Source organism: Pseudomonas koreensis (genome assembly GCF_012986595.1).
GTDB classification, from domain to species: Bacteria; Pseudomonadota; Gammaproteobacteria; order Pseudomonadales; family Pseudomonadaceae; genus Aquipseudomonas; species Aquipseudomonas koreensis.
The window spans coordinates 899,387-1,014,729 of sequence record NZ_JAAQYM010000001.1 but is presented as its reverse complement, the minus strand read 5'-3'; the positions used below and the strand labels follow the sequence as shown (position 1 = coordinate 1,014,729).

The 115,343-nt window shown below is 60.3% G+C and carries 95 protein-coding genes, 3 tRNA genes and 1 pseudogene (2 of these 99 running past the window's edge); 65 read left to right on the top strand and 34 right to left on the bottom strand.

Annotation, left to right across the window (positions count from 1 at the left end):
• From dnaK to HBN98_RS04765, 7 genes are all read left to right on the top strand, one after another.
• Window positions 1-237, top strand: the 3' portion of a protein-coding gene (dnaK, locus tag HBN98_RS04795; protein WP_064585905.1) for a molecular chaperone DnaK. It extends 1,680 nt beyond the left edge of the window; only the last 237 of its 1,917 coding nucleotides appear in the window; the start codon falls outside the window, past its left edge; the stop codon is at window positions 235-237.
• A gap of 297 nt (window positions 238-534) precedes the next feature.
• Window positions 535-1,659 carry a molecular chaperone DnaJ gene (gene dnaJ, locus HBN98_RS04790; RefSeq protein ID WP_083367049.1) on the top strand — a complete coding sequence of 375 codons (1,125 nt, stop codon included), beginning with the start codon at window positions 535-537 and terminating at the stop codon, window positions 1,657-1,659.
• 9 nt (window positions 1,660-1,668) lie between these two features.
• A complete protein-coding gene (gene dapB, locus HBN98_RS04785; RefSeq protein ID WP_003221523.1) occupies window positions 1,669-2,475 on the top strand; it encodes a 4-hydroxy-tetrahydrodipicolinate reductase in 807 nt (268 codons plus the stop codon).
• A 257-nt stretch (window positions 2,476-2,732) separates the two neighbouring features.
• Complete coding sequence (gene carA / locus HBN98_RS04780; protein ID WP_064585908.1) at window positions 2,733-3,869, top strand: glutamine-hydrolyzing carbamoyl-phosphate synthase small subunit; 1,137 nt, start codon at window positions 2,733-2,735, stop codon at window positions 3,867-3,869.
• Between the two features lie 126 nt (window positions 3,870-3,995).
• Window positions 3,996-7,217: a carbamoyl-phosphate synthase large subunit gene (carB, locus tag HBN98_RS04775; RefSeq protein WP_064585909.1), complete on the top strand. Its 3,222-nt coding sequence runs from the start codon at window positions 3,996-3,998 to the stop codon at window positions 7,215-7,217.
• Window positions 7,214-7,690: a transcription elongation factor GreA gene (gene greA / locus HBN98_RS04770; RefSeq protein WP_083367048.1), complete on the top strand. Its 477-nt coding sequence runs from the start codon at window positions 7,214-7,216 to the stop codon at window positions 7,688-7,690. Before carB ends, greA begins: the two co-directional genes overlap by 4 nt.
• A 28-nt stretch (window positions 7,691-7,718) precedes the next feature.
• Window positions 7,719-8,123, top strand: a complete 405-nt coding sequence (locus HBN98_RS04765) for a hypothetical protein (protein ID WP_064585911.1) — start codon at window positions 7,719-7,721, stop codon at window positions 8,121-8,123.
• Between the two features lie 9 nt (window positions 8,124-8,132).
• Here HBN98_RS04765 and HBN98_RS04760 read toward each other — a convergent pair whose 3' ends face one another.
• Window positions 8,133-8,441, bottom strand: coding sequence for a YhbY family RNA-binding protein (locus HBN98_RS04760; protein ID WP_003221534.1), 309 nt, complete (start codon window positions 8,439-8,441; stop codon window positions 8,133-8,135).
• 101 nt (window positions 8,442-8,542) lie between these two features.
• Between HBN98_RS04760 and rlmE the strand changes: the two genes are divergently transcribed.
• The 16 genes from rlmE to HBN98_RS04680 all read left to right on the top strand — a co-directional run bounded on the left by rlmE (window position 8,543) and on the right by HBN98_RS04680 (window position 24,165).
• The gene (rlmE, locus tag HBN98_RS04755; protein WP_064585912.1) at window positions 8,543-9,172 is read left to right on the top strand and encodes a 23S rRNA (uridine(2552)-2'-O)-methyltransferase RlmE; all 630 of its coding nucleotides are present in this window, start codon (window positions 8,543-8,545) and stop codon (window positions 9,170-9,172) included.
• Between the two features lie 202 nt (window positions 9,173-9,374).
• Window positions 9,375-11,285, top strand: a complete 1,911-nt coding sequence (gene ftsH, locus HBN98_RS04750) for an ATP-dependent zinc metalloprotease FtsH (RefSeq protein WP_064585913.1) — start codon at window positions 9,375-9,377, stop codon at window positions 11,283-11,285.
• Window positions 11,286-11,293: 8 nt separating this feature from the next.
• The gene (folP, locus tag HBN98_RS04745) at window positions 11,294-12,145 is read left to right on the top strand and encodes a dihydropteroate synthase (protein ID WP_083367047.1); all 852 of its coding nucleotides are present in this window, start codon (window positions 11,294-11,296) and stop codon (window positions 12,143-12,145) included.
• A 16-nt stretch (window positions 12,146-12,161) separates the two neighbouring features.
• Window positions 12,162-13,499, top strand: coding sequence for a phosphoglucosamine mutase (glmM, locus tag HBN98_RS04740; RefSeq protein ID WP_083367046.1), 1,338 nt, complete (start codon window positions 12,162-12,164; stop codon window positions 13,497-13,499).
• Window positions 13,500-13,564: 65 nt separating this feature from the next.
• Window positions 13,565-14,320 carry a triose-phosphate isomerase gene (gene tpiA / locus HBN98_RS04735; protein ID WP_008088336.1) on the top strand — a complete coding sequence of 252 codons (756 nt, stop codon included), beginning with the start codon at window positions 13,565-13,567 and terminating at the stop codon, window positions 14,318-14,320.
• 4 nt (window positions 14,321-14,324) lie between these two features.
• Complete coding sequence (gene secG / locus HBN98_RS04730) at window positions 14,325-14,711, top strand: preprotein translocase subunit SecG (RefSeq protein WP_027610782.1); 387 nt, start codon at window positions 14,325-14,327, stop codon at window positions 14,709-14,711.
• Between the two features lie 22 nt (window positions 14,712-14,733).
• Window positions 14,734-14,819, top strand: a tRNA-Leu gene (locus HBN98_RS04725).
• A gap of 97 nt (window positions 14,820-14,916) precedes the next feature.
• A tRNA-Met gene (locus HBN98_RS04720) sits at window positions 14,917-14,993 on the top strand.
• A 138-nt stretch (window positions 14,994-15,131) separates the two neighbouring features.
• Window positions 15,132-15,590, top strand: coding sequence for a ribosome maturation factor RimP (gene rimP, locus HBN98_RS04715; RefSeq protein WP_151101490.1), 459 nt, complete (start codon window positions 15,132-15,134; stop codon window positions 15,588-15,590).
• 47 nt (window positions 15,591-15,637) lie between these two features.
• Complete coding sequence (gene nusA / locus HBN98_RS04710; protein ID WP_003221546.1) at window positions 15,638-17,119, top strand: transcription termination factor NusA; 1,482 nt, start codon at window positions 15,638-15,640, stop codon at window positions 17,117-17,119.
• 27 nt (window positions 17,120-17,146) lie between these two features.
• Window positions 17,147-19,669, top strand: a complete 2,523-nt coding sequence (infB, locus tag HBN98_RS04705; protein ID WP_064585916.1) for a translation initiation factor IF-2 — start codon at window positions 17,147-17,149, stop codon at window positions 19,667-19,669.
• Window positions 19,670-19,828: 159 nt separating this feature from the next.
• The gene (rbfA, locus tag HBN98_RS04700; RefSeq protein WP_064585917.1) at window positions 19,829-20,230 is read left to right on the top strand and encodes a 30S ribosome-binding factor RbfA; all 402 of its coding nucleotides are present in this window, start codon (window positions 19,829-19,831) and stop codon (window positions 20,228-20,230) included.
• Window positions 20,231-20,234: 4 nt separating this feature from the next.
• Complete coding sequence (gene truB / locus HBN98_RS04695) at window positions 20,235-21,152, top strand: tRNA pseudouridine(55) synthase TruB (protein WP_064585918.1); 918 nt, start codon at window positions 20,235-20,237, stop codon at window positions 21,150-21,152.
• A gap of 115 nt (window positions 21,153-21,267) precedes the next feature.
• A complete protein-coding gene (rpsO, locus tag HBN98_RS04690) occupies window positions 21,268-21,537 on the top strand; it encodes a 30S ribosomal protein S15 (protein WP_003221553.1) in 270 nt (89 codons plus the stop codon).
• Window positions 21,538-21,730: 193 nt separating this feature from the next.
• Window positions 21,731-23,836, top strand: a complete 2,106-nt coding sequence (pnp, locus tag HBN98_RS04685; RefSeq protein WP_007961443.1) for a polyribonucleotide nucleotidyltransferase — start codon at window positions 21,731-21,733, stop codon at window positions 23,834-23,836.
• 256 nt (window positions 23,837-24,092) lie between these two features.
• Window positions 24,093-24,165 (top strand) — tRNA-Thr (locus tag HBN98_RS04680).
• A 4-nt stretch (window positions 24,166-24,169) separates the two neighbouring features.
• On the opposite strand, the gene HBN98_RS04675 is transcribed toward HBN98_RS04680, so the two are convergent.
• Window positions 24,170-24,664 carry a hypothetical protein gene (locus HBN98_RS04675; RefSeq protein WP_083367044.1) on the bottom strand — a complete coding sequence of 165 codons (495 nt, stop codon included), beginning with the start codon at window positions 24,662-24,664 and terminating at the stop codon, window positions 24,170-24,172.
• Window positions 24,665-24,940: 276 nt separating this feature from the next.
• Here HBN98_RS04675 and HBN98_RS04670 point away from each other — a divergent pair, with 276 nt between their 5' ends.
• Complete coding sequence (locus HBN98_RS04670) at window positions 24,941-25,240, top strand: DUF6388 family protein (RefSeq protein WP_064585920.1); 300 nt, start codon at window positions 24,941-24,943, stop codon at window positions 25,238-25,240.
• 51 nt (window positions 25,241-25,291) lie between these two features.
• On the opposite strand, the gene nadC is transcribed toward HBN98_RS04670, so the two are convergent.
• A complete protein-coding gene (nadC, locus tag HBN98_RS04665; protein WP_064585921.1) occupies window positions 25,292-26,140 on the bottom strand; it encodes a carboxylating nicotinate-nucleotide diphosphorylase in 849 nt (282 codons plus the stop codon).
• A 301-nt stretch (window positions 26,141-26,441) separates the two neighbouring features.
• Between nadC and HBN98_RS04660 the strand changes: the two genes are divergently transcribed.
• The 6 genes and pseudogenes from HBN98_RS04660 (at window position 26,442) to HBN98_RS04640 (ending at window position 33,071) form a co-directional block, all read left to right on the top strand.
• On the top strand, window positions 26,442-28,625 hold the full coding sequence (locus HBN98_RS04660; protein WP_083367043.1) for a DUF1631 domain-containing protein: 2,184 nt from the start codon (window positions 26,442-26,444) through the stop codon (window positions 28,623-28,625).
• Window positions 28,626-28,689: 64 nt separating this feature from the next.
• The gene (gene ampD / locus HBN98_RS04655; protein WP_003221563.1) at window positions 28,690-29,250 is read left to right on the top strand and encodes a 1,6-anhydro-N-acetylmuramyl-L-alanine amidase AmpD; all 561 of its coding nucleotides are present in this window, start codon (window positions 28,690-28,692) and stop codon (window positions 29,248-29,250) included.
• Complete coding sequence (gene ampE, locus HBN98_RS04650) at window positions 29,247-30,086, top strand: regulatory signaling modulator protein AmpE (protein WP_064585923.1); 840 nt, start codon at window positions 29,247-29,249, stop codon at window positions 30,084-30,086. Before ampD ends, ampE begins: the two co-directional genes overlap by 4 nt.
• A 320-nt stretch (window positions 30,087-30,406) precedes the next feature.
• Window positions 30,407-31,498: pseudogene (locus HBN98_RS28165) on the top strand (methyl-accepting chemotaxis protein); the annotation flags it as partial.
• The gene (locus HBN98_RS28160; protein WP_373292945.1) at window positions 31,475-32,404 is read left to right on the top strand and encodes a methyl-accepting chemotaxis protein; all 930 of its coding nucleotides are present in this window, start codon (window positions 31,475-31,477) and stop codon (window positions 32,402-32,404) included. The pseudogene HBN98_RS28165 and the gene HBN98_RS28160, both read left to right, overlap by 24 nt.
• A 277-nt stretch (window positions 32,405-32,681) precedes the next feature.
• Window positions 32,682-33,071 (top strand): hypothetical protein, encoded by a 390-nt coding sequence (locus HBN98_RS04640; protein WP_083367042.1) that lies wholly within the window; start codon window positions 32,682-32,684, stop codon window positions 33,069-33,071.
• On the opposite strand, the gene HBN98_RS04635 is transcribed toward HBN98_RS04640, so the two are convergent.
• Both HBN98_RS04635 and cra read right to left on the bottom strand, forming a co-directional pair.
• Window positions 33,072-33,848, bottom strand: a complete 777-nt coding sequence (locus tag HBN98_RS04635; RefSeq protein ID WP_083367041.1) for a TatD family hydrolase — start codon at window positions 33,846-33,848, stop codon at window positions 33,072-33,074.
• 3 nt (window positions 33,849-33,851) lie between these two features.
• Window positions 33,852-34,847, bottom strand: coding sequence for a catabolite repressor/activator (gene cra, locus HBN98_RS04630; RefSeq protein WP_064585927.1), 996 nt, complete (start codon window positions 34,845-34,847; stop codon window positions 33,852-33,854).
• Window positions 34,848-35,152: 305 nt separating this feature from the next.
• Here cra and ptsP point away from each other — a divergent pair, with 305 nt between their 5' ends.
• The 4 genes from ptsP (at window position 35,153) to HBN98_RS04610 (ending at window position 42,417) form a co-directional block, all read left to right on the top strand.
• Entirely contained in the window at window positions 35,153-38,014 is a 2,862-nt protein-coding gene (gene ptsP, locus HBN98_RS04625; protein WP_083367040.1) for a phosphoenolpyruvate--protein phosphotransferase, read from the top strand.
• Window positions 38,014-38,955, top strand: coding sequence for a 1-phosphofructokinase (gene pfkB, locus HBN98_RS04620; RefSeq protein ID WP_083367039.1), 942 nt, complete (start codon window positions 38,014-38,016; stop codon window positions 38,953-38,955). The genes ptsP and pfkB overlap by 1 nt, the downstream gene beginning before the upstream one ends.
• 11 nt (window positions 38,956-38,966) lie before the next feature.
• The gene (locus HBN98_RS04615) at window positions 38,967-40,700 is read left to right on the top strand and encodes a PTS fructose-like transporter subunit IIB (RefSeq protein WP_083367038.1); all 1,734 of its coding nucleotides are present in this window, start codon (window positions 38,967-38,969) and stop codon (window positions 40,698-40,700) included.
• Between the two features lie 175 nt (window positions 40,701-40,875).
• Window positions 40,876-42,417, top strand: a complete 1,542-nt coding sequence (locus HBN98_RS04610; RefSeq protein ID WP_064585931.1) for an alkaline phosphatase D family protein — start codon at window positions 40,876-40,878, stop codon at window positions 42,415-42,417.
• A gap of 102 nt (window positions 42,418-42,519) precedes the next feature.
• Here HBN98_RS04610 and HBN98_RS04605 read toward each other — a convergent pair whose 3' ends face one another.
• Window positions 42,520-45,048 (bottom strand): sulfite reductase flavoprotein subunit alpha, encoded by a 2,529-nt coding sequence (locus HBN98_RS04605; RefSeq protein ID WP_083369372.1) that lies wholly within the window; start codon window positions 45,046-45,048, stop codon window positions 42,520-42,522.
• Between the two features lie 211 nt (window positions 45,049-45,259).
• Complete coding sequence (locus tag HBN98_RS04600; RefSeq protein ID WP_083367037.1) at window positions 45,260-47,518, bottom strand: TonB-dependent receptor; 2,259 nt, start codon at window positions 47,516-47,518, stop codon at window positions 45,260-45,262.
• 207 nt (window positions 47,519-47,725) lie between these two features.
• Between HBN98_RS04600 and HBN98_RS04595 the strand changes: the two genes are divergently transcribed.
• From HBN98_RS04595 to HBN98_RS04580, 4 genes are all read left to right on the top strand, one after another.
• Entirely contained in the window at window positions 47,726-48,406 is a 681-nt protein-coding gene (locus HBN98_RS04595; protein ID WP_083367036.1) for a Fe2+-dependent dioxygenase, read from the top strand.
• Complete coding sequence (locus tag HBN98_RS04590) at window positions 48,403-49,158, top strand: tetratricopeptide repeat protein (RefSeq protein WP_083367035.1); 756 nt, start codon at window positions 48,403-48,405, stop codon at window positions 49,156-49,158. The genes HBN98_RS04595 and HBN98_RS04590 overlap by 4 nt, the downstream gene beginning before the upstream one ends.
• 233 nt (window positions 49,159-49,391) lie before the next feature.
• On the top strand, window positions 49,392-51,608 hold the full coding sequence (locus tag HBN98_RS04585) for an alpha-xenorhabdolysin family binary toxin subunit A (protein WP_083367034.1): 2,217 nt from the start codon (window positions 49,392-49,394) through the stop codon (window positions 51,606-51,608).
• 47 nt (window positions 51,609-51,655) lie between these two features.
• A complete protein-coding gene (locus HBN98_RS04580; RefSeq protein WP_083367033.1) occupies window positions 51,656-52,534 on the top strand; it encodes a hypothetical protein in 879 nt (292 codons plus the stop codon).
• Window positions 52,535-52,581: 47 nt separating this feature from the next.
• On the opposite strand, the gene HBN98_RS04575 is transcribed toward HBN98_RS04580, so the two are convergent.
• The 5 genes from HBN98_RS04575 to HBN98_RS04555 form a co-directional block, all read right to left on the bottom strand.
• Complete coding sequence (locus tag HBN98_RS04575) at window positions 52,582-53,745, bottom strand: type III PLP-dependent enzyme (RefSeq protein WP_064585938.1); 1,164 nt, start codon at window positions 53,743-53,745, stop codon at window positions 52,582-52,584.
• A gap of 927 nt (window positions 53,746-54,672) precedes the next feature.
• Window positions 54,673-55,830: an osmoprotectant ABC transporter ATP-binding protein OsmV gene (locus HBN98_RS04570; protein ID WP_064585939.1), complete on the bottom strand. Its 1,158-nt coding sequence runs from the start codon at window positions 55,828-55,830 to the stop codon at window positions 54,673-54,675.
• On the bottom strand, window positions 55,827-56,480 hold the full coding sequence (locus HBN98_RS04565) for an ABC transporter permease (protein ID WP_064585940.1): 654 nt from the start codon (window positions 56,478-56,480) through the stop codon (window positions 55,827-55,829). Before HBN98_RS04565 ends, HBN98_RS04570 begins: the two co-directional genes overlap by 4 nt.
• 12 nt (window positions 56,481-56,492) lie before the next feature.
• Window positions 56,493-57,386 (bottom strand): glycine betaine ABC transporter substrate-binding protein, encoded by an 894-nt coding sequence (locus tag HBN98_RS04560; RefSeq protein WP_083367032.1) that lies wholly within the window; start codon window positions 57,384-57,386, stop codon window positions 56,493-56,495.
• Window positions 57,387-57,407: 21 nt separating this feature from the next.
• On the bottom strand, window positions 57,408-58,097 hold the full coding sequence (locus HBN98_RS04555) for an ABC transporter permease (protein WP_169844036.1): 690 nt from the start codon (window positions 58,095-58,097) through the stop codon (window positions 57,408-57,410).
• Window positions 58,098-58,547: 450 nt separating this feature from the next.
• Here HBN98_RS04555 and HBN98_RS04550 point away from each other — a divergent pair, with 450 nt between their 5' ends.
• The 3 genes from HBN98_RS04550 (at window position 58,548) to HBN98_RS04540 (ending at window position 62,501) form a co-directional block, all read left to right on the top strand.
• Window positions 58,548-60,131: a peptide chain release factor 3 gene (locus HBN98_RS04550; protein ID WP_064585942.1), complete on the top strand. Its 1,584-nt coding sequence runs from the start codon at window positions 58,548-58,550 to the stop codon at window positions 60,129-60,131.
• A 722-nt stretch (window positions 60,132-60,853) separates the two neighbouring features.
• A complete protein-coding gene (locus HBN98_RS04545; protein WP_083367031.1) occupies window positions 60,854-62,089 on the top strand; it encodes an MFS transporter in 1,236 nt (411 codons plus the stop codon).
• Window positions 62,090-62,246: 157 nt separating this feature from the next.
• Window positions 62,247-62,501 carry a hypothetical protein gene (locus tag HBN98_RS04540; RefSeq protein ID WP_083367030.1) on the top strand — a complete coding sequence of 85 codons (255 nt, stop codon included), beginning with the start codon at window positions 62,247-62,249 and terminating at the stop codon, window positions 62,499-62,501.
• A 209-nt stretch (window positions 62,502-62,710) separates the two neighbouring features.
• Here the strand turns inward: HBN98_RS04540 and HBN98_RS04535 are convergent, their stop codons facing one another.
• The 9 genes from HBN98_RS04535 to HBN98_RS04495 form a co-directional block, all read right to left on the bottom strand.
• A complete protein-coding gene (locus tag HBN98_RS04535; protein WP_064585945.1) occupies window positions 62,711-63,691 on the bottom strand; it encodes a peptide ABC transporter ATP-binding protein in 981 nt (326 codons plus the stop codon).
• Window positions 63,691-64,659: an ABC transporter ATP-binding protein gene (locus tag HBN98_RS04530; RefSeq protein WP_064585946.1), complete on the bottom strand. Its 969-nt coding sequence runs from the start codon at window positions 64,657-64,659 to the stop codon at window positions 63,691-63,693. Before HBN98_RS04530 ends, HBN98_RS04535 begins: the two co-directional genes overlap by 1 nt.
• Window positions 64,660-64,669: 10 nt before the next feature.
• Window positions 64,670-65,596: an ABC transporter permease subunit gene (locus tag HBN98_RS04525; RefSeq protein WP_064585947.1), complete on the bottom strand. Its 927-nt coding sequence runs from the start codon at window positions 65,594-65,596 to the stop codon at window positions 64,670-64,672.
• Window positions 65,597-65,606: 10 nt separating this feature from the next.
• On the bottom strand, window positions 65,607-66,617 hold the full coding sequence (locus HBN98_RS04520) for an ABC transporter permease subunit (protein ID WP_007953665.1): 1,011 nt from the start codon (window positions 66,615-66,617) through the stop codon (window positions 65,607-65,609).
• Window positions 66,618-66,690: 73 nt separating this feature from the next.
• Window positions 66,691-68,286 carry an ABC transporter substrate-binding protein gene (locus HBN98_RS04515; protein ID WP_064585948.1) on the bottom strand — a complete coding sequence of 532 codons (1,596 nt, stop codon included), beginning with the start codon at window positions 68,284-68,286 and terminating at the stop codon, window positions 66,691-66,693.
• A gap of 78 nt (window positions 68,287-68,364) precedes the next feature.
• Window positions 68,365-69,786, bottom strand: a complete 1,422-nt coding sequence (locus HBN98_RS04510; RefSeq protein ID WP_064585949.1) for an OprD family porin — start codon at window positions 69,784-69,786, stop codon at window positions 68,365-68,367.
• 176 nt (window positions 69,787-69,962) lie between these two features.
• Window positions 69,963-71,561, bottom strand: a complete 1,599-nt coding sequence (locus HBN98_RS04505; protein WP_083367029.1) for an ABC transporter substrate-binding protein — start codon at window positions 71,559-71,561, stop codon at window positions 69,963-69,965.
• 301 nt (window positions 71,562-71,862) lie between these two features.
• Window positions 71,863-73,488 (bottom strand): ABC transporter substrate-binding protein, encoded by a 1,626-nt coding sequence (locus HBN98_RS04500; RefSeq protein WP_064585951.1) that lies wholly within the window; start codon window positions 73,486-73,488, stop codon window positions 71,863-71,865.
• A gap of 260 nt (window positions 73,489-73,748) precedes the next feature.
• Window positions 73,749-75,350, bottom strand: a complete 1,602-nt coding sequence (locus tag HBN98_RS04495; protein ID WP_083367028.1) for an ABC transporter substrate-binding protein — start codon at window positions 75,348-75,350, stop codon at window positions 73,749-73,751.
• A 951-nt stretch (window positions 75,351-76,301) separates the two neighbouring features.
• On the opposite strand from HBN98_RS04495, the gene HBN98_RS04490 reads away from it, so the two are divergent.
• Window positions 76,302-76,664: a DUF6124 family protein gene (locus tag HBN98_RS04490; RefSeq protein ID WP_083367027.1), complete on the top strand. Its 363-nt coding sequence runs from the start codon at window positions 76,302-76,304 to the stop codon at window positions 76,662-76,664.
• Window positions 76,665-76,835: 171 nt separating this feature from the next.
• Here the strand turns inward: HBN98_RS04490 and HBN98_RS04485 are convergent, their stop codons facing one another.
• A complete protein-coding gene (locus HBN98_RS04485; protein ID WP_083367026.1) occupies window positions 76,836-77,555 on the bottom strand; it encodes an SIMPL domain-containing protein in 720 nt (239 codons plus the stop codon).
• Between the two features lie 397 nt (window positions 77,556-77,952).
• On the opposite strand from HBN98_RS04485, the gene HBN98_RS04480 reads away from it, so the two are divergent.
• The 4 genes from HBN98_RS04480 to HBN98_RS04465 all read left to right on the top strand — a co-directional run bounded on the left by HBN98_RS04480 (window position 77,953) and on the right by HBN98_RS04465 (window position 82,523).
• On the top strand, window positions 77,953-79,215 hold the full coding sequence (locus tag HBN98_RS04480; RefSeq protein ID WP_003221626.1) for an ATP-binding protein: 1,263 nt from the start codon (window positions 77,953-77,955) through the stop codon (window positions 79,213-79,215).
• On the top strand, window positions 79,208-79,768 hold the full coding sequence (locus tag HBN98_RS04475; protein ID WP_003221630.1) for a response regulator transcription factor: 561 nt from the start codon (window positions 79,208-79,210) through the stop codon (window positions 79,766-79,768). The genes HBN98_RS04480 and HBN98_RS04475 overlap by 8 nt, the downstream gene beginning before the upstream one ends.
• Before the next feature lie 96 nt (window positions 79,769-79,864).
• On the top strand, window positions 79,865-81,592 hold the full coding sequence (locus HBN98_RS04470; protein WP_083367025.1) for an ABC transporter ATP-binding protein/permease: 1,728 nt from the start codon (window positions 79,865-79,867) through the stop codon (window positions 81,590-81,592).
• Window positions 81,593-81,773: 181 nt separating this feature from the next.
• Window positions 81,774-82,523, top strand: coding sequence for a FadR/GntR family transcriptional regulator (locus HBN98_RS04465; protein WP_175581925.1), 750 nt, complete (start codon window positions 81,774-81,776; stop codon window positions 82,521-82,523).
• A 138-nt stretch (window positions 82,524-82,661) separates the two neighbouring features.
• On the opposite strand, the gene HBN98_RS04460 is transcribed toward HBN98_RS04465, so the two are convergent.
• Together HBN98_RS04460 and HBN98_RS04455 are read right to left on the bottom strand one after the other, a co-directional pair.
• Window positions 82,662-82,850, bottom strand: coding sequence for a hypothetical protein (locus HBN98_RS04460; RefSeq protein ID WP_083367023.1), 189 nt, complete (start codon window positions 82,848-82,850; stop codon window positions 82,662-82,664).
• Window positions 82,851-82,861: 11 nt separating this feature from the next.
• The gene (locus HBN98_RS04455) at window positions 82,862-84,166 is read right to left on the bottom strand and encodes a phospholipase (RefSeq protein WP_083367022.1); all 1,305 of its coding nucleotides are present in this window, start codon (window positions 84,164-84,166) and stop codon (window positions 82,862-82,864) included.
• Window positions 84,167-84,402: 236 nt separating this feature from the next.
• Here HBN98_RS04455 and kdgD point away from each other — a divergent pair, with 236 nt between their 5' ends.
• From kdgD to HBN98_RS04430, 5 genes are all read left to right on the top strand, one after another.
• Window positions 84,403-85,314, top strand: coding sequence for a 5-dehydro-4-deoxyglucarate dehydratase (kdgD, locus tag HBN98_RS04450; RefSeq protein ID WP_083367021.1), 912 nt, complete (start codon window positions 84,403-84,405; stop codon window positions 85,312-85,314).
• 59 nt (window positions 85,315-85,373) lie between these two features.
• The gene (locus HBN98_RS04445) at window positions 85,374-86,819 is read left to right on the top strand and encodes an aldehyde dehydrogenase family protein (RefSeq protein ID WP_083367020.1); all 1,446 of its coding nucleotides are present in this window, start codon (window positions 85,374-85,376) and stop codon (window positions 86,817-86,819) included.
• Between the two features lie 173 nt (window positions 86,820-86,992).
• Entirely contained in the window at window positions 86,993-88,357 is a 1,365-nt protein-coding gene (locus tag HBN98_RS04440) for an MFS transporter (protein ID WP_083367019.1), read from the top strand.
• 11 nt (window positions 88,358-88,368) lie between these two features.
• Window positions 88,369-89,922: a galactarate dehydratase gene (gene garD / locus HBN98_RS04435; protein WP_083367018.1), complete on the top strand. Its 1,554-nt coding sequence runs from the start codon at window positions 88,369-88,371 to the stop codon at window positions 89,920-89,922.
• 160 nt (window positions 89,923-90,082) lie between these two features.
• Window positions 90,083-91,024: an AEC family transporter gene (locus tag HBN98_RS04430; RefSeq protein ID WP_083367017.1), complete on the top strand. Its 942-nt coding sequence runs from the start codon at window positions 90,083-90,085 to the stop codon at window positions 91,022-91,024.
• A gap of 69 nt (window positions 91,025-91,093) precedes the next feature.
• Here the strand turns inward: HBN98_RS04430 and HBN98_RS04425 are convergent, their stop codons facing one another.
• The 8 genes from HBN98_RS04425 to gatC form a co-directional block, all read right to left on the bottom strand.
• A complete protein-coding gene (locus HBN98_RS04425) occupies window positions 91,094-91,888 on the bottom strand; it encodes an IS3 family transposase (protein ID WP_229754989.1) in 795 nt (264 codons plus the stop codon).
• 35 nt (window positions 91,889-91,923) lie between these two features.
• Entirely contained in the window at window positions 91,924-92,220 is a 297-nt protein-coding gene (locus HBN98_RS04420; RefSeq protein WP_007969000.1) for a transposase, read from the bottom strand.
• Window positions 92,221-92,335: 115 nt separating this feature from the next.
• Entirely contained in the window at window positions 92,336-92,713 is a 378-nt protein-coding gene (locus HBN98_RS04415; RefSeq protein WP_083367016.1) for a carboxymuconolactone decarboxylase family protein, read from the bottom strand.
• Window positions 92,710-93,771: a calcium/sodium antiporter gene (locus HBN98_RS04410; protein WP_083369371.1), complete on the bottom strand. Its 1,062-nt coding sequence runs from the start codon at window positions 93,769-93,771 to the stop codon at window positions 92,710-92,712. Before HBN98_RS04410 ends, HBN98_RS04415 begins: the two co-directional genes overlap by 4 nt.
• A gap of 46 nt (window positions 93,772-93,817) precedes the next feature.
• On the bottom strand, window positions 93,818-94,192 hold the full coding sequence (locus tag HBN98_RS04405) for a septal ring lytic transglycosylase RlpA family protein (RefSeq protein ID WP_064585967.1): 375 nt from the start codon (window positions 94,190-94,192) through the stop codon (window positions 93,818-93,820).
• Window positions 94,193-94,423: 231 nt separating this feature from the next.
• Complete coding sequence (gene gatB, locus HBN98_RS04400) at window positions 94,424-95,869, bottom strand: Asp-tRNA(Asn)/Glu-tRNA(Gln) amidotransferase subunit GatB (protein WP_083367015.1); 1,446 nt, start codon at window positions 95,867-95,869, stop codon at window positions 94,424-94,426.
• A 10-nt stretch (window positions 95,870-95,879) separates the two neighbouring features.
• Window positions 95,880-97,331: an Asp-tRNA(Asn)/Glu-tRNA(Gln) amidotransferase subunit GatA gene (gatA, locus tag HBN98_RS04395; protein ID WP_064585968.1), complete on the bottom strand. Its 1,452-nt coding sequence runs from the start codon at window positions 97,329-97,331 to the stop codon at window positions 95,880-95,882.
• 16 nt (window positions 97,332-97,347) lie between these two features.
• The gene (gatC, locus tag HBN98_RS04390; RefSeq protein ID WP_003221657.1) at window positions 97,348-97,635 is read right to left on the bottom strand and encodes an Asp-tRNA(Asn)/Glu-tRNA(Gln) amidotransferase subunit GatC; all 288 of its coding nucleotides are present in this window, start codon (window positions 97,633-97,635) and stop codon (window positions 97,348-97,350) included.
• A gap of 211 nt (window positions 97,636-97,846) precedes the next feature.
• Here gatC and mreB point away from each other — a divergent pair, with 211 nt between their 5' ends.
• From mreB to tldD, 8 genes are all read left to right on the top strand, one after another.
• Window positions 97,847-98,884 carry a rod shape-determining protein MreB gene (gene mreB, locus HBN98_RS04385; protein WP_002555108.1) on the top strand — a complete coding sequence of 346 codons (1,038 nt, stop codon included), beginning with the start codon at window positions 97,847-97,849 and terminating at the stop codon, window positions 98,882-98,884.
• A gap of 142 nt (window positions 98,885-99,026) precedes the next feature.
• Window positions 99,027-100,181, top strand: coding sequence for a rod shape-determining protein MreC (gene mreC, locus HBN98_RS04380; RefSeq protein WP_083367014.1), 1,155 nt, complete (start codon window positions 99,027-99,029; stop codon window positions 100,179-100,181).
• Entirely contained in the window at window positions 100,181-100,672 is a 492-nt protein-coding gene (mreD, locus tag HBN98_RS04375; protein WP_064585970.1) for a rod shape-determining protein MreD, read from the top strand. The genes mreC and mreD overlap by 1 nt, the downstream gene beginning before the upstream one ends.
• Window positions 100,673-100,709: 37 nt before the next feature.
• Complete coding sequence (locus HBN98_RS04370; RefSeq protein WP_083367013.1) at window positions 100,710-101,306, top strand: Maf family protein; 597 nt, start codon at window positions 100,710-100,712, stop codon at window positions 101,304-101,306.
• A 58-nt stretch (window positions 101,307-101,364) separates the two neighbouring features.
• Window positions 101,365-102,822, top strand: coding sequence for a ribonuclease G (gene rng, locus HBN98_RS04365; RefSeq protein WP_083367012.1), 1,458 nt, complete (start codon window positions 101,365-101,367; stop codon window positions 102,820-102,822).
• 75 nt (window positions 102,823-102,897) lie between these two features.
• Window positions 102,898-106,701, top strand: a complete 3,804-nt coding sequence (locus HBN98_RS04360) for a YhdP family protein (protein ID WP_083367011.1) — start codon at window positions 102,898-102,900, stop codon at window positions 106,699-106,701.
• Between the two features lie 131 nt (window positions 106,702-106,832).
• Entirely contained in the window at window positions 106,833-107,693 is an 861-nt protein-coding gene (locus HBN98_RS04355) for a carbon-nitrogen hydrolase family protein (RefSeq protein WP_083367010.1), read from the top strand.
• Window positions 107,694-107,697: 4 nt separating this feature from the next.
• Window positions 107,698-109,140: a metalloprotease TldD gene (gene tldD, locus HBN98_RS04350; RefSeq protein ID WP_083367009.1), complete on the top strand. Its 1,443-nt coding sequence runs from the start codon at window positions 107,698-107,700 to the stop codon at window positions 109,138-109,140.
• 93 nt (window positions 109,141-109,233) lie between these two features.
• On the opposite strand, the gene yjgA is transcribed toward tldD, so the two are convergent.
• Window positions 109,234-109,758: a ribosome biogenesis factor YjgA gene (gene yjgA / locus HBN98_RS04345; protein ID WP_003221672.1), complete on the bottom strand. Its 525-nt coding sequence runs from the start codon at window positions 109,756-109,758 to the stop codon at window positions 109,234-109,236.
• 108 nt (window positions 109,759-109,866) lie between these two features.
• On the opposite strand from yjgA, the gene pmbA reads away from it, so the two are divergent.
• The 6 genes from pmbA (at window position 109,867) to HBN98_RS04315 (ending at window position 115,135) form a co-directional block, all read left to right on the top strand.
• Window positions 109,867-111,213: a metalloprotease PmbA gene (gene pmbA, locus HBN98_RS04340; protein WP_064585976.1), complete on the top strand. Its 1,347-nt coding sequence runs from the start codon at window positions 109,867-109,869 to the stop codon at window positions 111,211-111,213.
• Window positions 111,214-111,364: 151 nt separating this feature from the next.
• Window positions 111,365-111,772 (top strand): hypothetical protein, encoded by a 408-nt coding sequence (locus tag HBN98_RS04335; RefSeq protein WP_064585977.1) that lies wholly within the window; start codon window positions 111,365-111,367, stop codon window positions 111,770-111,772.
• Window positions 111,753-113,129: a class II fumarate hydratase gene (locus tag HBN98_RS04330; protein WP_083367008.1), complete on the top strand. Its 1,377-nt coding sequence runs from the start codon at window positions 111,753-111,755 to the stop codon at window positions 113,127-113,129. The genes HBN98_RS04335 and HBN98_RS04330 overlap by 20 nt, the downstream gene beginning before the upstream one ends.
• A 27-nt stretch (window positions 113,130-113,156) precedes the next feature.
• A complete protein-coding gene (locus tag HBN98_RS04325; RefSeq protein WP_064585979.1) occupies window positions 113,157-113,597 on the top strand; it encodes a hypothetical protein in 441 nt (146 codons plus the stop codon).
• Window positions 113,598-113,599: 2 nt separating this feature from the next.
• Window positions 113,600-114,211, top strand: a complete 612-nt coding sequence (locus HBN98_RS04320) for a superoxide dismutase (RefSeq protein ID WP_083367007.1) — start codon at window positions 113,600-113,602, stop codon at window positions 114,209-114,211.
• Window positions 114,212-114,241: 30 nt separating this feature from the next.
• A complete protein-coding gene (locus HBN98_RS04315; RefSeq protein WP_083367006.1) occupies window positions 114,242-115,135 on the top strand; it encodes a ZIP family metal transporter in 894 nt (297 codons plus the stop codon).
• 130 nt (window positions 115,136-115,265) lie between these two features.
• Here HBN98_RS04315 and HBN98_RS04310 read toward each other — a convergent pair whose 3' ends face one another.
• Window positions 115,266-115,343: the 3' end of an HPr family phosphocarrier protein gene (locus tag HBN98_RS04310; protein WP_047291306.1), read on the bottom strand. 198 nt of this gene lie beyond the right edge of the window; 78 of the gene's 276 nt are visible here — the last part of the coding sequence; its start codon lies beyond the right edge, outside the window; the stop codon is at window positions 115,266-115,268.

Sequence of the window (115,343 nt, the reverse complement as noted above, 5' to 3'; positions counted from 1 at the left end):
GAGAAGACCGCGATCGAGGCTGCCGTGGTTGCACTGGAAGCCGCTGTAAAAGGCGACGACAAGGCTGCCATCGAAGCCAAGGTTGAAGAGCTGTCGAAAGTCTCGGCTCCGGTTGCCCAGAAGATGTACGCCGAACAGGCTCAGCCTGCTGAAGGCGCGGCACCGCACGACGAGAAAGCTGAAAAGGCTGACGATGTTGTCGATGCCGAGTTCGAAGAAGTCAAAGACCACAAGTAAGTTGTTGGTCGGCCGGTTGACTGCCTTGCGGCGGTGACTGGTAGGATGTCGCCGCGCGGGAGCTTGCTCCCGCGTTGGCGTATCTGGAATACGTGAATTTTTACAGCATGCGACAAGCCTCGTGTGTTGCTGGTATGGCCGGAAATGCTCCTGCTTTTCGCGCCGCAAGTACCACAAGAAACAAAGACCAGGATCGTTGAATTGACGTGAGTTGGGTCCGGGCCTGTATTGGGGCTCAACGAGTTTGGCCATCCTCAGGAGGGGTTTGCCGGACGTCCTCAAGAGTGCAAATGACTTATGGCAAAGCGTGACTATTACGAAGTGTTGGGTGTTGAGCGTGGCGCAAGCGATGCGGACCTGAAGAAGGCCTATCGTCGTCTGGCGATGAAGCACCACCCTGACCGTAATCCCGATGACAAAGCGTCGGAAGAACTGTTCAAAGAGGCCAACGAGGCCTACGAAGTATTGTCCGATTCCAGCAAGCGCGCGGCGTACGACCAGTACGGTCACGCCGGCATCGACCCGAGCATGGGTGGTGGTGGCGCCGGATTCGGCGGGCAGAATTTCTCTGACATCTTTGGCGATGTCTTCAGTGATTTCTTCGGTGGCGGTCGCGGCGGTTCCCGTGGCGGCGCCCAGCGTGGCAGCGATTTGCGCTACACCCTGGAGCTGAATCTGGAAGAAGCGGTACGTGGCACCACCGTGAATATCCGCGTTCCGACACTGGTCAACTGCAAGCCGTGCGACGGTTCCGGCGCGAAGAAAGGTTCGTCGCCATCGACGTGCCCGACCTGCGGCGGTATCGGCCAAGTGCGTATGCAGCAAGGTTTCTTCTCGGTGCAGCAGACCTGCCCGCGCTGCCATGGCCAGGGCAAGATCATTTCCGATCCGTGCGACTCCTGCCACGGCGACGGTCGCGTAGAAGAGTACAAGACCCTGTCGGTCAAGGTGCCGGCTGGCGTCGATACCGGTGACCGCATTCGCCTGTCCGGCGAAGGCGAGGCTGGTACGCAGGGTGGCCCGACGGGCGATCTGTATGTCGTCATCAACGTGCGCGAGCACGACATCTTCCAGCGCGATGGCAAACATCTGTTCTGCGAAGTGCCGATCAGCTTCGTCGATGCGGCACTCGGCGGCGAGCTGGAAATTCCGACCCTCGACGGTCGGGTCAAACTGAAAATCCCTGAAGGCACCCAGACCGGCAAGCAGTTCCGCGTGCGCGGCAAAGGTGTAGCGCCGGTGCGGGGCGGTGGTGCGGGCGACCTGATGTGCCGTGTGGCCGTCGAAACCCCGGTCAACCTGAATCGTCGTCAGCGCGAATTGCTCGAAGAGTTCCGCAGCTCCCTGGCGGACGACAACAGCCACTCGCCGAAAACCACCGGTTGGTTCGATGGTGTGAAGCGCTTCTTCGGCGATCTGTAAGGAGTCGGCATGCGACGTATAGCTGTGATGGGCGCCGCCGGGCGCATGGGCAAGATTCTGGTCGAAGCCGTGCAGCAGCGCGCGCCGCTGACCGGCCTGACCGCGGCGATCGTTCGTCCCGGCAGTACGCTGATCGGGGTCGACGCTGGTGAGCTGGCTTCGCTGGGGCGTATCGGTGTGCCGTTGTCCGGCAACCTGGAATCGGTGGCAGAAGAGTTCGACGTGTTGATCGACTTCACGCTGCCGGAAGTCATGCTGAAAAACCTCGCGTTCTGCCGCAAGGCCGGCAAGGCCATGGTCATCGGCACCACTGGGCTGGACGCTGCGCAGAAGCAGTTGCTGGCCGAGGCGGGCAAGGACATTCCGATCGTTTTCGCGGCCAACTTCAGTGTCGGGGTCAATCTGTCGCTGAAGCTGCTCGAGATGACTGCCCGGGTGCTTGGCGATGATGCCGACATCGAGATCATCGAGGCGCATCACCGGCACAAGATCGATGCCCCTTCGGGCACGGCGTTGCGTATGGGCGAAGTGATCGCCGATGCGCTGGACCGTGATCTGCAGAAGGTCGCGGTCTACGGTCGGGAAGGCCACACCGGTGCGCGGGAGCGCGAAACCATCGGTTTCGCTACCGTTCGTGGTGGTGATGTGGTGGGTGATCACACCGTGCTGTTCGCCTGTGAGGGCGAACGTCTGGAGATCACGCACAAGGCTTCCAGCCGTATGACATTCGCCAAGGGCGCGGTGCGTGCGGCGTTGTGGCTGGATGGTCGCGAGCCGGGTCTGTATGACATGCAGGACGTGCTCGACCTGCATTGATTGACTGTTTTACCCAGCGCAAACGCCCTGTTTGCGCTGGTTTTTCTCTACCGCGCGACGGCCTGTCGCATTCTCCGGCCTTTAAGGCTCTTTAGCGGTGGACCAAAAAAGCCTTTTTCTGTAAGCTACAGCTTTAGTGTGTCCACTAAAAGCGCGCAGAATAATTCAGTGAAGAAGCGGGGTGACGTGTCCATACGTCACTCCGCTTTTTTACAACCTGCGATTGCCCTTTCATGCGTTATTTACGGGAGGTCTTCTTGACTAAGCCAGCCATACTCGCCCTTGCTGATGGCAGCATTTTTCGCGGCGAAGCCATTGGAGCCGACGGTCAAACCGTTGGTGAGGTGGTGTTCAACACCGCAATGACCGGCTATCAGGAAATCCTTACCGATCCTTCCTACGCCCAACAGATCGTTACCCTGACTTACCCGCACATCGGCAACACCGGCACCACGCCGGAAGACGCCGAGTCCGACCGCGTCTGGTCCGCTGGCCTGGTCATCCGTGACCTGCCGCTGGTAGCGAGCAACTGGCGTAACACGATGTCTCTTTCCGACTACCTGAAAGCCAACAACGTTGTGGCGATCGCCGGTATCGACACCCGTCGCCTGACCCGCATCCTGCGCGAGAAAGGCGCACAGAACGGCTGCATCATGGCCGGCGACAACATCTCCGAAGAAGCGGCAATTGCCGCTGCGCAAGGCTTCCCGGGCCTGAAAGGCATGGACCTGGCGAAAGTCGTCAGCACTAAAGAACAGTACGAATGGCGCTCCACTGTCTGGGACTTGAAGACCGACAGCCACGCGACCATCGATGCCTCCGAGCTGCCTTATCACGTGGTTGCCTACGACTACGGCGTCAAGGTCAATATCCTGCGCATGCTGGTCGAGCGCGGCTGCCGCGTCACTGTGGTGCCGGCGCAAACCCCGGCGGCCGACGTGCTGGCCCTCAAGCCGGACGGCGTGTTCCTGTCCAACGGCCCTGGTGACCCGGAGCCATGTGATTACGCGATCAAGGCGATCAAGGACGTGCTGGAAACCGAGATTCCGGTATTCGGCATCTGCCTCGGTCACCAGTTGCTGGCCCTGGCCTCCGGCGCCAAGACCCTGAAAATGGGCCACGGCCACCACGGTGCCAACCACCCGGTTCAGGATCTGGACACTGGCGTGGTGATGATCACCAGCCAGAACCACGGTTTCGCGGTTGACGAAGCGACCCTGCCAGCCAACGTGCGCGCGATCCACAAATCGCTGTTCGACGGCACCCTGCAAGGCATCGAGCGCACCGACAAGAGCGCGTTCAGCTTCCAGGGCCACCCTGAAGCGAGCCCGGGCCCGAACGATGTGGCTCCACTGTTCGACCGCTTCATCAACGAGATGGCCAAGCGACGCTAAGCGTTCGCCTTGAGACTGTAGCGAGAAGCCCTCGAGGGCGGCCCCGACACCGGTGGCGCCCCTCAGGGCTTCAGAAATCGATCAAGACGGCTTGCCGACTGACCTGCGGATTTGAGTGACAAACCCATGCCAAAACGTACAGACATTAAAAGCATCCTGATTCTCGGCGCTGGCCCGATCGTTATCGGCCAGGCCTGCGAATTCGACTACTCCGGCGCCCAGGCCTGCAAAGCCCTGCGCGAAGAGGGTTACCGCGTCATCCTGGTGAACTCCAACCCGGCCACCATCATGACCGACCCGGACATGGCTGACGCCACGTACATCGAGCCGATCAAGTGGCAGACCGTGGCCAAGATCATCGAAAAAGAACGTCCGGATGCAGTGCTGCCAACCATGGGCGGCCAGACTGCTCTGAACTGCGCCCTGGACCTGGAGCGCGAAGGCGTTCTGGAGAAGTTCGGCGTGGAAATGATCGGTGCCAACGCCGACACCATCGACAAGGCTGAAGACCGTTCGCGTTTCGACAAGGCGATGAAATCCATCGGCCTGGCGTGCCCGCGTTCCGGTATCGCCCACAGCATGGAAGAAGCCTACGCGGTTCTCGAAACCCTCGGCTTCCCTTGCATCATCCGACCGTCCTTCACCATGGGCGGCACCGGTGGCGGTATCGCCTACAACCGTGAAGAGTTCGAAGAAATCTGCGCCCGTGGTCTGGACCTGTCGCCGACCAAAGAGCTGCTGATCGACGAATCGCTGATTGGCTGGAAAGAATATGAAATGGAAGTTGTCCGCGACAAAAAGGACAACTGCATCATCGTCTGCTCGATCGAAAACTTCGACCCGATGGGTGTGCATACCGGTGACTCCATCACCGTGGCTCCGGCTCAGACCCTGACCGACAAGGAATACCAGATCCTGCGTAACGCCTCCCTGGCAGTTCTGCGCGAGATCGGCGTCGAGACCGGTGGTTCCAACGTTCAATTCGGTATCTGCCCGAACACTGGCCGTATGGTCGTGATCGAAATGAACCCGCGCGTATCGCGTTCCTCGGCGCTGGCTTCGAAAGCCACCGGTTTCCCGATCGCCAAGGTCGCGGCCAAACTGGCTGTGGGCTACACCCTCGACGAACTGTCGAACGACATCACCGGCGGCAAGACTCCGGCGTCCTTCGAGCCGTCGATCGACTATGTTGTGACCAAGCTGCCACGTTTCGCCTTTGAGAAATTCGCCAAGGCCGACGCCCGCCTGACCACCCAGATGAAATCGGTGGGTGAAGTCATGGCCATCGGCCGTACCTTCCAGGAATCCCTGCAGAAAGCCCTGCGCGGTCTGGAAGTCGGCGTGTGCGGTCTGGATGAGAAGCTCGACCTGAGCAACCCGGAAAGCATGAGCGTGCTCAAGCGCGAACTGACCGTGCCAGGCGCCGAGCGTATCTGGTACGTGGCAGACGCGTTCCGCGCCGGCATGACCGTCGAAGACATCTTCGGCATGAACATGATCGACCCGTGGTTCCTGGTGCAGATCGAAGATCTGATCAAGGAAGAAGAGAAGGTCAAGACCCTCGGTCTGTCCGCTATCGACCGCGACCTGATGTTCAAGCTCAAGCGCAAAGGCTTCTCCGATCAGCGTCTGGCCAAGCTGCTGGGTGTGACCGAGAAGAACCTGCGTACTCACCGTCAAAAGCTGGAAGTGTTCCCGGTTTACAAGCGCGTTGACACCTGCGCGGCCGAGTTCGCCACCGACACCGCTTACCTCTACTCGACGTACGAGGAAGAGTGCGAAGCCGCGCCGTCCGGTCGCGACAAGATCATGATCCTGGGTGGCGGTCCGAACCGTATCGGCCAGGGCATCGAGTTCGACTACTGCTGCGTGCACGCTGCCCTCGCCCTGCGCGAAGACGGCTACGAAACCATCATGGTCAACTGCAACCCGGAAACCGTTTCTACCGACTACGACACTTCCGACCGTCTGTACTTCGAGCCGGTGACCCTGGAAGACGTGCTGGAAATCTGCCGCGTCGAGAAGCCGAAAGGCGTGATCGTCCAGTACGGCGGCCAGACTCCGCTGAAACTGGCTCGCGCCCTGGAAGCGGCTGGCGTGCCGATCATCGGTACCAGCCCTGATGCCATCGACCGTGCCGAAGACCGTGAGCGCTTCCAGCAAATGGTTGAGCGCCTGAACCTGCGTCAGCCGCCAAACGCCACCGTGCGCAGCGAAGACGAGGCTGTTCGTGCTGCTGCCAAGATCGGTTATCCGCTGGTGGTGCGCCCGTCCTATGTATTGGGCGGCCGCGCGATGGAAATCGTTTACAAGGAAGACGAGCTCAAGCGCTACCTGCGTGACGCGGTGCAAGTGTCCAACGACAGCCCGGTGCTGCTCGACCACTTCCTCAACTGCGCCATCGAGATGGACGTGGATGCGGTCTGCGACGGCAAGGACGTGGTGATCGGCGCGATCATGCAGCACATCGAGCAGGCGGGCGTTCACTCCGGTGACTCCGCTTGCTCGCTGCCGCCGTACTCGCTGCCGGCGCACATCCAGGACGAGATGCGCGAGCAGGTCAAGAAAATGGCCCTGGAGTTGGGCGTTGTCGGCCTGATGAACGTACAGCTGGCGCTGCAAGGCGAAGACATCTATGTCATCGAAGTCAACCCGCGCGCTTCCCGTACCGTACCGTTCGTGTCCAAGTGCATCGGTGTGTCCCTGGCGATGATCGCTGCTCGCGTGATGGCCGGTAAGACCCTGAAGGAAATCGGCTTCACCAAGGAAATCATCCCGAACTTCTACAGCGTGAAAGAGGCGGTGTTCCCGTTCGCCAAATTCCCTGGCGTTGACCCGATCCTCGGCCCAGAGATGAAGTCCACCGGTGAAGTGATGGGCGTGGGCGACACTTTCGGTGAAGCTTTCGCCAAGGCCCAGATGGGCGCCAGCGAAGTGCTGCCGACTGGCGGTACCGCGTTCATCAGCGTGCGTGACGATGACAAGCCGCTGGTTGCAGGCGTGGCCCGTGATCTGATCAACTTGGGCTTCGAAGTGGTTGCCACTGCCGGTACTGCCAAGCTGATCGAAGCTGCAGGCCTGAAAGTGCGCCGTGTGAACAAGGTGACCGAGGGGCGTCCGCACGTGGTCGACATGATCAAGAATGACGAAGTCACCCTGATCATCAACACCACCGAAGGTCGTCAGTCGATCGCCGACTCGTACTCCATTCGCCGTAATGCCCTGCAGCACAAGATCTACTGCACCACCACCATTGCTGCGGGCGAAGCTATCTGTGAAGCGCTGAAGTTCGGTCCCGAGAAGACCGTGCGCCGCTTGCAGGATCTACACGCAGGATTGAAGGCATGATCAAATACCCAATGACCGTCCAGGGCGCGAAAGCCCTGGAAGAAGAACACGCTCATCTGACCAAGGTCGTTCGTCCGAAGCTCAGCCAGGACATCGGTACGGCCCGCGAGTTGGGTGACCTGAAGGAAAACGCCGAATACCATGCCGCCCGCGAACAGCAGGGCATGGTCGAGGCGCGGATCCGTGACATCGAAGGTCGCATGCAGAATGCCGTGATCATCGATGTGACGACCATTCCGCACACCGGCAAAGTGATTTTCGGCACTACCGTCGAGATCGCCAACGTCGAGACCGATGAAAGCGTGACTTACCAGATCGTGGGTGAGGATGAGGCGGACATCAAGCTCGGCAAGATTTCGGTCGGCTCGCCGATCGCCCGCGCCTTGATTGCAAAGGAAGAGGGCGACACGGTTGTCGTGAAAACACCGGGCGGCGATATCGAGTATGAGATTGTCGAAGTCCGTCACATCTGAAGGCAGGCGCCCGCTACAAGCGGGCGCCATGCTTTGGCAACTGACCCAAACGTTGTGGGTCGGCGGCTTCTGGTTGATTCATCTCGGTTTGCAGTCGGTGTTGGACAGAATTGGTCTGGCACCGCTGTTGATCGATGAGGTGGCAAGCGCAGTACAAGTGCCGGTGGTGGGATTCGCCGCCGCCTGCGTGATTTTTCAGGCTTTGGTGCTGGTAAAGGCCGATGGCCTTGTCAGTCTATGGCGGGATTTTCGCGGGCAGGTGTTGCTGATGGCGTTATACGCGTGTGCGATGTTTGTCGCAGTGCGTGTCGGCTGGCCGGAAGCGCAGCGCTGGCAGGAATTCAGTTTTCTGGTGTTGGGTTTTTCCGGTGTGGTGCTGGTGCTGCAGCCGGTCCCGGGATCGAGTGGCAGGGTGCGCGAAGCACACCCTTGACCCTTGTCATCACTTGAAGCGATGAACGTTCGACAGCTGCTTGTTGACGCTGAAGTTCTTGCGGTAAACCAGTGCCATCTTGCCGATGACCTGTACCAGGTCTGCTTTGCCGACCTTGCACAGTTCGGCAATGTGCGCCAGGCGCGACTCGCGATCGAGGATGTTGAGCTTGATCTTGATCAGCTCGTGATCCGCCAATGCGCGTTCGAGTTCGGCTAACACACCCTCAGTCAAACCGTTGTCAGCCACCGTCAAAACCGGTTTCAGATGGTGGCCAATGGATTTGTACTGTTTCTTCTGCTCTGGAGTGAGCGGCATAATCTGACCCTTTCGTCTGGATTCTGTAAAATGGCGGCCATTTTACCCGAGGGTTCGTGGATCCGCCCAATAAATCACGACCCTAATCATCGAGGTGCCCAATGGCGCGTTCCAAGACAAGCCTTGGTTGGCTGAAACGACATGTCAACGATCCTTATGTGAAGCAGGCGCAGAAGGATGGCTACCGCTCGCGTGCGAGTTACAAACTTCTGGAGATCCAGGAGAAATACAAGCTGATCCGTTCCGGCATGAGCGTTGTCGACCTGGGCGCGGCGCCCGGTGGCTGGTCGCAGGTCACTAGTCGGCTGATCGGTGGTCAGGGGCGCCTGATCGCTTCGGACATTCTGGAAATGGACAGCATTCCGGACGTGACCTTCATCCAGGGTGACTTCACCGAGGATGCAGTGCTCGCGCGGATCCTTGAGGCCGTGGGTAATTCGCAGGTGGACCTTGTGATTTCCGATATGGCCCCCAATATGAGTGGTACGCCCGAAGTGGACATGCCAAAGGCGATGTTCCTTTGTGAGCTGGCACTTGATCTGGCAGAGCGGATCCTCAAGCCGGGTGGTAATTTCGTGATCAAGATTTTCCAGGGCGAAGGGTTTGATGTGTACCTGAAGGATGCTCGTCGGAAATTCGACAAGATTCAGATGATCAAGCCAGACTCCTCCCGTGGCAGTTCCCGAGAGCAATACATGCTGGCTTGGGGGTATCGCGGCGGTGATGAGTAAAACGAGATTTTTTCGTGGGGTGATAGGTTTTTCGTATTTCGCCCCGCGTGCATAAGCGAATATTGTGTAGAAAGTGTTTCACAAAGGGTTACAGACGGCGCCTGCCAGAGTTGTAGGTAATGTAGTAAGTTAGGCCGGTGAATATCATGCGAAGCGCGCGCCAGTAGCGGAGCTTGCTTCAGAGGGTAGTTAATTGAACGATATGGCAAAGAATCTGATCCTGTGGTTGATCATCGCGGCAGTCCTCGTGACGGTGATGAACAACTTCTCCAGCCCTAACGAGCCGCAGACCCTCAACTATTCCGACTTCATCCAGCAGGTCAAGGATGGCAAGGTCGAGCGCGTAGCGGTTGACGGCTATGTGATTACCGGCAAGCGCAACGATGGCGACAGCTTCAAGACCATTCGTCCGGCGATTCAGGACAATGGCCTGATCGGTGACCTGGTCGACAACCACGTTGTGGTCGAAGGCAAGCAGCCGGAACAGCAGAGCATCTGGACCCAGCTCCTTGTGGCAAGCTTCCCGATCCTGGTGATCATCGCGGTGTTCATGTTCTTCATGCGCCAGATGCAGGGCGGTGCCGGCGGCAAGGGCGGACCGATGAGTTTCGGCAAGAGCAAGGCACGCCTGCTCTCCGAAGACCAGGTGAAAACCACTCTGGCTGACGTCGCCGGTTGCGACGAAGCCAAGGAAGAGGTTGGCGAGCTGGTGGAATTCCTCCGCGATCCAGGCAAGTTCCAGCGCCTGGGTGGCCGTATTCCTCGTGGTGTGCTGATGGTCGGTCCTCCGGGTACCGGTAAAACCTTGCTCGCCAAGGCGATTGCCGGCGAAGCCAAGGTGCCTTTCTTCACCATCTCCGGTTCCGACTTCGTTGAAATGTTCGTGGGTGTCGGCGCCAGCCGCGTTCGCGACATGTTCGAACAGGCCAAGAAACACGCGCCGTGCATCATCTTCATCGACGAAATCGACGCCGTCGGTCGCCATCGTGGCGCCGGCATGGGTGGCGGTCACGACGAACGCGAGCAGACCCTCAACCAGTTGCTGGTCGAGATGGACGGCTTCGAAATGAACGACGGCATCATCGTGATTGCTGCGACTAACCGTCCCGACGTTCTCGACCCGGCGCTGCTGCGTCCGGGCCGTTTCGACCGTCAGGTGGTGGTTGGCTTGCCGGACATCCGTGGTCGCGAGCAGATCCTCAAGGTGCACATGCGCAAAGTGCCCATGGGCGACGACGTTGCTCCGGCAGTTATCGCACGTGGTACTCCGGGCTTCTCCGGTGCTGACCTGGCAAACCTGGTCAACGAAGCGTCCCTGTTCGCTGCGCGCAGCGGCAAGCGCATCGTTGAAATGAAAGAATTCGAACTGGCCAAAGACAAGATCATGATGGGCGCCGAGCGCAAATCCATGGTCATGTCCGAGAAAGAAAAGCAGAACACCGCTTATCACGAAGCCGGTCACGCGATCGTTGGTCGCGTCGTGCCTGAGCATGATCCGGTGTACAAGGTCTCGATCATTCCGCGCGGTCGTGCGCTGGGTGTAACCATGTTCCTGCCGGAAGAAGATCGCTACAGCCTGTCCAAGCGCGCGCTGATCAGCCAGATTTGTTCGCTGTACGGCGGCCGTATCGCTGAAGAGATGACCCTTGGTTTCGACGGTGTCACCACCGGTGCTTCCAACGACATCATGCGTGCCAGTCAGATTGCACGGAACATGGTGACCAAGTGGGGCCTGTCGGAAAAACTCGGTCCGCTGATGTATGCCGAAGAAGAGGGCGAAGTGTTCCTCGGTCGCGGCGGCGGTGGTCAGAATGCAAGCTTCTCCGGTGAGACAGCCAAATTGATCGACTCCGAAGTGCGCAGCATCATCGACCAGTGCTACGGCACGGCCAAGCAGATCCTCACGGATAACCGCGACAAGCTCGATGCCATGGCTGATGCATTGATGAAGTACGAAACGATCGATGCCGAGCAGATCGACGACATCATGGCGGGTCGCACTCCTCGCGAGCCTCGCGACTGGACGGGCGGTACCGGCACTGGTACGCCACCTCCAGTGGTTCAGGATGAGCGTCCGGAAACACCGATTGGCGGTCCGGCTGCTGACGTTTAAGGTTTGAAATGACTTCTGTTCAGTCCCTGACCCGGTTGCCTTGTGGCAACCGGGTTCTTGATTTGGCCCAGACGCATGTCATGGGCATTCTTAATGTCACTCCCGATTCCTTCTCCGACGGTGGCCGTTACAGCCAGCTGGACGTGGCCTTGCGTCACGCCGAAGCCATGGTGGCAGCCGGCGCGACGTTGATCGACGTCGGCGGTGAATCGACGCGCCCTGGTGCTCGTGCGGTTTCGCCGCTGGAAGAGTTGGAGCGCGTAGCGCCGATCGTGGAGTTGATCAATCGCGAACTGGACGTGATCATCTCGGTCGACACGTCGACCCCTGCGGTGATGCGCGAAACTGCACGCCTCGGCGTAGGATTGATCAACGATGTGCGTTCGCTGCGCCGTGATGGCGCACTGGATGCCGCTGCGGCGACCGGCCTGCCGGTCTGCCTGATGCATATGCTCGGCGAACCGGGTGATATGCAGGATAATCCGCACTATCAGGACGTGACTCGGGAAGTTGGCGAGTTTTTGTCCGAGCGCATGGAGCGGTGCGCGGCAGCGGGTATTCCGGCAGAGCGGATCATTCTTGATCCCGGTTTCGGTTTCGCCAAAACCCTGCAGCACAATCTGAGTTTGTTCAAACATATGGAGGCCCTGCATGCGCTGGGGCGTCCGCTGTTGGTGGGTGTTTCACGCAAAAGCATGATCGGCCAGGCGCTGAACCGTCCCGTGGGCGAGCGCCTGCACGGTGGTCTGGCGTTGGCTGCGCTGGCATCGGTGAAAGGAGCGCGTATATTGCGCGTCCATGACGTGGCGGAAACGGTAGACGTGGTGCGCATGCTCGCGGCCGTGGAATCAGCCGAATAAGAATGATGGAGCACTTATGAGCAAGAAATACTTTGGTACTGACGGCATTCGTGGTCGTGTCGGTGAATACCCGATTACCCCTGACTTTATGCTCAAGCTCGGCTGGGCGGCGGGGATGGCGTTTCGCAAAATGGGCGCCTGCAAAGTGCTGGTCGGCAAGGACACGCGGATCTCTGGCTACATGTTTGAGTCCGCGCTCGAGGCTGGTCTGACTTCGGCGGGTGCCGACGTCATGCTTCTCGGCCCGATGCCAACGCCGGCCATTGCCTATCTGTCGCGTACCTTCCAGGCCGAAGCCGGGATCGTGATCAGCGCTTCGCACAATCCGCACGACGATAACGGTATCAAGTTTTTCTCCGGCCAAGGCACCAAGTTGCCTGATGAGCTGGAACTGATGATCGAAGAGTTGCTCGACACCCCGATGACCGTTGTGGAGTCGAGCAAGATCGGCAAAGTGTCGCGCATCAATGACGCGTCTGGCCGCTACATCGAATTCTGCAAAAGCAGTGTGCCGACCGGTACCAGTTTTTCTGGCCTGAAGATCGTCATCGACTGCGCGCACGGTGCAACCTACAAGGTGGCTCCGAGTGTCTTCCGCGAGTTGGGCGCAGAAGTGGTTGTGCTGTCGGCCCAGCCCAATGGCCTGAATATCAATGACAACTGCGGTTCGACCCATATGGGTCAGCTGCAGGCTGCTGTTCTGGCCGAGCATGCTGATCTGGGTATCGCCTTTGATGGTGATGGTGATCGGGTGCTGATGGTCGATCACACCGGTACCATCGTCGATGGTGACGAGTTGCTGTTCATCATTGCGCGGGATCTGCATGAGCGTGGAAAACTGCAGGGCGGTGTCGTCGGTACGCTGATGAGTAACCTGGGGCTTGAGCTGGCACTTGCCGAGCTTTCGATTCCATTCATTCGCGCCAATGTGGGCGATCGCTATGTGATTGCGGAACTGCTTGAGCGAAATTGGCTGGTGGGTGGTGAGAATTCGGGGCACATCGTTTGCTTCAATCACACCACCACCGGTGATGCGATCATCGCTGCGTTGCAGGTGCTGATGGCGTTGAGGGCGCGTAACGAAGGGCTGGCGCAAACACGTCAGGCGCTGCGCAAGTGTCCTCAGGTGCTGATCAACGTGCGTTTCGGTGGCGGCGAAAACCCGCTTGAGCATCCAGCTGTCAAGGAAGCCAGTGCGCGCGTAACCCAGGCAATGGCAGGTCGTGGCCGGGTGCTTCTGCGCAAGTCCGGCACAGAGCCGCTGGTACGTGTAATGGTCGAAGGCGAGGACGAAACTCAGGTTCGCAGCTATGCCGAAGAACTGGCAAAACTGGTAAGTGAAGTTTCTGCCTGATTCGGCTTGCCAGCCATGATTGTGTTGGGTAACATCTGCGCCCACTTTGACCGACGAGGTACAGCATGCGTCGCCCTATGGTAGCTGGTAACTGGAAGATGCACGGTACCCGCGCCAGCGTCGCTGAGCTGATCAACGGCCTTCGTCATCTGGCCTTGCCTAGCGGTGTTGATGTCGCGGTATTCCCGCCTTGCTTGCATATCAATCAAGTGATTGATGGTTTGAAAGGCAAGTCGATTTCGGTCGGCGCGCAGAATTCTGCGGTGGAATCCATGCAAGGTGCATTGACCGGTGAGATTGCGCCGAGTCAGTTGGTGGATGCAGGGTGTTCCCTGGTACTTGTTGGGCACTCCGAACGCCGCCAGATAATGGGTGAGCGAGACGGGATGCTGAATCGCAAGTTCGCAGCGGCACAGGCATGTGGCTTGATTCCGGTGTTGTGTGTGGGGGAGACCCTCGAGCAGCGCGAAGCCGGAAAAACTCTTGAGGTTGTCGGGCGTCAGCTGGGCAGCATCATCGAGGAGCTGGGTGTAGGTGCCTTTGCCAAGGCAGTCATTGCTTACGAGCCTGTCTGGGCCATTGGCACCGGACTGACTGCAACGCCGCAACAGGCTCAGGATGTGCATAAAGCCATTCGCGAGCAGTTGGCGGCAGAGAATTCTGAAGTCGCACGAGGTGTGCGGCTTCTATACGGCGGCAGCGTGAAGGCGGCCAATGCGGTCGAACTGTTCGGCATGCCGGATATTGATGGGGGGCTCATTGGTGGAGCTTCCCTGAATGCAGATGAGTTCGGTGCGATTTGTCGCGCCGCGGGAAACTGAAAAAATGCTGGAAACAGTCGTAGTCGTTTTTCATCTGCTGGGTGCATTGGGCGTAGTTGCTCTGGTTTTGCTGCAGCAGGGTAAAGGTGCGGACGCTGGCGCGTCTTTCGGAGCAGGTGCTTCAAATACTGTGTTCGGAAGCCAAGGTTCCTCTACCTTTCTTAGTAAGTTTACTGCTATACTTGCCGCCGGTTTCTTCATAACCAGCTTGGGGTTAGGTTACTTTGCTAAAGAGAAAGCTCATCAGCTGACTCAAGCAGGTTTGCCAGATCCAGCAGTGTTGGAAGTACCTAAGCAGCAACAACCGGCTTCTGATGATGTCCCGGTGCTTCAAGAGCAAAAGTCGGCTACTCCAGCGACTGACGTGCCTCCAGCTCAAGAGCAGAAGTAAGAAGGGTTTCAAACGTAGTTTTGCCGAGGTGGTGGAATTGGTAGACACGCAACCTTGAGGTGGTTGTGCCCATAGGGTGTAGGGGTTCGAGTCCCCTTCTCGGTACCAATTAGTCAGGAGAGCCCGCTGTTGCGGGCTTTCTTGCAGGTGGAAGGTTACATTGACCCTATAAGGGATCGGTCGTATACTTCCGCCCCAGCTTTGTCGCGGGGTGGAGCAGTCTGGTAGCTCGTCGGGCTCATAACCCGAAGGTCGTCGGTTCAAATCCGGCCCCCGCAACCAGTTTAAGGAGCCCCTTTTAAGGGGCTTTTTGTTAGCTGGACACTTTCTACGCCGCTGTTCGACGGCGTTTCAAGGATGGGCGTTTCGCCCATTTTTTTATTTTGCATAGCATGCACATACATGCACGAGGGGGTTCAGGTGTCGAGCAAGCTAGAAGAGTTGCAGGCCTTGTTGGCCCCGGTGGTCGTGGCCCTAGGCTATGAATGCTGGGGTATTGAGTTTTCGGCTCAAGGTCGCCACTCAATGTTGCGCGTTTATATCGATAAAGAAGGCGGCGTACTGGTGGACGATTGCGCCATCGTCAGCCGTCAGATCAGCGGTGTGCTGGATGTTGAAGATCCGATCTCCGTTGAATACACGCTTGAAGTTTCCTCGCCTGGCATGGAACGCCCGCTGTTCACTCTTGAGCAGTTTGCAAGATTTGCCGGTGAACAAGTAAAGATCAAGCTGCGCTCGCCTTTTGAAGGTCGGCGCAACTTTCAGGGCCTTCTGCGCGGTGTAGAAGAGCAGGACGTCGTGGTGCAGGTAGACGACCATGAGTTCCTGTTGCCGATCGACATGATCGACAAGGCCAACATTATTCCCAGTTTTGACTGAGACGCGGATCCCGCGGATCCAATGGCTTGCGAAAGGCGAGGCGTACGATGAGCAAAGAAGTACTGCTGGTTGTTGAGTCGGTATCCAATGAAAAGGGCGTACCGGCAAGCGTAATTTTTGAAGCGCTGGAGCTGGCCCTGGCCACTGCTACCAAGAAGCGTTTTGAAGACGAAGTTGACCTGCGTGTGGAAATCAACCGCCACACCGGTTCCTACGAAACTTTCCGTCGCTGGACGGTCGTCGAAGAGAATGACCTCGATGATCCGGCGATCGAAACCTGGCCAAGCAAGGTTGCCGAAACGCATCCTGGCGCCAAGGTCGGCGACGTCGTCGAAGAAAAAATCGAATCCATCGAGTTCGGCCGCATTGCCGCACAGACTGCCAAGCAAGTCATTGTGCAGAAAGTGCGTGAAGCCGAGCGCGCTCAAGTGGTCGACGCCTATCGCGAGCGCCTGGGAGAAATCATCTCCGGCACCGTGAAAAAGGTGACCCGCGACAACGTGATCGTCGATCTGGGCAACAACGCCGAGGCGTTGCTGGCTCGTGAAGACATCATTTCTCGCGAAACCTTCCGTGTCGGTGTGCGTCTGCGTGCACTGCTCAAGGAAATCCGCACCGAGAACCGCGGCCCGCAGTTGATCCTGTCGCGTACCGCGCCGGAAATGCTGATCGAGCTGTTCCGTATCGAAGTGCCGGAAATCGCTGAAGGCCTGATCGAAGTCATGGCCGCATCCCGTGATCCGGGTTCGCGTGCCAAGATCGCTGTCCGCTCCAAGGACAAACGCATCGACCCGCAGGGCGCGTGCATTGGTATGCGCGGTTCGCGCGTCCAGGCCGTGTCGGGCGAGTTGGGTGGCGAGCGTGTCGATATCGTCCTGTGGGACGATAACCCGGCGCAGTTCGTAATCAATGCCATGTCGCCGGCAGAAGTGGCGGCCATTATCGTTGACGAAGATGCCCATGCCATGGACATCGCCGTTGGCGCAGACAATCTTGCTCAGGCCATCGGTCGCGGTGGTCAGAACGTGCGTCTGGCTAGCCAATTGACTGGCTGGACCCTGAACGTGATGACCGAATCGGACATCCAGGCTAAGCAACAAGCAGAAACCGGCGACATCCTGCGCAACTTCATCGACGAGCTGGAAGTCGACGAAGAACTGGCTCAGGTTCTGGTTGATGAAGGCTTCACCAGCCTGGAAGAGATTGCCTACGTACCGTTGGAAGAAATGCTCAACATCGACGGCTTTGACGAAGACATCGTCAACGAGCTTCGCGCTCGTGCCAAGGATCGTTTGTTGACCAAAGCCATCGCTACTGAGGAAAAGCTGGCAGACGCCCATCCGGCCGAAGACCTGCTCTCGCTTGAGGGTATGGACAAGGATTTGGCGATGGAACTGGCGGTGCGCGGCGTAATTACCCGCGAAGACCTGGCCGAGCAGTCTATTGACGATCTGCTCGACATCGACGGCATTGACGATGATCGTGCCGGCAAGTTGATCATGGCCGCCCGAGCCCACTGGTTCGAGTAATTAGGCGCGGCCTGAGGAGAGAAGTGCATGACGCAAGTCACGGTGAAACAACTGGCCGATGAGGTCAAAACACCGGTAGAGCGCCTGTTGCAGCAGATGCGTGAGGCAGGTCTGCCGCACACCGCCGCCGAAGAACATGTGACTGACAGTGAGAAGCAATCCCTGCTGACTCACTTGAAAAGCAGCCACAAGGCGAAAGTGGAAGAACCACGCAAGATCACGCTGCAGCGTAAAACCACCAGCACCCTGCGTGTGGCTGGTAGCAAGAGCATCAGCGTAGAAGTTCGCAAGAAGAAAGTTTTCGTACAGCGTAGCGCGGAAGAAATCGAAGCCGAGCGCCAGCGTGAACTGGAAGAGCGTCGCGCAGTAGAAAATGCTGCCCGCAAGAAGGCTGAAGAAGAAGCCAAGCAGCGCGCTGAAGAACAAGCGCGTAATCAGCCTGCTGCAGCGCCGAGTGCAACTGCCGAAGCTGTTGCTGCACCTGCTCCAGTGGCCGAACCTGTGCGCGAAGCTGCGCCGGTTGTTGCCGCTGCGCCAGCTGCCGACGCTCGCAAGCGTGACGAACAGCGCCGTCCGGACAAACCACGTGCCGACGACAACAATCGTCGCGGCGGTGGTGGCGATGGCGAGCGCAAAAACGCTCCGCATCGCGCATCGGTCAAAGAAAAAGCGCCGGCTCCACGTGTGGCGCCACGCACTACCGACGAAGAAAGCGATGGCTTCCGTCGTGGTGGTCGCGGCAAGGCCAAGCTGAAGAAGCGCAACGCTCACGGTTTCCAGAACCCTACCGGTCCTGTCGTGCGTGAAGTGAAGATCGGCGAGACCATCACTGTGGGCGATCTCGCCCAGCAGATGTCGGTCAAGGCTGCTGAAATCATCAAGTTCATGTTCAAACTGGGCACCCCAGCGACCATCAACCAGGTACTCGATCAGGAAACTGCTCAACTGGTTGCCGAAGAGCTGGGCCACAAAGTGACCCTGGTCAGCGACACCGCCCTGGAAGATTCCCTGGCCGAGTCCCTGAAGTTTGAAGGTGAGGCAGTTTCCCGTGCACCAGTCGTGACCGTAATGGGCCACGTTGACCACGGTAAGACTTCCCTGCTCGACTACATCCGTCGTGCCAAGGTAGCTGCAGGCGAAGCCGGCGGCATTACCCAGCACATCGGCGCATACCACGTTGAAACTGACCGCGGCATGGTGACGTTCCTCGACACCCCTGGTCACGCTGCGTTTACCGCAATGCGTGCCCGTGGTGCCAAGGCGACCGACATCGTGATCCTGGTGGTAGCGGCGGACGACGGCGTGATGCCACAAACCATCGAGGCTGTTCAGCACGCTCAGGCGGCTGGCGTTCCTCTGGTGGTTGCAGTGAACAAGATCGACAAGCCGGGTGCCGACCTCGATCGCATTCGCAGCGAACTGTCGGTTCACGGCGTGACTTCCGAAGAGTGGGGCGGCGACACTCCATTCGTACCGGTCTCGGCGAAAATGGGTACCGGTGTTGACGAACTGCTCGAAGCCGTTCTGCTGCAGGCCGAAGTGCTCGAACTGACTGCCACTCCATCGGCTCCTGGCCGTGGTGTTGTCGTCGAATCGCGTCTGGACAAGGGCCGTGGCCCGGTAGCAACTGTTCTGGTTCAGGACGGTACGCTGCGTCAAGGCGACATGGTGCTGGTCGGCTCGAACTACGGCCGCGTGCGCGCCATGCTCGACGAGAACGGCAAGCCGATCAAGGAAGCAGGTCCGGCCATTCCGGTCGAGATCCTGGGTCTGGATGGTACGCCGGACGCTGGTGACGAGATGAGCGTGGTTGCCGACGAGAAGAAAGCCCGTGAAGTGGCTCTGTTCCGTCAGGGCAAGTTCCGCGAAGTCAAACTGGCTCGCGCTCACGCCGGCAAGCTGGAAAACATCTTCGAAAACATGGGTCAGGAAGAGAAGAAGACGCTCAACATCGTCCTCAAATCCGACGTCCGTGGTTCGCTGGAAGCTTTGCAGGGCGCTCTGAACGGCCTGGGCAACGACGAAGTGCAAGTGCGCGTGGTCGGTGGCGGTGTCGGTGGTATCACCGAATCCGACGCCAACCTGGCACTGGCTTCCAACGCTGTACTGTTCGGCTTCAACGTGCGTGCCGATGCTGGCGCACGGAAGATCGTCGAGCAGGAAGGTCTGGACATGCGTTACTACAACGTGATCTACGACATCATCGAAGACGTCAAGAAAGCCCTGACCGGCATGCTTGGCAGCGATGTTCGCGAGAACATCCTGGGCGTGGCCGAAGTGCGCGACGTGTTCCGTTCGCCGAAGTTTGGCGCGATCGCCGGTTGCATGGTGATCGAAGGTGTTGTCTACCGTAACCGTCCGATCCGTGTACTGCGTGAAGACATCGTTATCTTCGAAGGCGAGCTGGAATCCCTGCGCCGCTTCAAGGATGACGCTTCCGAAGTACGTGCCGGCATGGAATGCGGTATCGGCGTGAAGAGCTACAACGACGTCAAAGTCGGCGACAAGATCGAAGTCTTCGAGAAGGTTCAGGTTGCTCGCAGCCTCTAACTCGCGCACTTCAGGAGCCGTGATGGCCGGCCGCACTCAACTGTGCGGCGCATCACCCGGACTCTAAACGCAACGCCCGGTCTGGCATTTGTCAGGCCGGGCGTTTGCCGCTTTCAGACCTTGCGGGTTTCACCGCAGGGCAGTAACAGGTAACAAATCATGGCAAAAGAATACAGCCGTACCCAACGTATCGGCGATCAGATGCAGCGTGAGCTGGCCCAGCTGATCCGTCGTGAAGTCAAAGACCCACGTGTTGGCCTGGTCACCATTACCGCTGTGGAAGTCAGCCGTGACGTCGGTCACGCGAAGATCTTCATCACCGTGATGGGGCAGGACAACGCCGAAGACATCGCGCAAAGCATCAAGGTGCTCAACGCTGCTGCAGGTTTCCTGCGCATGCAGTTGGCCCGTGAAATGAAGCTGCGCAGCGTGCCGCAGTTGCACTTCCACTACGACGAAAGCGTCGTGCGTGGTGCGCACCTGTCGGCCCTGATTGAGCGTGCCGTGGCTGAAGACAATCAGCACCTGGCCACCGCTGAACCTGAAGACACCAAGGAGTAATTCGGTGGCTCAGGTCAAACGTATCCGTCGTAACGTCAGCGGTATCATCCTGCTCGACAAGCCGTTGGGGTTCACCTCCAACGCCGCGTTGCAGAAGGTTCGCTGGTTGCTCAACGCCGAGAAGGCCGGTCACACCGGCAGCCTCGACCCGTTGGCCACCGGTGTCTTGCCGTTGTGCTTTGGCGAGGCAACCAAGTTTTCGCAATACCTGCTCGATTCCGACAAGGGTTATGAAACCCTGGCGCAACTGGGCAAGACCACCACCACGGCCGATGCCGAGGGTGAGGTTTTGCAGGAGCGCGCGGTGACCGTTGGTCGCGCCGATGTCGAAGCGGTCCTGCCGAAATTTCGCGGTCAAATCAGTCAGATACCGCCGATGTACTCGGCACTCAAGCGTGACGGGCAGCCGCTGTACAAGCTGGCTCGTGCAGGCGAAGTAGTGGAGCGCGAACCGCGTTCTGTTACTATTGCGCGCTTGGAATTGCTGGCCTTCGAAGGCGATACTGCGCGTCTTGCGGTGGATTGCAGCAAGGGCACCTATATTCGCACCCTGGTGGAGGATATCGGTGAGCAGCTCGGTTGTGGTGCGTACGTCGCAGAACTGCGTCGTACCCAGGCCGGGCCTTTCACCCTGGCGCAGACCGTCACCCTCGAAGAGCTGGAAGCGGTACATGCCGAAGGCGGCAACGAAGCGGTCGACCGCTTCCTGATGCCATCGGACAGCGGCCTGCAGGATTGGCCGCTGCTGCACTTCTCCGAAGCGAGCGCGTTCTACTGGCTCAACGGCCAGCCGGTACGTGCCCCGGATGCTCCGAAGTTCGGCATGGTACGGGTACAGGATCACAATGGTCGCTTCATCGGTATCGGTGAAGTGAGCGAAGACGGGCGCATCGCGCCACGTCGACTGATTCGGTCAGAATGACCGAACGAGTGTGGCTGTTAACAGGCACGGTCACTACTCATTTATAGATACAGGGATTTGTCCCTGGCCTGTTGAAACTGTTTTTGAAACAGTTTCCTGATAAAAGGATTGCCTCATGGCTCTCGACGTTCAAGAAAAAGCTCAAATCGTTGCCGACTACCAGCAAGCTGTTGGTGATACTGGTTCGCCAGAAGTGCAAGTTGCACTGCTGACCGCCAACATCAACAAACTGCAAGGTCACTTCAAGGCCAACGGTAAAGACCACCACTCCCGTCGTGGTCTGATCCGCATGGTAAACCAGCGTCGTAAGCTGCTGGACTACCTGAAAGGCAAAGATCTGAGCCGTTACAGCGCTCTGATCGGCCGCCTGGGTCTGCGTCGCTAATCAGCGATTGCGCTATGAGGTTGGTTGTCTGTCAGGCATCAGCGGTTTTCCGCTGGTGGCTGGCAGGCTCCCAGCCTCAAGTTTTATCTGCACTACCGTTTTACCCGGACAGTCAGCGGGCCGATTCCCGACATTGCCCAAGAATTTCGCAAGAAACCAGTTCCCCCAAGAGCCACAAAGAAGGTAGGACACCGTGAACCCGGTAATCAAAAAATTCCAGTTCGGTCAGTCGACCGTTACCCTCGAGACTGGCCGTATCGCCCGTCAGGCCTCCGGCGCAGTATTGGTCACCGTTGACGACGACGTCAGCGTATTGGTGACCGTAGTCGGTGCCAAGCAAGCCGATCCAGGCAAGGGCTTCTTCCCTCTGTCCGTTCACTACCAGGAAAAGACTTACGCTGCCGGTAAGATCCCTGGCGGTTTCTTCAAGCGCGAAGGCCGTCCTTCCGAGAAAGAAACCCTGACTTCCCGACTGATCGACCGTCCGATCCGTCCGCTGTTCCCAGAAGGCTTCATGAACGAAGTGCAGGTTGTCTGCACCGTTGTTTCCACCAGCAAGAAGACCGATCCGGACATCGCTGCGATGATCGGTACCTCGGCTGCCCTGGCCATCTCCGGCATTCCGTTCGACGGCCCGATCGGCGCCGCTCGCGTGGCTTTCCACGAAAGCACCGGCTACCTGCTGAACCCGACTTACGAGCAGCAAGCTGCTTCGAGCCTGGACATGGTCGTTGCCGGTACTTCGGACGCCGTACTGATGGTTGAATCGGAAGCCAAAGAGCTGACCGAAGACCAGATGCTGGGCGCGGTACTGTTTGCTCACGACGAGTTCCAGGTGGTGATCAACGCCGTTAAAGAACTGGCCGCTGAAGCTGCCAAGCCAACCTGGACCTGGGCGCCTGCTCCAGAAGCCACCGAACTGCTGGGCGCGATCCGTGCCGAGTTCGGCGAAGCGATCTCCCAGGCTTACACCATCACCGTCAAGGCTGACCGCTACGCACGTCTGGGCGAGCTGAAAGACCAGGTCGTTGCCAAGCTGTCCGGCGAAGAAGGCCAGCCATCGGCTGCCGACGTCAAAGCTGCTTTCGGCGAAATCGAATACCGCACCGTTCGCGAAAACATCGTTAACGGCAAGCCACGTATCGACGGCCGCGACACCCGTACCGTACGTCCGCTGAACATCGAAGTCGGCGTTCTGCCGAAGACTCACGGTTCGGCCCTGTTCACCCGTGGTGAAACTCAGGCTCTGGTCGTTGCGACCCTGGGTACTGCCCGTGACGCGCAGCTGCTGGACACCCTGGAAGGCGAGAAAAAAGACCCGTTCATGCTGCACTACAACTTCCCTCCGTTCTCGGTGGGCGAGTGTGGTCGCATGGGTGGTGCTGGTCGTCGTGAAATCGGTCACGGCCGTCTGGCGCGTCGTTCGGTTTCGGCCATGCTGCCAGCCGCTGACGTGTTCCCGTACACCATCCGCGTGGTGTCGGAAATCACCGAATCCAACGGTTCGAGCTCGATGGCTTCCGTTTGCGGCGCTTCCCTGGCCCTGATGGACGCTGGCGTGCCAATGAAGGCGCCGGTTGCCGGTATCGCCATGGGTCTGGTTAAAGAAGGCGAGAAGTTCGCCGTCCTGACCGACATCCTGGGTGACGAAGACCACCTGGGCGACATGGACTTCAAGGTAGCCGGTACCGCCAAAGGCGTCACCGCGCTGCAGATGGACATCAAGATCAAGGGCATCACCGAAGAGATCATGGAAATCGCTCTGGGCCAAGCCCTGGAAGCGCGCCTGAACATCCTCGGCCAGATGAACCAGATCATTGGCCAGTCGCGTACCGAACTGTCGGCCAACGCTCCGACCATGATCGCGATGAAGATCGACACCGACAAGATCCGTGACGTTATCGGTAAAGGTGGCGCGACCATCCGTGCGATCTGCGAAGAGACCAAGGCTTCGATCGACATCGAAGACGACGGCTCGATCAAGATTTTCGGCGAAACCAAGGATGCTGCAGAAGCTGCTCGTCAGCGCGTTCTGAGCATCACTGCAGAAGCCGAGATCGGCAAGATCTACGTCGGTAAGGTTGAGCGCATCGTCGACTTCGGCGCATTCGTCAACATCCTGCCGGGCAAGGACGGTCTGGTGCACATCTCGATGCTGAGCGACGCTCGTGTAGAGAAAGTCACCGACATCCTGAAAGAAGGCCAGGAAGTGGAAGTGTTGGTACTGGACGTGGACAACCGCGGCCGTATCAAGCTGTCCATCAAAGACGTGGCAGCGGCCAAGGCTTCGGGCGTTTAATCACCCCATCGCTTTAGCGCAATAAAAATGCCCCGCCGTGAAAACGGCGGGGCTTTTTTTTGTCTGCCATAAACGCATTTGTGGCGAGGGCGCTTGCTCCCGCCCGGCTACGCAGCAGTCGTAAAAAACATCAGCCTCAGAAAGCTTGGTCGCTCCGCAGCCCAGCGGGAGCAAGCTCCCTCGCCACAAGTGATAATCAGCAAAGACAACGCACAAATTTGCCGCAGCCCGAGACCGGTGCTAGGTTTAGCCCACCGCCCGTGTAGCTCAGCCGGTAGAGCAGCGCACTCGTAACGCGAAGGTCGCAGGTTCGATTCCTGTCTCGGGCAAAAATTATTTCACCTTGCGGCTCAGATCCTCGACGGTACGTTTGAGCTGATCCATGGCGCGATCCTGATCGTTGATTTTCTGCTTCAGGCTGGAAATTTCGCTGCTGGCGGAATTCGAGCTCGAACCGCTGTTGCGCTTGAGGTCTTCGACTTGGCGTCCGAGGGTATCGAGTTGACGGTCCTGATCCTTGACCTTGTTCTTCAGGTCGTCGATTTCCTTACTGCTGGAATTCGAACTGGAACCGCTGTTGCGTTTGAGTTCTTCAATCTGGCGTGACTGCTCGCGGACGGTATCGCGGATCTTTTGCAGTTCATCGATGCTGATATCGCTTTTGATGACGACATCTTTGCCGTAATCGTTGTGAATCAGCGAAACCTTGTCGCCATAGGATGAGCTGCTGTTGCTCAGTTCAAGCGCCATGGCGCTGGCCGGCAACATCATGGCGGCGAGCAAGGTACTGGCAGACACAACGGAACAAATCTTCGAAAAGCTGCGCATCACTGGTTTTCCTTGTGAACAGCAAGAGTGAATGCCGATATGGCACATCGCTATGACTTGAAATCCGGATTTATGTTCCGCAGGTCAACTTTTTGTGAGACAGATGTAAAGAGCCGTGTAATTCGTCATGCAAACGTCCTATATTCGGTGCCTGCATGAGCATCGCTTAGCAGTTTTCAGATGATCCCGAATGGTTCCGAAGGCCGGACAATCCGCGTCAGAGAGATCCTTGATGATCCAGATCCATCCTCCATTCTTACGATCAGCGAGAACGCCATGACCGAATTAACTCAAGAGCAACGTCACGAACTAGCACTGGAAAAGTACGTCCTGGACGTACCGGACCTGAAAGAAGAGATCAAGGACCTGAGTCCTGATGATCAGAAGGACCAGATCCAGTGGGCATTCGAAGACGAAGCCGAAGCCCAGGGCTTGCAGCCGTGGGAGTTGACGCTCAAGTACACCAGCACCCCTGAAGAGTTCGAGGCTCAGCGTCTTGTGCTGCACAAGGAGGCGGCCGAAGTGTTGGGCGTCGAGTGGGATGAGTACTGCGAGATGAACAATCTGGTGGTTTGAAACAAAAACGCCAGCCTCAACCGGGCTGGCGTTTTTTATTGCGTGACGGCTTCAGAGGCTCAGACGCATCGACAGATCCACCGCCTTCACATCCTTGGTCATCGCACCGATCGAGATGTAATCCACCCCGGTCTCGGCGATCGGCAGCAGCGTGCTTTCGTTGATACCGCCGCTGGCTTCCAGTTTGGCCTTGCCGCCGTTCAGGCGCACGGCTTCGCGCATGTCATCCAGGCTCAGCTCGTCGAGCATGATGATGTCGGCGCCGGCTGCCAGCGCTTCCTTCAGTTCCTCCAGGCTTTCCACTTCGACTTCCACCGGTTTGCCCGGCGCGATCTTGTGCGCGGCGGCGATGGCCTGGGCGATGCCACCGCTGGCGGCGATGTGGTTTTCCTTGATCAGGAACGCGTCGTAGAGGCCGATGCGGTGGTTGTGGCAACCGCCGCAGGTCACCGCGTATTTCTGCGCCAGACGCAGGCCCGGCAGGGTCTTGCGGGTATCCAGCAACTTGACCTGAGTCTGCGCTACGAAGTCCGCCAGATACTGCGCCCGCGTGGCCACGCCGGACAGCAGCTGCAAGAAGTTCAGCGCACTGCGCTCGCCGGTCAGCAGCGAACGGGCCGGGCCTTCCAGGTGAAACAGTGGTTGATTGGGTTTCACCCGTTCACCGTCACGTACCTGCCAATGCACCGCGACGCGCGGATCGAGCTGGCGAAACACGGTGTCGACCCACGCCGTACCGCAGATAACAGCGTCGTCGCGAGTGATGATGGTGGCTTTGGCCAGACGTTCGGCGGGGATCAGTTGCGCGGTGATGTCGCCGCTGCCGATGTCTTCGAGCAACGCACGGCGCACGTTGGCTTCGATTTCGGCGGTCAAATCGGCGAGACGTAGATTCGGCATAACGGGCTCCACAAACTAAGTGCGCCGATTATAGGGGTATGGCAGGAGCCAACCCAAGGCAAGAACTCGCGTGCCTGACTGCAACTGGTCGATTTCCCGTGAGCAAAGCACCGTTATTCGTGGTCACTGGAGGGGGGGCGCGGGTATAGGGGAAACCCTGAGAGCTGTAGCGCCCGGGACAAGTTTTGCAAGATAATCCGCCTTGCATTTGACGTCATAGCTTTGACGTCTGTCTGGGAACCTCGCTCTCACAGGGATTGCCCTGTAAGTGACAGAAGAATCACCGTTTCAGGAGGCTTGGATGCACAACGACGGGAATGTAGTGGCTTTGCACAAGGCTGCTACCGATCAGGCGAACCACTCGCCGCTCGCCCGCCTGCCTGTGATTCTGCTTCAGGTTCGCGACAAGGCTGCCCAGCAACTGCGTCATGGTTTGCAGGAGTTGTTCGATAACGCCGACGACACCCTGTTCGAGATGGCCGACCGGGCGCGTAACGACGTCGAACAGAACATCTTTTTCGAAGCCATGCGCGACCTGCGCCTCAAGCGCAAAAACATTGAGCGCGGGTTTCTCGAGCAATTCTTCGAAGCCTTCGTTGCCCTCATCCAGTACGACGCCGTACAGCAGACCCTGCCCGATTCACTGATGTTTGAGGAGTCGGCGCCGCGCACCGATGACATGGAGCGCAGCGTGGCGGTCGAGACCATGGTCGGCCGGGTGCTCAAGCGCGATGGCTTTGCCCTCGATCAGCTGACGGCGCGGCTCAACGCGCTGCTTGGCAAACACATCGACGATCAGCACAACCCGCTCGGCCCGGCGATGCTCTGCGAGTTTTTCCTGCAGGCCGGTCGCAATCTGGGCGTGGAGATCAAGGTCAAGCTGATCCTGCTCAAACTGTTCGAGCGCTATGTGTTGGCAGATATCGAGCAGTTATACGCCGAGGCCAATCAATTGCTGATCGCCACCGGCGTATTGCCCGATTTGAAGCCGGCCCCGGCACGCCGCGCGATCGAGCGTGCCGCAGCGAGCATCAGCAGCGAAGAAGGCGACGAGCCGGCACCCGCCGACGAAGGCGTGCAAGAAGTCTTCGCCGCGCTGCAGGAGCTGCTCCTGCACGTACGCGGCAGTGTCGCCCCGACCCTGGAGCCGAGCGTTGCGACGCAGCCGATCAGCACCCGCGACCTGCTGCGCCTGCTCTCGCACCTGCAACAGTACGTCCCGGCGCTGGCGGCGCAGGATGACTTCGATCTGCGCAACCAGCTCGAACAATTGCTGACGCGGGTCAGCGTCCGGAGCGGCAAGTCGCGCATCGTCGATGGCGCCGACGAGGACGTGATCAACCTGATCGCCATGGTCTTCGAATGCATCCTTGAGGACCGCAACCTGCCGGATTCCCTCAAGGCGCTGATCGCCCGTCTGCAGATTCCGATGCTCAAGGTCGCGGTGCTCGACAAGAGCTTCTTCAGCCGCAGCAGCCATCCGGCGCGGCGCCTGCTCAATGAGATCGCCGATGCGGCCATGGGCTGGGGTGATTGCACCGGCGAGGCGCGTGACAGCCTGTATCTGCGTATTGAACAAGTGGTGCAACGCCTGCTGAGCGAGTTTGTTGACGACCCGGCGATCTTCTCTGAATTGCTCGCGGACTTTCTGGCCTTCACCAGCGATGAGCGTCGGCGCAGTGAATTGCTTGAGCAGCGTTTGCGCGACGCCGAAGAGGGGCGGGCGAAAACCGAACTGGCCCGGCAGCGGGTCGAACAGGCAGTGAATCAGGCGCTGCTGGGTAAAGTCTTGCCACCGTCGGTGGTGACGTTCGTCGGCGATGCCTGGAGCAAGGTGTTGCTGCTGACGTGCCTCAAGCACGGTGATCAGTCCGCCGAATGGCAGGCCGATGTACAGACCCTGGAGCAACTGATCTGGAGCGTTCAGCGGCATGACGAGGCAGACGCTGGCATGCGTTTGCTGGCGCTGGTACCGGGCTTGCTCAAGTCACTGCGCGACGGCTTGAGCAGTTCGGCGTTCGATCCGTTTGCCACCAGCGAATTTTTCAGCGAACTGGAAGCGTTGCATGTGCGCTTGCTCGACCCGGCCGCCGAGCAGGATCCAGCCGAGGCGGCGTTGGTCGAGGTGTCGCAGCACATTACCCTGCGCACGGCCGACGAAGGCTCAGGCAGCCTGAACCCCACAGGTCTTGCCCAGGATGACGCGGGGCTGCGGCAGGTCGATCAGTTGCGCGTGGGCAGTTGGGTCGCGTTCCAGGAGGACGACGAGCACACCCTGCGCTGCAAGCTGGCGGCGATCATCGAAACCACTGGCAAGTATGTGTTTGTCGACCGCACCGGGATGAAAGTGCTGGAGCGCAGCCGCATCGGCCTGGCCCTGGAGTTCCGCCGCGGCGCGGTGCGTGCGCTGGATGACACCTTGCTGTTCGACCGCGCGCTGGCGTCGGTGCTCGGCAATCTGCGACGACTCAATCGCGGCAAGTGATCGCGCGCCAGGGGCCGATCGCGGCATACTGGGCGCCAACACAGTCGGCGTTGAAGGAATCGGTATGCAGTTGGATCCCGCTAGCGGGTGGTGTCACGGGGTGCAGGTCTGCCCATCGCCCAACTTCAATGAACGCCCTGCGGGCGAAATTTCCCTGTTGGTGATTCACAACATCAGCCTGCCGCCGGCGCAGTTCGCCACCGGCAAGGTGCAGGAATTTTTCCAGAATCGCCTGGATGTCACCGAGCATCCCTATTTTGCAGGGATCGCCGACCTGCGCGTCTCGGCGCATTTTCTGATCGAACGTGACGGCAGCGTCACCCAGTTTGTCTCCTGTCTTGAGCGGGCGTGGCATGCTGGCGTGTCAATGTTCGAAGGCCGCGAAACCTGTAACGATTTTTCCGTGGGCATCGAGCTCGAAGGCACCGATGATCTGCCCTTTACCGATGCGCAGTATCAGGCGTTGATCACGCTGACCCGTCAGCTGCAAACAGCATTTCCGGCTATCACCGGCGCCCGTATCTGCGGGCACAGCGACATCGCACCCGGGCGCAAGACTGATCCTGGCCCGGCATTCGACTGGGCGCGTTACCGCGCCGCCCTGGCACAAGAGGAAGGACAATGAGTTTTCTGGTGTTACTGCTGGCGCTCTGGATCGAGAAGTTCTCGGCCCTGCGCCATCGGGTTCAACGCGACGGCGGATGGATTCGCGAACTGCACAAACTCGAAAGCAGCGCGCGTCTGGCCCAGCGGCCGTGGCTGGTGCTGACGATTCTGGTGTTGCTGCCGGTGGCACTGCTCGGCTTGTTGCTGCTGGTGCTGGAACCGGTGGCGTACGGCTTGCTGGCCTTGCCGGTGCACTTACTGGTGGTGATTTACGCTTTGGGGCGCGGTGATCTGCTCGGCGGTCTCGGGCCGTTCCGTGACGCCTGGCGCCGCGAAGACCTGCAAGCCGCCGCACACGTGGCCAAGCGTGATCTGGACATCTGCGCCGACAGCGGCGAGCAGTTGCTGGATCAGGTACAGGGCCATCTCTTGTGGCAGGCCTATCAGAGCTTCTTCGCGGTGATCTTCTGGTATTTCGTGCTCGGTCCGGTGGCAGCGCTGGCCTATCGCTTGCTGGCCCTGGCGCAAGAGCATGGGCAGAGTCCGGCGGTGGTGGAAAGGGCGGGGCAGTTGCGCCATGCCTTCGACTGGGTGCCGGTGCGTCTGTTGGCTGCCAGCTTTGCCCTGGTCGGCAACTTCGTCGCGGTCAGTCGGGTGATGTTGCACGAGCTGCTGAACTGGAACATCAGCGCGGCGCACCTGATCAGCAAGGTCGGGCTGGCTGCCGGCGAGATCCCGCCGCCGGTGGTCGGGCCTGAAGGCATCAACACCCTCGATTGTCTGTGGGAGCTGCTGCTGCGCGCGGCGGTGCTGTGGTATGCCGGGTTTGCCTTGTGGACAGTCTTGATTCACTGATCCCTCAGGGAAATTCATTGTGGCGAGGGAGCTTGCTCCCGCTGGGTGGCGAAGCCGCCCTCGCTGTTCATCATTAACAACGCGTCCAGGCGATTTGCGTCTGCTGCGCAGCCGAGCGGGAGCAAGCTCCCTCGCCACAGGGTGAGCGATCTGCCCAGGCAGTCGTTAACCTTAAGTTACAAAACCTCCCCTCGATTTGAGCTATACAGAGACAGCGCCCGATAGTGGCTATCTGCTGTCGCCCCGCGCCTGCCAATAAAAACAAGAAAAGCCAAGGGAGACTTCCAGTGAAGAGCTTGCTCTATCCCGCCGTCTCGCTGATGAACCGTCTGAGCTTCGGCATGAAGTTCAGCCTGATCAGCGTGCTGTTTCTGGTGCCGATGCTGGTGACCAATTTTTATCTGGTGCGCGATTCCTATCGCGAATTCCAGGGCACTCGCGTCGAGTTGCAGAGCCTCGACCTGCTGGGCAGCAGCCTGACCCTGCGCCGGGATCTGGAAACCCTCAATAACCGGGTGCAAATCAACGTCATCCTCGGCCAGTCCGGCAAGGCCGACAATCTCGAGGCGCAGATCAGCAGTCTGGAACAAGCCGTGCTGGCGCGTCTGCAAGGGCTGAAGGCGACGACCGAGGATCCGGAGCAGATCAAGGTGTTCGACGGTAAACGCGATGAAATGATCAGCGCGTTCAAGGCCCAGCAGGCAGAAAATTCCCTGCAAAGCAAAAGCGGGATGATCGGCAAACTGCTGGGCAACGCGCAGATCTTCAGCCAGATCATCGCCAGTCAGGCCGGTCTGAGCCGTGACAATCAGGGCGACATCCGTCAGCTCAGCGAACTGGTGACTAACATTACGCCGGCGGTGACCCAGACCCTCGGTGAAGGCCGCGCCATCGGTTCGTATTCGTTGGGCCAGGGCTTTCTCAATAGCTCGTCGAGCACCCGTTTCGACGAGTTGCTGGCGCAGATCGAAAAACTTCAGGCCGAGTACGCCCTGAAACTGGCGGACGCCCTCGACTCGAGCAAAGCCGCACGCGCCGGCCTCAGTGCTCAGGCCGACAGCAGCAAGGCGTCGCTCAAGCAGGCCAGCGAACTGTTCGAAGAAAAAGTGGTGGTTGCCGAGACCCTCGATACCCCGTGGCAGGCGTTCTACGACCAGGTCACCGGGTTGATGGACATGACCTACCAGCTCAACGACGCGACCCTGAAATTCCTCGAGACCCAATTGCAGCAACGCCTGGCGCAAAACCGTACGCACATGCTGTTGCAGGCTGTGGCGTTGACGGTGGTGTTCGTGCTGATTTTCTATCTCTACGGCGGTTTCTACGCATCGACCCGCACCACGCTCAAACGTCTGGGCGCGATGATGGACAAGGTCGCGGCCGGTGACATGACGGTCAATTTCGTCGCGCAGAGCCGTGATGAACTCGGCGAGCTGGGCGAGGTTTTCAATGGCACGGTGAGGAAGATCCACGACCTGATCGAACGGGTTGGTCATACCGTGAGCGAAGTCGAGCGTCAGGCCGGGCAGGTGGAAAATGTCTCCGCACAAAGCAATCAGGCGGTGGCTGGACAGCGCACGCAGATCGAGCAAGTGGCGACGGCGATGAACCAGATGTCGGCGACCTCGCTGGAAGTGGCACGCAGCGCAGCGGCGGCGGTGAGCAGCGCCCACAGCGTCAACGACGAAACCATCAGCGGTCGCGGGCTGGTCGAGTCGCAGCAGGGCAGCATTGCCGCGCTGGCCAGCGAGATCGATCAGTCAGTGCGGGTGATCAACCAACTGGCCAGTGACAGCCAGTCGATCAGCCGCGTGCTGGAAGTGATCAAGAGCATCGCCGAGCAAACCAACCTGCTGGCGCTCAACGCCGCCATCGAAGCGGCCCGCGCCGGTGAGCAGGGGCGTGGGTTCGCCGTGGTCGCGGACGAGGTGCGCACCCTGGCCAAGCGCACCCAGCAATCGACCGAAGAAATCGAGCAGATGATCACCAAGCTGCACGGTGGGGTCGGCGCGGCAGTGAAAGCCATGGGTGTCAGCCATCAGATGGCCAATGGCACGGTCGGGCAGTCGGAAAAGGTCCAGCAGGCGCTGGAAAACATTCTTGGCGCGGTGGGCATGATCGTCGACCAGAACCAGCAGATCGCTGCTGCCGTGGAGCAACAGACCGCCGTGGCGCACGACATCGACCAGAACATCGTCGAGATCAACCGCGCCGGCGAGCGCACGGCCCAAGGCGCGCATCAGACCGAGGATGCCAGCCGGGCCCTGTCGGCGCAGGTGGTGGAACTCAAGCAGTTGATCAGCGCGTTCCGCGTCTGAATCCTGACCCGGCGCAAGGCCCTGTAGTGAGGGGATTCATCCCCGATGGACTGCGCAGCAGTCCCTGATCACTTACAGACATGGGGGACGCTTCGCGTCCCATCGGGGATGAATCCCCTCGCCACAGGGTTCACGCCTGCAAGGGTGATGTCAGAACATTTTGTAATGCATTGATCCTTACGTTTGTAAGCCAAATCCTGTTTTCTTTCGACGGCTGGCTTTTCGTCATTAATGAGCCAGTATCCCTGTTCCGCTGACTGCGTCGAGGAGGCCGCTCATGTCCGTTGCAACCCTGGGGATCCAGGGCCGTTGTGCTCATTGCCAGACCACGCAAGGGCTCAAGCCGTGGCAACTGAATGCCATCGCGATCAACGAACCGTTCACCTGCGCGCACTGCCAGAAAAGCCTGGAGTTGCGCTGCCCGAAACAGATCAAACGCTTCCGATCTCTCGATTCGCTGGGACTGTTGCGTTTCAGTGCGTCACTGACGGTGTGCACCGCATTGCTGGTAGCGCTGGTCATGGAATGGATCGGGCTGCTCAGCGTGACTGAACAGCTGAACGCATCACTGATCGTGATTTTCGTGTACTTCGCGCTGCTGCGCTTTGTTCACCATCGCCAGCACATGACCTTGATCCTCGACGCGGCCAAGGCTCACCGCGACTGATTACCAGCCGAACACTTCGCAGCTGTTGGCGGTGCTGGCGACGGCCAGTTGCTGTGGGCTGATCTTCATCAGTTCGGCGAGCGCCGTGCAGATTGCCGGCAGGTGCGCGGGGCTGTTGCGCTGGCCGGGGAACATCGCGGGGGCCATGTCCGGTGAATCGGTTTCCAGCACGATCGACGCCAGCGGCAGATCCGCCAACACCCGATGCATGCGCAACGCCTGCGGCCAGGTCGGTGCTCCACCCAGTCCGAGTTTGAAACCGAGTTTGATGTATTCGCGCGCCTCTTCACGGCTGCCGGCGAAGGCATGGATGATGCCAGCGCGTTTGAGCTTGAAGCGCTTGAGCGTGGCGATCACCGCCGCGTGGCTGCGGCGCACGTGGATCAGCGCCGGCAGCTCGAAGTCCGCCGCCAGTTGCAGCTGCGCGTCGAACAGCGTCTGCTGGCGTTCGCGGTCGAGGGTTTCGATGAAGTAATCCAGACCGATCTCGCCCACCGCGCACAACTGCCGATGGCCGTGCAGGCGGGTCAGCCAGTCGCCCAACGCGGTCAGATCCTGCGGGCGATGCTGATCGAGGTACACCGGGTGCAGACCGAATGCCGCGTACAGCTCGGCATCGTCCTGGACCAGATCCCACACCCGTTGCCAGTTGCCTTCATGGACCCCCAGCACCACCATCCGCCGCACCCCGAGGGCACGGCTTTCGGCGAGCAACGCCGAGCGGTCGGCGTCGAAGTCGGGGAAGTCGAGGTGGGTGTGGCTGTCGATCAGCTCCACGGTTCAGTCCCGGTGAATACGCTGCTTGAAGGTACGGGCGATGGCCTGCACACCGGGCTCGTATTCGGATTGCTCGACGGCAGCCAGCGCCAGTTCCAGTGCCTTGTCGGCGATCAACTGGTGCTGCTGGGCCATGGCGTTGACGGGCAGCGGCAGGAAGTCCAGCAACTGCGTGTCACCGAAGGTGCCGAGGCGCAGCGGACGGGATTTGAGCGGGAAGTCATGCAGAGCATCGAACACGCCTTGCAGCAGCACGTAGGAGGTGGTCACCAGCGCATCCGGCAAATGCCCCAGACGCTGCAGGAGTTCTTCCATCAACTGCTTGCCGCACTCGCGGCTGAAGGACTCGGCGTGTTCGACCAGCACGTCGCCTTTGAAATCGACCAAGGCTTGCTTGAACCCGGCGGCACGTTCCTGGCTAATGCTCAGCTCCGGTCGCGCGCCGAGCAGCACGATCTGTTTTGGCTGCGGGTCGAGCAGGCTTTGGGTCAGGTGCAGGCTGGCTTCACGGTCGTCACTGATCACCGAGCAGAAATGCTCCGGTTCCATGACCCGGTCGATGGCGATGATCGGCAGCCCCTTGGCCTGCAACTGACGGTAACTGTCGTCACCGGCCGGCAGGCAACTGGCGACGATCAGCGCATCGCAGCGGCGGGCGCGGAACAGTTGCAGCAACTGGCGCTCGCTGTCCGGCGCATCGTCGGAACTGGCAATCAGCAGCTGATAGCCGCGCGCCCGGGCACCTTGTTCCAGCAGTTTGGCGATCCGCGCGTAACTGGGGTTTTCCAGGTCCGGCAGGATGAACCCCAAGGTGCGCGTGTGCCGACTGCGCAGCCCGGCCGCTTGTGGATTGGGCGTGAAGCCGTGCTGCTCGACCACCGCACGCACCCGCTCGACGGTCGCGGTGCTGATGCGTTGCTGTTCGGCCTTGCCGTTGATGACGTAGCTGGCGGTGGTCACGGACACTCCGGCCAACCGCGCGATATCACTGAGTTTCAACCCGGTATTTCCTTGTTTTTTCGAGCTAGCCCCGACATTTTCGCCAATCCTACCCGATTAGGGCAGGCGACTATTGTCGCAGCGCATCCGACAAGTTGGACTTCAAGGATGAGACATTATCGAGTAACGTGCCGATCAATCTAGATTAAACGTTTCAGCAAGCGTATTTTCTACGTTTTAGACGCCTTTGGCCGGTTCTGCCGTGAAACCGCCAAAACTGCTGCTGAAAAGCAGGCTGACCAGCGCCTAAGCTGTGACTATTCAAAACAATACCTGGCGCATCCATGTGCCAAAAAGGAGATCGCATGCTCGAGCTCACTATAGAGCAGATATCCATGGGCCAATCGGCCGTGGATAAACCCGCCGCCCTGCAATTGCTCGCCAATCACCTGGTGGCCGATGGTCTGGTCGCCGATGGCTACCTCGCCGGCTTGCAGGCCCGGGAAGCCCAGGGCTCGACCTTTCTTGGTCAAGGTATTGCCATCCCCCACGGTACGCCCGAGACCCGCGATCAGGTATTCGCCACCGGCGTGCGCCTGATGCAGTTTCCCGAGGGCGTGGATTGGGGCGATGGGCAGATCGTTTATCTGGCGATCGGCATTGCGGCCAAATCCGACGAACACTTGCGCCTGCTGCAACTGCTGACCCGCGCCCTCGGCGAGACCGATCTGGGCCAAGCCCTGCGCCGCGCCAGCTCCCCGGAAGCGCTGTTGAAACTGCTGCAAGGCGCACCGCAGGAATTGGCGCTGGATGCCCAGATGATCGGTCTCGGCGTGTCGGCAGATGATTTCGAAGAACTGGTCTGGCGTGGCGCGCGTCTGTTGCGTCAGGCCGATTGTGTGAGCAACGGCTTTGCCGGCGTATTGCAGCAAGTCGAAGCGCTGCCGCTGGGCGATGGCCTGTGGTGGCTGCACAGCGAACAAACCGTGAAGCGTCCGGGTCTGGCCTTCGTCACCCCGGACAAACCGATGCGCTACCTCGGCCAGCCGCTCAGCGGTCTGTTTTGTCTGGCCAGTCTCGGTGAAGCGCATCAGGCCTTGCTTGAACGTCTGTGCGCGTTGTTGATTGAAGGTCGTGGCCATGAATTGGGCCGCGCCACCAGCAGCCGCAAAGTCCTCGAAGTGCTCGGCGGCGAACTGCCCGCCGACTGGCCGAGCGCCCGCATCGCGCTGGCCAACGCCCACGGTCTGCACGCACGCCCGGCGAAGATCCTCGCGCAACTGGCGAAGAGTTTCGACGGCGAAATTCGCGTGCGCATCGTCGACAGCCAGGACAGCGCCGTGTCGGTCAAGAGCCTGAGCAAGCTGCTCAGCCTCGGTGCCCGTCGCGGTCAGGTGCTGGAGTTGATCGCTGAACCGAGCATCGCCGCCGACGCCTTGCCGGCGCTCTTGGCCGCCATCGAAGAAGGCCTGGGTGAAGAAGTCGAACCACTGCCAGCGGTAAGCCAGCAACGCGAAGTCATTGCCAATATCGCCGAAGTGCTGATCGCCCCGGCGTCCGGCGCGCAGTTGCAGGCGATCCCCGCCGCGCCGGGCATCGCCATCGGCCCGGCGCACATTCAGGTGCAGCAAGCCATCGATTACCCGCTGCGCGGCGAGTCCGCCGCCATCGAGCGTGAACGCCTCAAGCAAGCGCTGGACGATGTGCGCCGCGACATTCAGGGTTTGATCGAACGCAGCAAAGCCAAGGCAATTCGCGAGATCTTCATCACCCACCAGGAAATGCTCGACGACCCGGAATTGACCGACGAAGTCGACACCCGCCTCAAGCAAGGCGAAAGCGCCGAAGCGGCGTGGATGGCAGTGATCGAAGCGGCGGCCCGACAACAGGAATCTTTGCAGGACGCGTTGCTCGCCGAGCGGGCGGCGGACCTGCGTGACATCGGGCGCCGGGTTCTGGCGCAACTCTGTGGTGTGCAGACGCCGAGCGAACCGGAGCAACCGTACATTCTGGTGATGGACGAGGTCGGCCCGTCGGACGTGGCGCGACTCGATCCGGCGCGCGTCGCGGGGATTCTCACCGCGCGTGGCGGCGCCACCGCACACAGCGCCATCGTCGCCCGTGCCTTGGGCATCCCGGCGCTGGTGGGCGCCGGTGCTGCGGTGTTGTTGCTCAAACCCGGCACGCCGTTGCTGCTCGACGGCCAGCGCGGTCGCCTGCACGTCGACGCCGACGCCGCGACCCTGCAACGCGCCGCCGAAGAACGTGACACCCGTGAGCAGCGCCTCAAGGCTGCCGCCGAACAACGCCACCAACCGGCGCACACCACCGATGGCCACGCCGTGGAAGTGTTCGCCAACATCGGCGAAAGCGCCGGGGTCACCGCTGCGGTGGAGCAGGGCGCCGAAGGCATTGGTCTGTTGCGCACCGAACTGATTTTCATGGCTCACCCGCAAGCGCCGGACGAAGCCACTCAGGAGGCAGAATACCGCCGCGTCCTCGATGGCCTCGCCGGACGGCCGCTGGTGGTGCGTACGCTGGACGTCGGTGGCGACAAACCGCTGCCGTATTGGCCGATCGCCAAGGAAGAAAACCCGTTCCTCGGCGTACGCGGCATTCGCCTCACGTTGCAGCGTCCGCAGGTCATGGAAGCGCAACTACGTGCCTTGCTGCGTTCGGCGGACAACCGGCCGTTGCGCATCATGTTCCCGATGGTCGGCAGCGTCGAAGAATGGCGCCAGGCCCGAGACATGACCGAGCGCCTGCGCCTGGAAATCCCGGTTGCGGACCTGCAACTGGGGATCATGATCGAAGTGCCGTCCGCGGCCTTGCTGGCGCCGGTGTTGGCGAAAGAAGTCGATTTCTTCAGCGTCGGCACCAACGACCTGACGCAATACACCCTGGCCATCGACCGGGGGCACCCGACGCTCTCGGCCCAGGCCGATGGCCTGCACCCGGCGGTGCTGCAACTGATCGACATCACCGTGCGCGCCGCGCATGCCCATGGCAAATGGGTTGGCGTGTGCGGCGAGCTGGCGGCAGATCCGCTGGCGGTGCCGGTGCTGGTCGGCCTCGGCGTCGATGAGCTGAGCGTGTCCGGGCGCAGCATCGCCGAGGTCAAGGCGCGCATCCGCGAACTCAGCCTGACCCAGGCGCAAACCCTTGCTCAACACGCCCTCATCGTGGGCAGCGCGAACGAAGTGCGTGCATTAGTGGAGGCCCTGTAATGGCCAAGATTCTCACCCTGACCCTCAACCCGGCGCTGGACCTCACGGTCGAGCTGCCGCGCCTGGAGGCCGGTCAGGTCAACCGCAGCGACGAGATGCACACCCATGCCGCCGGCAAGGGCGTAAACGTCGCCCAGGTGCTCGCGGACCTCGGGCATCAACTGACGGTCAGCGGTTTTCTCGGCGAAGACAATCTGCAGGCCTTCGAAACCTTGTTCGCCAAGCGCGGCTTTGTCGACGCGTTCATCCGCGTGCCGGGCGAGACGCGCAGCAACATCAAGGTCGCCGAGCACGACGGGCGCATCACCGACATCAACGGCCCGGGGCCGGTGGTCGACGCGGCGGCCCAGCAGGCGCTGCTCGATCGTCTGGTGCAGATTGCACCGGGGCATGATGCGGTGGTGGTGGCCGGCAGTTTGCCGCGTGGCGTCACCGCGCAGTGGTTGCGCGAGCTGATCGAACGGCTGAACGAACTCGGCCTGAAAGTCGCCCTCGACAGCAGCGGCGAAGCCTTGCGCGCGGCCATTGAAGCGCGCCCGTGGCTGATCAAGCCGAACACCGAAGAACTCGCCGATGCACTGGATTGCGATGTGGTCTCGCACGCTGCCGAAGCACAGGCGGCGGCGTGCTTGCACGCCAAGGGCATCGAGCATGTGGTGATTTCCCATGGTGCCGATGGCGTGAACTGGTTCAGCGTCGGTGCGGCGCTGCATGCCACGCCGCCCAAGGTGACGGTCGCCAGCACGGTGGGTGCTGGTGACTCGTTGCTGGCCGGCATGCTCCACGGTCTGCTCAGCGCCGATACGCCCGAGCAGACCTTGCGCAGCGCCACGGCGATTGCCGCGATGGCGGTGACGCAGATCGGTTTTGGCATCAACGACACCGCGCAACTGGCGCGGCTCGAACAGGGCGTGCGCGTGCGTCCCCTGACAGAACAATAAGAGGGTTTGTCATGAAGTTAGCCATTGTCACGGCCTGCCCGAACGGCATGGTCACCAGTGTGCTGTGCGCCCGTCTGCTCGACGCGGCAGCCCAGCGTCAGGGCTGGAGCACCAGCGTTGAAGTGGTGGATGCGGCGCACCCGGAACGTGAACTGTCGGCCGCGACCATTGCGGCGGCGGAGTGGGTGCTGCTGGTGGTCACCGGCGACATCGACATGACACGTTTCGTCGGCAAGCGCGTGTTCCGCATTGCCCCGGCGCAAGCGCTGCAGGATGTGGAAGCGGTGCTACGCCGGGGGGCGCAAGAGGCTGAAGTGTACGTCGCCTCTGACGCTGTCCCGGCGCCCGCTGCGCAACGTGCGCCGCGCATCGTCGCCATCACCGCGTGCCCGACCGGCGTCGCCCACACCTTCATGGCGGCCGAGGCGTTGCAGCAGACGGCCAAGCGTCTGGGCTATGAACTGCACGTCGAAACCCAGGGTTCGGTCGGCGCGAAAACCCCGCTCAGCGCCACGGCGATTGCCGAGGCGGACGTGGTGTTGCTGGCGGCCGACATCGAAGTCGCCACCGAGCGTTTCGCCGGCAAGAAGATCTACCGTTGCGGCACCGGCATTGCGCTCAAGCAGTCCGAAGCGACACTGAAAAAGGCCCTCGCCGAAGCTCAGGTGGAGAGCGCCGCGAGTGACGGCAAGGCACCGGCCAAGCAGGAGAAAACCGGGGTCTACAAACACCTGCTGACCGGTGTGTCGTTCATGCTGCCGATGGTGGTAGCCGGTGGTTTGATGATCGCGTTGTCGTTCGTCTTCGGCATCACCGCGTTCAAGGAAGAAGGCACGCTGGCGGCGGCGCTGATGCAGATCGGCGGCGAGACTGCGTTCAAGCTGATGGTGCCGCTGCTCGCCGGTTACATCGCCTATTCGATCGCCGACCGTCCGGGCCTGGCGCCGGGGATGATCGGTGGTTTGCTCGCCAGTACGCTCGGAGCAGGGTTCATCGGCGGTATCGTCGCCGGGTTTATTGCCGGGTATGCGGCCAAGGCGATCAGTCGTTATGTCGCCTTGCCGCAGAGTCTTGAAGCGCTCAAACCGATTCTGATCATCCCGTTGTTCGCCAGCCTGTTCACCGGGCTGGTGATGATCTACGTGGTGGGCAAACCGGTCGCCGGCATGCTCGCGGCGCTCACGCATTTCCTCGACAGCATGGGCACGACCAACGCGATCCTGCTTGGCGTATTGCTCGGCGGCATGATGTGCGTCGACCTCGGCGGCCCGATCAACAAAGCCGCGTATGCGTTCTCGGTGGGCCTGCTGGCCTCGCAGAGTTATGCGCCGATGGCCGCGACCATGGCCGCCGGCATGGTGCCGCCGATCGGGCTGGGCATCGCCACCTTCATCGCCCGGCGCAAGTTCGCCCAGACCGAGCGCGAGGCCGGTAAAGCGGCGCTGGTGCTGGGGCTGTGCTTCATCTCCGAAGGGGCGATTCCGTTTGCCGCCAAGGACCCGCTGCGGGTGATCCCGGCGAGCATCGCTGGCGGTGCGTTGACCGGCGCTCTGTCGATGTATTTCGGCTGCAAACTGATGGCGCCGCACGGTGGCCTGTTTGTGTTGGCGATCCCGAATGCGATCAATCATGCGTTGTTGTATCTGCTGGCGATTGTCGCGGGGAGTTTGTTGACCGCTCTGGTCTATGCGACGGTCAAACGCCCAGAGGCCGTCGAGCTGGCGCTGGAACCCGCCAAGGCCTGACTGACAACAAAAATCCCCTGTGGGAGCGAGCCTGCTCGCGAATGCAGTCTGCCAGCGACATGTATGTTGACTGGCACACCGCTTTCGCGAGCAGGCTCGCTCCCACAATGGTTAGTGGTGTCATGGCGAGTTCACACAGCCGTGCTTAAGTTTTCCTTTTTTCAGGGAGAACAGCATGAGCGATTTCAATCCGGGGCGGCGGCGGGTCATGCAAGTGGTGGGTGCCGGGCTGCTGATGCCGGGGCTGGCGCCGGCAGTGATCGCGTCGGTCAAGGATCGGCCGCAACTGACTGACGGCGTGCAATCCGGTGACCTGCAGGGCGACCGCGCGATGATCTGGAGCCGCAGCGACCGTCCGGCGCGGATGGTGGTCGAGTGGGACACCCGCAGCCAGTTTCGCCACCCGCGCCGGGTCGTCTCGCCATTGGCCGATGCGCGCACCGATTTCACCGCCCGGGTCGAACTGACCGGGCTGCCCGCCGATCAGGCGATTTTCTATCGGGTGTATTTCAAAGACGCGCAGACCGGCGTCGCCAGCGAACCGTGGCTCGGTCACTTGCGCAGCGCACCGACGGCGCGGCGTGACATCCGTTTCGTCTGGAGCGGTGACACCGTCGGCCAGGGTTTCGGCATCAACCCGGACATCGGCGGCATGCGCATCTACGAATCCATGCGTCTGCGCCTGCCGGACTTCTTTATCCACAGCGGCGACACCATCTACGCCGACGGCCCCGTACCGGCGCAACTGACCACCGAAGGTGGCCGCGTCTGGCGCAACCTCACCACCGAAGCCAAGAGCCAAGTCGCGCAGACTCTCGATGATTATCGCGGCAATTACCGCTACAACCTGATGGACGAAAACATCCGCCGTTTCAACGCCGAAGTGCCGCAGATCTGGCAGTGGGACGATCACGAAGTGGTCAACAACTGGTCGCCGGGCAAGCAGCTCGACGAGCGTTATCAGGAAAAAGATATCCACACCCTGGTCGGTCGTGCGCGCAAGGCCTGGCTGGAATATTCACCGATGCGTTTGCAGGCGGCCGACGGCGGTGGGCGGATTTATCGCAAGCTCAGTTACGGGCCGATGCTCGATGTGTTCGTGCTCGACATGCGCAGCTATCGCGGCGCCAACGACGACAATCTCGGCGCGGCCAAGCCGTTCCTTGGGCGTGAGCAACTGGACTGGCTCAAGCGTGGGCTGAAACACTCCAAGGCACAGTGGAAGGTGATCGCCGCCGACATGCCGATCGGCCTCGGTGTGCCGGACGGTGAAGTCAGCCCGGGCGTGGCGCGCTGGGAAGCCGTCGCCAACGGTGATCCTGGCCCGGCTCAGGGCCGCGAGCTGGAAGTTGCCGAGCTGCTCGGTTTTCTGCGGGCGCAGCAGGTGCGCAACTTCGTGTTTCTGACGGCGGACGTGCATTACTGCGCGGCGCATCACTACCACCCCGATCGCGCCGCGTTTCAGGATTTCGAACCGTTCTGGGAGTTTGTCGCCGGGCCGCTGAATGCGGGGAGTTTCGGGCCCAACCCACTGGACAAGACCTTTGGCCCGGAAGTGGTGTTCCAGAAGGCGCCGCCGACCCAGAATGCTTCACCGTTTGCCGGGTTTCAGTTTTTTGGCGAGGTGAATATCGAGGGGCAGAGCGGGGAGATGAGTGTGGTGTTGCGGGATTTGAATGGTGTTGCGGTGTTCGAGCAGAAGTTGCAGCCAGTCTGATCACTCCACCTGTAGGAGCTGCCGCAGGCTGCGATCTTTTGATCTTGCTCTTAAAAACAAAATCAAAAGATCGCAGCCTGCGGCAGCTCCTACAGAAGTGAGTCAGTACACGTCGCGGCGGTAGCGCCCCTGTTCGATCAGGCGCTCGACTTCGGCGGCGCCGAGGATGTCGTTGAGTGCCTGATCCACGCCAGAGGCCATGCCTTGAAGGCTGCCGCAGATGTAGATCACTGCACCGTCGGCCAGCCATTGCTTCAACTCGTCAGCGGATTCACGCAGGCGATCCTGGACGTAAATCTTCTGTGCCTGGTCCCGTGAAAACGCGAGGTCCAGGCGTGCCAGATCGCCGTTGATCAACCACTCTTCCAGCTCCGCCCGGCAAAGGAAATCGTGCTGGCGATTACGTTCGCCGAACAGCAGCCAGTGGTGCTGTTGACCCTCGGCGATCCGTGCCTTGAGCAGGCTGCGCAACCCGGCGAGGCCGGTGCCGTTACCCAGCAGAATCATCGGCACGGGTTCATTCGGCAGGTGGAAGCCACTGTTGCGGCGCACGCGCAGGCTGATGTTGCCGCCGACCGCGGCGTGTTCGGTCAGCCAGCCGGAAGCGATGCCCAGGCGGCCATCGGGGTGCTGTTCCTGACGCACGATCAGCTCCAGCACACCGTCAGCGGCGATCGAGGCAATCGAGTACTCGCGCATCGCCAACGGCACCATCGCATCCACCAGCGCCTGCGCGTGCAGGCCGACCAGATGCGCGCGGTGTTCAGGCAATTGGCGTGAGGCGAGGGCCACTTCCAGCGGCTCTTCGAGGCCGTTGATCGTTACCCGGGTTTCGCCACGAATGCCGAGGCCGTCGAGGAAGTGCTCGACCGCCCATGCGCAATTGCGCGGCAGCACTTCCACCAGGTCGCCGGCCAGCCAACTGCTGGTGCTCGGTGCGCTCAGGCCCAACAGGTAGACCGGCGAGCCGCTGCTGTCGGGGTTCATCAGTTCGCGGCGCACCAGCGTCCAGTTCTCATAGCTCGGCGCTTGCCAGGTGTCGACCGGTGTCTGTCCGGTGAGCAGCCCGAGTTGAGTCTGCCAGTGACGCAGGGCGTACGGATCGCCGCTGTCGACTTCGACCGGGGCGAACAGGGTCTTGCCGCCGTGCTCGCTCAGCCATTGATGCAGGCGTCGGGCGAAACCGCAGAAGTGCGCATACTGGCGATCACCCAGGCCGAGTACGGCGTAGTTCAGGCCCTCGAGGCTCGCGGCGTTGCGCAGCACCTTGCGTTCGAAACCGCGAGCGCTGTCCGGTGCCTCGCCGTCGCCGAAGGTGCTGACCACGAACAGCGCGTTGTTCGATTCACGCAGATCCTGCGCGCTGACATCCGCCAGCGGCTGCACCTTCACCGGCAACCCGGCGGCCTGCAATTGCCCGGCGGTCTGCCACGCCAGTTGTTCGGCAAACCCGCTCTGGCTGGCGAAACCGATCAGCCATCCGGGCGCGTTGCCGGCCGGTGGTTCGAGGCCTTTGCGTGCGTCCTGAATCTGTTTTTTCTTGCGCCGACGGTCCAGGTACAGCAACCAGCCGGTGATGAAAAACAGCGGCATGCACACCGCAGCGAGAGTGATGATGATCCGTCCGACGAGGCCGAAATAGCTGCCGACGTGCAGTGCGTAAATGCTGGTCAGCAGTTGCGCCTTGAAACTCTTGTCGGCGTAGCGGTCGACCCGGTTGACCACGCCGGTGGCCGGGTCGAGGGTGATCTGGTTCAACGCGCGATCATGCGGCGAGCTGTCGAGCAGGTAGAACACGGTCGCCGGTTGCCCGGCCACGGCCGGCATGCGGATGTTGTAGGCGGACAGGCCCGGGCCGGCGGCGCTGTAGATGCTGCTCCACATCGCCGCGTAGTCGGCGGTCGGAGCCGGGCCTGCCGGTGCCGGACCGCGACCACCGCGCACGCGTTCGTTTTGCGGCGCGTCGGACAACAGTTTGGTCAGTCCTTTGTTGTACCACTCGTAGGACCAGGACAACCCGGTCAACGCCAGCAGCAGATACACCAGCAAACACCAGGTGCCGGCTACCGAGTGCAGGTCCCAGTTGAAGCTGCGGCCCTTTTTCTTCCAGTCGAGGGTCAGCCACACGCGCCAGCTGTTCCACTGCCGTGGCCAGCGCAGATACAGCCCGGAGAGGCAGAAGAACAACAGGATCAGGGTGCACGCGCCGGTGATGTTGCGCCCGGTGTCGCCCATGGCGAGGAAGCGGTGCAGTTGCAGCATCAGGCCGAAGAAGTCCTGGCCCACGGCATCGCCCATGAACTCGCCGGTGTACGGGTCGAAGTAGCGCATCTCGCCACGGCGTTCGCCTTTGGGCGGAGTGAAGTAGACGCGTGCGGCGTTGCCGCTGTCGCTCTCGACCCAGAGCATCGCGACCTTTTTGCCGGACGTCGCTTCAATGTGCTCCACCAGTTCGACCGGCGGCAGGACGCCGGCGACCTGTTTTTCCACCTGCAGCACCGACGGATTCAGCGCCCGCAGGATTTCGTCCTGGAACGAATAGGCGGCACCGGTAATGCCCATCAGGGCCAGCACCAGTCCGGCAGTGATGCCAAAAAACCAGTGCAGCTGGAACAGGGTTTTCTTCAACACGTCACTCGCCGTCCGTTCGAAAGTTGGTTTCACGGCGCGCATTATGCCGTGGGTGATCGAGCGCTTCTTTGATTACGCACAAAAGCCCCGTTCACATGAATGAGCGGGGCTTTGTTCTTTGTAGGCGCTGCGGCACGCTGCGATCTTTTGATGTTGGTTTTCAAGAATCAAGATCAACAGATCGCAGCGTACCGCAGCGCCTACAGGTTCCTTAGAAGTGGAAGTTGGCGCTCAGCAATGCTGTACGACCCGACGCCACGTGGGCGTAGTGGGTTTGGAACACCTGGTCGAAATAACGCTTGTCGGTCAGGTTCTGCACGTTGAGTTGCAGGTCCACGTTCTTGGTCAGGGCATAGGTGGCCATGGCGTCGTAGCGCCAGTAGGACGGGATCTCCACCGAGTTGGCGACGTTGCCGAACTGCGAGTCGACGAAGGTCGCGCCGCCGCCAATGGTCAGTTTTTCCGGGATCAGGTCATAGGTCGACCACAGCGTGAAGTTGTTTCGCGGTGTGCTCGGCATGTGGTTGCCCTTGTCGGCGGCGAGGGTGGTCTTGACCACTTCGCTGTCCATGTAGGTGTAGCCGCCGAAGACTTTCCAGTTGCGTGTCAGCTTGCCGCTGTAGGTCAGTTCCAGACCATTGACGACCTGCTCGCCGTCGAGCACCTGGGTGGTGGCGCCGTCCGGATCGTCGATGCGTGCGTTGGTTTTCTCGGTGCGGAACAGCGCAGCGGTCAGCGACAGATCGTCACCGAAGAAGTCCCACTTGGTACCGATCTCGTAGTTGCGGTTTTTTTCCGGGTCCAGGTCGCTGTTGTTCGCCGCCAGTTCCAGGCTGCCGTTGCCGCTGGTTTCGCCGGCCGGGTTGCTGGAGGTGGAGTAGGCCGCGTAGACACTGCCGTTAGGCAGCGGGTTGTAGACCACGCCGATCTGGTAGTTGAGCAGGTCGCTGGTGTTCTCGCGGGAGAAGTTGCCCGCCACCGCGCCGCGACCGCCGGTGCTGTAACCGCTGGATTCGGTCTGATAGTTGTCGTAGCGCAGGCCCAGGTTCAAGGACCATTGCTCGTTGAACTTCAGGGTGTCGAACACGTAGGCCGCTGCGGTTTTGGTGTCGGTATCGGTGTACGCGGCGCTGTCAGTGATTTTGCCCGACCAGTTATCCCCAGGGGTTGGCTTGTACAGGTTGGTGCAGTCGCCGGAGCGGAACAGCGCAGCGTTGCACGTGGTGCCACTGGCGGACGAGGTCAGGACGTACGGCCGGTTGTGGGTGTCCTGATAGGAAAACTCCAGACCGGTGACCAGGCTGTGCTCGATGCCGGCCGTGTTGAACTTGGCGCTCAGATCGGTCTGGTTGACCCAGCCGCTGGACGTCGAGTTGCGGCTCTTGGCGCCACGATAGACGCTGCCGTTGGCCACGTTGCCCTTGCTGTCGTCCGGGTTGCTGACGATGTAGTCCAGGGTCGAGCGCGACATGCGGAAGCTGTTGGAGACGGTCAGGTCATCGTTCAGGTCGTGTTCGATCTTGAAGGTGCCGCTGTCGTCGCTGGTCTGGCGATAGTCACGGCTGGTGAGACCGTAGAAGTTGTCGCGGTTGACGTTGGCCGGTTTGTCGACGTGGTATTTGCTGCGATTCGAACTGGAGGTCAGCGGGATGCCGTAGTCCGGAATGTCGTCGGTTTCGTTGTGGTAGTAACCGACGATCACCCGGGTGTCGGTACCCAGGCCGAACGAGAAGGTCGGCGCCACGCCCCAGCGGCTGACGTCCACGCCATCACGTCCGGCGACGTTGGCTTCATGCTTCATCAGGTTCAGGCGGAAGGCCGAGGTGTCGGTCATCTGCTGGTTCAGGTCGAGCGTGGTGCGCTTGGTCTGGTCCGAACCCCAGGTGAAACCACCGTTGTAGAAACTGCCCAGTTTGGCGGTCTTGCTCACCAGGTTCAGGCTGCCACCGGTGGAACCGGCACCGGTGAAAGCCGAGCCCGGGCCTTTGCTGACTTCGACCGATTCCACGTCGAAGATTTCGCGGCTTTGCGAGGCCGGGTCGCGCATGCCGTCGATGAACACGTCGCTTTCGGCATTGAAGCCACGAATGATCGGGCGGTCCCCGGCCGGGTTGCCGCCTTCGCCGGCACCGAAGGTGATGCCCGGCGTCGTACGCAGCGCATCGACCAGGCTGGTGGCGCCGGTGTCTCGGATCACCTGTTGCGGGATGACGGTCACGCTTTTTGGCGTTTCGCGCAGCGGTGCGGTGTATTTCTTCGATTGCGATGCATCGGTTTTGTAGGAGGTGTCCTGCTGCTCGCCAACCACGCTGGTGGCGTCCAGCGCAATCGCATTGCCCGAAGCTTTTTCATCGGTTTGCTGGGCTGCAAAAGCCATGTGTCCGGCGGAGCCCGCAGTGATCGCCATGCCGATGGCAGAGGCGAGCAAACGCGGTGAACTGACGGCGGATTGTTGTGGTTGGCGTGACATGTGAATTCCCCTCCCCAAGGATTTGAGGTCGCGGAATATAGGGTAAACAGGTATTCGTATCAATTGCGAAATATTGTTATTCGCGACGAATTTACATTCTTTACAATTTAACCTTACGGTTTTTGGCGATTCATCCGTCGTGCGGGTTTTACACGACCAATAAGAATCAATACCATTGGCACCCCTTTACCATCAGGTACGATCGCCATGCTGCTGCACATCCCCGGCCTGTTCGCCAAAGACGAAGTGCAGCGCATCCGCGAGGCGCTGGAGCAGGCCGATTGGGCCGATGGCAAGATCACCGCCGGTTATCAGTCGGCCAAGGCCAAGCACAATCTGCAACTGCCGGAAGGTCATCCACTGGCCCAGGAAATCGGTGCGGCGATGCTCGAACGGCTGTGGAAAAATCCGCAGTTCATGTCCGCTGCGCTGCCGCACAAAGTATTCCCGCCGTTACTCAACTGCTACACGGCGGGCGGCAGTTTTGATTTTCATATCGACAACGCCGTGCGTCAGCCCAAGGGCAGCATTGAGCGAGTGCGCACCGATCTGTCGGCCACGCTGTTTTTCAGTGAGCCCGAGGATTACGACGGCGGCGAACTGGAGATCCAGGACACGTTCGGCACCCAGCGGGTGAAACTGCCGGCCGGCGACCTGGTGCTGTACCCGGGCACCAGCCTGCACAAGGTCAACGCCGTCACGCGCGGTGCGCGTTATGCGTCGTTCTTCTGGACGCAAAGTCTGGTGCGCGAAGACAGTCAGCGCGCGTTGCTGTTCGAGATGGACGAAGCGATCCAGCAACTGACGCAAGACATGCCCGATCACCCGTCGCTGATCCGCCTTACCGGCACCTATCACAACCTGCTGCGGCGCTGGGTCGAGGTATGAGCTACCTGCTGCGGCGCGAAGAAGTGCTCGACGGCACGCAGCTCGGCGCCATGCTCGAAGAAAGTCCGGCCCGTGCCGCGCAGGCAATTCTGCTCGCGGCAGGCCAGGGCGTGGTTGAAGCGCAGGCGCTGCTCGGGCAGATCCTGCTCGACGGCCGGGGCATCGCCCGGGATCAGCCGCTGGCGCTGCGTTGGTTCGGCATCGCTGCCGGGCAGGGGCATCTGATGGCGCGCAACATGCTCGGCCGTTGTCATGAGCATGGCTGGGGTTGTGCGGCGAATACCGCGATTGCCGCCCGGCATTATCGAATTGCCGCAGACGCGGGGCTGGATTGGGCGATGTACAACCTGGCCAATCTGCTGGCCACCGGGCGCGGGGTGGTGTTGGATCATGCTCAGGCACTGGCGCTGTATCAGCGCGCCGCTGAAGCCGGCCACGCCAAGTCGATGAACCTGCTGGGACGTTATCTGGAAGACGGGCAGGCCTGTCAGGCCGATCCGAGCGCCGCGCGCGATTGGTATCGTCGCTCGGCCGAGGGCGGAGATTTTCGGGGGCAGTTCAGTTACGCCGCCGTGCTGGCGGAAGAAGGACTGATCGATGATGCACTGGGCTGGTTGCGCAAGGCACTGGCGGCAGGGAACGTGAACTTCCTGCGGGTGAGCATCGATTCATTGCTCAACGCCCGTCACCCACAAATTCGCCAGATGGCTGAAGTTTATCAACAGCGGCTGAGTGAGTTGCGCGCGGCTTGACTGATTGAAAAAATTTAACAACTAACACTTGGTCAGGTGCTTTTGTAGTTGGCTGTTAGTTGTTGTTTTATCGATTCTTCTAGTTTGGTATTTAATTTTAATAGTTAATGACTTGTGTGGGCGCGCACTGCTTGATTAGTGTTGTCTTCGATGTTTGTGGTCAAGTTGTTGGGAGTGGCTTGTAAGCATCAAAATAACCGTTAATACATTCCGAAGAAGACAAGGAGTCTCTGATGGAGCCGAAGATTAATAACACGGTCGCGGAAGTTGCGGCCAAAGCACCACTGGCGTTTGTGAATGCCTCGCTGGGCGTGGGTGAGGAATACAACCGCGATACCGGCATTCAGCTGACCAAGGAACAGATTGTCAGTCTGAGAAAGTATGAAGTTCTGGGGCTGTCCCTTCCGGTACGTCTGCAAGACGTTATTGCCTATTTGAATTATGGCGCCGGTGATCAAGGTGGCGTGGGCCTGAAAGCTGCGGATTTTCTGCGCACCTTTACCATGACGTATGACCATGCGAAACGCTGGTCGCCGCTGCGCGAGCAAATCATGCTGACCGGCACTGACCTGAAAATTTTTGCCGGCAGCATTATCCGTACCGGTAATGCCATCGTGGAGGTGTATGAGGATCTCAAAGCGTCGAGGTATCTGGAAGAACACAATATCAATACGCCTGAGGAATATCTGAACCTGAAACGGCAGATTCCGGGGCTTCCTGATCTCGACCTGTCGCCAGAAGATATCCCGGATATCAAGGCGTATCTCAATGACCTGCTGATGAAAGTTGCGCAATGTCATCAGAAAGCCGAGCGGGTGCGAGAGCAACTGGACAGTTTCGGTATCGATATGCGCGAAAAAGTGCTGCCGGAAATTGCCTTGCGCCTGGCGTTTGTTTCCAGGAACACCTACCAGAGCGACATCAAGGCATTGCAGGGAACCATTGATCAGCGCTCGAAAGAAATTGATGAGCTGAACAAGCAGTACGATCAGTTGGTTCAGGAAGCGATCAAGTCGGCGGCTACCCTGAATATTGGTGGCTTGATTCTGGGCATTTATCAAGGCGTCAAGGCGGAAAGAATCCGTAATGAGCGTAACCGCTTGAAGCAATTGCAACTGGCTGATAATCAGCTCATGGCCAGCAGGAACCAGACGCTGAGTTCGTTGAACAAAGTTCGAGATGATCTGCAGAATCTAAGTTACGTAGCCATTGAGGCTGAAGTCGCTACGCAGAATCTCATGCTGGTGTGGAATGCGCTCAGTGATTATGTCGCGGCTTCCTTTAGTGAGGTCGACGGTATATTCGAGGCGGCTTCGTTGCGCCGCTTCAAAAATCAGTTGCTGAATATCATTGACCCCTGGGAACAGATAAAGGTCAGTTCCGATCAGTTGCTGAAAGTGTTTGAAGAAGCGGATAAAGAGTATGAGAAAAATCGTCTGGTTGTTCGGAGTCGGTCCATGAGATCTTTGCTGTCGGTTAATTCGGTTGTTCCAACGTTCAATATGGCAAAACTGCGTGAGCATAATGCGTCGGTGCAAAGCCTGAATACGACGGCGCAGATGCTGTTTGAACAATTCGATTACATGCCCGGTACCGTTGGCGCCATGAATAACCTGGCCATCGCGATCAACAAGGCCACGTTCGACCTGCGCAGCCAGGCGCTGGCCACCGGCATCTATCTGGAGCGCGCGGAGAGGAAACTGCGAGGCTATCAGGCGGAACTGGAGTACCCGGATGATGCGGACGAAGTACGCGAAGACATGGAGCTCGAGTTAAAGACCATCTTCAATAAGGTGTCTGTCCAGACGCAGGACTTGAACGTTGTTCACAAGAGCATCAATGCGCACTATGACCGCAACGCTTCGGCCGGCTGGCTCGTGACCCTGAGGGATGATCGCGCGGCGACTGTGGCACTCAAGAGCAAGTGCGATGAAAAACTCGCAGACCTGACGGTCGAGATGAAGTCTGTTTCCAAGGGGATTGATCTGATCGCCAAGGCAGGCATCGAAAAAATTGGCGAACAGGCACAGTTGTCGCTCGAAAATCTCAAGGCATTGGGCTTGGCGCCACCTCAGGTGCAGGTCGCGATGTTGGCCATCGATACCCTGAAGAAGTTGATTTCCGGTATTGGCGAGGCGATTTCGTTTCTCAATATGCTGGCGGCGTACAACCGGCTGAATGACAAGGCGGGTGAACTGCGTGCGCAGATCAACCAGTACGTCAAAGACATCGGCCGTTTTGATGGGCGTATCGAACTGGTCGAGACTCTGGATCAACTGGACGCCGGCCGTTCTGGCTATGCCGCCGAGTTTGCCAGTCTGATTGAAGACTTTGCGCAGTTCACCCGTGATTTCCGGCAGAACACTTCGCTTCCTGTCGAAGCGCGAGCGCAAGCGGCGATCGTGCGAATGGCCGACGTCATCAAGCATTTGAAGAGCATTCATCAATAACAAGGGGCTGAGGGGGTGGGCTGTAAGCCCATCACCTCTGAAACAGCATGAATGTACTGGCTTATGAATTTACGGTGGCGCAACGGCGTGTGCTGGACCGTTACATTCGGTTTCTCGGTGCCTTGCCCGCAACGTTCAACGCGATACCGATGGTCTTCGAGCGTCGCAGGAGGAGTGGCCATCAACTGGCGGTTCTGGCCAGGGACTCGCGGCTGGAAAATGCCCGCTTCAATCAGCGCTATCTCGAAGCGTTCTGGGGGCGTACCCAGGCATTGAAAGTGCTGGGCGCAGGCTATGTTGCAGATCTGCAAACGTTCACCCGTGAAACGCTGGAAATCACCGGCAGAACCTCCCGGAACGAACCTGTCAGCCAAGTGGACTTCCGGGTCTACAGTCTTTCCAGGTCGCCGACCTGGAAGTTGTTTCCCCCTCAAGATGTTTCTGACTTGCTGCACGAACTGGCGCTTCGGTTCTTTGAACTCAGAGCGCAGACGCGACAGCTGAAATATACCGTCGTTGAGGTGTACGAAGAGTCGTTCGGCGTGAAGTCGGTATTTGTCAGCGCCATGGATCACCGTTCGTGCCTTTGCCATGCAACCCCCACTGTTGCGCAGGAGTTGTTTGCCGACGCCGCGACAACCCCGGTCTGGGACATCGCTTACTCGTCGAGGGAGCCTGCGGTCAGAGCGGCGGAGTACAAGGCCGACATCGTCGAGTTGTTCAATGGATGGGGTCAGGTGAATACGCAGAAGGGGCTGTTCATTGAAGCGCTTTATCAGCGCCTCGATGGCGTATGCAATCAATTGTTGCAGGCCAAGAGTGCAACGAAACTGGGCGAGTTGAACTTCAAACTGGCGGCGATCATCGACGGCACCAACGAATGCCTGGCGATGCTGAGTCACCTGGAGGCATGGCTGCGCCGATAAAAAAAAGGCCCATGATCGCTCATGGGCCTTTTCTCAATCGCCGCGTATTACACGTAGAACGATTTCAGTGGCGGGAAGCCATTGAATTCCACGGCGCTGTAGCTGGTGGTGTAGGCACCGGTCGACAGCCAGTACAGACGATCACCGATTGCCAGGTTCAGCGGCAGACCGTACTTGTAGTTTTCGTACATGATGTCGGCGCTGTCGCAAGTTGGACCGGCGATGACCACTTCTTCCATCTCGCCTTTCTTCTCGGTCCAGATCGGGAACTTGATCGCTTCGTCCATGGTTTCGATCAGGCCGGAGAACTTGCCCACATCGGTGTACACCCAACGCTCGACGGCGGTGCGCGATTTACGTGCAACCAATACCACTTCACTGACCAGAATGCCGGCGTTGGCGATCAACGAACGGCCCGGCTCCAGAATGATTTCCGGCAGGTCATCACCGAAGTCTTCTTTCAGGAAGCGGATGATTTCTTCAGCGTAGGTTTCCAGGCTGTTGGTGCGGGTGATGTAGTTAGCCGGGAAGCCGCCGCCCATGTTGATCAGCTTCAGGTGAATGCCGTCTTCTTCTTTCAGGCGTTCGAAGATCACTTTGACCTTGGCGATCGCCGCATCCCAGACGCTGATGTCGCGCTGTTGCGAACCGACGTGGAACGAGATGCCGTACGGCACCAGGCCGAGGTCGCGAGCGAGGATCAGCAGGTCCATGGCCATGTCGGTCTGGCAGCCGAACTTGCGCGACAAAGGCCAGTCAGCAGTGGTCGAGCCTTCGGTGAGGATCCGCACATAGACTTTCGAGCCCGGCGCGGCTTTGGCGATGTTGCGCAGGTCGGCTTCGGAGTCGGTGGCGAACAGGCGCACACCCTTCTCGTAGAAGTAGCGGATGTCCTTGGACTTCTTGATGGTGTTGCCGTAGCTGATCTGGTCCGGGCTCACGCCACGGCCCATGACTTTGTCCAGCTCATAGATGGAGGCGATGTCGAAGCTCGAGCCTTTCTCTTTGAGCAGGTCGATGATCTCGACGGCCGGGTTGGCCTTGACCGCGTAGTAGACCTTGGCGAATTCGAAACCGGCGCGCAGGTCGTCATAGGCCTGGCTGATCATCGCGGTGTCGATCACCACGAACGGGGTTTCCTGTTTGTCGGCGAACGCCTTCATTTTCTGAAAGGTTTCGCGCGCGAAATAGTCTTCGACCTGGATCGACATACTTGGGAACTCCTACTGGCAAACGTTAGTAATCAATGGGTGCGAGGGTGTGTCATCAATGAATTCGCGAGTGCGTTGAACCTGAGCGCGTGCCAGGCAAGGCGCAGGCCGCCGCTAATGGCCACTCCCTTCGCAAGGCCTGCAACGCAGCATGGCGCGCGCTCAGGCTCAACCCGAAGGGCCGGGCCCGCTTTTGCGCAGGGCTGCGTTGCTCGTCCCTTATTTGGAACAACGAAACTGCGGGCCTCGCGCCTTGCCCTGCGCAAAAGCGGACTCCGGCGCACTCGTGAATTCATTGATGACACACCCTCCTGAACGCCCTCCGTATCCCCACTTTGGTTCGCCTACTTCCCAAGGCATGTCGCCGAAAGCAAAAAGGCCATGGGAAATGCAGCTTTTTTCCCTTGGCCTTGCTGTCTCGTCGTCAGTACTTGAGCCGGATGGATCGTTTCCAGCATGGACGTTCGGCGCGAACTTTAGGGCGTGAGGGGCGTGAGATCAACTAAAAATGTCGCGTTTTTGCACGCTTCTGACGTGCGTCGCGGTTATCACTCTTTGTAGCCGACCGAGATGACGGACAGATGTTCCCCGGGAATTTTCGAGTGTTAAAAATACCTGCACGTTCGCGGCTTTTGTCGGCTAACTCTGGGGTAAGTGTGATAGGCGCAACATCGGCGACGTTGCCCGCGAGAGGTGGGTGTGTGGGGGATTTTGATGAGTGTGACGGGTGGTTTCTCAATGCCAGAACCCACCTTGGTGTTGATATTTTTTTCCAGCCTTTGCAAACACTGAAAAACCTGTGGCAAGGGAGCTTGCTCCCGCTGGACTGCGAAGCAGTCCCCGCTTTTTATGAAAAGAAGGGCCGCTGCGCGACCCAGCGGGAGCAAGCTCCCTCGTCACAGGTTAAATGTTCGACCTTTTAATCGATCAGGCGACGACTGCCTCAGCCGGCGAGACGATGCTGGTTTTCATCCCGCGCGAGCGCCCCGAACTCAGATAAGCCGCAATCGACTCCTGGGTGACTTCACCCAGGAACACCCGCTCGGCATCCATCACCGGCAGCCACGAACGATTGAACTCGTACATCCGCGACAACAGGATGCGCAAATGCTCGTCGTACGCCGCGGTGGCGTTGAATTCGCGCAGATACTGCGCGCAGGTGCCGGTCTGGCGGTGCAGGTCGCGGCGACGCACATAGCCCAGCGCCTTGTTCTCGGCACAGGTGACCACCACGTAGCGGCGGTCATGCTCGTCCATCAATTCCAGCGCATCGGCGACCGGGGTTTCCGGACTGACCGACGGCGCGTTATCGGCAGCGTCTTCGGCTTTCACCAGCAGCAGACGCTTGAGCGTGCTGTCCTGACCAACGAAGTTGCTGACAAAGTCGTCCGCCGGATGCGCGAGCAGGGTGTCCGGGTGATCGATCTGCAGCAGTTTGCCGGCGCGGAAGATCGCGATCTTGTCGCCCAGCTTGATCGCTTCGTCGATGTCGTGGCTGACCATGATCACGGTCTTGTTCAGCGCCCGTTGCATCTCGAAGAACTCGTTCTGGATCATCTCGCGGTTGATCGGGTCGACCGCACCGAACGGCTCGTCCATCAACAACAGCGGGGCATCGGCCGCCAGTGCGCGGATCACGCCGATCCGCTGTTGCTGGCCGCCGGACAGTTCACGCGGGTAGCGATGCAGATACTGCTTGGGTTCCAGCTTGATCATGCTCATCAGTTCGCGAGCACGGTCGTGGCATTTCTGTTTGTCCCAACCGAGCAGTTTCGGCACCACGACGATGTTCTCTTCGATGGTCATGTTCGGGAACAGGCCGATCTGCTGGATCACGTAGCCGATGTTGCGACGCAGGGTCACTTCGTCGAGGTCGGTGGTGTCTTCGCCGTTGATCAGGATCTTGCCCGAGGTCGGTTTGATCAGGCGGTTGATCATCTTCAGCGTGGTGCTTTTGCCGCAACCCGATGGCCCGAGGAACACACAGATTTCGCCTTCATTGACGGTCAGGCTTACCGAGTCCACGGCTTTGACATCTTTGCCGTTGCTTTGGAAGGTCTTGCTGAGGTTTTGAAGTTCGATCATTTGAGGAGTCCTTTTGGAGTCAGCGTGCGTTGCAGCCACTGCAGGAGGAGGTCGGCGAAGATCGCCAGAAGACTGACCAGCAGCGCGCCGACGATGAGCATCGACATGTCGCTGCGGCTGATGGAGGCGAGGATCAGCACACCAAGGCCACCGGCGCCGATGGTCGCGGCGATGGTCATTACGCCGATGTTCATCACCACCGCGGTGCGCACGCCAGCGAGGATCACCGGCACCGCTATCGGCAGCTCGACCATGCGCAGGCGCTGGCCGAACGTCATGCCGATGCCGCGAGCGGCTTCACGGATGCCCGGTTCGACGCCGGTCAGGGCGAGGTAGGTGTTGCGCATGATCGGCAGCAGTGAATAGAGGAACACCGCGGTGATCGCTGGCATCGGCCCCAGGCCCTGACCGAACTTGGAATAGAACGGCAGCAGCAGGCCGAACAGCGCAATCGACGGTACGGTCAACAGCACCGTGGCGCTGGCTTGCAAGGGGCCGGCGAGTGTCGGGAAGCGCGTCATCAGAATGCCCAGCGGCACGCCGACGACGATCGCCAAAGTAACGGCAATGCCGACCAGGGTGATGTGCTGCCAGGTCAGGTGCATCACCTGCTGCCAGTCGAGGTGGGAAAAGGCGTTCAGAAATTCCATGACTTTTCCTCCTTAGTTCAGTGGGTGCTGGCGCAGGAAATCGGCGGCGACTTTCGATGGGCTCTCGTGATCGACGTCGACCCGCGCGTTGAGCTGGCGCATGGTTTCGTCGTCGAACAGTTCGGCCAGTGGCTTGAGCTGCTCGGCCAGTTGCGGATGGGCGTCGAGGTAAGCCTGACGCACCACCGGCGCGGCGGTGTAGTCGGGGAAGTAGTGCTTGTCGTCTTCCAGCAGCTTCAGGCCGAAGGCGTTGAGGCGACCGTCCGTGGTGTAGACCAGACCGGCAAACACCTGACCGTTACGCAGCGCGGTGTAGACCAGCCCCGCGTCCATCTGCCGGATGTTCTTGCGGGTCAGGTTCATGTCGTAGAGCTTGACCATGCCGTCCAGACCGTCGGAGCGGTTGGCGAACTCGGTGTCCAGTGCCACCAGGTGGTTGGTCTTGGCTTCAGCGCGCAGAACCTCGTTCAACTGGCTGATGTTGTTGATCTGCGGATAAGCCTCGGCGACTTTTTTCGGCAGGGCGAGGGCGTAGGTGTTGCTGAACTTCGACGGAGTGAGCCAGACCAGTCCTTTTTTCGCGTCGAGTTCTTTGACCCGGGCGTAGGACTGTGCGCTGTCGAGTTTCTCGGTGACATGGTTGTAGGCCACCAGCGACACGCCGGTGTATTCCCAGAGCATGTCCAGCTGCCCGCTTTCGTGGGCGCTGCGGGCCAGGTTGCTGCCCAGACCGCCGGTGATCTGCGCGTCGTAACCCTTGCTGCGCAGGTATTGCGCGGTGATTTCCGCGAGCAAAGTCTGCTCGGTGAACACCCGGGCGCCGAGGCGGATAACGGGTTTTTCAGCGGCTTGCGCCAACCCTGCAAACAGCAGGATGCAACTTAAGATCAAGCTAAGTCGTTTCATATTCATTCCTTCGCAAGAGCCTTAAGACGGGCGCAAACCGCGTTCCAGCCAGAGACGGCTGGCGAGGGTGACCACGCCATCGAGCAGCAGGGCTAGCAGCGCGGTGCACGCAGCGCCGAGCAGCAGTTGCGGCTGATTGTTCAGGGCGATGCCAGGGAAGATCAGGCTGCCGAGGCTGTTGGCGCCGATCAGGAACGCCAGCGGCGCGGTGCCGACGTTGATCGCCAGCGCCACCCGCACACCCCCGACGATGATCGGTACGGCGTTGGGCAATTCGACTTTCCACAGCACCTGACGCGGGGTCATGCCGATGCCGACGGCCGCTTCTTTCAGCGAACCCTGCACATTTTTCAGGCCTTCGTAGGTGTTGCGCACGATGGGCAACAGGGAGGCGAGGAACAAAGCGAAGATCGCCGGGCCACTGCCGATGCCGAGGACGCCCAGGGCAATCGCGAGCACGGCCAGCGGAGGCACGGTGTTGCCGATATTGAAGATCTGCATGAAGCGTTCAGCGCGGCCGACCATGGTCGGACGACTGAGGAAGATGCCGGCGGGGATGCCCACGACCAGGGCGGCCAGCATTGAAGCGAGGACGAGAATCAGATGAGCTTGCAGGTAAAACAACAAATCGTCGCGGTAGTGTTCGATCGTGTTGATGCCGATCCAGTGGACCAGCAGGGCCAGGAGCGCGATCACCACCGCACCTCCCATCAGCCCTTTGCCATAGCGGATAGCCACAGGCGGACTCCTTTTCTTGTAGTCGGCGAACGCTCTCCCGAGTGGCATGCCAAGCCTTGGCTGCCGGGAATAAACGTTCGCGAGAAGCAGCTCCCTCAGTACCGGCAAAAAGCGGTCTGAAAGCGAGCCATGAGCGCAGCCTCGTCAGGCTAACTTGCTGATTTTTCAGCCCCTGACGAAATGTCGTAACAGGGGATGGACGTCTCCGTGCTTTAAAAGGTTCCCACATAAGATGCCATCTGGCCACCTGTAGGAGCTGCCGCAGGCTGCGATCCTTTGACTTTGTTCTAGAGCAACAGATCAAAAGATCGCAGCCTGCGGCAGCTCCTACGGGGTTTTGCGGGTCCGAGGGACGGTGGTCTGTCGATCACTTTTTAAGCTATACTCGCCGCCCTTTTTTGAATCACCGCCAGGCGATTTCCCATGACCAACCAGGCCGCCGAAGTCGCGAAACGCCGCACTTTCGCCATTATTTCCCACCCCGATGCCGGTAAAACCACGATCACCGAAAAGCTCCTGTTGATGGGCAAGGCGATTGCAGTGGCCGGTACGGTGAAATCCCGTAAATCCGATCGCCATGCGACATCCGACTGGATGGAGATGGAGAAGCAACGGGGTATTTCCATTACCACCTCGGTCATGCAGTTCCCATATCGCGAACACATGATCAACCTGCTCGACACCCCGGGCCACGAAGACTTCTCCGAAGACACCTACCGCACCCTGACGGCGGTCGACTCGGCATTGATGGTCCTCGACGGCGGTAAGGGTGTAGAGCCACGGACCATCGCCCTGATGGACGTCTGCCGTCTGCGTGACACGCCGATCGTCAGCTTTATCAACAAACTCGACCGCGACATCCGTGACCCGATCGAGCTGCTCGACGAGATCGAAGCCGTTCTGAAGATCAAGGCCGCGCCGATCACCTGGCCGATCGGTTGCTACCGCGACTTCAAGGGCGTGTACCACCTGGCCGACGACTACATCATTGTCTACACCGCCGGTCACGGTCACGAACGCACCGAAACCAAGATCATCGAGAAACTCGACTCCGACGAGGCGCGCGCGCACCTGGGCGACGAGTACGACCGCTTCCTCGAACAGCTGGAGCTGGTGCAGGGCGCCTGCCACGAGTTCAACCAGCAGGAGTTCCTCGACGGTCAACTGACCCCGGTGTTCTTCGGTACCGCACTGGGCAACTTCGGGGTCGACCACGTGCTCGATGCTGTGGTTGATTGGGCACCGCGTCCGCTGGCCCGTGTCGCCAACGAGCGCACCGTGGAGCCGGTGGAAGAGAAGTTCTCGGGCTTCATCTTCAAGATCCAGGCGAACATGGACCCGAAACACCGCGACCGCATCGCCTTCATGCGCATTTGCTCGGGCAAGTACGAGAAAGGCATGAAGATGCGCCACGTGCGTACCGGCAAGGACGTGCGCATCGGCGACGCCCTGACGTTCTTCTCCTCCGAGCGTGAGCAACTGGAAGAGGCGTACGCCGGCGACATCATTGGTCTGCACAACCACGGCACGATCCAGATCGGCGACACTTTCAGCGAAGGCGAAGCCCTCGGTTTCACCGGTATTCCGCACTTTGCGCCGGAGCTGTTCCGCCGCGTGCGTCTGCGTGATCCGCTGAAGTCCAAGCAGTTGCGTCAGGGTCTGCAGCAACTGGCCGAGGAGGGTGCAACGCAGGTGTTTTTCCCGGAGCGCAGCAACGACATCATTCTTGGCGCCGTCGGTGTGCTGCAGTTTGATGTGGTCGCGAGCCGTTTGAAGGAGGAATACAAGGTTGAGTGCTCGTATGAGCCGATCACGGTGTACTCCGCGCGCTGGATTGAATGCAGCGACAAGAAGAAGCTTGAGGAGTTTTCCAACAAGGCTGTGGAGAACCTGGCACTGGATGGCGGTGGTCACCTGACTTATCTGGCGCCGACGCGGGTTAACCTGGCGTTGATGGAAGAGCGTTGGCCGGATGTGAAATTCCGTGCGACGCGTGAGCATCACTAAGCTCTGAATTGTTTTGTCCGAAGCCCTCTAGGTGTATGCCTAGGGGGCTTTTTTTTGTTTGGTTGGTTTGGGTGTATATCCGTTGCTTCGGGTGTTGCGGATTAGGGTTCCGCCCTTACGGCGGGTCACTTTTGGCAAACGCCCCAAAAGTAACCAAAAACGCTTGCTCCTACGTACGGCCCGCTCGCTGGGGCTCGGGGTTCCTTCGCTCCGGGATCGATCCGGGCGCAGCGTCTACGGTTGGCTTCGCTGCACCTCCTCTCGCTGTGTTTGGCTTCGCCAAACGGTCGCTGCGCTCCCACGCCCGGATCAATCCCTGCGCTCAGCCTTCCGACGTCGCCCGTGGATCAAGATCAAGAGCTGCAGTCGAGCTAACGCTCATCCTGTTGAGTGGTGGAAGAGCATGCGGTCGGCTTTTGTTCGGTGTTGGATTCACCCCTCACCCCTCACCCCAGCCCTCTCCCGAGGGAGAGGGAGCCGATTTTTGGGCTTTTCAGAATCAGAGTTCGGCTCGTAATTTCATGTCGGCGCACCTCTCCCCAACACCTCTCTCAGTTCCCTCTCTCTTTGGGAGAGGGAGAGGGTGAGGGGCTTTTGGCCTGATGTGAATTGGCTGTCAGGCGACTCGGTATTTTGTGCTTTCGATGTTCTTGAGCGCGACAACCGGATCGCCGGCCGTTAGTGTTCCAGTTCCCCGCAAGTCGTTTTGAGAGGTCAATGGAGTGACGCGCAACCTCGTCCATCTGCTTCGCCCCAACGGCTATTTCAGTCTGATGGCCTGGGTGCTCGCGGCGTTGTTGTTCATCAATCGCTTGAGCAGCATGGTCAAGCTGTTCATGGCGTTGTATCTGCGTCAGGAGCTGGGGCTGGCGATCGAGACGGTTGGCTGGCTGTTGTCGGCGTACGGTGCAGGGCTGTTGGTCGGTTCGATGCTCGGTGGGCTGCTCAGTGATCATGTGCGGACGGCGCGGCTGACGGCGGCGTTGTTCTTCGTGTCCGTGTGGGTGCTGATCCTGCTGGGGGTGGTGACGCAGGTGCCGTTGCTGGCGGTTTTGCTGTTGCTCAGCGGCACCGTCGACGGGGCGATTCGAACGCTGCATCAGCGCTTGATCATGGAGTATTGCGAGCCTGCGCAGCGCTCCCGCGCCCAGGCCTTGAGCCGGGTGGCGCGCAATCTCGGCATGGCGGCTGCCGGTGTCGCCGGCGGGGTGTTGGCGCAGACGGATTTCCGTTGGGTGTTTTTCGTCAGTGCGGCGATGACGTTGCTGGCGTTGCTCTGGTTTGTGCGCACGACCTGGCGTCGCGCGGTGCTCAAGCCCGATGAGGTGGCCGAGGCAGGTGCCGGCGCAGGCGTGCCGTTACGTGATACGGCGTTCCTCTGGCTACTCGGTGCGGCCGTGTTGCTGGGGATGGCCTTCGACACGGTTTACAGCACGCTGGGCAACTACCTGCGCGACTACTACCACTTGAGCACCGAGGCCATCGGTTGGCAGTTCGGGCTTAACGCGATGCTGGTGGTGGCGCTGCAGATTCCACTGACACACTGGGGCGAGCGCTGGGGCGTACGTAAACAACTGCTGGCCGGGTGTGTGCTGCTGGCTCTCGGGCTGGGCATGCTGCCGTTGGGTTCCGGGTTGTTTTACGTGTGCCTGTCGACGGTGATCTGGACATTGGGTGAAGCTTTTTTCATGCCGCCGATGAATGTGCTGGTCATGCAACACGCGCAGAGCGGCAAAAGCGGCCAGTATTTCGGTCTGTTTTTCATGAGTTGGAGCGCGAGTGCGCTGCTGTCGCCAGTGCTCAGTGGTCAGCTGTATGGACACTTCGGAGGCCACAGCGTGTGGTTTGCGAGCGCGACACTGGCGTTGTTGACCTTGCCGCTGATCCTCCTCGCGACGCGTTCATCGACCCAGGCCAAGAGGCTCCCGGCCGGCAAAGATGTCAGCTCGCTTAGCTGATTCGGTTATAGGGGTTATTCACAAGTGATCTGCCCGGCCTGGGCATTTCCGGGGTCTCGTTAGCGTCCTATCTGGTGAACCACGCTGATCGGAACTAGATTTCATTCAGCGCCGGGTCGGCACCCCAGGCTTCAACCACGAAAGGATGGAATCAGCTATGAGCATTTTTCAACGCATTGTGCTGTTGCTTAAGGTTTTTGTGATGCTGTCACTGGGTACGTCTGCAGCCTGGGCGAGTACCGCCAGTCCTCAGCAGGGGTTTAATGCGCCACATGGGCACGGCGTGATCATGCTGGCCAAGTCCGAATCCGAGCCGGGCGATCAGGACCAGGGCGGCAGCAAGGATGACGACGACTCGACCACTGATGAGCCGGACACCGACGACGATGAAGACGGCGACAGCCAGACGTAGATCGCCGGCAAAAGAAAACCCCTTCTTCCTCGACTGATGCGCAATCGGAGGAGAAGGGGTTTGGTTAACACATTACTTGCGGATAAACACGATCCCTGTAGGAGCTGCGGCACGCTGCGATCTGTTGATCTTGATTCTGAAAATCAACAGATCGCAGCCTCGTTTCACTCGACAGCTCCTACAGGTTTTGTGTCGGTCTTCGGTTTTGCTTACGCCGCGCCATCCAGGAACTGCTCGGCGTAGTGGCACGCCACCTGGCGGTTGTCGAGTTCACGCAGGGCCGGTTCTTCCGTGCTGCAACGCTCGGTGGCGTACGGGCAACGCTTGTGGAACGCGCAGCCCGGTGGCGGGTTCAGCGGGTTGGGCAATTCGCCGACGATCTTGATTTTCGGCTTGTCCGGATCCGGGTGGATGGTTGGCGTCGCCGACAACAAGGCCTGGGTGTACGGGTGCAGAGGGCGGGTGTAGATGTCCTCTTTCGGGCCCATTTCCACCGGTCGGCCGAGGTACATCACCAGCACCGAATCAGCAACGTGACGCACCACTGCCAGGTTGTGCGAGATGAACACGTAGGCGGTGTTGAATTCCTGCTGCAGGTCCATGAACAGGTTCAGCACCTGTGCCTGAATCGACACGTCCAGTGCCGAGGTCGGCTCGTCCGCCACCAGCACTTTCGGTTGCAGCATCATCGCCCGGGCCAGGGCGATCCGCTGGCGCTGACCGCCGGAGAACATGTGCGGATAGCGCTGGTAGTGCTCAGGACGCAAGCCCACCTGCTTCATCATCGCCTGGACTTTCTCGCGACGCTCGGTGGCCGACAGGTTGGTGTTGATCAGCAACGGCTCGGCCAGTTGATCACCGATTTTCTGCCGTGGGTTCAACGACGCGTACGGACTCTGGAACACCATCTGCACGTCTTTGCGCAGTTGCTTGCGCTGGGCTTTGTCGGCACCGGCGACTTCCTGACCGGCGATTTTCAGCGAGCCGGACGACGGCTCTTCAATCAGGGTCAGGGCACGGGCCAGGGTGGATTTGCCGCAACCCGACTCGCCGACCACGGCGAGGGTCTTGCCGGCTTCCAGTTCGAACGACACGCCGTTGAGGGCGCGCACGGTCGCGTGGCCCTTGAACAGGCCTCGAGAAACTTCGTAGTGACGGGTCAGGTCGCGGGCGGTAAGTACGACGGCCATTACGCCACCTCCTGATTCAGCGGGTAGAAGCAACGGGCAAGGCTGTTGGCTTTCGGGTCCAGGCTCGGACGCTGCGCACGGCAGCTGTCCTGCACGTACGGGCAGCGCGGCGACAGCAGGCAACCCTGCGGACGGTCGTAGCGGCCCGGCACGATGCCCGGCAAGGTCGACAGGCGCTCGGCGCCCAGGCTGTGTTCGGGAATCGCCTTGAGCAGCGCTTCGCTGTACGGGTGCGCCGGGATGTCGAACAGTTGCGGCACCTGACCGACTTCAACGGCTTGACCTGCGTACATCACGCACACGCGCTGGGCGGTTTCGGCGACAACGGCGAGGTCGTGGGTGATCAGCACCAGGCCCATGTTCTGTTCTTTCTGCAACGCCAGCAGCAGATCCATGATCTGCGCCTGAATCGTTACGTCGAGTGCCGTGGTCGGCTCATCGGCGATCAGCAGTTTCGGCTCGCCGGCAATCGCCATGGCGATCGCGACACGCTGGCTCATACCGCCGGACAGTTGGTGCGGGTAAGCGTCCATACGGCTGGCGGCGCCCGGGATTTCAACTTTTTCCAGCAGTTCGATGGCGCGTTTGCGCGCTTGCTTGCCGGACATTTTCAGGTGCAGGCGCAGCACTTCTTCGATCTGGAAACCGACGGTGTAGCTCGGGTTGAGCGCGGTCATCGGGTCCTGGAACACCATCGCCAGGTCTTTGCCGACGATCTGCCGACGCTGGCGGTTGCTCAGCTTGAGCATGTTCTTGCCGTCGAAGCTCAGGGCATCGGCAGTGACGATCCCCGGGTGCTCGATCAGGCCCATCAGCGCCATCATGGTCACCGACTTGCCCGAACCGGACTCGCCGACGATCGCCAGGACTTCGCCCTTGTCCACTTTCAGGTCGAGGCCATCGACCACCGGAACGGCGTTCTTGTCGCCGAAGCGAACGTTGAGATTCTTGATTTCTAGCAATGACATGGGAATCTCCTCAGGCGGCGTTCTTGAGTTTCGGGTCCAGCGCATCGCGCAGACCGTCGCCCATCAAGTTGATTGCCAGCACGCTGAGCAAAATGGTCAGACCCGGCAGGCTCACCACCCACCAGGCGCGTTCGATGTAGTCGCGGGCCGAGGCCAGCATGGTGCCCCACTCAGGGGTTGGCGGTTGTACGCCAAGGCCGAGGAAGCCCAGCGCCGCAGCGTCGAGAATCGCCGAAGAGAAACTCAGGGTCGCCTGCACGATCAGCGGCGCCATGCAGTTGGGCAGCACGGTGATGAACATCAGGCGTGGCAGACCGGCACCGGCCAGGCGCGCGGCGGTCACGTAGTCGCGGTTCAGTTCGCCCATCACGGCAGCACGGGTCAGACGCACGTAGGACGGCAGCGAGACCACCGCAATGGCGATCACGGTGTTGATCAGGCCAGGGCCGAGGATGGCGACGATCGCCACAGCCAGCAGCAGCGACGGCAGGGCCAGCATGATGTCCATCAGACGCATGATGGTCGGGCCGATCATTTTCGGGAAGAAACCGGCGAACAGACCCAGCAGGATCCCCGGGATCAGCGACATCACCACCGACGACAGACCAATCAGCAGCGACAGGCGCGAACCCTGGATCAGACGCGACAGCAGGTCGCGACCCAGTTCATCGGTGCCGAGCAGGAACTGCATCTGCCCGCCTTCGAGCCACGCCGGTGGCGTCAGCAGGAAGTCACGGTATTGCTCGCTCGGGTTATGCGGCGCGACCCACGGCGCGAAGATCGCGCAGAAAATCACCAGCAGCATGAACAGCAGGCCGGCAACCGCGCCCTTGTTTTTGGAGAAGGCTTGCCAGAATTCTTTGTACGGCGACGGGTACAGCAGGCTTTGATCCGCGCTTGGGGCGGCATTGGCTACTGAGGATGTTGGAGTGCTCATGGTATGGACCTCAGCGCTGATGACGGATGCGTGGGTTGGCAAAGCCGTAGAGGATGTCCACTACGAAGTTGACCAGAATCACCAGGCAGGCGATTAACAGGATGCCGTTTTGCACGACCGGGTAGTCCCGGGCGCCGATGGCTTCGATCAGCCATTTACCGATGCCGGGCCAGGAGAAAATGGTTTCGGTCAGGACTGCACCGGCCAGCAGGGTGCCGACTTGCAGGCCGACCACGGTCAGCACCGGGATCAGCGCGTTGCGCAGGCCGTGGACGAACACCACGCGCGACGGCGACAGGCCTTTGGCCTTGGCGGTGCGGATGTAGTCTTCACGCAGCACTTCGAGCATCGACGAACGGGTCATCCGCGCGATCACCGCCAGCGGAATGGTGCCCAGTACGATGGCCGGCAGGATCAGGTGGTGCAAGGCGTCGAGGAACGCGCCCATGTCATCGGCCAGCAGCGTGTCGATCAGCATGAAGCCGGTGCGCGGCTCGATGTCGTAGAGCAGGTCGATCCGTCCGGACACCGGGGTCCAACCCAGGCTTACGGAGAAGAACATGATCAGGATCAGGCCCCACCAGAAGATCGGCATCGAATACCCCGCCAGGGAGATGCCCATCACCCCATGGTCGAACAGCGATCCTCGCTTGAGGGCCGCGATCACCCCGGCCAGAAGACCGAGGATGCCGGCGAACAGCAGGGCGGCCATGGACAGTTCCAGGGTCGCCGGGAAGAGGGAGGTGAACTCGGTCCATACGCTTTCACGGGTACGCAGGGATTCGCCGAGATCGCCATGAGCCAGTTTGCCGATGTAGTCCAGATACTGGGCGTACAGCGGTTTGTTCAGACCAAGGCGTTCCATTGCCTGAGCGTGCATTTCGGGGTCGACCCGACGTTCGCCCATCATCACTTCCACGGGGTCGCCCGGAATCATGCGAATCAACGCGAAAGTCAGCAAGGTGATGCCGAAAAACGTGGGGATCAACAACCCCAGTCGGCGGGCAATAAAACTAAACATCTTGTGTGGTACCTCATCAGCCGGTTAGGCGTGCCCGGCTTCCCTGGGGTCAGGGAGGCCGGGAGTTTCTTATCTACTTCACCTGGGTGGTGGCGAAGTTATTAGTGGTGAGAGGGCTGATGTGATAACCCTCTACGTTGTTGCGCATTGCGGTAAACATCCGGGTGTGGGCCATGCTGATCCACGGCTGGTCCTGATTAAACAGCACCTGGGCCTGTTCGTAGAGCCTGGCGCGTTCGGCCGGATCTACTTTAGCCCGTGCTTCGTCGAGCAGCGCCTGGAATTTCTCGTTGCACCAGCGCGCATAGTTTTCGCCGTTCTTGGCCGCCTCGCAACTGAGCATAGGCGTCAGGAAGTTATCCGGGTCGCCGTTGTCGCCCGCCCATCCGGCAGACACCATATCGTGTTCGCCGTTCTTCGCGCGCTTGAGCATTTCGCCCCATTCCATCACGCGAATGTCGATCTTGATCCCGACTTTCGCCAGGTCAGCCTGCATCATCTGTGCGCCGAGCATCGGGTTCGGGTTGGTAGGACCGCCACCGTTACGGGTAAACAGGGTAAACACGGTGCCTTCCGGAACCCCGGCTTCCTTGAGCAGGGCGCGCGCCTTGTCGAGGTCGCGTGGCGGGTTCTTCAGGTCGTGGTTGTAGCCCAGCAGGGTCGGCGGGTACGGGTTGACCGCGACCGAGGCGTTGCCTTTGCCGAACAGGGCGTTGACGTAGGCTTCCTTGTCGAAGGCAATGTCGATGGCCTTACGCACGCGCACGTCGCTCATGTATTTGTGCTGGGTGTTCATCGCGATGTAGGACACGGTCATTGCATCCAGTTCGTCGACTTTCAGGTTGCTGTCTTTCTTGATGCTCGGGATGTCATCCGGCTTCGGATACAGCGCGACCTGACACTCGTTGGCCTTGAGCTTCTGCAGGCGCACATTGTTGTCGGTGGCGATCGCCAGGATCAGCGCGTCGGCCGGTGGCTTGCCACGGAAGTAGTCCGGGTTGGCCTTGAACCGTACCTGGGCGTCCTTGGCGTAACGCTGGAAGATGAACGGGCCGGTGCCGATCGGTTTGCTGTTCAGGTCGCCGGTCTTGTTGGCCTTGAGCAACTGGTCGGCGTATTCGGCCGGGTAGATCGAGGAGAATGCCATGGCGATGTCAGCCAGGAACGGCGCTTCGCGGCGGGTCAGGGTGAACTTGACCGTGTTGTCGTCGACTTTTTCTACGCTTTTGAGCAGTTCCTTGAAGCCCATGCTTTCAAAGTACGGGAAGCCCACGCTCGACAGTTTGTGCCACGGGTGATTCGGGTCCAGCTGACGCTGGAAGCTCCAGACCACGTCGTCGGCGTTCATGTCGCGGGTCGGCTTGAAGTATTCGGTGGTGTGAAACTTGACGCCTTTGCGCAGGTGGAACGTGTAGGTCAGGCCGTCTTCGCTGATGTCCCAGGATTCGGCCAGCGCCGGAATCACTTCGGTGGTGCCGGGCTTGAAGTCCGCCAGACGGTTGAAGATCGTTTCGGCCACCGCATCGGCAGTGACTGCAGTTGTGTACTGGACCATATCGAAGCCTTCCGGGCTGGCTTCGGTGCAGACCACCAAGGGTTTGGCCGAGACGCCGATGGCGGCGCTCAACAACGCAGCCGCGACGGCCGCACGTAGGGGAAGCATTTTCATCGATAACCCTCTGCAATCGGTTGAAGACAAAAAACCGAACGGCCGACTCTTCATGAGTCAGCCGTCGGTTGGCGTTTTTTACAGGATGTTGAACGGGATGGTGGTCACCAGACGGAACTCGTTGATGTTGCCGTCAGCCTGGTGCTCGCTCGCGCGGTGAGTGGTGTAGGTTGCGCGAATCGCGGTGGCCTTGAGCGGGCCGCTCTGCACGGCGTAGGACGCGCCAACGCCGTATTCGTAGTGGCTTTCGCCGTCCATCAGGCTCAGGTCGCCGCGCTTGGCGCCCGGATCGGTGTAGGCGGTGCCGGTGTAATGAGTACCGTCGATGCCCCAGCCGCGTGCCTGGTAGATGTTGAACTTCAGGCCTGGCACGCCGTATTCGGCCATGTTGATGCCGTAGGCGATCTGGAAGGACTTCTCGTTCGGGCCGTTGAAGTCCGACAGCAGGGAGTTGGCCAGGTAGATGCCGTTGGTTTCGTGCAGGTAGTCGAAGTACTCGTTACCGTTCACTTGCTGATACGAGAAGGTCAGGCTGTGCGCCTGGTGGGTCAGGCCGAACGACAGGGAGTAGGTGTCGTTGTCGATGTTGCCCATCAACTTTTTGCCTTCGTCGACGGTCTTGTAGTAGTTCAGGCCGGTGGTCAGGCTCAGCACTTGGCTGTCACCCAGTTCGTGGGTGCCGCCGAAGTAGTACTGGTTCCAGAAGTCTTCGACGTTAGCAACGTAGAGGCTGGTTTTCAGGCTCTTGAGCGGCTGATAGTTGACGCCGGCGGTGTAGACCTTGTCGGTTTCAACGCCAGTGGCCGAGTACTCGGAGCGGAATTTCGACAGGCTCTGCTCGGTACGTGGCGAAACTCGGTCAAAACCGGCCAGGTCGAACGACAGGTTGTTGAGTTCTTCGCTGTGCAGGCTGATCCCTTCAAAGCTCGAAGGCAGCGGACGGTTGCCGATGACGTCGACGATCGGCGTGCTGAAGTTCTGGCGACCCGCGGTCAGGGTGGTGTTGGACACACGGAACTTGACGTTGGCCAGACCCAGTTTGCTCCACTGGTCTACGGCATCGCCGTCGGAGTGTGCCAGGGTACGGTTGGAACCGCCGGCGATGTCCTTGCGATCACGATCCAGAACGATGGCGTTGTACGCCGCGACTTCAGTGCTGACGCCAACGGTGCCTTGGGTGAAGCCCGAGGTGTAGTTGACGATGGTGCCTTGCACCCAGTTGATACGACGCGGGGTCGGTGTCTTGACCACTGGCGAAGTGTTCTTGTCGCTGTTCTTCACGTAGCTGAAGGTGTCATCACGACGCTTCAGTTCGTTGGCGTACCAGTTGCGGGTCGTGCCGCCCAGGCTTTGTCCTTCGATAAAGCCTTTGGCCTCGCTCTGGGCGCTGCTGCCGGCCAGAGTGGTCGGTACGAATTCCTGACTGACAGGTTCTGCATACGCCGTGGCGGTGATGCTGCTGATGGCCAGGGCCAGTATCGCGGTGCTGCTCAGTTTCATGGGTGAAGCTCCTTTACTTTCTTTTTATGCCGGCTTTTTTGGGTGGGCCGGTTATTGGTTTAGAACTCATTCACACATCGCAAACGTTTGCAAAAGGCCTGATTGGCGAATTTCGGCAAAGCGCTTGCGTGAGGGGGATAGACGGCCCCCCTCAGCATTGCGGCTAATCGGTTGGGTTAATCGATACTGACGCCCGAAAATACGTTGCGACCGAAGGGGCTGACCTTGAAGCCTTCAACCCTGGCGCTTAGCGGCTGGTTGACCGTCGAGTGGGCGACAGGCGTGATCGGCACTTGCTGCTTGAGCAACTGCTGCGCCTGTTTGTAGAGCGTGGTGCGCTGGTCGCGGTCGGTGACGACCTTGGCCTCTTTGATCAGCTTGTCGTAAGCCGGATCGCACCACATGGAGTAGTTGTTGCCGCCAATCGCGTCGCAGCTGTACAGGGTGCCCAGCCAGTTGTCCGGGTCCCCGTTGTCGCCGGTCCAGCCGATCAGACTGATGTCGTGCTCGCCATTTTTGGTGCGCTTGATGTACTCGCCCCATTCGTAGCTGACGATCTTCACTTTCAGACCGATTTTTGCCCAGTCCGCCTGGAGCATTTCGGCCATCAGCTTGGCGTTCGGGTTGTACGGACGCTGCACCGGCATCGCCCACAGGGTGATCTCGGTGCCTTCTTTGACGCCGGCAGCCTTGAGCAGCTCTTTGGCTTTTTCCGGGTTGTAGGCGGCGTCCTTGATCGTCTCGTCGTAGGACCACTGGGTCGGCGGCATGCCGTTGACGGCCAGTTGCCCGGCGCCTTGATAAACGGCGTTGAGAATCCCTTGTTTATTCACCGCCATGTCCAGCGCCTGCCGTACTTCGAGCTGGTCGAAGGGCTTGTGACGCACGTTGTAGGCGATGTAACCGAGGTTGAAGCCCGGCTTGGAAATCAGCTGCAGTTTCGGGTCGGCCTTCAGCGCTTCGACATCGGCAGGGCGCGGATGCAGGGTGATCTGGCATTCGCCGGCCTTGAGCTTCTGCACGCGCACCGAAGCGTCGGTGTTGATCGCGAAGATCAGGTTCTTCAGTTTGACCCGGCTCGGGTCCCAGTAATGCTCGTTGCCGGTGTAACGGATGTTCGAGTCTTTCTGATAGCTCTTGAACACGAACGGCCCGGTACCGACCGGCTTCTGGTTGATGTCGCTCGGTTTGCCCGCGGCCAGGAGCTTGTCGGCGTATTCGGCGGACAGGATGGCGGCGAAGCTCATGGCGATGTTCTGGATGAACGCGGCGTCGACGCTGTTGAGCGTGAACTCCACGGTCAGCGGCCCGGTCTTTTCGACCTTGGCGATGTTCTTGTTCAGGCTCATCCCGTTGAAATACGGGAACTCGGTCGGATAAGCCTTACGGAAGGGCTGTTGCGGATCGAGCATGCGGTTAAACGTGAACAGCACGTCGTCGGCGTTGAAGTCGCGCGTCGGTTTGAAGTACGGCGTTGTATGAAATTTCACACCTTCACGCAGGTGAAAGGTGTACTTGAGACCACCCTCGGAAATATCCCACTTGGTTGCCAGCCCCGGTACGACATTGGTCGCGCCTTTTTCAAACTCGACCAGACGGTTATACAGCGGCTCGGCGGCGTCGTTATCGGTCGCCGTCGTGTACTGCGCCGTATCGAAACCGGCCGGGCTGCCTTCGGAGCAGAACACCAGGCTGTTGCTGGCGGCGTAACTGGCGGACGTGGCGGCCAACAGGCCGGCGCCCAGCAATGCGGAAAAAACCAAGGTATGGCGCATGACGCTCCCTCTTTTTGTAGTGTTGTTCAATGCACCGCGATCCCGTCCAGGGAAGTTGAGGTTGCATTGAGCTCAATCCAGTACGTACAGCAAGCCGGTGGCCCACGCAGAAACTGGTCAGAACCCGACGGTAGGGGCCGTGGGTCTGGCAGTAAATGCGTAATTGCCTGAAAACTCGTAGGAAAAGTCGACGCGTCCTTCGCCGCTGCAGTCATCCGCAGCGGAATTGGCTGTAGGCAAATTCCTGACTTCCCGGCAGCGAAAGCAACGGCGACGTCATGAACGCCGCCGTTGCAATGGCTTAATTGCTGACGCTGACGCCGTAGAAGGAATTCAAGCCGAATGGGCTGATCTTGAAATCCTGCACGTTGGCGCGCATGGGTTGGAACACCGTCGAGTGAGCGATAGGTGTGTATGGAACAGCATCTTTAAGGACGTGTTGCGCCTGTTTGTACAGTTCGGTGCGCTTGGCCTGGTCGGTGGTGCGTTTGGCATCCTTGACGAGACCGTCGTACTTCTTGTCGCACCACTTGGAGAAGTTGTTGCCGCTGAGCGAGTCGCAGCCGAACAGCACGTTCAGCCAGTTGTCCGGATCACCATTGTCACCGCTCCAGCCAATCAGCATGGCCTGGTTCTCGCCGCCTTTGGAGCGCTTGATGTACTCGCCCCACTCGTAGCTGGTGATCTTCACTTTCAAGCCGATCTTGGCCCAGTCGGACTGGAGCATTTCAGCCATCAGTTTGGCGTTTGGGTTGTATGGACGCTGCACCGGCATTGCCCACAGAACGATCTCGGTACCTTCCTTGACGCCAGCTTCCTTGAGCAGTTGCTTGGCTTTTTCAGGATCGTACTTGGCATCCTTGATGGTGGTGTCGTAGGACCACTGGGTCGGCGGCATGGCGTTCACGGCCAACTGGCCGGCGCCCTGGTAAACCGAATCGATGATCTGCGGCTTGTTTACCGCCATGTCCAGCGCCTGACGCACACGCAGGTCGGCCAACGGGTTCGGCTCGTTGCTGCCCTTGACCTTGTCCATCACGTTGTAGGCGATGTAGCCCAGGTTGAAACCGGCCTGGTCAGGCATCTTCAGGGTCTTGTCGGCTTTCAGCGCCGCGAGATCTGCCGGACGCGGGAACAGGGTGACCTGGCACTCGTTCTTTTTCAGCTTCTGGATGCGCACCGACGGGTCGGTGGTGATAGCGAAGATCAGGTTGTCGATCTTCACGTCTTCAGGCTTCCAGTAGTCCTTGTTGCCGGTGTAACGGATGTTCGAGTCTTTCTGGTAGCTCTTGAACACGAACGGGCCGGTGCCGATCGGCTTCTGGTTGATGTCGGCAGCCTTGCCTTCCTTGAGCAGCTGGGCAGCGTACTCGGCGGACTGGATCGAGGCGAAGCTCATGGCCATGTTCTGGATGAACGCGGCGTCGACTTCTTTCAGCGTGAACTTGACGGTGTTGTCGTCGACTTTATCGATCTTGGTGATGTTGGTGTCCATCCCCATGTCGGTGAAGTACGGGAATTCGGTCGGGTACGCCTTACGGAACGGGTCATCCTTGTTAATCATGCGATTAAAGGTGAACAGCACGTCGTCGGCGTTGAAGTTACGCGTCGGCTTGAAATACGGGGTGGTGTGGAACTTCACGCCTTCACGCAGGTGGAAGGTGTAGGTCAGGCCATCCGGGGAAATGTCCCAGCTGGTGGCGAGGCCCGGGATAACGGCGGTGCCGCCACGCTCGAACTGGCTCAGACGGTTGAACATGGTTTCGGCTGAGGCGTCGAAGTCGGTTCCGGTGGTGTACTGGCCTGGATCAAAACCGGCCGGGCTCCCTTCGGAGCAGAACACCAGGTTAGTCGCAGCGGATGCGAAAGGTGCGGAGGCTAACAAGCCTGCGCCGACTAAAAACGGAATGACCGCGTGTTTAAGCATGTTGGCCTCATGATTTGTTGTCATTTTTTAATATTGAGGTACGACCTCGTGAGTCGTGCCTGCGGATACTTATGCAGGGGCCATACCCAATGCAAGATCCAGAGCGGCTGCCGGCCTCAAAGCGTGGCACGAACGTACCTTAATGTCGCATTTGTGTAAGAGTTGACGCATTTGACCGTTTGCGGGTGTTTTTTACGGTGCAAACGAAGCCCCAAAACGGTGCGCTGGTCACGTTGTGCGCGCCGCCTTGGGGCTTGGTGTTACTTATTTATACCCACGCCGTAGAAGGGTGTAAGGCCAAACGGGCTGATCTTGAAGTCGGTCACTTCCTTGCGCAGCGGCTGGAACACCGTGGAGTTGGCGATCGGGGTGATCGGCACCTGCTGTTTAAGGATCAGTTGCGCCTGTTGATACAGTTTTACCCGTTGCGCCTTGTCGGTGGTCACCTTGGCCTGTTGCACCAGTTTGTCGTAGGCCGGGTCGCACCACTTGGCGTAGTTGCTGCCCTTGACCGCCGCGCAGCTGTAGAGCACGCCGAGCCAGTTGTCCGGGTCGCCGTTGTCACCTGTCCAACCATAGATCATCGCGTCGTGTTCGCCATTTTTCGCGCGCTTGATGTACTCGCCCCATTCGTAGCTGACGATGTTGGCCTTGATCCCGATCTTGTCCCAATCCTGCTGGATCATCTGCGCCGACATCCGCGCGTTCGGGTTGGAGGCGCGCTGCACGGTCATCGCCCACAAGTTGATGGTGGTACCCGGTGCAACCCCGGCTTCCTTGAGTAGCGCCTTGGCTTTTACCGGGTCGTAGGGCGCGTCCTTGATGTTCGGGTCATATGACCATTGCGCGGGTGGCAGGGCGTTTTGCGCCAACTGGCCAGCACTCTGGTAGACGGCTTTGATGATCGCCGGTTTGTCGATGGCCATGTCCAGCGCTTGGCGGACCTTGAGCTGATCCAGCGGCGGGTGAGTGGTGTTGTAGGCAAGGAACCCGAGGTTGAAACCGGCCTGCTTGAGCACGCGCAGGTTCGGGTCTTTTTCCATGACCTCGATGTCGGCCGGGCGCGGGTAGCCGCTGACCTGGCATTCGCCGGCCTTGAGTTTCTGCAGGCGCACGGCGGCGTCGGGGGTGATCGAGAAGATCAGGTTGTCGATCTTCACGTCTTCGGGTTTCCAGTAGGCCTTGTTCGCGGCGTAGCGGATTTGTGAGTCCTTCTGGTAGCGCTTGAACACGAACGGACCGGTGCCCACCGGTTTCTGGTTGAGGTCGGCGGCTTTGCCTTCATTCAACAGCTGGGCGGCGTATTCGGCCGATTGCACCGAGGCGAAGCTCATGGCGAGGTTTTGCACGAAGGCGGCGTCGACGTTGTTCAGGTTGAAGCGCACGGTGTGGTCGTCGAGTTTTTCTACCGATTTGATGGTGGTGTTCAGGCCCATGTCGGTGAAGTACGGGGACTCGGCGGGGTAGGCCTTGCGGAAGGCGTTGTCCGGGTCGAGCAGGCGGTGGAAGGTGAACAGCACGTCGTCGGCGTTGAAGTCGCGGGTCGGGGTGAAATATTCCGTTGTGTGGAATTTTACGTTTTGGCGCAGGTGGAAGGTGTATTGCAGGCCGTCGCTGGAGACGTCCCATTTGGTCGCCAGGCCGGGTTCGATGTCGGTGCCGCCGCGCTGGAATTGGGTGAGGCGGTTGAAGACGGTTTCGGCGGAGGCGTCGAAGTCGGTGCCGCTGGTGTATTGGCTGGGGTCGAAGCCGGCGGGGCTGGCTTCCGAGCAGTAGACCAGGGTGGTGGCTGCGTTGGCTATGGGGGTGGTTGCGGCCAGGGCCAGGGAGATCAGGAGCGGTTTGAGGGTGGATCTTGGCATGGAGTCCCCGGGATTTTGGAGGTGGTTGTTTGTTGAGGTTAGCGGGGATTTGGGGGTGTTCGGAAATATCGTTTTTCTTGTTGGGGTGTCTATCTCGGTATATCTGGGCTGTGTGTACATATCCGTTGCTGCGGTAACGGCGGCTTGGGGTTCCGCCCTTACGGCGGGTCACTTTTGGCAAACGCCCCAAAAGTAACCAAAAACGCTTGCTCCTGCGTGCGGCCCGCTCGCTGGGGCTCGGGGTTCCTTCGCTCCGGGATCGATCCGGGCGCAGCGTCTACGGTTTGCTTCGCTGCACCTCCTCTCGCTGTGTTTGGCTTCGCCAAACGGTCGCTACGCTCCCACGCCCGGATCAATCCCTCCACTCAGCCTTCCGACGTCGCCCGTGGATCAAGATCAAGAGCTGCAGCCGAGCTAACGCTCATCCTGTTGAGTGGGGCGGCTGTGCCGCGTTCGGGGCAGCCTGCTGGCGATGGCGGCCTGACAGCCGACCTGTTTTTAACTGAATAAGCCCAATCCCCCTGTAGGAGCTGCCGAAGGCTGCGATCTTTTGATCTTGCTTTTGAGTTGTGAAAGCCAAAGTCAAAAGATCGCAGCCTTCGGCAGCTCCTACAGCGAGTGTGGTTGTGTTTAAAAGTGTGTGGGATAACCAGAACCTTCCCACAAGGTTTTCAGGTTGTCCGTCGGACGCCGGCTCTCTAGCCTTGAGCTGTCGCTGAAAACTCAGCGACCGGGCGTGAGAACCCGGCAGTTCATAGTCATTCAGTGCCCATACCCGCATAATTGCCGCCAGCCAATCCGCTGCATGCAAATGCGTTATGGCGGCTCTGTGCGGGCAGACTTTATGTCTGGCCGGGTGCCTATGACCGGTTTTCTCACCCCGCACACAGCTGCCACCTCTTCGTCGTGTGAGAAACGGCTTGAGGTGACCCCAAGTCATAGGTGAAATGCATGTCCAAGCCAGTCCCCGATCCACCCCTCGACACCACAACCCCACTCGCCGAAGCCCTCCACGCCGAAGACCTCGCGAAAAACCGCGAAGCGATCAAACGCGCCCTCGACTTCTACTTAAGCCCCGAAGCCACAAAACCACGTCCACCCAGTTCGATGTTCCTTGTCCATCCGGGCATCGACACCGAGAGCCTGCTGGCCCACGCCTGTGAGTCCTTGGCGTCGGCCAACACCATGGCCAGTGATTTCGCCGATCAGCTCAGTCGCCCGCAGCGCAATACGGCGCTGGCGATACAGCAGATCATCATGCTGGCTGAACTGGCGGTGAACCGTGCGCTGGATCGGGTTGATCCGCAGACCTGAGACCGCGTTATCGTTCTTCGCGAGCAGGCTCGCTCCCACAGGGAGAATGCATTTCAAACTGTGGGAGCGAGCCTGCTCGCGAAGGCGTCAGATCATTCACTACAAATCCCGGGCACAAAAAAACCGGCGATCATTCACGGATCGCCGGTTTTTCATTCAGCGCACATCAATTCACTGCATCAGTACTTCAATCGAGCCGTCGGCGGTCAGGCTGACCTGGCTGGTGCCGGCTTCGACTTCCGGCGTGACCGGTGCAGAATCCGCCATGCCGGCGGCTTTCATCATCATGGGGGCGCGCATGTACGGTTGTGGATAACCGTTGCTGTTGAGGTTCAGGTTGACGATTTTGTAGCCCTTGCCGCCCAGTGCATCGGTGGCCAGTTGGGCGCGGGCCTTGAAGGCGCTGACGGCTTCTTTGAGCAGTTGGTCTTCGCTGGCCTTGCGAGTCGGCTCGGCGATGGCGAAGTCCATGCCGCCCATTTTCAGGTCGGTCAGCAGTTCGCCGGTGAGTTTGGACAGGGCGGCGAAGTCGGCGCTTTCCAGACGCAGTTCGGCGCGTTCGCGCCAGCCGGTGATTTTCTGGCCTTTGGTGTCGTAGATCGGGTAGCTGTTGCGGCTGCCCTGGCGCAGGGTGATGTCTTTGACTTGCTTGGCCTGGGCCAGTGCCTTGTTCATGGTGGTGCTGACGTCGGCGGCGAGTTTGGCCGGGTCGGTGTTTTGCGCTTCGGTGTAGAGCGTCACGATCATCAGGTCGCGGGCCACTTCCTGGCTGACTTCGGCGCGCAGGGAAATCTGGTTGTAGTGCAGCTCATCGGCGGACAGCGCCGGTAGGCTGGCGACACTGCCGACGGTCAGGGCGAGAAGGGCGGCGCTGCGGCGAAAGGTGTGCATGGAGGCTCCTTGAAGTGTGCGCAGGTGTTGGTTCGTCCCTGCGTGAAACCATCAGACTCTAGCTTCTGCGGCCTGGTTCGCCCAGTTACAACTTCTATACAGATGCGCCGGATTAGCCAGGGAGTGTTTTTGTGGCGAGGGGATTTATCCCCGATCGGCTGCGAAGCAGTCGCAATTCAGCGGATGCGGTCTGCCTGTGAAAAGCGGATTGCAGGTTTTGGGGCGGCTTCGCCACCCATCGGGGATAAATCCCCTCACCACATTGATCTCGAAAAGTCGCGGGAGTAGATGAATTTACCGCCAGCGCCATGTGGTCGTTTGCCGCACTTTCGCCTCTCAAGGCCGCGGCTTGGTTATACTCCGTGCGATCCGCCTGGAGCGCTCATCAGGAGAGCTCATGCTCGCCCCCGTACAATTGACTTCCGCCACTCGCCAGAACCTCTGGCGGCTGACTTTCATCCGCACCCTGGTGCTCGCCGCGCAGGCCGGTTCCGTTGGCCTGGCCTACTGGCTGCAATTGTTGCCGTTGCCGTGGGTGCAACTGGCGATGACCCTCGGCTGTTCGATTCTGCTGTGCGTGTTCACTGCCGTGCGTCTGCGCACGTCGTGGCCGGTGACTGAACTTGAATACGCCCTGCAACTGGCCTGTGATCTGGTGATCCACAGTGCGCTGCTGTATTTCTCCGGCGGTTCGACCAACCCGTTCGTTTCCTACTATCTGGTGCCGTTGACCATCGCCGCGGTGACGCTGCCGTGGCGCTATTCGGTGATTCTGTCGGGCATCGCGCTGGCGCTGTACACCGTGATGCTGACGCGTTTCTACCCGCTGGAAACCCTGCCGGTGGCCCGCGAGAACCTGCAGATCTACGGCATGTGGCTGAGCTTCGCGCTGGCCGCTGCGGTCATCACTTTCTTCGCTGCGCGCATGGCCGAGGAGCTGCGCCGTCAGGAAGAGTTACGGGCGATCCGCCGCGAAGAAGGCCTGCGCGATCAGCAGTTGCTTGCGGTCGCGACCCAGGCGGCTGGCGCGGCGCATGAGCTGGGCACACCGCTGGCGACCATGAGCGTGTTGCTCAAGGAGATGCAGCAGGATCACCCCGACGCGATGTTGCAGGACGACCTCAAGGTGCTGCAGGATCAGGTCAAGCTGTGCAAAGAGACCCTGCAACAGTTGGTGCGCGCCGCCGAGGCCAACCGCCGTATGGCGGTGGAGATGCAGGACGTCACCCAATGGCTCGACGAAGCATTGAACCGCTGGCACCTGATGCGTCCGGAAGCCAGTTATCGCTTCCAGCGTCTGGGCCAGGGCAGCGTGCCGCGCATGGCGCCGCCGCCGGATCTGACCCAGGCGCTGCTCAATCTGCTGAACAATGCCGCCGACGCCTGCCCGGAAAATCTCCAGGTGACGCTGGACTGGGACGCGGAAACCGTGACCATCAGCATTCGTGACCACGGCGCCGGTGTGCCGCTGGCCATCGCCGAGCAGATCGGCAAACCGTTTTTTACCACCAAGGGCAAAGGTTTCGGCCTGGGCCTGTTTTTGAGCAAGGCCAGCGTGACACGCGCCGGCGGCTCAGTGAAACTCTATAGTCATGAGGAAGGCGGCACGCTCACCGAGCTGCGCCTGCCCCACGGCGCCCGAGGAGACCAACATGAGTGACGAAATCCAAGTCGAAGGCGAAGAACTGCCGCATCTGCTGCTGGTCGACGACGACGCGACCTTCACCCGAGTGATGGCCCGTGCCATGGCCCGCCGTGGCTTTCGCGTCAGCACCGCCGGTTCCGCCGAAGAAGGCCTGACCATCGCCCAGGCCGACCTGCCGGACTACGCCGCGCTGGACCTGAAAATGGACGGCGACTCCGGCCTGGTGCTGCTGCCCAAGCTGCTGGAGCTGGACCCGGAAATGCGCGTGGTGATCCTCACCGGTTATTCGAGCATTGCCACCGCGGTCGAAGCGATCAAGCGCGGCGCCTGCAACTACCTGTGCAAACCGGCCGACGCCGACGACGTGCTGGCCGCGCTGCTCTCCGAGCACGCCGACCTCGACAGCCTGGTGCCGGAAAACCCGATGTCGGTTGACCGTCTGCAGTGGGAGCACATCCAACGTGTGCTGACCGAGCACGAAGGCAACATCTCCGCCACTGCCCGCGCCCTGGGCATGCACCGCCGCACCTTGCAGCGCAAACTGCAGAAGCGCCCGGTTCGTCGCTGAACCTGCGCTGAACGGCCATCGCCAGCTCTCGCGATAACGCGCACCGATCAACTATGATCGGTGCGTGTCTGTTCTTTTCTTTATCGAGCCTTTTCCATGAATCAGAACGCTGAATATTCCGCGGTCAACGATGCTGTGCGCGGGCAGTTTTTTCGCAAAGTGTGGGCGATGATCACGCCTTATTGGCGCAGTGAGGAGAAGGTCAAGGCCTGGACCCTGCTGATTGCCGTGATCGCACTTTCGCTGGTCAGCGTGGGCATCTCGGTGTGGTTCAACACCTGGTACAAGGATTTTTACAACGCGTTGCAAAAGAAGGATGAAGCGGCGTTCTGGAATCTGATTCTGTACTTCTGTGCAATCGCCGCCGTGGCAATTGTCGGTGCCGTCTACAGACAATATCTGACACAGATGCTGACGATCCGCTGGCGGGCGTGGCTGACCGAAAAGCATTTCTCACGCTGGCTCGCTGACAAGAATTACTACCAGCTGGAGCAGGGCGGTTACACCGATAACCCGGACCAGCGGATTTCCGAAGACCTCAACAACTTCACCTCCAACACCCTGGAGCTGGGTATCGGGCTGTTGCGCAATATCGTCAGTCTGGTGTCGTTCTCGATCATTTTGTGGGGCGTATCGGGCAGCATCGAAGTTTATGGCATCACCATTCCCGGCTACATGTTCTGGTGCGTGCTGGTGTACGCCGTGGTGGGTAGCTGGCTGACGCATTTGATCGGTCGTCGCTTGATCGGCCTGAACAACCAACAACAACGCTTTGAAGCGGACTTGCGTTTTTCCATGGTGCGGATTCGCGAGAATGCCGAGAGTATCGCGTTGTACAACGGCGAGCCGAATGAGAACCGTCGCTTGAGCAACCGTTTCGGCATGGTCTGGCATAACTTCTGGGACATCATGAAAGTGTCCAAGCGCCTGACGTTTTTCACCGCCGGTTACAGCCAGGCGGCCATTATCTTCCCGTTCATCGTCGCGTCCCCGCGTTACCTCGCCGGCAAGATCGAACTGGGCGAGCTGATGCAGATCAGCTCGGCATTCGGCAACGTGCAAGAGAGCTTCAGCTGGTTCATCAACGCCTACCAGAGCCTCGCGTCCTGGCGCGCCACCTGTGATCGTCTGCTGAGTTTCCGTCAGGCCATGACTGACAACGAAGACCGCGCGCCGGCCATCGATGTGCAGAATCAGGGCAGCGAGTTGAAAGTGTACAACCTCGGTCTGGACCTGGCCGACGGTCGTCATCTGCTGACCCATGCCGACATGACGGTTGAGCCGGGCGAGCGGGTAATGCTCAGCGGTCGTTCCGGCAGCGGCAAGTCCACGTTGCTGCGGGCGATGGGGCACTTGTGGCCGGCGGGCCACGGCAATATCCGCTTGCCGGCGGCGCGCTATCTGTTCCTGCCGCAGAAACCGTATCTGCCCATCGGCACGCTGCGAGACGCGCTGAGTTATCCACAACCGGGTGACACGTATGCGCCGCAGCGCTACGTCGAGGTGCTGGAGACCTGCCGTCTGCCGCATCTGGTCGCGCGTCTGGATGAAGCCAACCACTGGCAGCGCATGCTGTCGCCGGGCGAGCAGCAACGACTGGCCTTCGCCCGCGCGCTGCTCTATGCACCGCAATGGCTATACATGGACGAAGCGACATCGGCGATGGACGAAGAAGATGAGGCGACGCTGTATCAGGCGCTGATCGATCAACTGCCGGGGCTGAGCATTGTCAGCGTCGGCCATCGCAGCAGCCTGAAACGCTTCCATCCACGCCATGTGCGGATCGACAGCGGCCATTTGGTTGAGCAAACCGTAACCGCCTGACACACACACTCCCCGGTAGGAGCTGCCGCAGGCTGCGATCTTTTGATGTTGTTTTTCAAGATCAAAAGATCGCAGCCTGCGGCAGCTCCTACAAGGACGGTGTTTTGACTCGACAGTGATCGTACAACCCGCCTGCGCTATGATGCGAACCAAGCCGAATTTTCGAGACAAGATGCACACCATGGAAAACCCGATCGACACCCCACGCCTCCCGCGCAAGCGCCGCAGCCTGGCCCAGGAGCTGGTGACGGTGCTGACCGAGCAGATCCGCGACGGTCTGCTCAAGCGTGGCGACAAGTTGCCCACCGAGTCGGCGATCATGCAGGCGCATGGCGTCAGCCGCACCGTGGTGCGCGAGGCGATTTCCCGGTTGCAGGCCGCAGGGCAAGTGGAAACCCGCCACGGCATCGGCACCTTCGTGCTCGACACGCCGAGCCCCAGCGGTTTCCGCATCGACCCGGCCACGGTCGTCACCCTGCGTGACGTGCTGGCCATTCTCGAATTGCGCATCAGCCTCGAAGTGGAGTCCGCCGGCCTTGCCGCACAACGCCGCAGCCCCGAGCAACTGGCAACCATGCGCGCCGCCCTCGATGCACTGAACGACAGCGTGTCCCACGCCAGTGATGCGGTGGCCTCGGACTTTGCCTTCCATTTGGAAATCGCCCTGTCCACCGGCAACCGCTACTTCACGGACATCATGACCCACCTAGGCACCAGCATCATTCCGCGTACGCGGCTGAATTCGGCGCGGCTGGCGCATGATGACCAGCAGCACTACATGAACCGCCTGAGCCGCGAGCACGAAGAAATCTACGAGGCGATTGCCCGTCAGGATTCCGATGCGGCGCGTGCGGCGATGCGCCTGCACTTGACCAACAGCCGCGAGCGGTTGCGTCAGGCGCATGAAGAGGCGCAGGCGCAGCGGGGGTGAGTGTCTGGCGGTCTGTTCGCGCCTGATACACCGCTATCGCTGGCAAGCCAGCTCCCACAGGCTCATGTGTTGAAGCGGATGTCGTGTACACCATAAGTCACTGTGGGAGTTGGCTTGCCAACGATGAGGCCGGTGAGTTCAGCGCGGCAATATCGACCGGTCCACCCGCACCGCCAATTGCGCTGTCCCCGGCGTCACGGCAAACGCGACCAACCCTTGCTTATCCACAACCCCCCGCGCAATCGGCTTGCCGTCCGCCAGCAACTCCAACGGCGCGCCTTTAAGCGACTGCCCCGACGCCAGTTCCAGTTTCAATGTGATCGTCATGGTCGTTCTCCTTAATTGACGTTGCCCGTCGGGTGGTAGTCCTTGAGCAGCAGATACGTGCTCCAGCCCCACCAGTCGTCGATGGTGGCGGTGTCGTTGAGGTTGTTCACGTCTTTGCGCCGCAGCACCTTGCCGCCCTCGACGCGGAACAGCGGCGAGAAATTGTTGGAAAGATTCAGCACCGCCGTCAGGTCCGGTAGCCGTTGTAGCGCAGCAAACGTCGAAGGCGCAGGCACGTTGCCGCTGAGGTAGGCGGCGAAGATTTCATCCGCCGAGGCCTGCACCGCCAGATTGACCTGGGTGCGGTTGTCCGCGTCGCTGGCTTCGAAGTAGCGCTTGTCGCCGAAGGCGCGCCATTGATCGCCATGGGCGTTGCGCACCTTGAGGCCGAATTTGCTGTCCTCGTCGTGCATGAAGCGGGTCACCAGCGAGCCGAGATCGCTTGGGGTCACCACCGCCGCCATCTCTTTGCGCGGCACGCGCAGATGGCCAGAGGAGAACAGGTCGGTGAGGAAGTGGTCGGCAAACGCGTTCATCGCGTAGGCCCGTTCCAGTTGTTGCTCATCGTGATTGGCGCGGGCCGCGACGGCGGACTGCAGGGCGGCGGTGTGACCGGCAATGTAGGCCAGTTTTGCCCATTCGCCGAAATGGTCGGCGTTGTTCGCCGCCAGTTTCAGGTAGCGCCCAAGCGGGAACAGCGCCGAGACGAAACTGCCGCCGCCGGTGACTTTGTTCCACTCTTCCGACAACGTATCTCCCAGCGCATCATAAGCTTCGTGCGGTTGTTTGCCGTCCTTGATCGCCTGTTTAACCGCGTCGATCTCTTTTTGCATGATCGCCAGAATCTGCTGGGCCTCGGTGCGGGAAGCCGGCAGTACGGCGAGGGAATCGAATGCGGCGTTGAAGCGGTTCAGGCGGTCGGCCGGGGTCGCGCCTTCGTTGATCGGTCGGTCGACGACACCGTAGAAATCACCGGCCAGCGCGACTACCTGGCCGTAGGTCAGGGCGAGGCCGTTGGGCAGGTGCAAGGGCACGTTTTGCGCACGAATCGGTTCGGCGTTTTCGACGAAGCGCAGCAGAGTGTTGTCGCCGATGGCCGTGTGTTCAGCGCCTTCGAAGCGCAGTGGCGGTCGAATTTTCAAGGCTTTGCCGGGGAGGGCGGTGGCCGGTTCGACATCGCTGTGGGCATCGGCGATGTGCATCACCAGATGCGGGTTGTCGGCGCTGAAGCGAATGCCGTTTGGGGTGAACAGATCATCGAAACGGGCGATGACCGGCTTGGGTCTTTCCTGTGGTTTGGGGTGCAATCCGGACATTTCTTTCTCCTTGATATGTCGTCGGTGGGTTTAATTTAACTGTATGCATATACAGTCAAATCGAGCCTAGACGAGAATTTTCCTACGTCAAGAAAGAATCCTGTCCGACAAAAAATGCCGTCCAGCGATGAAATGCAGTTGACGGTTATCTTTTAAGTTGTACGATGACCTACAACTTCAGCGCTGGCTGAATCATAAAACTCACAAAAAACGTTGCTACCCAGGGTGTTCGAAAAATGAATCCACAAGAACTGAAGTCCATCCTCTCCGCCGGCCTGCTGTCGTTTCCGGTCACCGATTTCAACGCCCAGGGCGATTTCAACCGCGCCGGCTACATCAAGCGTCTGGAATGGCTGGCCCCGTACGGCGCTTCGGCTTTGTTCGCGGCGGGTGGCACGGGTGAGTTCTTCTCCCTGGCGGCCAGCGAATATTCGGAAATCATCAAGACCGCGGTCGACACCTGCGCGACCAGCGTGCCGATTCTGGCCGGTGTCGGCGGTTCGACCCGTCAGGCCATCGAGTACGCGCAGGAAGCCGAGCGTCTGGGCGCCAAAGGTCTGTTGCTGCTGCCGCACTACCTGACCGAAGCCAGCCAGGACGGCGTCGCCGCCCACGTTGAAGCGGTGTGCAAATCGGTGAACATCGGCGTGGTGGTCTACAACCGCAACGTCTGCCGCCTGAACGCGACGCTGCTGGAACGTCTGGCCGAGCGTTGCCCGAACCTGATCGGCTACAAGGACGGCCTGGGCGACATCGAGTTGATGGTGTCGATCCGTCGCCGCCTCGGCGATCGCTTCAGCTACCTCGGCGGCCTGCCGACCGCTGAAGTCTACGCTGCGGCCTACAAGGCCCTCGGCGTGCCGGTCTACTCGTCGGCGGTGTTCAACTTCATCCCGAAAACCGCCATGGATTTCTACCACGCGATTGCCCGCGACGATCACGCCACCGTCGGCAAGATCATCGACGACTTCTTCCTGCCGTACCTCGACATCCGCAACCGCAAGGCCGGTTACGCCGTGAGCATCGTCAAGGCCGGGGCCAAGATTGCCGGCTATGACGCAGGCCCGGTGCGGGCGCCGCTGACCGAACTGACCGGCGAAGAATTCGAAATGCTCGCCGCGCTGATCGACAAGCAAGGCGCGCAATAACACCGACCCACAAGGCCGCTGAGCAATCAGCGGCTTTTGCGTAGAGAGGAGAATTTTCTGTGGCTGATTCCAAGCGTTACGACAACTACATCAACGGTGAATGGGTCGCCGGTGCCGACTACTCGGCGAACATCAACCCGTCCGAGTTGAGCGACACCATCGGCGACTACGCCAAGGCTGACCTGACTCAGGTGCACGCGGCCATCGATGCGGCCCGCGCCGCGTTCCCGGCGTGGTCGGTGTCGGGCATTCAGGCCCGTCACGATGCGCTGGATAAAGTCGGCACGGAAATTCTCGCCCGTCGCGAAGAGCTCGGCACCCTGCTGGCCCGGGAAGAGGGCAAGACCCTGCCCGAAGCCATCGGCGAAGTGACCCGCGCCGGCAACATTTTCAAATTCTTCGCCGGTGAATGCCTGCGCCTGTCCGGCGACTACGTGCCGTCGGTGCGTCCGGGCGTCAACGTTGAAGTCACCCGCGAAGCCCTCGGCGTGGTCGGCCTGATCACTCCGTGGAATTTCCCGATTGCCATTCCTGCGTGGAAGATCGCCCCGGCCCTGGCCTACAGCAACTGCGTGGTGCTGAAACCGGCGGACCTGGTGCCGGGCTGTGCCTGGGCACTGGCGGAAATCATCTCCCGCGCAGGCTTCCCCGCTGGCGTGTTCAACCTGGTGATGGGCAGCGGGCGGGTGGTTGGCGAAGCGCTGGTCAACAGCCCGAAAGTCGATGGCATCAGCTTCACCGGTTCGGTCGGCGTGGGCCGGCAGATCGCGGTCAACTGTGTGTCGCGCCAAGCCAAGGTGCAGCTGGAAATGGGCGGCAAAAACCCGCAGATCATTCTCGACGACGCCGACCTCAAACAAGCGGTCGAGCTGTCGGTGCAAAGCGCGTTCTACTCCACCGGCCAGCGTTGCACGGCCTCGAGCCGCTTGATCGTCACCGCCGGCATTCACGACAAATTCGTCGCGGCGATGGCCGAGCGCATGCAGTCGATCAAGGTCGGCCACGCGCTGAAATCCGGTACCGACATCGGTCCGGTGGTCTCGCAGGCGCAGCTGGAACAGGACCTGAAATACATCGACATCGGCCAGAGCGAAGGTGCGCGGGTGGTCAGCGGCGGTGGTCTGGTGACCTGCGACACCGAAGGCTACTTTCTCGCGCCAACGCTGTTTGCCGACAGCGAAGCGTCGATGCGCATCAGCCGTGAAGAAATCTTCGGCCCGGTGGCCAACATCGTTCGCGTGGCGGATTACGAGGCGGCGCTGGCGATGGCCAACGACACCGAGTTCGGCCTGTCGGCCGGCATCGCCACCACCTCGCTGAAATACGCCAACCACTTCAAGCGCCATGCGCAAGCCGGGATGGTGATGGTCAACCTGCCGACCGCCGGTGTCGATTACCACGTTCCGTTCGGTGGCCGTAAGGGTTCATCCTATGGCTCACGTGAGCAAGGCCGCTATGCGCAGGAGTTCTACACGGTGGTGAAAACCGCCTACGTCGGTTCCTGAAGCAATACCCCTGTAGGAGCTGCCGGAGGCTGCGATCTTTTGATCTTCGGCGTCGTCCGAGACGCCAGAGAATCAAGATCAAAAGATCGCAGCCTCCGGCAGCTCCTACAGGGAATACATGCAGCACAACAGATTTACCCGCGCATAAAAATAATCAGTGGGAGTACATCTACATGCAATCGTCCAAGCCGACTCACGTCCGCTATTTGATCCTGCTCATGCTGTTCCTGGTGACCACGATCAACTACGCCGACCGCGCGACCATCGCCATCGCCGGTTCCAGCCTGCAAAAAGACCTCGGCATCGACGCGGTCACCCTCGGTTATATCTTCTCCGCCTTCGGTTGGGCCTACGTCGCCGGGCAGATTCCCGGTGGCTGGCTGCTCGATCGTTTCGGCTCGAAAAAAGTCTATGCCCTGAGCATTTTTACCTGGTCGCTGTTCACCGTGCTGCAAGGCTTTGTCGGTGAGTTCGGCATGTCCACGGCGATCGTTGCGCTGTTCATGCTGCGCTTTCTGGTGGGGCTGGCTGAGGCGCCATCCTTTCCCGGTAACGCGCGCATCGTGGCCGCGTGGTTCCCGACGGCTGAACGCGGCACCGCTTCGGCGATCTTCAACTCGGCGCAATACTTCGCAACCGTGCTGTTCGCGCCGCTGATGGGCTGGATCGTCTACAGCTTCGGCTGGGAACACGTGTTCATTGTCATGGGCGTGTTCGGCATCGTCTTCTCGGGGATCTGGCTCAAGGTTATCCACAGCCCGCGGCAACATCCGCTGGCCAACGCAGCGGAAGTGCAGTTCATCGCCGACAACGGCGGCATGGTCGACATGGATCAGCAGCAAGGCAAAAAGTCGGACGGGCCGAAGTGGGACTACATTCGCCAGTTGCTGACCAACCGCATGATGCTCGGCGTTTACCTGGGCCAGTACTGCATCAACGGCATCACCTATTTCTTCCTGACCTGGTTCCCGGTGTACCTGGTGCAAGAGCGTGGCATGACCATTCTCAAGGCCGGTTTCATCGCCTCGTTGCCAGCGATCTGCGGCTTCATTGGTGGCGTGCTCGGCGGGGTGATTTCCGATTACCTGCTGCGCAAAGGGCATTCGCTGACCTTCGCCCGCAAGGCACCGATCATTGCCGGTCTGCTCGTTTCAAGCAGTATCGTCGCCTGCAACTATGTTGAGGTGGAATGGATGGTGGTTGGCTTCATGGCCTTGGCGTTCTTCGGCAAAGGCGTGGGTGCGCTGGGTTGGGCGGTGGTCTCCGACACTTCGCCAAAACAGATCGCCGGTTTGAGCGGTGGCCTGTTCAATACCTTCGGCAATATCGCCTCGATCACCACACCGATCGTGATTGGCTACATCATCAGCTCCACCGGTTCGTTCAAATGGGCGCTGGTGTTTGTCGGCGCCAATGCGCTGGTGGCGGTGTTCAGCTATCTGGTGATCGTCGGCCCGATCAAACGTGTGGTGCTCAAAGAGCCGCCTGCCAACGGTGGTTCTGAAGTCACCGGCAACTTGTCTCAAGCGCATTCCTGAGGAGCGGCGTCATGCAGTTGATTGAACATTCCGACTCGCCGCGCTACATCCGCCTGCACGAGCGGGACAACGTAGTGATTGTGGTCAACGACCAGGGCGTGCCGGCCGGCACCGAATTCCCGGACGGTCTGGTGACCGTGGACTTTGTGCCGCAGAGCCACAAGGTCACCCTCGAGGACATTGCCGAGGGCGGTCAGGTGATCCGCTACGGCCAGACCATCGGCTACGCGTTGCAGCCGATCCCGCGTGGCAGTTGGGTCAAGGAAGATCAACTGCGCATGCCGACCGCGCCGCCGCTGGACAGCCTGCCGCTGTCCACCGAAGTGCCGGACGCGCAATCGCCGCTTGAGGGCTTCACTTTCGAGGGTTACCGCAATGCCGACGGCACCGTCGGTACACGCAACATCCTCGGGATTACCACCACCGTGCAGTGCGTGACCGGCGTGCTCGATCACGCGGTGAAACGCATCAAGGATGAGCTGTTGCCCAAATACCCGAACGTCGATGACGTGGTGGCGCTGACCCACAGTTACGGCTGCGGCGTGGCGATCACTGCCACCGATGCCTATATCCCGATTCGCACTGTGCGCAATCTGGCGCGCAACCCGAACCTCGGCGGCGAAGCGCTGGTGATCAGCCTCGGCTGCGAGAAATTGCAGGCCGGGCAAGTGATGCACGAGGACGATGCGTCGGTCGACTTGAGCGAGCCGTGGCTGTATCGCCTGCAGGATTCCAGTCACGGTTTCACCGAGATGATCGAGCAGATCATGGCGCTGGCCGAAACACGTTTGAAAAAGCTCGACCAGCGCCGCCGGGAAACCGTGCCGGCCTCCGAGCTGATCCTCGGCATGCAGTGTGGCGGCAGCGATGCGTTCTCCGGGATCACCGCCAACCCGGCGCTGGGGTATGCCTCGGATCTGCTGCTGCGCGCGGGGGCGACGGTGATGTTTTCCGAAGTCACCGAAGTGCGCGATGCGATCTACCTGCTGACCTCCCGTGCCGAAACCAAGACCGTGGCGCAGGAACTGGTGCGCGAGATGGACTGGTACGACCGTTATCTGGCCAAGGGCGAAGCGGACCGCAGCGCCAACACCACGCCGGGCAACAAGAAGGGCGGGTTGTCGAACATTGTCGAAAAGTCGTTGGGCTCGATCGTCAAATCCGGCAGCAGCGCGATCAACGGCGTGCTCGGCCCGGGCGAGCGCTTCAAGCGCAAAGGTTTGATCTTCTGCGCGACCCCGGCCAGTGATTTTGTCTGTGGCACGCTGCAACTGGCAGCGGGGATGAACCTGCATGTGTTCACCACCGGGCGTGGCACGCCGTATGGCTTGGCGATAGCGCCGGTGGTGAAGGTCTCGACCCGGACCGAGCTGGCGCAACGCTGGCCGGACCTGATCGACATCGACGCCGGGCGGATTGCCACCGGGCGCGCGACGATCGAACAGTTGGGTTGGGAGTTGTTTCACTACTATCTGGATGTGGCGAGCGGCAAGCAGCAGACCTGGGCGGAGAAGCACAAGCTGCACAACGACATCACCCTGTTCAATCCCGCGCCGATTACCTGAGACCGAGTTGCCTTGAAAAGATCGCAGCCTGCGGCAGCTCCTACCTTGGAATGCATTTTTCCCTGTAGGAGCTGCCGCAGGCTGCGATCTTTTGATCTTCAATTGGGCTCAGTGGCTTATCATTAGCCCCCTGACGACGCTCACCCAAGGCTCCCCCGGCATGCTGGCAATCTTCCTCGAAACCCTGAACATCACCGCGCCGGTGTTCGCCATGCTGTTTCTCGGGGTGTTGCTCAAGCGCATCGACTGGATCAACGACAACTTCATCCACACCGCTTCGTCGCTGGTGTTCAACGTCAGCATGCCGGCGCTGCTGTTTCTCGGGATTCTGCATGCGGATTTGCACGCGGCGCTGCAACCGGCGCTGTTGATCTATTTCGCGCTCGCCACGCTGGCCAGTTTTGCCCTGGCCTGGGGGTGGGCGATCATCAAGTGCCCGCGCGAAGATCGGGGTATCTACACCCAGGGCGCGTTTCGCGGCAACAACGGGGTGATCGGCCTCGCGCTGGCGGCGAGCATGTACGGCGACTACGGGATTTCCCTCGGGGCGATTCTCGCGGCGCTGGTGATCCTGTTCTACAACACGCTGTCGACTATCGTGCTCGCGGTGTACAGCCCGGTGATCAAGTCCGATCCGTGGAGCATCTGCAAAAGTGTGTTCAGCAACCCGCTGATCATCAGCGTGATTGCGGCGGCACCGTTTGCCTGGTTCAAGATCGGTTTGCCGGGCTGGCTGGAAACTTCCGGGCAGTATCTGGCGCAGACCACCTTGCCGCTGGCGCTGATCTGCATTGGTGGCACGTTGTCGCTGGCGGCATTGCGCAAGAGCGGCAGCATGGCGCTCAGTTCGAGTCTGGTGAAGATGATCGGCCTGCCGCTGTTGGCAACGCTCGGCGCGTGGTTGTGGGGCTTTCGCGGGGCGGAGCTGGGGATTCTGTTTCTGTACTTCGGCAGCCCGACAGCGGCGGCCAGTTTCGTCATGGCCCGGGCGGCGCAGGGCAATCATGAGCTGGCGGCGGCGATCATTGTGCTGACCACGCTGATGGCGGCGGTGACCACCAATGTCGGGATCTTTCTGTTGCAGTGGGGTGGGTGGATCTGAGGGGCAAGATCAAAAGATCGCAGCCTGTGGTGTAGTGGTTCAGTTTTTTTAAACCACTCCGTAGGAGCATTAGGCCGCCTGCTGCTCAAACAGCGCAGGCGGCAAGTGGTTCGAGGCAGAGTGGCAACGACGATGGTTGTAATGATGAACAAAATCCATCACATCCTTCTCCGCTTCGAAATGGTTTTGGTAGCCGTTTTCCGGCATCCAATCGTGTTTCAAAGTCCTGAAATAGCGCTCAACAACTGCGTTATCCCAGCAGTTCCCTCGACGACTCATGCTCTGAACTATCCGGTTTTCTGCCAAGCAGCCAGCAAATCGATCAGCGGTGTACTGGCAGCCCTGGTCTGAGTGAAATAGCAGCTCAGGCATCGGACGGCGTAGTGACACTGCTAACCTTAGCGCCCTTGCAGACAGTTCAGCATCGGCAGTTCGGGAACAAGCCCAACCCACAATTCTGCGTGAAAACAGATCCATCACCACCGCGAGATAAAGCCAGCTATTTCCGACTCGGATGTAGGTAATGTCACCGGCCCAAAGTGTGTCTGGCTGGGTCGGATTAAAACGACGATCAAGAATGTTCGGTGCAACAATCGCTGGTTTCGTAGCACGTCGATAGTGGGCATAACACGGTCTGCGTCGGTGTAGGCCAAAGGTGTTGATCAGCGTGCGCATTCGACAGCGCCCAATAAAAATCCCCTCTTTTCTTAGCTCCCTGGAAAACCCACGAGTACCTAACGCCTCACGATGTTCTTTATGCAACGCACGAAGTTTACGCCTCAGCAAGCGCAGTTCGGGCTTCAGGCGCCTGGGTTTTCGCTTGGTGTAATAGCTGCTTCGGGCAACGCCAAGCACTGAGCACATGCGCCGAATCGACATTGCACCTCGAACGCCATCAATCACTTGGTTCGACCGAACAGAACCTTTAGATGAGAGGGCAATTGCTTTTTTAGCACTTGGTTCTCGGCTTCAAGCAGTGCCAGCTTTGCCTGGAGCGATTCGATCAGTTCCTGATCCTGCAATCGCGGTGGCTGCGACATACCTTCCTGCTCTCGACGCCAGCGCGAAACCCAGCGACGCAGGGCCGTAGGGCCCACACCAGTAGCTTCACAGGCTTTAGGGATGGAGTAATTCATTTCCACGACCAAGCGAATGGCTTCTGCTTTTTCCTCTGACGTGACAACCCGATATCCCATGATGCTTCCTTAAATCGACGCTCCTACATCATGGTCTAAAAAAATTCGACCACAACATGGCAGCTCCTACAGTGGAACGCATTCCAATGTAGGAGCTGCCGCAGGCTGCGATCTTTTAGCTTTTCTGGTAACTGTCGATCACTTCCTGCGCCGCGCGAAACGCATCAATCGCCGCCGGCACCCCGGCATACACCGCGCAATGCAGCAGCGCTTCGCGGATCTCCTCGACGGTGCAGCCATTGTTCAGCGCACCGCGCACGTGGCCTTTCAATTCCTGCGGGCACTTCAAGGCGGTCAGCGCGGCCAGGGTGATCAGGCTGCGGGTCTTGAGTGGCAGACCTTCTCGATTCCACACGCCGCCCCAGGCGTGTTCATTGACGAAATCCTGCAGCGGCTGGGTGAACTCGGTGGCGTTGCCCAGCGCGCGATCGACGAACGCATCGCCCATCACCTGGCGGCGGATTTCAACCCCGGTTTTCTTCGCATCGGTCATGGCACATCCCTCTTGTGGTGTTGGCGGCGCCAGGCGCGTACGGACGTGAACAACAGGAACGCCAGCAGTGTCGGCAGCACGTAAAACAGCATCAGCTTTTCGAGTTTGCCGGCCAGCGGCATGCCGGTGGTGAACGACACCACGTGCAGCCCGTAAGCGGCGTACAAACCGAGCAGCAACAAACCTTCGGCGCGGGTCACGCGGTAACCGGAATAGAACACCGGCAGGCACAACGCGGCGACGCCGAGCATCACCGGCAAGTCGAAATCCAGCGCGTTGGGCGAGACCGACAGTGGCGTCGGCGCGATCAGCGCGGTGACCCCGAGCACCCCCAGCAGGTTGAACAGGTTGGCGCCAATCACGTTACCCACGGCGATGTCGCGCTGGCCGCGCAATGCCGCGATCAGCGAGGTGGCGAGTTCCGGCAACGAGGTGCCGACCGCGACCACCGTCAGGCCGATCACCCGTTCGGAGAAGCCCAGATCAGTCGCCACCGCCACCGCTGCGCCCAGCAACAGATGCCCGGCGAACACCAGCAGCGCCAGCCCGACAACGATCATCAGCAGGCTGCTGAACCACGGGGCCTGCGGCGTCAGCGGCAATGCGGAATGCGGCCGCGCCGAGTGTCGCGACTGGCGCAGCAGCAAGCCCAGGTACAGCGCCAGCGCTGCGAGCAACAGGACGCCGTCGAAACGGCCAATCTGTTCATTCCAAGCGAGGACGAACACCAGCAGGCTGGCGCCGATCATCAGCGGAATGTCCAGGCGCACCAGTTGCCGCGAGACCCGCAGCGGAATGATCAACGCCGACAGGCCGAGGGTCACGAGGATGTTGAAAATGCTGCTGCCGATCACGCTGCCGACGGCGATGTCCGGGTTGTGCGTCAGTGTCGCCTGCAGGCTGACGGCCATTTGCGGGGCGCTGCTGCCGAGGGCGACGATGGTCAGGCCGATGATCAGCGGCCGCACATGCAGGCGCGCCGCCAGACGCACGGCGGCGCGCACCATCAGTTCGGCGCCGACGATCAGCAGGAACAGACCGCTGAGCAGTTCGATCACGTTGATCAGCGGTAAATCGGCGAGAGCAAAAATGGTCAGCGCTCCATCAGTCGTCGAGGGCCTGCAGGCGAACCCGCGCCGTGCCACTGCTGAGCATGCCGAGGCGTTCGGCCGCTTCGCGCGAGACATCGATCAAGCGGCCACGGGTGTGCGGCCCGCGATCGTTGATGCGCACAATGCAGGATTTCTGGTTGTTCAGGTTGGTGACCTTCACCCGCGTGCCAAACGGCAGTTGGCGATGGGCGGCGGTCAGGGAATGCTGGTTGAACGCTTCGCCGCTGGCGGTGCGTTTACCGTGGTGTTGGGCGCCGTAGTAGGAGGCGACACCGGTCTGGTCGTACCCGTGCGGGTCGATGATGTCGTTGCTGGCGCAACCGGCCAGTAGCGAGAGAAGGGCGCAGGCGCCGAGCAGGCGTTTCATTCGAAAGCTCCCAAAATAATCGTGGCGAGGGCTTCTGTTATGAGGCTCTTATTGTAGTGAGGGGATTTATCCCCGATGGGTCGCGAAGCGGCCCCAGTTTCTGAATTCACAGGAATTGGGACTGCTGCGCAGCCCATCGGGGATAAATCCCCTCACCACAAAAGCCCTTCAGCCACAGAAGGTCACTTCCACAAGGGATGGAGCCAGGCTTTGGGTCTGGCTCCATTGTGGTCAGCCTTCGAGCTTGCTTTTCAGCAGTTCGTTCACTTGCTGCGGGTTGGCCTTGCCTTTGGAGGCTTTCATGGCCTGGCCCACAAAGAAGCCGAACATCTTGCCGCGCTTGGCTTCGTCTGCCGCACGGTACTGCTCGACCTGCTCGGCGTTGGCCGCGAGCATTTCGTCCAGTACGGCGGAGATCGCGCCGGTGTCGGTCACTTGCTTGAGACCACGCTTGTCGATGATCTCGTCCGCGGTGCCTTCGCCGTTGGCCATCGCTTCGAACACCACTTTGGCGATCTTGCCGGAGATGGTGTTGTCCTTGATGCGCTGCAGCATGCCACCCAACAGTTCAGCGGAAACCGGAGAATCGTCGATGTCCAGGCCTTGCTTGTTGAGCAGGCTGCCCAACTCGACCATCACCCAGTTCGCCGCCAGTTTGGCGTCGCCGCCGATGGCTGCGACTTTCTCGAAGTAGTCCGCTTGCTCACGGCTGGTGGCCAGCACGTTGGCGTCGTAGGCCGACAGACCGAACTGGCTCTGGAAGCGCTCACGTTTTTGCGGCGGCAGTTCCGGCAGGGTGGCGCGCACCTCACCGAGGAACGACTCTTCGATGACCACTGGCAGCAGATCCGGGTCGGGGAAGTAACGGTAGTCGTTGGCTTCCTCTTTGGAGCGCATCGGACGGGTTTCGTCCTTGTTCGGATCGTACAGACGGGTCTGCTGGATCACTTTGCCGCCGTCTTCGATCAGCTCGATCTGACGCTGGATCTCGGAGTTGATCGCCTTCTCGATGAAGCGGAACGAGTTGACGTTCTTGATCTCGCAGCGAGTGCCGAACTCGACCTGGCCTTTCGGCCGTACCGAGACGTTGCAGTCGCAACGCAGCGAACCTTCGGCCATGTTGCCGTCGCAGATGCCCAGGTAGCGCACCAGCGCGTGGATCGCCTTGACGTAAGCCACGGCTTCCTTGGCGCTGCGCATGTCCGGCTCGGAAACGATTTCCAGCAGCGGCGTGCCGGCACGGTTCAGGTCGATGCCGGTGGCACCGTTGAATTCTTCGTGCAGGCTCTTGCCGGCGTCTTCTTCCAGGTGCGCGCGGGTGATGCCGACGCGTTTGACCGTGCCGTCTTCCAGCGCGATGTCCAGGTGGCCCTTGCCGACGATCGGCAATTCCATCTGGCTGATCTGGTAGCCCTTCGGCAGGTCCGGGTAAAAGTAGTTTTTACGCGCGAACACGTTGTGCTGACCGATCTCGGCGTCAATCGCCAGACCGAACATCACCGCCATGCGCACCGCTTCCTGGTTCAGCACCGGCAGTACACCGGGCATGCCCAGGTCGATCAGGCTGGCCTGGGTGTTCGGCTCGGAGCCGAACTGGGTGGAACTACCGGAAAAGATTTTCGACCGGGTAGTGAGCTGAGTGTGAATCTCCAGCCCGATCACGACTTCCCATTGCATGTGTGTCTCCTCAGAAGCCGGTTGGGGTGCGGGTGTGCCAGTCAGTGTTCAACTGATACTGGTGCGCAACGTTGAGCAAACGGCCTTCCTGGAAATACGGCGCGAGCAACTGCACGCCAACCGGCAGACCGTCGACAAAACCGGCCGGCATCGACAGGCCCGGCAGGCCCGCGAGGTTGGCGGTGATGGTGTAGACGTCTTCCAGATAGGCAGCGACCGGGTCGCTGTTCTTGGCGCCGAGCTTCCAGGCCGGGTTCGGCGTGGTCGGGCCAAGGATGATGTCGACTTCATTAAAAGCCGCCATGAAGTCGTTTTTCACCAAGCGACGGATCTTCTGCGCTTTCAGGTAGTAGGCGTCGTAGTAACCGGCGGACAGCGCGTAGGCACCGACCATGATCCGGCGCTGTACTTCAGGGCCGAAGCCTTCGCCACGGGAGCGCTTGTACAGGTCGATCAGGTTTTCCGGGTTCTCGCAGCGATGGCCGAAACGCACGCCGTCGAAACGCGACAGGTTCGAGGACGCTTCTGCCGGCGCGATCACGTAGTACGCAGGGATGGCGTGCTGCATGTTCGGCAGGCTGATTTCCTTGATCACGGCACCGAGCTTCTGCAGCTCTTTGATGCTGTTCTGGATCAGCTCGGCAATACGCGGGTCGAGACCGGCGCTGAAGTATTCCTTCGGCACGCCGATGCGCAGGCCTTGCAGCGAGTCGCCGAGGCTGGCGGAGTAATCCGGCACCGGCTCATCGATGCTGGTGGAGTCGTTCTGGTCGAACCCGGCCATACCTTGCAACAAAATTGCGCAGTCTTCGGCCGTGCGTGCCAGCGGGCCACCCTGATCGAGGCTGGAAGCGTAAGCGATCATGCCCCAGCGCGAAACACGACCGTAGGTCGGCTTCAGGCCAGTCAGGTTGGTGAACGCGGCTGGCTGACGGATCGAACCGCCGGTGTCAGTGGCCGTGGCCGCTGGCAACAGACGAGCAGCGACTGCCGCCGCAGAACCCCCGGACGAACCGCCCGGCACGTGTTCCAGGTTCCACGGGTTTTTCACCGCGCCATACCAGCTCGACTCGTTGGCCGAACCCATGGCGAATTCGTCCATGTTGGTCTTGCCCAGGGTCACGGCGCCGGCAGCGGCCAGTTTCGCGACCACGGTGGCGTCGTACGGGGCCTTGAAGTTGTCGAGCATCTTCGAGCCGCAGCTGGTGCGGATGCCCTGGGTGCAGAACAGGTCCTTGTGGGCGATCGGCGCGCCGAGCAGGGCGCCGCTCTCACCGTTGGCCCGACGCGCGTCGGCGGCTTTCGCCTGCTCAAGCGCCAGCTCTTCGGTGAGGCTGATGAAACTGTTGAGCTGCGGATCGAGCTGGGTGATACGCGCCAGCAGGACTTTGGTCAGCTCTTCGGAGGAAAACTTTTTATCGGCGAGACCGCGGGCGATCTCGGCCAGAGTCATTTGATGCATTGCAAGCTCTTTCCCTTTAGTCGATGACTTTCGGAACCAGATACAGGCCGTTTTCGACCGCTGGTGCGATGGACTGATAGGCCTCGCGATGATTGGTCTCGGTCACGACGTCGGCGCGCAGGCGCTGACTGGCTTCCAGCGGGTGGGCCAAAGGCTCGATACCGTCGGTATCGACGGCCTGCATTTCGTCGACCAGCCCGAGAATGCTGTTGAGGGCGGAAGTAATGTGCGGAAGATCGGCATCATTCAGGCCAAGACAGGCCAGATGAGCGATTTTTTCCACGTCGGAGCGTTCTAGCGCCATCGGGATTCTCCAGTGGAAAACAGAACGGACGGCGTCCGTGTGTTAGATTGTCGGAACACTACCGCACTTCTACGGTCATAAGGCCGCGATTGTGGGGCTTGGTGCACAGAAAAGCGGCCAATTTAACATATTGGCGCCTTGCCCAAAATCCCTGTCGTTGTTAGAGTTTGCCGCACTTTTTTACCCACGCGTTGCCTAGGGTCCCTTTCCCATGTTCAAGAAACTGCGTGGCATGTTTTCCAGCGATCTTTCCATTGACCTGGGCACTGCCAACACCCTTATTTACGTGCGCGAGCGCGGTATCGTCCTGAATGAGCCATCGGTTGTGGCCATTCGGACACACGGTAACCAGAAAAGTGTCGTTGCTGTCGGCACCGAAGCCAAGCGCATGCTCGGCCGTACGCCGGGCAACATTGCTGCCATTCGTCCGATGAAGGACGGCGTGATTGCCGACTTCAGCGTCTGCGAAAAGATGCTGCAATACTTTATCAACAAGGTTCACGAAAACAGCTTTCTGCAGCCCAGCCCTCGTGTGCTGATCTGCGTTCCATGCAAATCCACCCAGGTTGAGCGTCGTGCCATCCGTGAATCGGCCCTTGGTGCCGGTGCTCGTGAAGTGTTCCTGATTGAAGAGCCGATGGCGGCTGCGATCGGTGCCGGCCTGCCGGTAGAAGAAGCACGCGGTTCGATGGTTGTCGATATCGGTGGTGGTACCACTGAAATCGCGCTGATCTCCCTGAACGGTGTGGTCTATGCCGAATCCGTCCGCGTTGGAGGCGACCGCTTCGACGAAGCGATCATCACCTATGTGCGCCGCAACTACGGCAGCCTGATCGGTGAATCGACGGCCGAGCGCATCAAGCAGGAAATCGGTACGGCCTACCCAGGCGGCGAAGTTCGCGAAGTCGATGTTCGCGGTCGCAACCTGGCCGAAGGCGTTCCACGCGCATTCACCCTGAACTCCAACGAAGTGCTGGAAGCTCTGCAAGAGTCTTTGGCAACCATCGTTCAGGCCGTGAAAAGCGCTCTGGAGCAATCGCCGCCGGAACTGGCTTCCGACATCGCCGAGCGTGGCCTGGTGCTGACCGGTGGTGGCGCGCTGCTGCGTGACCTCGACAAGCTGCTGGCCCAGGAAACCGGTCTGCCGGTGATCGTTGCCGAAGACCCGCTGACCTGCGTTGCTCGCGGCGGTGGCCGTGCATTGGAAATGATGGACAAGCACACCATGGACCTGCTCTCCAGCGAATAACTCGCTGGTTTGCAATACGTGGGTGAGCGCGCAGGCAGCACTTTGCAGTGCTGCCTGTTGGCGTTTATCTTCTGTCAGTCTTCATCCAGGCCGGTTTGATGCCGTATGAATAAACAGAACATTTGCCTGGGAGGAGCGGCTTATTAAACCGCTTTTCGCCAAGGGCCCTTCGCTGGGCGTGCGCCTGTTGGTGCTGGCCGTGCTATCGATCGCGCTGATGGTGGTCGATGCCCGCTTTGACCTGCTCAAGCCTGCGCGCAAACAAGCGTCGCTGGTGCTGATGGATGCCTACTGGATCACTGACCTGCCCGGACGGTTGTGGGAAGGTGTTGCCAGTCAGTTCGGCAGTCGCACCGAGCTTGTCGCCGAAAACGAAAAACTCAAGACCGAAAACCTGCTGTTGCAGGGTCGCATGCAAAAGCTTGCCGCCCTCACCGAGCAGAACGTTCGGCTGCGCGAGTTGCTCAATTCCTCCGCACTGGTCAACGAAAAGGTCGAAGTGGCCGAGCTGATCGGCATGGACCCCAATCCCTTCACCCATCGCATCATCATCAATAAAGGTGAGCGCGACGGCGTGGTGCTCGGTCAGCCGGTGCTTGATGCGCGTGGCCTGATGGGTCAGGTGGTCGAGTTGATGCCGTATACCTCCCGGGTGCTGCTGCTGACCGACACCACTCACAGCATTCCGGTGCAGGTGAACCGCAACGGTCTGCGAGCGATTGCCAGCGGCACCGGCAACCCGGAACGCCTGGAACTGCGCCACGTCGCCGATACCGCGGACATCAAGGAAGGCGATCTGCTGGTCAGCTCCGGTCTCGGTCAGCGCTTCCCGGCCGGTTACCCGGTGGCGACGGTCAAGGAAGTCATCCACGACTCCGGCCAGCCTTTTGCGATTGTCCGCGCCGTGCCGACCGCTGCACTGAACCGCAGCCGTTATCTGCTGCTGGTGTTCAGTGACAATCGCACCGCCGAAGAGCGCGCCAACGATGCGGCGCAAGCCCAGGAAAATCTTGATGCGCAGGGCGGTGGTCCGGTGATTCCGGCTACGGTGCCGAAGGCCGTGACGCCGCCCGCAGCAGCGGCAGCGGCAGCGGCGGCGGCGGCGGCGCCTACCGCGGCAGCTGCTCCGGCAGCCAGCGTCACGCCGGCCAAACCGGCCGCCAGCAAACCGCCTGCGACTGCCAAACCACCTGCAGCTACACCTGCGAACAGCAGGCCTGCGGCATCCCAGCCAGCGACTCGACCGGCGGCCAAACCGCCTGTCACCACGCCGGCCAACACCGGGAGACAAGAATAATGGTTGGGGCTACCGCTTCCCATAACGGCTGGATGGTCTGGCTGACGTTTCTCATTGGTCTGCTGCTCAGCGTGTCGCCGATGCCGCAATTCATGGAAATCCTGCGCCCGCTGTGGCTGGCGCTGCTCCTCGCGTTCTGGGCCCTGGCCCTGCCGCAAACCGTCGGCATGGTCACGGCGTTTTGCCTGGGGCTGGCCGAGGACGTGCTGTACGGCACCTTGCTGGGGCAGAACGCCTTGATCCTGACGCTGATCACCTTCCTGGTGCTGTCTCTGCAGCAACGCCTGCGGATGTTCCCGATGTGGCAGCAATGTCTGGTGATCCTGGTGATCTTCGGCCTCGCGCAACTGGTTCAACTGTGGCTCAGCGCCCTGACCGGCAACCGTCAGCCAACCCTGGCCCTGGTGCTGCCGGCCTTGACCAGCGCCTTGCTCTGGCCGTGGATCAGCTTCGCTTTGCGTGGACTGCGCCGCCGCTACAAAATCAACTGATCCGGTAAGGCTGGGCACTGAACAGGGAGATGTTTTGATGAAGCCGCTGTACCTTGCCTCTGGATCACCGCGTCGACGTGAATTGCTCACGCAGATCGGCGTGCCATTCTCCGCCATCAGTGCGGACATCGATGAAACCCCGCTACCCGAAGAATCGCCTTCGGCCTATGTCGAGCGCCTGGCGCGCGGCAAGGCCGAGGCCGGTCGCCGTTCGCTCGCGTCCGACGCGGCGTTTTGCGTGCTGGGGGCGGACACCGCCGTGGTGCTCGACGGCAAAATTCTCGGCAAGCCGGTGGACGAAGCCGATGCATGCGCCATGCTGATGATGTTGTCCGGCAAGGAGCATGAAGTGCTGACGGCCATCGCCGTGCTCGAAGGCGCGCGCTGTGAGTCGCGAGTGGTGCGCAGTCTGGTGCGGTTCCGCCCGATCAGCCGCGACGAAGCCGCCGCCTACTGGGCCAGCGGCGAGCCCCGGGACAAGGCCGGCGGTTACGGCATTCAGGGCCTGGGCGCGGTGTTTGTCGCGGGCCTCAACGGCAGCTATTCGGCCGTGGTCGGGCTGCCGGTTTGCGAAACCGCAGAACTGTTGGGCCATTTCGGCATACCCTGTTGGCAACACCTGCACGCGCAATGAGCGTCGTACGAATCAAGATGCGGCCATTATCGTGAACATGCCTGAACGAGATCCTGCCATGAGTGAAGAGATTCTGATCAACATCACGCCGATGGAATCGCGTGTGGCGGTGGTCGAAAACGGTGTGCTGCAAGAAGTCCATGTCGAGCGCACGCAAAAACGCGGGATCGTCGGCAACATCTATAAAGGCAAGATCGTGCGCGTGCTCCCGGGCATGCAGGCGGCGTTCGTCGACATTGGCCTGGATCGCGCCGCATTCATTCACGCCTCGGAAATTTCCCTGCGCGAAGGGCCAGCGGTGGAGAGCATCAGCTCACTGGTGCACGAAGGCCAGAGCCTGGTGGTGCAAGTCACCAAGGACCCGATCGGCTCCAAAGGCGCGCGCTTGACCACACAGCTGTCGATCCCGTCGCGCTATCTGGTGTACATGCCGCGCACGGCTCACGTCGGCATTTCCCTGAAGATCGAAGACGAAGCCGAACGTGATCGCCTCAAGCAGGTGGTCAGCGACTGCGTGGCCAAGGAAGGGATCAAAGAGGCCGGTGGCTTCATCCTGCGTACCGCGGCCGAAGGTGCCGGGGCCGATGAAATCCTCATGGACATCCGCTACCTGCGGCGCCTGTGGGATCAGATCAACGCGCAGATTCAGACCATTGGCGCGCCGAGTGTGATTTACGAAGACCTCGGCCTGGCCCTGCGCACCCTGCGCGATCTGGTCAGCCCGAAGATCGAGAAAATCCGCATCGATTCCCGGGAAACCTTTCAGAAAACCACGCAGTTCGTCGCCGAACTGATGCCGGAAATCGCTGATCGTCTGGAACACTATCCGGGCGAACGACCGATTTTCGACCTGTATGGCGTCGAAGACGAAATCCAGAAAGCCCTCGAGCGCAAGGTGCCACTGAAGTCCGGCGGTTACCTGGTGGTCGATCCGGCGGAAGCCATGACCACCATCGACGTCAACACCGGGGCGTTCGTCGGGCATCGCAATCTCGAAGAAACCATCTTCAAGACCAACCTCGAAGCCGCCACCGCCATTGCCCGCCAACTGCGCCTGCGCAATCTGGGCGGGATCATCATCATCGACTTCATCGACATGGAAGATGAAGAGCACCAGCGTCAGGTGCTGCGCACCCTGGAAAAACAGCTGGAGCGTGATCACGCCAAGACCAACATCATCGGCATCACCGAGCTGGGCCTGGTGCAGATGACCCGCAAGCGCACCCGCGAAAGCCTCGAACAGGTGCTGTGCGAGCCGTGCAGCAGTTGCCAGGGGCGCGGCAAACTGAAGACTCCGGAAACCATCTGTTACGAGATCTTCCGCGAGATTCTGCGCGAAGCCCGTGCCTATCAGGCCGAGGGCTACCGGGTCTTGGCCAACCAGAAAGTGGTGGACCGCTTGCTCGATGAAGAATCCGGTAACGTCGCCGAGCTTGAAGGGTTTATCGGTCGGACCATACGCTTTCAGGTCGAAACCATGTATTCCCAGGAACAATATGACGTGGTGCTGCTCTGAACCCCTGCGGCACATTTAATCCACAACGGCTGGCCTCAGCTTTTCGCAGTTTTTTCGCCATGGGAGCCAACTGACATGGAGCGTCTGACACGCATTTTGGCCGTACTCACCCGCTTGGGGCTGGGCCTGTGCGCGTTGGTTCTGGTGTTGATGGCGTTGTACGTCAGCCTCGGTCGGGAACTGACGCCACTGGTGGCGGAGTACCGCACCGAGATCGAAGACAAGGCCAGTGCAGCCCTTGGCATGCCGCTGCAGATCGGCGAACTGGAAGGTAACTGGAGCGGATTTGCACCGATCCTGCTGGCCCATGACGTGATGGTCGGCGACGGCGCCAATGCCTTGCGTCTGGATCGGGTGCGCGCTGTGCCGGATCTCTGGGCCAGCCTGCTGGCACGTGAAGTGCGTATTGCCCATCTGGAATTGAACGGCCTGAAGATCAGTGTCAAGGAAGCACAGGACGGCACTTGGGCGCTGGAAGGCCTGCCGGTGCAGAACGATCAGCCGCTGGATCCCGAGCAACTGTTCAACCGTTCACAAATGATTCAGCAACTGTCGGTGCTCGACAGTCAGGTGACCGTGCAGCCGCTGGATCACGCGCCGATGACCTTCACGTATGTTGGCATCAACCTGAAAACCGGTGCCAGCCGGCAGCGTCTCGACGCGCGTTTGACCTTGCCCGACGGGCAGCCGGTGGCCATGAGCCTGCGTACGCGGATTCGCCCCACTCAGTTACCAGACAGCGCCGTGGAGGGCTACGTCAGCCTGCCGCAAAGCGACTGGTCGAAGTGGCTGCCCGAGCGCTTGACTCAGCAGTGGAATTTTTCCGAGATCAAGGCCGGTGGCGAACTCTGGGTGAACTGGAACGACGGTGCCCTGCAGAGCGCCGCCCTTCGTTTGAACGCGCCACACCTGACCGGCGCCTACGCCGAGCGCAAGCCGATCCAGATCGATAATCTGGCGCTCAACGGCTACTACCAGCGCGACGATGACGGCGCGATTGTCACCCTCGACTCGCTGGCGATGAATTTCGGCGAAACCCGCTGGGAATCTCACGTACAGATCAAGCAGACAGCGGCCACCGATAAAGTCGAAGAACTCTGGCATTTACAGGCTGACCGCCTCGATCTGACGCCGATCACCCCGTTGCTCAATGCGCTGGGGCCGTTGCCGGAAAGCTTCGCCACCGTTGTTGATCACCTGAAAGTGACGGGTGGCCTGCGCAACGTGCTGCTGGATTTCCGTCCCAACGCCACCGACGGCTCGAAATTCGGTTTCGCGGCCAATCTGGATCAAGTCGGGTTCGATGCCTATCACGGTGCTCCGGCGGCGCGAAACGTCAGTGGCAGCCTCAGCGGCAACCTCGACGGTGGCGAGTTGCGCCTGGACAGCAAGGATTTTGTCCTGCACCTCGACCCGATCTTCGCCAAGCCATGGCAATACATTCAGGCTAACGCGCGGCTGACCTGGAAGCTCGACAAGGACGGTTTCACCCTGATTGCGCCGTACCTGAAGGTGCTGGGCGAAGAGGGCAAGATTGCCGGCGACTTCCTGATTCGCCTGCACTTCGACCATACCCAGGAAGACTACATGGACCTGCGCGTCGGTCTGGTCGATGGCGACGGTCGCTACACCGCCAAGTACCTGCCCGAAGTCTTGAGCCCGGCCCTCGACGAGTGGCTGCGCACGGCGATCCTCAAGGGGGCCGTGGACCAAGGCTTCTTCCAGTACCAGGGGTCGCTGAGCAAAAACGCCAAGGATGCTGATCGCAGCATCAGCCTGTTTTTCAAGGTGCATGACGCCGAGCTGGCGTTCCAGCCGGGCTGGCCGCACGTGAGCAAGGTCAGTGGTGACGTGTTCATCGAGGACAGTGGCGTGCGTATCGTGGCTGATAAGGGCCAATTGCTCGACACCCAGGTCAGCGACGTTTTCGTCAACATTCCCCATGTGCCGGCCGGGCAGCCTACGCATCTGCTCCTCGACGGCGGGTTTGCTGGCGGGTTGGGCGATGGCCTGAAGATTTTGCAGACTGCGCCGATCGGCACCGGCGAAACCTTCGCTGGTTGGGAAGGCGAGGGTGATCTGCAGGGCAAGGTCAAACTCGACATTCCGCTGGAAAAGGGCGATCTGCCGAAGATTCTCGTCGATTTCAAAACCGCCAATGCGCGGCTGAAACTGGCCGAACCGAAACTGGAACTGAGCCAGCTCAAGGGCGATTTCCGCTTCGACAGCGCCAAGGGCCTGAGTGGACAGAACATCTCCGCCAGGGCATTCGATAAGCCGGTGACCGCACAGATTTTCGCCGATGGCAGCCCGAACAAGCTCAAGACACGGGTCGCGGCTTCCGGGCAGGTCGAGGTCAAGAAACTCACCGACTGGCTGGGTGTGAGCCAGTCATTGCCGGTGTCCGGGACCATTCCGTATCAACTGCAGGTCAACCTGGACGGCACCAACAGTCAGCTGACGGTCAGTTCCAGCATGAAAGGCGTGGCGGTGGACCTGCCGGCGCCGTTCGGCATGCCGGCCGAACAGGGCCGTGACACGGTGTTCCGCATGACTCTGCAAGGCCCGGAACGGCGCTTCTGGGTCAGCTACGATCAGTTGGCCAGTTTCACCTTCGCTGCGCCACCGGGCAATATCGCCGAGGGTCGCGGTGAGCTGTTCCTCGGTACCGGCGACGCACTCATGCCGGACGCCAAGGGCCTGCGCATCCGCGGTGTACTGTCAGAGCTGGACGTCGCGCCTTGGCAGGATCTGGTCAACAAATACGCCGGCAACGATCCGGGTGGCAGCGCCAAGCAACTGCTCAACAGTGCTGATTTCAAGGTGGGCAAGCTCACCGCATTCGGCACCACGCTCGATCAGGCCGCCGTGCAGGTCAATCGCAAGCCATGGGCGTGGAATCTGTCGCTCGACAGCCAGCAGGCCAAGGGTTCGGCCAGCCTGCCCGATGCCAAGGGCGCACCGATCGCGGTCAACCTGCAATACGTGCGGCTGCCGGCGCCGGATCCGACGGTGCAGGCCGACGAGAATGCGCCCGATCCGCTGGCGTCCGTCGACCCGACGAAGATTCCTGCGCTGGATATCACCATCAACCAGTTGTTCCTGGGCCAGGATCTGGTTGGCGGCTGGTCGTTGAAGGTGCGTCCGACGGGCAAAGGCATCGCCCTGAACAACCTCGACATGGGCCTCAAGGGCATCCTGTTGCAGGGCAATGGCGGCTGGGAAGGTGCGCCGGGGTCGACCAATAGTTGGTTCAAGGGCCGCATCAGTGGCAAGAACCTCGCCGACGTGCTCAAGGGCTGGGGCTTTGCGCCGAGTGTGACCAGCGAAGAATTCCACATGGACGTCGATGGCCGCTGGCCAGGCTCGCCGGCATGGCTGGCGACCAAGCGCTTCTCCGGCACGCTGGATGCCTCGCTCAATAAAGGTCAGTTCGTCGAAGTGGACGGCGGCGCGCAGGCATTGCGGGTGTTCGGTCTGCTCAACTTCAACTCCATTGGTCGCCGTCTGCGTCTGGATTTCTCCGACTTGTTCGGCAAAGGTTTGAGCTATGACCGGGTCAAGGGTCTGCTGGTGGCCAACGCCGGTGTGTACGACACCCGCGAGCCGATCCGCCTGACCGGGCCGTCGAGCAACATTGAACTCAACGGTACGCTGGACCTGGTGCGTGATCAGGTCGACGCGAAATTGCTGGTGACCTTGCCGGTGACCAACAACCTGCCGATTGCTGCGTTGATCGTCGGTGCACCGGCGGTCGGCGGGGCGTTGTTCCTGATCGACAAGCTGATCGGTGACCGCGTGGCCCGCTTCGCCAGCGTCAAGTACACCGTCAAAGGCCCGTGGAAAGAGCCGAAAATCACCTTCGACAAGCCTTTTTAACTAGCAGAAACTACCCCTTGGCAGGAGCTGCCGAAGGCTGCGATCTTTTGATTTGGTTTTTTGAGTCAGATCCAAAGATCGCAGCCTTCGGCAGCTCCTGCAAAGTTATGTGCAGATCCCGAGGAGCGGCCATGTCTTTAGCGGTGATTCAAATGGTCAGCCAGAGCGATGTGCTGGCCAATCTGGCCCAGGCCCGACGCCTGCTTGAGCAGGCTGCTGCCGGCGGCGCGAAGCTGGCGGTGCTGCCGGAGAACTTCGCCGCCATGGGCCGTCGCGACATTGCCGCCATCGGCCGCGCCGAAGCACTCGGCGAGGGCCCGATCCTGCCGTGGTTGAAACAGGCCGCCCGCGACCTCAAGTTATGGATAGTGGCCGGCACGTTGCCGTTGCCACCGCTAGGTCAGCCGGATGCCAAATCGCATGCCTGTTCGCTGCTGGTCAACGATCAGGGCGAAACCGTGGCGCGGTATGACAAGTTGCACCTGTTCGATGTCGATGTGGCGGACAATCGCGGGCGGTATCGCGAATCCGATGACTATGCTTATGGTAGTGGCGTGGTGGTGGCGGACACGCCGGTGGGCCGAGTGGGTCTGACGGTGTGTTACGACCTGCGCTTTCCGGAGCTGTACAGCGAGCTGCGCGCCGCCGGTGCCGAGTTGATCACCGCCCCGTCGGCCTTCACTGCAGTGACGGGGGCAGCGCACTGGGACGTGCTGATTCGCGCCCGGGCCATCGAGACGCAGTGTTATGTGTTGGCGGCAGCACAGGGCGGGACCCACCCGGGACCGCGGGAAACCTTTGGTCATGCGGCGATTATTGATCCGTGGGGCCGCGTGCTGGCGCATCAGGATCAAGGCGAAGCGGTGTTGTTGGCCGAACGCGACAGTGATGAACAGGCGTCCATCAGGGCGCGAATGCCGGTGACGAATCATCGGCGGTTTTTCTCGCAGGGCGCACAGCGGCCTGCTTCAGAACATGAATTTAAGGCGTAAACCTATGAGCGAGTTGTTGTCCTCAGTCAGTGATCACCTGTTGGCGCCCGGCGGCGTGACCCTCGAGAGCCTGCAAGGCGTGCTCGGCGATCTGGCAGGTCCGGGCATCGATGCGGCCGACCTGTATTTTCAGGGTCAGATCTCCGAGTCGTGGTCGCTGGAAGACGGTATCGTCAAGGAAGGCAGCTTCAACCTCGACCAGGGCGTTGGTGTGCGTGCGCAATCCGGTGAGAAAACCGGTTTTGCCTACAGCAATGCGATCACCCTCGAAGCCCTCGGCGCTGCGGCCCGCGCCGCACGCTCGATCTCCCGCGCCGGGCAGAACGGCACGGTGCAAGCGTTCTCCACCCAGGATGTCGCGCAGTTGTATGCGCCGGACAACCCGCTGGAAGTGCTGAGCCGCGCCGAGAAAGTCGAATTGCTCAAGCGTATCGACGTTGCCACCCGCGCTCTCGACTCACGGATTCAGCAGGTCAGCGTGAGCATGGCCGGGGTCTGGGAGCGGATTCTGGTGGCGTCCACCGACGGTGGTCTGGCTGCCGATGTGCGTCCGCTGGTGCGTTTCAACGTCAGCGTGATCGTTGAGCAGAATGGCCGCCGCGAGCGCGGCGGGCATGGCGGTGGCGGGCGTACCGACTACCGTTACTTCCTCGCCGAAGACCGCGCCATGGGGTATGCCCGTGAAGCGCTGCGTCAGGCGCTGGTGAACCTGGAAGCGATTCCGGCCCCGGCCGGCACTTTGCCGGTGGTATTGGGTTCGGGCTGGTCCGGCGTGCTGCTGCATGAAGCGGTCGGCCACGGTCTGGAAGGCGACTTCAACCGCAAGGGCAGTTCCGCCTACAGCGGGCGCATGGGTGAGATGGTTGCGTCCAAGCTGTGCACCATCGTCGATGACGGCACCCTGAGCGGTCGTCGCGGTTCGCTGAGCGTCGACGACGAAGGCACCCCGACCGAGTGCACCACGCTGATCGAGAACGGCGTGCTCAAGGGCTACATGCAGGACAAGCTCAACGCGCGCCTGATGGGTGTGGCACGCACCGGCAATGGTCGGCGCGAGTCCTACGCGCATCTGCCGATGCCGCGCATGACCAACACCTACATGCTCGGTGGCGAAAGCGATCCGGCGGAAATCATCGCGTCGGTGAAGAAAGGCATCTACTGCGCCAACCTTGGCGGCGGTCAGGTCGACATCACCAGCGGCAAGTTCGTATTTTCCACCAGCGAAGCGTACCTGATCGAAGACGGCAAGATCACCGCACCGGTCAAGGGCGCGACATTGATCGGCAACGGCCCCGAGGCGATGAGCCGGGTATCGATGGTCGGTAACGATCTGGCGCTGGACAGCGGAGTGGGGACGTGCGGCAAGGACGGGCAGTCGGTGCCGGTGGGTGTCGGTCAGCCGACGCTGAAGATCGATGCGATTACCGTGGGTGGCACGGGTGCATAAATAAACCAGCTGCAGGAACTGCCGCAGGCTGCGATCTTTGCTTTTTCAAGATCAAAAGATCGCAGCCTGCGGCAGCTCCTACAGGGGCGAATATCAACGCAGGCCGCGTTGGGTATCGTCCAGCTCACGGATGTATTTGAAGATCTTGCGGCTGGAAGCAGGAGGTTTGTTTTGCGCAACCTCGTGCTGAGCCTGACGGATCAGGGAACGCAACTGCTGGCGATCGGCGTCCGGGTACTCGACGACGAATTTCTCCAGCACGGCATCGTCACCGGCGATCAGGCGGTCACGCCAGCGTTCGAGGTTGTGGAAACGCTCGTTGTACTGACGGGTGGAGGCATCGAGTTGATCGAGCAATACCAGAATCGCGTCAGTGTCCTGATCGCGCATCAGTTTGCCGATGAACTGCAAGTGCCGTTTACGCGCAATGTTCGCGGTGTGCTTGGGCGCATCGGCCAGGGCCCGGCGCAAAGCGTCGGTCAATGGCAGTTTTGCCTGCAAGTCGGGCTTGAGTGTTGTAAGGCGCTCGCCAAGGTCAACCAGAGCATGCAGCTCGCGTTTGACCTGAGATTTGCTTTTTTCTCCCGTATCGAGGGAGTCGTCGTAAGAATCAACCATGGTGGCAGTCCGCAAAGAAACGCCGCCATGATAACCAGTCGGGGGCCGCTTGTCCGGCCCGGTCGCTCGATGACCCCAGCCGAAAGCAGAATTTGAGTGGAGATGAGCATGAGTGCAGTTCAAAGCGTCGGCCCGCAGGCATTGCCGGCACTGCAGGAACAGGTCGAGCAGATCATCGCCGAAGCCAAGCGTCAGGGCGCCAGTGCCTGCGAAGTCGCAGTGTCGCTGGAGCAGGGTTTGTCGACGTCGGTGCGCCAGCGTGAAGTCGAGACGGTCGAATTCAACCGCGACCAGGGTTTCGGCATCACCCTGTACGTCGGCCAGCGCAAAGGCTCGGCCAGCACCTCCGCCACCGGGCCTGACGCGATTCGTGAAACCGTCGCCGCCGCACTGGCGATCGCCAAGCACACCTCTGAAGACGAAGCTTCGGGCCTGGCTGATGCGGCGCTGATGGCCAAGGATCAGCAGGATTTCGACCTGTTCCACGAATGGGACATCACCCCGGAGCAGGCCATCGAGAAGGCGTTGCTCTGTGAAGCGGCGGCGTTCGACGCCGATGCGCGGATCAAGAACGCTGACGGCACCACCCTCAGCACCCATCAGGGCTGCCGCGTGTATGGCAACAGCCACGGTTTCGTCGGCGGTTACGCGTCGACCCGACACAGCCTCAGTTGCGTGATGATCGCCGAGGCCGACGGCCAGATGCAGCGTGATTACTGGTATGACGTCAATCGCCAGGGCAGTCTGCTGGCGGATCCGGTGAGTATCGGCCAGCGTGCCGCACAACGAGCAGCGAGCCGTCTGGGCGCGCGTCCGGTACCGACCTGCGAAGTGCCGGTGCTGTTTTCCGCCGAGCTGGCGGGCGGATTGTTCGGCAGCTTCCTCTCGGCGATTTCCGGCGGCAGCCTGTACCGCAAGTCCTCGTTCCTTGAAGGCACGCTGGGGCAGAAGCTGTTTCCGGAATGGCTGACCATCGACGAGCGTCCACACCTGATGCGCGCCATGGGCAGTGCGTCCTACGACGGTGATGGCCTGGCTACCTATGCCAAACCGTTCGTCGAGAAGGGTGAGCTGGTGTCGTACATCCTTGGTACGTACTCCGGGCGCAAACTCGGCATGCCGAGCACCGCCAACGCTGGCGGCGTGCACAACCTGTTCGTGACCCACGGTGATGAAGACCAGGCGGCATTGCTGCGCCGTATGGGCCGTGGCCTGTTGGTGACCGAGCTGATGGGCCATGGCTTGAACATGGTCACTGGCGACTATTCGCGCGGGGCGGCGGGTTTCTGGGTCGAGAACGGCGAAATCCAGTTCGCGGTGCAGGAAGTGACCATCGCCGGCAACATGCGCGATATGTTCAAGCAGATCGTTGCGGTCGGTAATGATCTGGAACTGCGCAGCAACATTCGTACGGGCTCGGTGCTGATCGAGCGGATGACTGTCGCGGGCAGCTGACCTCCAATTCCGCTACGCAAAAAGGCGCGCCACCCAATTCGGATGGCGCGCCTTTTTTATGTCCAGCTTCGGCAGCTCCTGCCAAGGCACTCTTGTTTTGGTTCTCATTATCATCTAATAATGAATCTCATCTCCGAACGAGTCCCGGATCATGAGTTCTGCCTTGCACGAGCAGCCGTACCTCGAAAGCTGGCGCTGGATGAGTCGCCAGATCCGCTGCGCGATGGATCCTGACGAACCGCGCCTGATCGAACATTACCTGGCCGAGGGCCGTTATCTGGCCTGCTGCACAGCTACCTCTCCCTGGACCATCGCTGAAACCGCCTTCCGTCTGCTGCTCGACACGGCCACCGACATCGCGTTGCCGTGGCACTGGCGCAGCCTGTGTCTTGATCAAGCCTGGCGTCCGTTGCGTGAAATGGAGCGCCTGTCGCTGTGCAACTGCCGGCTCCAGCGTTGGCAGCGCTACACCTGGCAGCTCGCCACCTGCGAGTTGCAACCCTCGATTCCTCTCATTGAATTAGTCCAAGGATTTACCGATGACCAAGACACGTATTGAGCGCGACAGCATGGGCGAACTGCAGGTGCCGGTGGACGCTCTCTACGGCGCGCAGACCCAGCGTGCGGTGGATAACTTCCCGATCAGCGGTAAACCGATGCCGACCCAATTCATTCGCGCGCTGATCCTCGCCAAAGCCGCCGCGGCGCGGGCCAACGTCGAACTCAATCAGCTCAGCGCGGCGCAAGGCAAGGCCATCAGTGACGCGGCGCAAGGCCTGCTCGAAGGCGACTTCATGCAGCATTTTCCAGTGGATATCTTCCAGACCGGTTCCGGCACCAGCTCCAACATGAACGCCAACGAAGTGATCGCGACCCTCGCCAGCCGTCTGCTGGACGAACCGGTCAATCCGAACGATCACGTCAACTGCGGCCAGAGCAGCAACGACATCATTCCGACCACCATCCACGTCAGTGCCACCCTGGCGTTGCACGAGCAATTGCTGCCGGCGCTGCTGCACCTGGTACAGGTCATCGAAAACAAAGCCGGGCAGGTGCACCAGCACGTCAAAACCGGTCGCACGCACTTGATGGACGCGATGCCGGTGCGCATGAGTCAGGTGCTCAATGGCTGGGCGCAGCAGCTCAAGGCCAACATCGCTCACCTGCAGGATTTGCTGCCAAGCCTGCAATCGCTGGCGCAGGGCGGCACGGCGGTGGGAACCGGGATCAACGCCCACCCGGAATTCGCCGCGCGCTTCAGTCGCCACCTGAGTCAGCTGACCCATGTGCAGTTCACCCCGGGCAAGGATCTGTTTGCCCTGATCGGTTCGCAGGACACCGCCGTTGCGGTCTCCGGCCAGCTCAAGGCCACCGCCGTGTCGCTGATGAAAATCGCCAATGATCTGCGCTGGATGAACTCCGGTCCGCTCGCCGGTCTCGGTGAAATCGAACTCGAGGGCCTGCAACCGGGCTCGTCGATCATGCCGGGCAAGGTCAACCCGGTGATCCCGGAAGCCACCGCGATGGTTGCCGCCCAAGTGATCGGCAACGACTCGGTGATCACCATCGCCGGGCAGTCGGGCAACTTCGAGCTGAACGTGATGCTGCCGGTCATTGCCCAGAACCTGCTGAGCAGCATCGAGTTGTTGGCCAATGCCAGCCGTCTGCTTGGTGACAAGGCCATCGCCAGCTTCAAGGTCAATGAGGCACGACTCAAGGAAGCGTTGGCGCGCAACCCGATTCTGGTCACCGCGCTCAACCCGATCATTGGCTACCAGAAAGCTGCCGAAATCGCCAAGCAAGCCTACAAGCAGGGCCGCCCGGTGATCGACGTCGCGCTGGAGCACACCGACCTGTCACGCAGCCAGCTGGAAGAGTTGCTCAACCCCGAGAAACTCACCGCTGGCGGCGTGTAAATACCGCAACCGCTTTGGAGGTTCACCATGGAGCACTGGAAACGCACGATCGAACGGGCCAATCGCTGCTTCATGCTCGGCGAGCTGATCGATGCCCGCGAGGCTTACCTGCAAGCCCTGGCCCTGGCGCAAGTGCTGTTCGAACGCTGGGCCGATGCCGACGAAGCGGTGGCGGCCTGCGTCGTCTCCCACCACAACCTCGCGGATCTGCACCTGCGCCTGAATCAACCGGAGGAGAGCGCCGAATACCTTTGCGCGATTCATCAACGGCTGTTGCAGACCATGCAGGACGAGCGCCTGCGTCCGGCCCTGCGGGAAGCGGCGTTGCGCCAGAGCAGCAAGACCTACGTCGAACTGCTGAATTTCATCAGCGAGCACGGCGAATACCCGCGCACCCAGCGTCTGCTGCATCCGGATACCGGCAATGCGCGTCGCGCGCCAGCCACACATCACCATGGAGTTCACTGAAAATGGCTTTTACGTTGCCTGCCTTGCCGTACGCCTACGACGCCTTGGAACCGCATATCGATGCGCAGACCATGGAAATCCACTACACCAAGCACCACCAGACCTACATCAACAACCTCAACGCGGCGGTTGAAGGCACCGAGTTTGCCGAGTGGCCGGTTGAAAAACTGGTCGCCAGCGTCCAGCAATTGCCGGAAAAACTCCGCGCGGCCGTGATCAATCAGGGCGGCGGACACGCCAACCACTCGCTGTTCTGGGAAGTCATGGTGCCCAACGGTGGTGGCAAGCCTGATGGCGCGCTGGCCCAGGCAATCGATGAACAACTGGGCGGGCTCGAGCGTTTCAAGGAAGCGTTCACCAAAGCCGCGTTGACCCGGTTCGGCAGTGGCTGGGCCTGGCTCAGCGTCACACCCGACAAGAAACTGATCGTGGAAAGCAGCGGCAATCAGGACAGCCCGCTGATGAACGGCAATACGCCGATTCTCGGTCTGGACGTCTGGGAGCACGCCTACTACCTGCGTTATCAAAACCGTCGCCCGGAATACATCAACGCGTTCTACAACGTGATCAACTGGCCGGAAGTCGCCGCGCGTTATCAGGCCGCACTGGTTTAAGTCTTCTATAAAAACAATCCAAGGCTGACTATGGGCACTGAGACACTGACGATCGGCGGTGGGCGTATGTTTCGTTACGCCGTGGGATCGTTGTTGCTGTTGGCGGGCATGACCTTGCTGGTCGCCCATGGACTGGAGTGGCTAAGTCTGGAGCCGCGACTGTCGCGGGCGTTGCAGGGTGGTGCGATCTGCGCACTCGGCACAGCGCTTGGCGCTGTTCCGGTGCTGGTCATTCGCAACATGCCACAGGCACTTGGCGATACGTTGCTGGGGTTTGGAGCAGGGGTGATGCTGGCCGCGACGGCGTTTTCGCTGATCGTGCCCGGCATCGCAGCCGCTGAAAGCCTGGGTCTGACACCATGGGCCGCCAGTGGCCTGATCTGCTTTGGCATCCTGCTCGGTGCGTGTGCCCTGTATCTGGTGGATCTGCGCTTGTCCGGCGCCTCTGCGCAAATGCTGGTCGGCACCCTTGAACACCCGGTGATTCCACCGCGAATCTGGCTGTTCGTCTTCGCGATCATTGCCCACAACATTCCTGAAGGCATGGCGGTCGGCGTGTCGGCGGGCGGCGGCATGCCCGACGCGGACAGCCTGGCGATGGGCATTGCCTTGCAGGATGTGCCGGAAGGGCTGGTGATTGCGCTGGTGTTGGCCGGGGCGGGGATGTCGCGGGTCAAGGCGTTCGTGATCGGCGCAGCGTCAGGTCTGGTCGAGCCGGTGTTTGCCCTGTTGTGTGCGTGGCTGGTCGGCCTGGCGGAGCTGTTGTTGCCATTGGGGCTGGCACTGGCGGCGGGAGCGATGTTGCTGGTGGTGACCCATGAGGTGATCCCCGAGTCGCGACGCAATGGTCATGACAAGCTCGCCAGTCTTGGCTTGCTGATCGGGTTCTGTCTGATGATGGTGATGGATACGGCGTTGGGTTGAGTTGAATTGTGGCGAGGGAGCTTGCTCCCGCTGGGCTGCGAAGCGGCCCCATTCGCTATCTGCCAGTTGCACCGTATTGACGACTGCTACGCAGCCGAGCGGGAGCAAGCTCCCTCGCCACAACAGGCGATCAACCGCCTTCGTCGAAGTAGTTGTTGATCAATGCCACCAGCGCATCCAGCGCTTCCTTTTCCTGATGGCCTTCGGT

Excerpts from the sequence above, each read along its gene's own strand:
- dnaJ (WP_083367049.1), top strand. The coding sequence starts at position 535 with ATGGCAAAGCGTGACTATTACGAAGTGTTGGGTGTTGAGCGTGGCGCA.
- dapB (WP_003221523.1), top strand. The coding sequence starts at position 1,669 with ATGCGACGTATAGCTGTGATGGGCGCCGCCGGGCGCATGGGCAAGATT.
- carB (WP_064585909.1), top strand. The coding sequence starts at position 3,996 with ATGCCAAAACGTACAGACATTAAAAGCATCCTGATTCTCGGCGCTGGC.
- greA (WP_083367048.1), top strand. The coding sequence starts at position 7,214 with ATGATCAAATACCCAATGACCGTCCAGGGCGCGAAAGCCCTGGAAGAA.
- HBN98_RS04765 (WP_064585911.1), top strand. The coding sequence starts at position 7,719 with ATGCTTTGGCAACTGACCCAAACGTTGTGGGTCGGCGGCTTCTGGTTG.
- HBN98_RS04760 (WP_003221534.1), bottom strand. The coding sequence starts at position 8,441 with ATGCCGCTCACTCCAGAGCAGAAGAAACAGTACAAATCCATTGGCCAC.
- rlmE (WP_064585912.1), top strand. The coding sequence starts at position 8,543 with ATGGCGCGTTCCAAGACAAGCCTTGGTTGGCTGAAACGACATGTCAAC.
- ftsH (WP_064585913.1), top strand. The coding sequence starts at position 9,375 with ATGGCAAAGAATCTGATCCTGTGGTTGATCATCGCGGCAGTCCTCGTG.
- folP (WP_083367047.1), top strand. The coding sequence starts at position 11,294 with ATGACTTCTGTTCAGTCCCTGACCCGGTTGCCTTGTGGCAACCGGGTT.
- glmM (WP_083367046.1), top strand. The coding sequence starts at position 12,162 with ATGAGCAAGAAATACTTTGGTACTGACGGCATTCGTGGTCGTGTCGGT.
- tpiA (WP_008088336.1), top strand. The coding sequence starts at position 13,565 with ATGCGTCGCCCTATGGTAGCTGGTAACTGGAAGATGCACGGTACCCGC.
- secG (WP_027610782.1), top strand. The coding sequence starts at position 14,325 with ATGCTGGAAACAGTCGTAGTCGTTTTTCATCTGCTGGGTGCATTGGGC.
- nusA (WP_003221546.1), top strand. The coding sequence starts at position 15,638 with ATGAGCAAAGAAGTACTGCTGGTTGTTGAGTCGGTATCCAATGAAAAG.
- infB (WP_064585916.1), top strand. The coding sequence starts at position 17,147 with ATGACGCAAGTCACGGTGAAACAACTGGCCGATGAGGTCAAAACACCG.
- rbfA (WP_064585917.1), top strand. The coding sequence starts at position 19,829 with ATGGCAAAAGAATACAGCCGTACCCAACGTATCGGCGATCAGATGCAG.
- rpsO (WP_003221553.1), top strand. The coding sequence starts at position 21,268 with ATGGCTCTCGACGTTCAAGAAAAAGCTCAAATCGTTGCCGACTACCAG.
- HBN98_RS04675 (WP_083367044.1), bottom strand. The coding sequence starts at position 24,664 with ATGCGCAGCTTTTCGAAGATTTGTTCCGTTGTGTCTGCCAGTACCTTG.
- HBN98_RS04670 (WP_064585920.1), top strand. The coding sequence starts at position 24,941 with ATGACCGAATTAACTCAAGAGCAACGTCACGAACTAGCACTGGAAAAG.
- nadC (WP_064585921.1), bottom strand. The coding sequence starts at position 26,140 with ATGCCGAATCTACGTCTCGCCGATTTGACCGCCGAAATCGAAGCCAAC.
- HBN98_RS04660 (WP_083367043.1), top strand. The coding sequence starts at position 26,442 with ATGCACAACGACGGGAATGTAGTGGCTTTGCACAAGGCTGCTACCGAT.
- ampD (WP_003221563.1), top strand. The coding sequence starts at position 28,690 with ATGCAGTTGGATCCCGCTAGCGGGTGGTGTCACGGGGTGCAGGTCTGC.
- ampE (WP_064585923.1), top strand. The coding sequence starts at position 29,247 with ATGAGTTTTCTGGTGTTACTGCTGGCGCTCTGGATCGAGAAGTTCTCG.
- HBN98_RS28160 (WP_373292945.1), top strand. The coding sequence starts at position 31,475 with ATGACGGTCAATTTCGTCGCGCAGAGCCGTGATGAACTCGGCGAGCTG.
- HBN98_RS04640 (WP_083367042.1), top strand. The coding sequence starts at position 32,682 with ATGTCCGTTGCAACCCTGGGGATCCAGGGCCGTTGTGCTCATTGCCAG.
- ptsP (WP_083367040.1), top strand. The coding sequence starts at position 35,153 with ATGCTCGAGCTCACTATAGAGCAGATATCCATGGGCCAATCGGCCGTG.
- pfkB (WP_083367039.1), top strand. The coding sequence starts at position 38,014 with ATGGCCAAGATTCTCACCCTGACCCTCAACCCGGCGCTGGACCTCACG.
- HBN98_RS04615 (WP_083367038.1), top strand. The coding sequence starts at position 38,967 with ATGAAGTTAGCCATTGTCACGGCCTGCCCGAACGGCATGGTCACCAGT.
- HBN98_RS04610 (WP_064585931.1), top strand. The coding sequence starts at position 40,876 with ATGAGCGATTTCAATCCGGGGCGGCGGCGGGTCATGCAAGTGGTGGGT.
- HBN98_RS04600 (WP_083367037.1), bottom strand. The coding sequence starts at position 47,518 with ATGTCACGCCAACCACAACAATCCGCCGTCAGTTCACCGCGTTTGCTC.
- HBN98_RS04595 (WP_083367036.1), top strand. The coding sequence starts at position 47,726 with ATGCTGCTGCACATCCCCGGCCTGTTCGCCAAAGACGAAGTGCAGCGC.
- HBN98_RS04590 (WP_083367035.1), top strand. The coding sequence starts at position 48,403 with ATGAGCTACCTGCTGCGGCGCGAAGAAGTGCTCGACGGCACGCAGCTC.
- HBN98_RS04585 (WP_083367034.1), top strand. The coding sequence starts at position 49,392 with ATGGAGCCGAAGATTAATAACACGGTCGCGGAAGTTGCGGCCAAAGCA.
- HBN98_RS04580 (WP_083367033.1), top strand. The coding sequence starts at position 51,656 with ATGAATGTACTGGCTTATGAATTTACGGTGGCGCAACGGCGTGTGCTG.
- HBN98_RS04575 (WP_064585938.1), bottom strand. The coding sequence starts at position 53,745 with ATGTCGATCCAGGTCGAAGACTATTTCGCGCGCGAAACCTTTCAGAAA.
- HBN98_RS04570 (WP_064585939.1), bottom strand. The coding sequence starts at position 55,830 with ATGATCGAACTTCAAAACCTCAGCAAGACCTTCCAAAGCAACGGCAAA.
- HBN98_RS04565 (WP_064585940.1), bottom strand. The coding sequence starts at position 56,480 with ATGGAATTTCTGAACGCCTTTTCCCACCTCGACTGGCAGCAGGTGATG.
- HBN98_RS04560 (WP_083367032.1), bottom strand. The coding sequence starts at position 57,386 with ATGAAACGACTTAGCTTGATCTTAAGTTGCATCCTGCTGTTTGCAGGG.
- HBN98_RS04555 (WP_169844036.1), bottom strand. The coding sequence starts at position 58,097 with ATGGGAGGTGCGGTGGTGATCGCGCTCCTGGCCCTGCTGGTCCACTGG.
- HBN98_RS04550 (WP_064585942.1), top strand. The coding sequence starts at position 58,548 with ATGACCAACCAGGCCGCCGAAGTCGCGAAACGCCGCACTTTCGCCATT.
- HBN98_RS04540 (WP_083367030.1), top strand. The coding sequence starts at position 62,247 with ATGAGCATTTTTCAACGCATTGTGCTGTTGCTTAAGGTTTTTGTGATG.
- HBN98_RS04535 (WP_064585945.1), bottom strand. The coding sequence starts at position 63,691 with ATGGCCGTCGTACTTACCGCCCGCGACCTGACCCGTCACTACGAAGTT.
- HBN98_RS04530 (WP_064585946.1), bottom strand. The coding sequence starts at position 64,659 with ATGTCATTGCTAGAAATCAAGAATCTCAACGTTCGCTTCGGCGACAAG.
- HBN98_RS04525 (WP_064585947.1), bottom strand. The coding sequence starts at position 65,596 with ATGAGCACTCCAACATCCTCAGTAGCCAATGCCGCCCCAAGCGCGGAT.
- HBN98_RS04520 (WP_007953665.1), bottom strand. The coding sequence starts at position 66,617 with ATGTTTAGTTTTATTGCCCGCCGACTGGGGTTGTTGATCCCCACGTTT.
- HBN98_RS04515 (WP_064585948.1), bottom strand. The coding sequence starts at position 68,286 with ATGAAAATGCTTCCCCTACGTGCGGCCGTCGCGGCTGCGTTGTTGAGC.
- HBN98_RS04510 (WP_064585949.1), bottom strand. The coding sequence starts at position 69,786 with ATGAAACTGAGCAGCACCGCGATACTGGCCCTGGCCATCAGCAGCATC.
- HBN98_RS04505 (WP_083367029.1), bottom strand. The coding sequence starts at position 71,561 with ATGCGCCATACCTTGGTTTTTTCCGCATTGCTGGGCGCCGGCCTGTTG.
- HBN98_RS04500 (WP_064585951.1), bottom strand. The coding sequence starts at position 73,488 with ATGCTTAAACACGCGGTCATTCCGTTTTTAGTCGGCGCAGGCTTGTTA.
- HBN98_RS04495 (WP_083367028.1), bottom strand. The coding sequence starts at position 75,350 with ATGCCAAGATCCACCCTCAAACCGCTCCTGATCTCCCTGGCCCTGGCC.
- HBN98_RS04490 (WP_083367027.1), top strand. The coding sequence starts at position 76,302 with ATGTCCAAGCCAGTCCCCGATCCACCCCTCGACACCACAACCCCACTC.
- HBN98_RS04485 (WP_083367026.1), bottom strand. The coding sequence starts at position 77,555 with ATGCACACCTTTCGCCGCAGCGCCGCCCTTCTCGCCCTGACCGTCGGC.
- HBN98_RS04480 (WP_003221626.1), top strand. The coding sequence starts at position 77,953 with ATGCTCGCCCCCGTACAATTGACTTCCGCCACTCGCCAGAACCTCTGG.
- HBN98_RS04475 (WP_003221630.1), top strand. The coding sequence starts at position 79,208 with ATGAGTGACGAAATCCAAGTCGAAGGCGAAGAACTGCCGCATCTGCTG.
- HBN98_RS04470 (WP_083367025.1), top strand. The coding sequence starts at position 79,865 with ATGAATCAGAACGCTGAATATTCCGCGGTCAACGATGCTGTGCGCGGG.
- HBN98_RS04465 (WP_175581925.1), top strand. The coding sequence starts at position 81,774 with ATGGAAAACCCGATCGACACCCCACGCCTCCCGCGCAAGCGCCGCAGC.
- HBN98_RS04460 (WP_083367023.1), bottom strand. The coding sequence starts at position 82,850 with ATGACGATCACATTGAAACTGGAACTGGCGTCGGGGCAGTCGCTTAAA.
- HBN98_RS04455 (WP_083367022.1), bottom strand. The coding sequence starts at position 84,166 with ATGTCCGGATTGCACCCCAAACCACAGGAAAGACCCAAGCCGGTCATC.
- kdgD (WP_083367021.1), top strand. The coding sequence starts at position 84,403 with ATGAATCCACAAGAACTGAAGTCCATCCTCTCCGCCGGCCTGCTGTCG.
- HBN98_RS04440 (WP_083367019.1), top strand. The coding sequence starts at position 86,993 with ATGCAATCGTCCAAGCCGACTCACGTCCGCTATTTGATCCTGCTCATG.
- garD (WP_083367018.1), top strand. The coding sequence starts at position 88,369 with ATGCAGTTGATTGAACATTCCGACTCGCCGCGCTACATCCGCCTGCAC.
- HBN98_RS04430 (WP_083367017.1), top strand. The coding sequence starts at position 90,083 with ATGCTGGCAATCTTCCTCGAAACCCTGAACATCACCGCGCCGGTGTTC.
- HBN98_RS04425 (WP_229754989.1), bottom strand. The coding sequence starts at position 91,888 with ATGTGCTCAGTGCTTGGCGTTGCCCGAAGCAGCTATTACACCAAGCGA.
- HBN98_RS04420 (WP_007969000.1), bottom strand. The coding sequence starts at position 92,220 with ATGGGATATCGGGTTGTCACGTCAGAGGAAAAAGCAGAAGCCATTCGC.
- HBN98_RS04415 (WP_083367016.1), bottom strand. The coding sequence starts at position 92,713 with ATGACCGATGCGAAGAAAACCGGGGTTGAAATCCGCCGCCAGGTGATG.
- HBN98_RS04405 (WP_064585967.1), bottom strand. The coding sequence starts at position 94,192 with ATGAAACGCCTGCTCGGCGCCTGCGCCCTTCTCTCGCTACTGGCCGGT.
- gatB (WP_083367015.1), bottom strand. The coding sequence starts at position 95,869 with ATGCAATGGGAAGTCGTGATCGGGCTGGAGATTCACACTCAGCTCACT.
- gatA (WP_064585968.1), bottom strand. The coding sequence starts at position 97,331 with ATGCATCAAATGACTCTGGCCGAGATCGCCCGCGGTCTCGCCGATAAA.
- gatC (WP_003221657.1), bottom strand. The coding sequence starts at position 97,635 with ATGGCGCTAGAACGCTCCGACGTGGAAAAAATCGCTCATCTGGCCTGT.
- mreB (WP_002555108.1), top strand. The coding sequence starts at position 97,847 with ATGTTCAAGAAACTGCGTGGCATGTTTTCCAGCGATCTTTCCATTGAC.
- mreD (WP_064585970.1), top strand. The coding sequence starts at position 100,181 with ATGGTTGGGGCTACCGCTTCCCATAACGGCTGGATGGTCTGGCTGACG.
- HBN98_RS04370 (WP_083367013.1), top strand. The coding sequence starts at position 100,710 with ATGAAGCCGCTGTACCTTGCCTCTGGATCACCGCGTCGACGTGAATTG.
- rng (WP_083367012.1), top strand. The coding sequence starts at position 101,365 with ATGAGTGAAGAGATTCTGATCAACATCACGCCGATGGAATCGCGTGTG.
- HBN98_RS04360 (WP_083367011.1), top strand. The coding sequence starts at position 102,898 with ATGGAGCGTCTGACACGCATTTTGGCCGTACTCACCCGCTTGGGGCTG.
- HBN98_RS04355 (WP_083367010.1), top strand. The coding sequence starts at position 106,833 with ATGTCTTTAGCGGTGATTCAAATGGTCAGCCAGAGCGATGTGCTGGCC.
- tldD (WP_083367009.1), top strand. The coding sequence starts at position 107,698 with ATGAGCGAGTTGTTGTCCTCAGTCAGTGATCACCTGTTGGCGCCCGGC.
- yjgA (WP_003221672.1), bottom strand. The coding sequence starts at position 109,758 with ATGGTTGATTCTTACGACGACTCCCTCGATACGGGAGAAAAAAGCAAA.
- pmbA (WP_064585976.1), top strand. The coding sequence starts at position 109,867 with ATGAGTGCAGTTCAAAGCGTCGGCCCGCAGGCATTGCCGGCACTGCAG.
- HBN98_RS04335 (WP_064585977.1), top strand. The coding sequence starts at position 111,365 with ATGAGTTCTGCCTTGCACGAGCAGCCGTACCTCGAAAGCTGGCGCTGG.
- HBN98_RS04330 (WP_083367008.1), top strand. The coding sequence starts at position 111,753 with ATGACCAAGACACGTATTGAGCGCGACAGCATGGGCGAACTGCAGGTG.
- HBN98_RS04325 (WP_064585979.1), top strand. The coding sequence starts at position 113,157 with ATGGAGCACTGGAAACGCACGATCGAACGGGCCAATCGCTGCTTCATG.
- HBN98_RS04320 (WP_083367007.1), top strand. The coding sequence starts at position 113,600 with ATGGCTTTTACGTTGCCTGCCTTGCCGTACGCCTACGACGCCTTGGAA.
- HBN98_RS04315 (WP_083367006.1), top strand. The coding sequence starts at position 114,242 with ATGGGCACTGAGACACTGACGATCGGCGGTGGGCGTATGTTTCGTTAC.